Source organism: Pseudomonas proteolytica, from assembly GCF_007858275.1.
GTDB classification, from domain to species: Bacteria; Pseudomonadota; Gammaproteobacteria; order Pseudomonadales; family Pseudomonadaceae; genus Aquipseudomonas; species Aquipseudomonas proteolytica.
The window spans coordinates 115,344-227,936 of record NZ_VFEV01000001.1; the positions used below are offsets into that span (position 1 = coordinate 115,344).

The 112,593-nt window shown below is 60.6% G+C and carries 108 protein-coding genes, 1 other RNA gene, 1 pseudogene and 1 riboswitch (2 of these 111 running past the window's edge); of the genes and pseudogenes, 36 read left to right on the forward strand and 74 right to left on the reverse strand.

All coding sequences use genetic code 11. The features are described 5' to 3' along the window. Positions 1 to 1,163, forward strand: partial view of an OprD family porin gene (locus FIV38_RS00505; protein WP_092238204.1) — the 3' portion only. It extends 160 nt beyond the left edge of the window; 1,163 of the gene's 1,323 nt are visible here — the last part of the coding sequence; its start codon lies beyond the left edge, outside the window; it ends in the stop codon at positions 1,161 to 1,163. Positions 1,164 to 1,247: 84 nt separating this feature from the next. Next, positions 1,248 to 2,747 (forward strand): sensor domain-containing diguanylate cyclase, encoded by a 1,500-nt coding sequence (locus tag FIV38_RS00510; protein ID WP_092238207.1) that lies wholly within the window; start codon positions 1,248 to 1,250, stop codon positions 2,745 to 2,747. 100 nt (positions 2,748 to 2,847) lie between these two features. On the opposite strand, the gene lpxC is transcribed toward FIV38_RS00510, so the two are convergent. From lpxC to rsmI, 18 genes are all read right to left on the reverse strand, one after another. Further along, a complete protein-coding gene (gene lpxC / locus FIV38_RS00515) occupies positions 2,848 to 3,759 on the reverse strand; it encodes a UDP-3-O-acyl-N-acetylglucosamine deacetylase (RefSeq protein ID WP_029297841.1) in 912 nt (303 codons plus the stop codon). A gap of 112 nt (positions 3,760 to 3,871) precedes the next feature. Further along, complete coding sequence (gene ftsZ / locus FIV38_RS00520) at positions 3,872 to 5,065, reverse strand: cell division protein FtsZ (RefSeq protein WP_029297839.1); 1,194 nt, start codon at positions 5,063 to 5,065, stop codon at positions 3,872 to 3,874. A 65-nt stretch (positions 5,066 to 5,130) separates the two neighbouring features. Continuing rightward, on the reverse strand, positions 5,131 to 6,390 hold the full coding sequence (ftsA, locus tag FIV38_RS00525; RefSeq protein ID WP_029297837.1) for a cell division protein FtsA: 1,260 nt from the start codon (positions 6,388 to 6,390) through the stop codon (positions 5,131 to 5,133). Positions 6,391 to 6,405: 15 nt separating this feature from the next. After that, entirely contained in the window at positions 6,406 to 7,272 is an 867-nt protein-coding gene (locus tag FIV38_RS00530; protein ID WP_029297835.1) for a cell division protein FtsQ/DivIB, read from the reverse strand. Positions 7,273 to 7,276: 4 nt separating this feature from the next. Next, positions 7,277 to 8,236 (reverse strand): D-alanine--D-alanine ligase, encoded by a 960-nt coding sequence (locus tag FIV38_RS00535; protein ID WP_029297834.1) that lies wholly within the window; start codon positions 8,234 to 8,236, stop codon positions 7,277 to 7,279. Continuing rightward, a complete protein-coding gene (gene murC, locus FIV38_RS00540; RefSeq protein ID WP_029297832.1) occupies positions 8,233 to 9,684 on the reverse strand; it encodes a UDP-N-acetylmuramate--L-alanine ligase in 1,452 nt (483 codons plus the stop codon). The genes FIV38_RS00535 and murC overlap by 4 nt, the downstream gene beginning before the upstream one ends. Beyond that, complete coding sequence (murG, locus tag FIV38_RS00545; protein WP_092238209.1) at positions 9,677 to 10,747, reverse strand: undecaprenyldiphospho-muramoylpentapeptide beta-N-acetylglucosaminyltransferase; 1,071 nt, start codon at positions 10,745 to 10,747, stop codon at positions 9,677 to 9,679. Before murG ends, murC begins: the two co-directional genes overlap by 8 nt. Next, entirely contained in the window at positions 10,737 to 11,960 is a 1,224-nt protein-coding gene (gene ftsW / locus FIV38_RS00550; RefSeq protein ID WP_029297828.1) for a putative lipid II flippase FtsW, read from the reverse strand. Before ftsW ends, murG begins: the two co-directional genes overlap by 11 nt. Beyond that, positions 11,957 to 13,303, reverse strand: coding sequence for a UDP-N-acetylmuramoyl-L-alanine--D-glutamate ligase (murD, locus tag FIV38_RS00555; RefSeq protein WP_092238212.1), 1,347 nt, complete (start codon positions 13,301 to 13,303; stop codon positions 11,957 to 11,959). The genes ftsW and murD overlap by 4 nt, the downstream gene beginning before the upstream one ends. Before the next feature lie 6 nt (positions 13,304 to 13,309). Then, positions 13,310 to 14,392, reverse strand: a complete 1,083-nt coding sequence (gene mraY, locus FIV38_RS00560; RefSeq protein ID WP_029297824.1) for a phospho-N-acetylmuramoyl-pentapeptide-transferase — start codon at positions 14,390 to 14,392, stop codon at positions 13,310 to 13,312. Then, positions 14,392 to 15,762: a UDP-N-acetylmuramoyl-tripeptide--D-alanyl-D-alanine ligase gene (locus tag FIV38_RS00565; protein WP_092238213.1), complete on the reverse strand. Its 1,371-nt coding sequence runs from the start codon at positions 15,760 to 15,762 to the stop codon at positions 14,392 to 14,394. Before FIV38_RS00565 ends, mraY begins: the two co-directional genes overlap by 1 nt. After that, the gene (locus tag FIV38_RS00570; protein WP_092238215.1) at positions 15,755 to 17,218 is read right to left on the reverse strand and encodes a UDP-N-acetylmuramoyl-L-alanyl-D-glutamate--2,6-diaminopimelate ligase; all 1,464 of its coding nucleotides are present in this window, start codon (positions 17,216 to 17,218) and stop codon (positions 15,755 to 15,757) included. Before FIV38_RS00570 ends, FIV38_RS00565 begins: the two co-directional genes overlap by 8 nt. Continuing rightward, a complete protein-coding gene (locus FIV38_RS00575; RefSeq protein ID WP_166647860.1) occupies positions 17,218 to 18,960 on the reverse strand; it encodes a peptidoglycan D,D-transpeptidase FtsI family protein in 1,743 nt (580 codons plus the stop codon). Before FIV38_RS00575 ends, FIV38_RS00570 begins: the two co-directional genes overlap by 1 nt. Next, the gene (gene ftsL, locus FIV38_RS00580) at positions 18,960 to 19,253 is read right to left on the reverse strand and encodes a cell division protein FtsL (RefSeq protein ID WP_029297818.1); all 294 of its coding nucleotides are present in this window, start codon (positions 19,251 to 19,253) and stop codon (positions 18,960 to 18,962) included. The genes FIV38_RS00575 and ftsL overlap by 1 nt, the downstream gene beginning before the upstream one ends. Continuing rightward, positions 19,250 to 20,197, reverse strand: a complete 948-nt coding sequence (gene rsmH / locus FIV38_RS00585) for a 16S rRNA (cytosine(1402)-N(4))-methyltransferase RsmH (RefSeq protein WP_029297816.1) — start codon at positions 20,195 to 20,197, stop codon at positions 19,250 to 19,252. Before rsmH ends, ftsL begins: the two co-directional genes overlap by 4 nt. Continuing rightward, positions 20,194 to 20,649 (reverse strand): division/cell wall cluster transcriptional repressor MraZ, encoded by a 456-nt coding sequence (gene mraZ, locus FIV38_RS00590; RefSeq protein ID WP_003171868.1) that lies wholly within the window; start codon positions 20,647 to 20,649, stop codon positions 20,194 to 20,196. The genes rsmH and mraZ overlap by 4 nt, the downstream gene beginning before the upstream one ends. 354 nt (positions 20,650 to 21,003) lie before the next feature. Beyond that, positions 21,004 to 21,357: RNase P RNA component class A (rnpB, locus tag FIV38_RS00595), an RNA gene on the reverse strand. 95 nt (positions 21,358 to 21,452) lie between these two features. After that, positions 21,453 to 22,325 (reverse strand): 16S rRNA (cytidine(1402)-2'-O)-methyltransferase, encoded by an 873-nt coding sequence (rsmI, locus tag FIV38_RS00600; RefSeq protein WP_029297815.1) that lies wholly within the window; start codon positions 22,323 to 22,325, stop codon positions 21,453 to 21,455. Between the two features lie 219 nt (positions 22,326 to 22,544). On the opposite strand from rsmI, the gene FIV38_RS00605 reads away from it, so the two are divergent. From FIV38_RS00605 to FIV38_RS00620, 4 genes are all read left to right on the forward strand, one after another. After that, positions 22,545 to 24,356 carry a penicillin-binding protein activator gene (locus FIV38_RS00605; protein WP_092238218.1) on the forward strand — a complete coding sequence of 604 codons (1,812 nt, stop codon included), beginning with the start codon at positions 22,545 to 22,547 and terminating at the stop codon, positions 24,354 to 24,356. Next, positions 24,356 to 24,727: a YraN family protein gene (locus tag FIV38_RS00610; RefSeq protein WP_029297812.1), complete on the forward strand. Its 372-nt coding sequence runs from the start codon at positions 24,356 to 24,358 to the stop codon at positions 24,725 to 24,727. The genes FIV38_RS00605 and FIV38_RS00610 overlap by 1 nt, the downstream gene beginning before the upstream one ends. A gap of 104 nt (positions 24,728 to 24,831) precedes the next feature. Further along, a complete protein-coding gene (locus tag FIV38_RS00615) occupies positions 24,832 to 25,425 on the forward strand; it encodes a phosphoheptose isomerase (protein WP_003171862.1) in 594 nt (197 codons plus the stop codon). Beyond that, positions 25,422 to 26,003, forward strand: coding sequence for a BON domain-containing protein (locus FIV38_RS00620; protein ID WP_029297811.1), 582 nt, complete (start codon positions 25,422 to 25,424; stop codon positions 26,001 to 26,003). Before FIV38_RS00615 ends, FIV38_RS00620 begins: the two co-directional genes overlap by 4 nt. A gap of 68 nt (positions 26,004 to 26,071) precedes the next feature. Here FIV38_RS00620 and FIV38_RS00625 read toward each other — a convergent pair whose 3' ends face one another. From FIV38_RS00625 to FIV38_RS00665, 8 genes are all read right to left on the reverse strand, one after another. Next, positions 26,072 to 26,833 (reverse strand): YiaD family glycine zipper/OmpA-like lipoprotein, encoded by a 762-nt coding sequence (locus tag FIV38_RS00625; RefSeq protein ID WP_029297808.1) that lies wholly within the window; start codon positions 26,831 to 26,833, stop codon positions 26,072 to 26,074. 166 nt (positions 26,834 to 26,999) lie between these two features. Next, positions 27,000 to 27,644, reverse strand: coding sequence for an MBL fold metallo-hydrolase (locus FIV38_RS00630; RefSeq protein WP_029297806.1), 645 nt, complete (start codon positions 27,642 to 27,644; stop codon positions 27,000 to 27,002). Positions 27,645 to 27,656: 12 nt separating this feature from the next. After that, positions 27,657 to 29,846, reverse strand: coding sequence for an OsmC domain/YcaO domain-containing protein (locus FIV38_RS00635; RefSeq protein WP_029297804.1), 2,190 nt, complete (start codon positions 29,844 to 29,846; stop codon positions 27,657 to 27,659). Between the two features lie 72 nt (positions 29,847 to 29,918). Beyond that, positions 29,919 to 32,654, reverse strand: coding sequence for a winged helix-turn-helix domain-containing protein (locus FIV38_RS00640; protein WP_092238222.1), 2,736 nt, complete (start codon positions 32,652 to 32,654; stop codon positions 29,919 to 29,921). Positions 32,655 to 32,911: 257 nt separating this feature from the next. Continuing rightward, positions 32,912 to 34,276, reverse strand: coding sequence for a DUF1329 domain-containing protein (locus FIV38_RS00650; RefSeq protein WP_029297800.1), 1,365 nt, complete (start codon positions 34,274 to 34,276; stop codon positions 32,912 to 32,914). Between the two features lie 28 nt (positions 34,277 to 34,304). Then, a complete protein-coding gene (locus FIV38_RS00655; RefSeq protein ID WP_092238225.1) occupies positions 34,305 to 36,179 on the reverse strand; it encodes a DUF1302 domain-containing protein in 1,875 nt (624 codons plus the stop codon). A 335-nt stretch (positions 36,180 to 36,514) separates the two neighbouring features. Then, the gene (locus tag FIV38_RS00660; RefSeq protein ID WP_092238228.1) at positions 36,515 to 38,197 is read right to left on the reverse strand and encodes a fatty acid--CoA ligase; all 1,683 of its coding nucleotides are present in this window, start codon (positions 38,195 to 38,197) and stop codon (positions 36,515 to 36,517) included. A 147-nt stretch (positions 38,198 to 38,344) separates the two neighbouring features. Then, positions 38,345 to 38,974 (reverse strand): LysE family translocator, encoded by a 630-nt coding sequence (locus FIV38_RS00665; protein WP_029297794.1) that lies wholly within the window; start codon positions 38,972 to 38,974, stop codon positions 38,345 to 38,347. Between the two features lie 84 nt (positions 38,975 to 39,058). Between FIV38_RS00665 and FIV38_RS00670 the strand changes: the two genes are divergently transcribed. The 3 genes from FIV38_RS00670 (at position 39,059) to FIV38_RS00680 (ending at position 41,899) form a co-directional block, all read left to right on the forward strand. Further along, entirely contained in the window at positions 39,059 to 40,024 is a 966-nt protein-coding gene (locus FIV38_RS00670; protein ID WP_092238231.1) for a 2-hydroxyacid dehydrogenase, read from the forward strand. Between the two features lie 31 nt (positions 40,025 to 40,055). Beyond that, positions 40,056 to 41,054, forward strand: a complete 999-nt coding sequence (locus FIV38_RS00675) for a class I SAM-dependent methyltransferase (RefSeq protein WP_029297791.1) — start codon at positions 40,056 to 40,058, stop codon at positions 41,052 to 41,054. A 50-nt stretch (positions 41,055 to 41,104) separates the two neighbouring features. Further along, positions 41,105 to 41,226: riboswitch (yybP-ykoY riboswitch) on the forward strand. Positions 41,227 to 41,314: 88 nt separating this feature from the next. Next, on the forward strand, positions 41,315 to 41,899 hold the full coding sequence (locus FIV38_RS00680; protein ID WP_029297789.1) for a TMEM165/GDT1 family protein: 585 nt from the start codon (positions 41,315 to 41,317) through the stop codon (positions 41,897 to 41,899). Between the two features lie 115 nt (positions 41,900 to 42,014). Here the strand turns inward: FIV38_RS00680 and FIV38_RS00685 are convergent, their stop codons facing one another. Beyond that, positions 42,015 to 42,833, reverse strand: a complete 819-nt coding sequence (locus tag FIV38_RS00685; protein ID WP_092238234.1) for a M48 family metallopeptidase — start codon at positions 42,831 to 42,833, stop codon at positions 42,015 to 42,017. 217 nt (positions 42,834 to 43,050) lie between these two features. On the opposite strand from FIV38_RS00685, the pseudogene FIV38_RS00690 reads away from it, so the two are divergent. Then, positions 43,051 to 45,192: pseudogene (locus tag FIV38_RS00690) on the forward strand (methyl-accepting chemotaxis protein). Positions 45,193 to 45,560: 368 nt separating this feature from the next. On the opposite strand, the gene FIV38_RS00695 reads toward FIV38_RS00690, so the two are convergent. From FIV38_RS00695 to FIV38_RS00705, 3 genes are read right to left on the reverse strand one after another with little or no spacing between them, the layout of a single operon-like run. After that, entirely contained in the window at positions 45,561 to 46,181 is a 621-nt protein-coding gene (locus tag FIV38_RS00695) for an SOS response-associated peptidase (protein ID WP_070994094.1), read from the reverse strand. 36 nt (positions 46,182 to 46,217) lie between these two features. Further along, a complete protein-coding gene (locus tag FIV38_RS00700; RefSeq protein ID WP_029297781.1) occupies positions 46,218 to 46,478 on the reverse strand; it encodes a putative signal transducing protein in 261 nt (86 codons plus the stop codon). A gap of 11 nt (positions 46,479 to 46,489) precedes the next feature. Then, positions 46,490 to 46,672 (reverse strand): CPXCG motif-containing cysteine-rich protein, encoded by a 183-nt coding sequence (locus FIV38_RS00705; protein ID WP_092238237.1) that lies wholly within the window; start codon positions 46,670 to 46,672, stop codon positions 46,490 to 46,492. Positions 46,673 to 46,815: 143 nt separating this feature from the next. Here FIV38_RS00705 and FIV38_RS00710 point away from each other — a divergent pair, with 143 nt between their 5' ends. Then, on the forward strand, positions 46,816 to 47,979 hold the full coding sequence (locus FIV38_RS00710; RefSeq protein WP_029297779.1) for a 1-acyl-sn-glycerol-3-phosphate acyltransferase: 1,164 nt from the start codon (positions 46,816 to 46,818) through the stop codon (positions 47,977 to 47,979). 119 nt (positions 47,980 to 48,098) lie between these two features. Here FIV38_RS00710 and FIV38_RS00715 read toward each other — a convergent pair whose 3' ends face one another. Further along, positions 48,099 to 48,356 (reverse strand): hypothetical protein, encoded by a 258-nt coding sequence (locus FIV38_RS00715; RefSeq protein ID WP_092238240.1) that lies wholly within the window; start codon positions 48,354 to 48,356, stop codon positions 48,099 to 48,101. Positions 48,357 to 48,516: 160 nt separating this feature from the next. Between FIV38_RS00715 and FIV38_RS00720 the strand changes: the two genes are divergently transcribed. Further along, on the forward strand, positions 48,517 to 48,726 hold the full coding sequence (locus FIV38_RS00720) for a hypothetical protein (RefSeq protein WP_008434269.1): 210 nt from the start codon (positions 48,517 to 48,519) through the stop codon (positions 48,724 to 48,726). Positions 48,727 to 48,783: 57 nt separating this feature from the next. On the opposite strand, the gene FIV38_RS00725 is transcribed toward FIV38_RS00720, so the two are convergent. Then, positions 48,784 to 49,371 carry a YajG family lipoprotein gene (locus FIV38_RS00725; protein ID WP_029291738.1) on the reverse strand — a complete coding sequence of 196 codons (588 nt, stop codon included), beginning with the start codon at positions 49,369 to 49,371 and terminating at the stop codon, positions 48,784 to 48,786. 170 nt (positions 49,372 to 49,541) lie between these two features. On the opposite strand from FIV38_RS00725, the gene FIV38_RS00730 reads away from it, so the two are divergent. Together FIV38_RS00730 and mqo are read left to right on the forward strand one after the other, a co-directional pair. Next, a complete protein-coding gene (locus FIV38_RS00730; RefSeq protein WP_092238243.1) occupies positions 49,542 to 49,778 on the forward strand; it encodes a hypothetical protein in 237 nt (78 codons plus the stop codon). A gap of 733 nt (positions 49,779 to 50,511) precedes the next feature. Beyond that, positions 50,512 to 52,038: a malate dehydrogenase (quinone) gene (mqo, locus tag FIV38_RS00735; RefSeq protein ID WP_029291742.1), complete on the forward strand. Its 1,527-nt coding sequence runs from the start codon at positions 50,512 to 50,514 to the stop codon at positions 52,036 to 52,038. A gap of 132 nt (positions 52,039 to 52,170) precedes the next feature. Here mqo and FIV38_RS00740 read toward each other — a convergent pair whose 3' ends face one another. The 3 genes from FIV38_RS00740 to FIV38_RS00750 all read right to left on the reverse strand — a co-directional run bounded on the left by FIV38_RS00740 (position 52,171) and on the right by FIV38_RS00750 (position 53,589). Then, positions 52,171 to 52,458 (reverse strand): PA4642 family protein, encoded by a 288-nt coding sequence (locus FIV38_RS00740; protein WP_070994097.1) that lies wholly within the window; start codon positions 52,456 to 52,458, stop codon positions 52,171 to 52,173. Positions 52,459 to 52,560: 102 nt separating this feature from the next. After that, positions 52,561 to 53,028 (reverse strand): WbuC family cupin fold metalloprotein, encoded by a 468-nt coding sequence (locus FIV38_RS00745; protein WP_029291746.1) that lies wholly within the window; start codon positions 53,026 to 53,028, stop codon positions 52,561 to 52,563. Positions 53,029 to 53,031: 3 nt separating this feature from the next. Further along, positions 53,032 to 53,589, reverse strand: coding sequence for a hypoxanthine-guanine phosphoribosyltransferase (locus FIV38_RS00750; protein ID WP_092238246.1), 558 nt, complete (start codon positions 53,587 to 53,589; stop codon positions 53,032 to 53,034). Between the two features lie 162 nt (positions 53,590 to 53,751). On the opposite strand from FIV38_RS00750, the gene upp reads away from it, so the two are divergent. Together upp and FIV38_RS00760 are read left to right on the forward strand one after the other, a co-directional pair. Next, positions 53,752 to 54,390, forward strand: coding sequence for a uracil phosphoribosyltransferase (gene upp / locus FIV38_RS00755; RefSeq protein ID WP_029291751.1), 639 nt, complete (start codon positions 53,752 to 53,754; stop codon positions 54,388 to 54,390). 2 nt (positions 54,391 to 54,392) lie between these two features. Next, positions 54,393 to 55,667 (forward strand): uracil-xanthine permease family protein, encoded by a 1,275-nt coding sequence (locus tag FIV38_RS00760; RefSeq protein WP_070994099.1) that lies wholly within the window; start codon positions 54,393 to 54,395, stop codon positions 55,665 to 55,667. A gap of 371 nt (positions 55,668 to 56,038) precedes the next feature. Here FIV38_RS00760 and hisC read toward each other — a convergent pair whose 3' ends face one another. The 10 genes from hisC to FIV38_RS00810 all read right to left on the reverse strand — a co-directional run bounded on the left by hisC (position 56,039) and on the right by FIV38_RS00810 (position 64,098). After that, positions 56,039 to 57,091, reverse strand: a complete 1,053-nt coding sequence (gene hisC, locus FIV38_RS00765; protein ID WP_092238249.1) for a histidinol-phosphate transaminase — start codon at positions 57,089 to 57,091, stop codon at positions 56,039 to 56,041. A gap of 3 nt (positions 57,092 to 57,094) precedes the next feature. Continuing rightward, entirely contained in the window at positions 57,095 to 58,411 is a 1,317-nt protein-coding gene (gene hisD / locus FIV38_RS00770) for a histidinol dehydrogenase (RefSeq protein WP_029291757.1), read from the reverse strand. A gap of 127 nt (positions 58,412 to 58,538) precedes the next feature. Continuing rightward, positions 58,539 to 59,174 (reverse strand): ATP phosphoribosyltransferase, encoded by a 636-nt coding sequence (gene hisG, locus FIV38_RS00775; protein ID WP_092238252.1) that lies wholly within the window; start codon positions 59,172 to 59,174, stop codon positions 58,539 to 58,541. Between the two features lie 240 nt (positions 59,175 to 59,414). Beyond that, entirely contained in the window at positions 59,415 to 60,680 is a 1,266-nt protein-coding gene (murA, locus tag FIV38_RS00780; protein ID WP_029291769.1) for a UDP-N-acetylglucosamine 1-carboxyvinyltransferase, read from the reverse strand. Positions 60,681 to 60,703: 23 nt separating this feature from the next. Further along, entirely contained in the window at positions 60,704 to 60,943 is a 240-nt protein-coding gene (locus FIV38_RS00785; protein WP_092238254.1) for a BolA family protein, read from the reverse strand. 114 nt (positions 60,944 to 61,057) lie between these two features. Further along, positions 61,058 to 61,363, reverse strand: coding sequence for an STAS domain-containing protein (locus tag FIV38_RS00790; RefSeq protein WP_029291773.1), 306 nt, complete (start codon positions 61,361 to 61,363; stop codon positions 61,058 to 61,060). Next, positions 61,360 to 62,013 carry an MlaC/ttg2D family ABC transporter substrate-binding protein gene (locus FIV38_RS00795; RefSeq protein WP_092238257.1) on the reverse strand — a complete coding sequence of 218 codons (654 nt, stop codon included), beginning with the start codon at positions 62,011 to 62,013 and terminating at the stop codon, positions 61,360 to 61,362. Before FIV38_RS00795 ends, FIV38_RS00790 begins: the two co-directional genes overlap by 4 nt. A gap of 11 nt (positions 62,014 to 62,024) precedes the next feature. Next, the gene (gene mlaD / locus FIV38_RS00800; protein WP_029291777.1) at positions 62,025 to 62,492 is read right to left on the reverse strand and encodes an outer membrane lipid asymmetry maintenance protein MlaD; all 468 of its coding nucleotides are present in this window, start codon (positions 62,490 to 62,492) and stop codon (positions 62,025 to 62,027) included. After that, positions 62,492 to 63,289 carry a lipid asymmetry maintenance ABC transporter permease subunit MlaE gene (gene mlaE / locus FIV38_RS00805; RefSeq protein WP_029291779.1) on the reverse strand — a complete coding sequence of 266 codons (798 nt, stop codon included), beginning with the start codon at positions 63,287 to 63,289 and terminating at the stop codon, positions 62,492 to 62,494. Before mlaE ends, mlaD begins: the two co-directional genes overlap by 1 nt. Continuing rightward, on the reverse strand, positions 63,289 to 64,098 hold the full coding sequence (locus FIV38_RS00810; RefSeq protein WP_029291781.1) for an ATP-binding cassette domain-containing protein: 810 nt from the start codon (positions 64,096 to 64,098) through the stop codon (positions 63,289 to 63,291). The genes mlaE and FIV38_RS00810 overlap by 1 nt, the downstream gene beginning before the upstream one ends. Positions 64,099 to 64,385: 287 nt before the next feature. Here FIV38_RS00810 and FIV38_RS00815 point away from each other — a divergent pair, with 287 nt between their 5' ends. The 10 genes from FIV38_RS00815 (at position 64,386) to FIV38_RS00860 (ending at position 71,396) form a co-directional block, all read left to right on the forward strand. After that, complete coding sequence (locus FIV38_RS00815) at positions 64,386 to 65,360, forward strand: KpsF/GutQ family sugar-phosphate isomerase (RefSeq protein ID WP_029291783.1); 975 nt, start codon at positions 64,386 to 64,388, stop codon at positions 65,358 to 65,360. Beyond that, a complete protein-coding gene (locus FIV38_RS00820) occupies positions 65,361 to 65,885 on the forward strand; it encodes a KdsC family phosphatase (protein WP_029291786.1) in 525 nt (174 codons plus the stop codon). An 8-nt stretch (positions 65,886 to 65,893) separates the two neighbouring features. After that, positions 65,894 to 66,466, forward strand: coding sequence for an LPS export ABC transporter periplasmic protein LptC (gene lptC, locus FIV38_RS00825; protein WP_029291788.1), 573 nt, complete (start codon positions 65,894 to 65,896; stop codon positions 66,464 to 66,466). Beyond that, the gene (gene lptA, locus FIV38_RS00830) at positions 66,453 to 66,986 is read left to right on the forward strand and encodes a lipopolysaccharide transport periplasmic protein LptA (RefSeq protein ID WP_029291790.1); all 534 of its coding nucleotides are present in this window, start codon (positions 66,453 to 66,455) and stop codon (positions 66,984 to 66,986) included. The genes lptC and lptA overlap by 14 nt, the downstream gene beginning before the upstream one ends. Continuing rightward, entirely contained in the window at positions 66,986 to 67,711 is a 726-nt protein-coding gene (gene lptB / locus FIV38_RS00835; RefSeq protein WP_029291791.1) for an LPS export ABC transporter ATP-binding protein, read from the forward strand. The genes lptA and lptB overlap by 1 nt, the downstream gene beginning before the upstream one ends. Before the next feature lie 184 nt (positions 67,712 to 67,895). After that, complete coding sequence (locus FIV38_RS00840; protein ID WP_029291792.1) at positions 67,896 to 69,389, forward strand: RNA polymerase factor sigma-54; 1,494 nt, start codon at positions 67,896 to 67,898, stop codon at positions 69,387 to 69,389. A gap of 75 nt (positions 69,390 to 69,464) precedes the next feature. After that, positions 69,465 to 69,770, forward strand: coding sequence for a ribosome hibernation-promoting factor, HPF/YfiA family (gene hpf, locus FIV38_RS00845; protein WP_029291794.1), 306 nt, complete (start codon positions 69,465 to 69,467; stop codon positions 69,768 to 69,770). A gap of 12 nt (positions 69,771 to 69,782) precedes the next feature. Further along, positions 69,783 to 70,247, forward strand: coding sequence for a PTS IIA-like nitrogen regulatory protein PtsN (ptsN, locus tag FIV38_RS00850; RefSeq protein ID WP_029291796.1), 465 nt, complete (start codon positions 69,783 to 69,785; stop codon positions 70,245 to 70,247). A gap of 2 nt (positions 70,248 to 70,249) precedes the next feature. After that, positions 70,250 to 71,107 (forward strand): RNase adapter RapZ, encoded by an 858-nt coding sequence (rapZ, locus tag FIV38_RS00855; protein WP_092238260.1) that lies wholly within the window; start codon positions 70,250 to 70,252, stop codon positions 71,105 to 71,107. Between the two features lie 16 nt (positions 71,108 to 71,123). Continuing rightward, on the forward strand, positions 71,124 to 71,396 hold the full coding sequence (locus FIV38_RS00860) for an HPr family phosphocarrier protein (protein ID WP_057438107.1): 273 nt from the start codon (positions 71,124 to 71,126) through the stop codon (positions 71,394 to 71,396). Between the two features lie 145 nt (positions 71,397 to 71,541). Here the strand turns inward: FIV38_RS00860 and FIV38_RS00865 are convergent, their stop codons facing one another. The 6 genes from FIV38_RS00865 to pmbA all read right to left on the reverse strand — a co-directional run bounded on the left by FIV38_RS00865 (position 71,542) and on the right by pmbA (position 76,812). Next, positions 71,542 to 72,435, reverse strand: a complete 894-nt coding sequence (locus tag FIV38_RS00865) for a ZIP family metal transporter (RefSeq protein ID WP_029291803.1) — start codon at positions 72,433 to 72,435, stop codon at positions 71,542 to 71,544. 31 nt (positions 72,436 to 72,466) lie between these two features. Beyond that, positions 72,467 to 73,078, reverse strand: a complete 612-nt coding sequence (locus FIV38_RS00870; RefSeq protein ID WP_029291805.1) for a superoxide dismutase — start codon at positions 73,076 to 73,078, stop codon at positions 72,467 to 72,469. A gap of 1 nt (position 73,079) precedes the next feature. Continuing rightward, on the reverse strand, positions 73,080 to 73,523 hold the full coding sequence (locus FIV38_RS00875) for a hypothetical protein (protein ID WP_029291807.1): 444 nt from the start codon (positions 73,521 to 73,523) through the stop codon (positions 73,080 to 73,082). A 27-nt stretch (positions 73,524 to 73,550) separates the two neighbouring features. Beyond that, positions 73,551 to 74,927, reverse strand: a complete 1,377-nt coding sequence (locus FIV38_RS00880; protein ID WP_029291809.1) for a class II fumarate hydratase — start codon at positions 74,925 to 74,927, stop codon at positions 73,551 to 73,553. Next, positions 74,920 to 75,315 carry a hypothetical protein gene (locus tag FIV38_RS00885; RefSeq protein ID WP_029291811.1) on the reverse strand — a complete coding sequence of 132 codons (396 nt, stop codon included), beginning with the start codon at positions 75,313 to 75,315 and terminating at the stop codon, positions 74,920 to 74,922. Before FIV38_RS00885 ends, FIV38_RS00880 begins: the two co-directional genes overlap by 8 nt. A 150-nt stretch (positions 75,316 to 75,465) precedes the next feature. After that, positions 75,466 to 76,812 carry a metalloprotease PmbA gene (gene pmbA / locus FIV38_RS00890; RefSeq protein WP_092238263.1) on the reverse strand — a complete coding sequence of 449 codons (1,347 nt, stop codon included), beginning with the start codon at positions 76,810 to 76,812 and terminating at the stop codon, positions 75,466 to 75,468. Positions 76,813 to 76,920: 108 nt separating this feature from the next. Here pmbA and yjgA point away from each other — a divergent pair, with 108 nt between their 5' ends. Beyond that, positions 76,921 to 77,442 (forward strand): ribosome biogenesis factor YjgA, encoded by a 522-nt coding sequence (gene yjgA / locus FIV38_RS00895; protein WP_029291815.1) that lies wholly within the window; start codon positions 76,921 to 76,923, stop codon positions 77,440 to 77,442. Between the two features lie 45 nt (positions 77,443 to 77,487). On the opposite strand, the gene tldD is transcribed toward yjgA, so the two are convergent. The 8 genes from tldD to mreB all read right to left on the reverse strand — a co-directional run bounded on the left by tldD (position 77,488) and on the right by mreB (position 88,649). Then, complete coding sequence (gene tldD / locus FIV38_RS00900) at positions 77,488 to 78,930, reverse strand: metalloprotease TldD (protein WP_029291818.1); 1,443 nt, start codon at positions 78,928 to 78,930, stop codon at positions 77,488 to 77,490. Between the two features lie 16 nt (positions 78,931 to 78,946). Next, positions 78,947 to 79,795: a carbon-nitrogen hydrolase family protein gene (locus tag FIV38_RS00905; RefSeq protein ID WP_092238265.1), complete on the reverse strand. Its 849-nt coding sequence runs from the start codon at positions 79,793 to 79,795 to the stop codon at positions 78,947 to 78,949. 48 nt (positions 79,796 to 79,843) lie between these two features. Beyond that, a complete protein-coding gene (locus FIV38_RS00910) occupies positions 79,844 to 83,659 on the reverse strand; it encodes a YhdP family protein (protein WP_092238268.1) in 3,816 nt (1,271 codons plus the stop codon). 75 nt (positions 83,660 to 83,734) lie between these two features. Continuing rightward, a complete protein-coding gene (gene rng / locus FIV38_RS00915; RefSeq protein ID WP_029291823.1) occupies positions 83,735 to 85,192 on the reverse strand; it encodes a ribonuclease G in 1,458 nt (485 codons plus the stop codon). Between the two features lie 69 nt (positions 85,193 to 85,261). After that, positions 85,262 to 85,858, reverse strand: coding sequence for a Maf family protein (locus FIV38_RS00920; protein WP_070994109.1), 597 nt, complete (start codon positions 85,856 to 85,858; stop codon positions 85,262 to 85,264). Positions 85,859 to 85,908: 50 nt separating this feature from the next. Beyond that, complete coding sequence (gene mreD, locus FIV38_RS00925; RefSeq protein WP_092238271.1) at positions 85,909 to 86,397, reverse strand: rod shape-determining protein MreD; 489 nt, start codon at positions 86,395 to 86,397, stop codon at positions 85,909 to 85,911. Then, positions 86,397 to 87,473 carry a rod shape-determining protein MreC gene (gene mreC / locus FIV38_RS00930; protein ID WP_071609992.1) on the reverse strand — a complete coding sequence of 359 codons (1,077 nt, stop codon included), beginning with the start codon at positions 87,471 to 87,473 and terminating at the stop codon, positions 86,397 to 86,399. The genes mreD and mreC overlap by 1 nt, the downstream gene beginning before the upstream one ends. Positions 87,474 to 87,611: 138 nt before the next feature. After that, positions 87,612 to 88,649 (reverse strand): rod shape-determining protein MreB, encoded by a 1,038-nt coding sequence (gene mreB, locus FIV38_RS00935; protein WP_002555108.1) that lies wholly within the window; start codon positions 88,647 to 88,649, stop codon positions 87,612 to 87,614. A gap of 210 nt (positions 88,650 to 88,859) precedes the next feature. On the opposite strand from mreB, the gene gatC reads away from it, so the two are divergent. From gatC to FIV38_RS00965, 6 genes are all read left to right on the forward strand, one after another. Then, on the forward strand, positions 88,860 to 89,147 hold the full coding sequence (gatC, locus tag FIV38_RS00940) for an Asp-tRNA(Asn)/Glu-tRNA(Gln) amidotransferase subunit GatC (protein WP_003216077.1): 288 nt from the start codon (positions 88,860 to 88,862) through the stop codon (positions 89,145 to 89,147). 16 nt (positions 89,148 to 89,163) lie between these two features. Further along, positions 89,164 to 90,615, forward strand: coding sequence for an Asp-tRNA(Asn)/Glu-tRNA(Gln) amidotransferase subunit GatA (gene gatA, locus FIV38_RS00945; protein WP_092238274.1), 1,452 nt, complete (start codon positions 89,164 to 89,166; stop codon positions 90,613 to 90,615). Between the two features lie 10 nt (positions 90,616 to 90,625). Continuing rightward, entirely contained in the window at positions 90,626 to 92,071 is a 1,446-nt protein-coding gene (gene gatB, locus FIV38_RS00950; RefSeq protein ID WP_092238277.1) for an Asp-tRNA(Asn)/Glu-tRNA(Gln) amidotransferase subunit GatB, read from the forward strand. Between the two features lie 157 nt (positions 92,072 to 92,228). Then, positions 92,229 to 92,600 carry a septal ring lytic transglycosylase RlpA family protein gene (locus FIV38_RS00955; protein ID WP_029291879.1) on the forward strand — a complete coding sequence of 124 codons (372 nt, stop codon included), beginning with the start codon at positions 92,229 to 92,231 and terminating at the stop codon, positions 92,598 to 92,600. Positions 92,601 to 92,659: 59 nt separating this feature from the next. After that, positions 92,660 to 93,706 carry a calcium/sodium antiporter gene (locus FIV38_RS00960; RefSeq protein ID WP_032866451.1) on the forward strand — a complete coding sequence of 349 codons (1,047 nt, stop codon included), beginning with the start codon at positions 92,660 to 92,662 and terminating at the stop codon, positions 93,704 to 93,706. After that, entirely contained in the window at positions 93,703 to 94,086 is a 384-nt protein-coding gene (locus FIV38_RS00965) for a carboxymuconolactone decarboxylase family protein (protein WP_092238280.1), read from the forward strand. Before FIV38_RS00960 ends, FIV38_RS00965 begins: the two co-directional genes overlap by 4 nt. A 105-nt stretch (positions 94,087 to 94,191) precedes the next feature. Here the strand turns inward: FIV38_RS00965 and FIV38_RS00970 are convergent, their stop codons facing one another. The 5 genes from FIV38_RS00970 to kdgD form a co-directional block, all read right to left on the reverse strand. Beyond that, positions 94,192 to 95,133 (reverse strand): AEC family transporter, encoded by a 942-nt coding sequence (locus FIV38_RS00970; RefSeq protein WP_092238283.1) that lies wholly within the window; start codon positions 95,131 to 95,133, stop codon positions 94,192 to 94,194. Between the two features lie 161 nt (positions 95,134 to 95,294). Next, positions 95,295 to 96,848, reverse strand: a complete 1,554-nt coding sequence (gene garD, locus FIV38_RS00975; RefSeq protein ID WP_092238286.1) for a galactarate dehydratase — start codon at positions 96,846 to 96,848, stop codon at positions 95,295 to 95,297. Between the two features lie 12 nt (positions 96,849 to 96,860). Next, complete coding sequence (locus FIV38_RS00980) at positions 96,861 to 98,225, reverse strand: MFS transporter (protein ID WP_029291889.1); 1,365 nt, start codon at positions 98,223 to 98,225, stop codon at positions 96,861 to 96,863. A 120-nt stretch (positions 98,226 to 98,345) separates the two neighbouring features. After that, positions 98,346 to 99,791: an aldehyde dehydrogenase family protein gene (locus FIV38_RS00985; protein WP_092238289.1), complete on the reverse strand. Its 1,446-nt coding sequence runs from the start codon at positions 99,789 to 99,791 to the stop codon at positions 98,346 to 98,348. Positions 99,792 to 99,845: 54 nt separating this feature from the next. Then, positions 99,846 to 100,757, reverse strand: coding sequence for a 5-dehydro-4-deoxyglucarate dehydratase (kdgD, locus tag FIV38_RS00990; protein WP_029291893.1), 912 nt, complete (start codon positions 100,755 to 100,757; stop codon positions 99,846 to 99,848). 228 nt (positions 100,758 to 100,985) lie between these two features. Between kdgD and FIV38_RS00995 the strand changes: the two genes are divergently transcribed. After that, positions 100,986 to 102,140 carry a phospholipase gene (locus FIV38_RS00995; protein WP_092238292.1) on the forward strand — a complete coding sequence of 385 codons (1,155 nt, stop codon included), beginning with the start codon at positions 100,986 to 100,988 and terminating at the stop codon, positions 102,138 to 102,140. A 48-nt stretch (positions 102,141 to 102,188) separates the two neighbouring features. On the opposite strand, the gene FIV38_RS01000 is transcribed toward FIV38_RS00995, so the two are convergent. The 8 genes from FIV38_RS01000 to rplM form a co-directional block, all read right to left on the reverse strand. Continuing rightward, positions 102,189 to 102,938, reverse strand: coding sequence for a FadR/GntR family transcriptional regulator (locus FIV38_RS01000; protein ID WP_029291897.1), 750 nt, complete (start codon positions 102,936 to 102,938; stop codon positions 102,189 to 102,191). Between the two features lie 150 nt (positions 102,939 to 103,088). Continuing rightward, a complete protein-coding gene (locus FIV38_RS01005) occupies positions 103,089 to 103,505 on the reverse strand; it encodes a ClpXP protease specificity-enhancing factor (RefSeq protein ID WP_029291899.1) in 417 nt (138 codons plus the stop codon). A 17-nt stretch (positions 103,506 to 103,522) separates the two neighbouring features. Then, positions 103,523 to 104,140, reverse strand: a complete 618-nt coding sequence (locus FIV38_RS01010) for a glutathione S-transferase N-terminal domain-containing protein (RefSeq protein ID WP_027604841.1) — start codon at positions 104,138 to 104,140, stop codon at positions 103,523 to 103,525. Positions 104,141 to 104,290: 150 nt separating this feature from the next. Then, positions 104,291 to 105,070 (reverse strand): cytochrome c1, encoded by a 780-nt coding sequence (locus FIV38_RS01015; protein WP_029291902.1) that lies wholly within the window; start codon positions 105,068 to 105,070, stop codon positions 104,291 to 104,293. Beyond that, entirely contained in the window at positions 105,070 to 106,281 is a 1,212-nt protein-coding gene (locus tag FIV38_RS01020) for a cytochrome b (protein ID WP_003188526.1), read from the reverse strand. The genes FIV38_RS01015 and FIV38_RS01020 overlap by 1 nt, the downstream gene beginning before the upstream one ends. Further along, positions 106,281 to 106,874, reverse strand: coding sequence for a ubiquinol-cytochrome c reductase iron-sulfur subunit (gene petA / locus FIV38_RS01025; protein WP_029291905.1), 594 nt, complete (start codon positions 106,872 to 106,874; stop codon positions 106,281 to 106,283). Before petA ends, FIV38_RS01020 begins: the two co-directional genes overlap by 1 nt. 267 nt (positions 106,875 to 107,141) lie before the next feature. After that, positions 107,142 to 107,534: a 30S ribosomal protein S9 gene (gene rpsI, locus FIV38_RS01030; RefSeq protein WP_003171743.1), complete on the reverse strand. Its 393-nt coding sequence runs from the start codon at positions 107,532 to 107,534 to the stop codon at positions 107,142 to 107,144. 14 nt (positions 107,535 to 107,548) lie between these two features. Continuing rightward, complete coding sequence (rplM, locus tag FIV38_RS01035; protein WP_029291908.1) at positions 107,549 to 107,977, reverse strand: 50S ribosomal protein L13; 429 nt, start codon at positions 107,975 to 107,977, stop codon at positions 107,549 to 107,551. A gap of 247 nt (positions 107,978 to 108,224) precedes the next feature. On the opposite strand from rplM, the gene FIV38_RS01040 reads away from it, so the two are divergent. Further along, entirely contained in the window at positions 108,225 to 109,265 is a 1,041-nt protein-coding gene (locus tag FIV38_RS01040) for an NADP(H)-dependent aldo-keto reductase (RefSeq protein WP_029291910.1), read from the forward strand. Positions 109,266 to 109,378: 113 nt separating this feature from the next. On the opposite strand, the gene FIV38_RS01045 is transcribed toward FIV38_RS01040, so the two are convergent. Then, positions 109,379 to 110,515 (reverse strand): acyl-CoA dehydrogenase family protein, encoded by a 1,137-nt coding sequence (locus FIV38_RS01045; protein WP_029291912.1) that lies wholly within the window; start codon positions 110,513 to 110,515, stop codon positions 109,379 to 109,381. 220 nt (positions 110,516 to 110,735) lie between these two features. Between FIV38_RS01045 and FIV38_RS01050 the strand changes: the two genes are divergently transcribed. Continuing rightward, positions 110,736 to 111,656 (forward strand): GlxA family transcriptional regulator, encoded by a 921-nt coding sequence (locus tag FIV38_RS01050; RefSeq protein ID WP_169851207.1) that lies wholly within the window; start codon positions 110,736 to 110,738, stop codon positions 111,654 to 111,656. Between the two features lie 130 nt (positions 111,657 to 111,786). Here the strand turns inward: FIV38_RS01050 and zapE are convergent, their stop codons facing one another. Next, positions 111,787 to 112,593, reverse strand: partial view of a cell division protein ZapE gene (gene zapE, locus FIV38_RS01055; RefSeq protein ID WP_029291916.1) — the 3' portion only. It continues 288 nt past the right edge of the window; the window shows 807 of its 1,095 coding nt (coding positions 289–1,095); its start codon lies off the right edge, out of view; its stop codon occupies positions 111,787 to 111,789.

Consider the following 112,593-nt stretch of genomic DNA (forward strand, 5'->3'; position numbering starts at 1 on the left):
ACATCCACACTGACGACAGCAAAGAGTGGGGCCAAGGCTTCCTCGGGGTCTTCGAGTCTGGCTACACCCAAGGCACCGTGGGTTTTGGCCTGGACGCCCATGCCATGCTCGGCCTGAAACTGGACGGCGGTGGTGGCACCGACGGCTCCAGCATCCTGCCGTACGGCAGCGGCAACGGCAAAGCGCCGGGCTCGTTTTCTACCGGTGGAGGCACCCTGAAAGTGCGCGCCTTCGACACCGAACTCAAAGCCGGCGACCTGTTCCTCAACAACCCGGTGATTGCCGGTGGCATGACGCGCATGCTGCCCGAGACCTTTCGTGGCGTCAGCCTGACCAACCACAGCCTTGACGGCTGGATGTTCGAAGGTGGCCAGGCGAGTTTCGCCAAGCTCTATAACCAGAGCGGCCACGGGCGTATCGGCACCAGCTACGGCGCGCTGCCCAAGGGCCAGGACAGCCAGCACATGAACTGGGCCGGCGTGGCCTGGAGCGGCCTGCCAGGGCTGACCAGCAACCTGTACGCCTCTGAACTCAAGGACGTGTGGAACCAGTACTACTACGACCTGGACTACACCTACGCGCTCAATGACCTGGTCAGCCTCAACCCCGGCCTGCACTTCTACCACACCCAAGACACCGGCCATGCCCTGCTGGGGGATATCGACAACAACACCTACAGCCTGCATTTCACCGTGGGCGTGGGCAATCACAGCGTCACGGCCGCGTACCAGCGGGTCAATGGCAACACGCCGTTCGACTACATCGCCCAGGGCGACAGCGTGTACCTGGACAACTCCCAGCAATACTCGGACTTCAACGGGCCCAACGAGCGCTCGTGGAAGCTCAAGTACGCCTACGACTTCGCAGGCCTTGGCGTGCCCGGCCTGACCTCGGCGGTGTCGTACATCAGCGGCAAGACCGACCTGACCAAGGTCGACCCCAACAGCCGCGGCTACTCGGCCTGGTACAGCGCCGAGGGCAAGAATGCCAAGCACTGGGAACGGGATATCGACCTCAAGTACGTGGTACAGGGCGGCAAGGCCAAGGACTTGGCGGTACGCCTGCAATGGGCGACCAACCGTGGCAGCAATGGCTACTCGGCGGTGGACCGTGATGTGGATGAGTACCGGGTAATCGTCGACTACCCGATCAATGTGTTCTGACGGCGAATTATCTTTTTCGCCGATTGCTTAATTTCAGGCGCGCGGAATTAAACTGCCATCATCGTCACCGCCGAAGTCAGTCCGATGAGTCAACGCCGCGCCCTTAAACTGCCTGCACGCCCGGAGCTTTTGCTGATTCTGGGCAGTGGCCTCACCGTTGTGCTGATTCTGATCATCGTCGCCGTGCTGCTGATCCGCGAGCACGCCAGCACGTTACAGACCGCCCAGCGCTCCACCAGCAATATCACCCAATTGATCAATGCCGATGTGCTGCGTAACGTCGAGCTGTATGACTTGGCGCTGCAAGGGCTGATTGCTGCTGCAGGTCGGGATTTGTCCGGCCTGCCGGGCGATGTGCGGCACCAACTGCAATTCGACCAATCCACCGCAGCGCCCTACAAAGGCGAAGTCCTGCTGTTGGACGCACAGGGCACGGTGCTGGCCGACTCGTCGACGCAGACCCCCACCGTGCGCAACTTCGCCGACCGCGACTACTTCCAAATCCATCAGCAAAACCCCGAGACCGGCCTGTTTATCAGCCGCCCGTTCAAGATCCACTGTGACTGCGAGCAAATCTGGCGCATCGCTTTCAGCCGCCGCGTGACCGGGCCCAATGGCGAATTTACCGGGGTAGCGGTGGCGACCATGCGCCTGGCGTATTTCGATCAGTTGTTCAGCAGCCTGACCATCGGTAGCGGCAACACCATCAACCTGCTGAACAATCAGGGCATCCTGCTGGCCCAGCAGCCCCTGCTCGAACGGGACATGATCGACAAGGACCTGAGTTCGCGCCCCAACTTCAAGCGCATGCTGCAAGAGGGCAGCGGCAGCTTCCGGGCGATCTCTGCGATCAGTGGTACCCCCCGGCTCTACACCTTCACCAATGTCGGCCAGTTGCCATTGATCGTGGTGGTGGCCTTGGCCAGCGACGATGTATTCGCCGCCTGGCAACGCGCCGCATGGCTGACGGCAGGCGCCACCGGGGTGTTGTGTGTGGGCCTGTTATGGTTGAGCTGGATGTTGCGCCTGGAACTACGGCGGCGTTACCGCGCCGAGAAGGTGCTGTCAGAACTGGCAGCCACCGACGGCCTGACCGGCCTGGCCAACCGCCGTATCCTCGACCAGCGCCTGACCCTGGAATGGGACCGCGCCCGCCGCTCCGCCGAGCCCTTGGCGCTGCTGATGATCGACGTCGACCACTTCAAGGCCTTCAACGACCGCCATGGCCACCTGGGCGGCGACGAAGCGCTGCGCAGCGTGGCACAGGTGATCGGCAGCCAGATCCGCCGCCCGGCCGACCTGGCGGCACGTTATGGCGGCGAAGAGTTTGCGGTGATCCTGCCCAATACCGATGCCAGCGGTGCCCGGGCGATTGCTGAGCGTATCCGCCAGGGGATCCAGCACTTGCCGCCGGTTGCGGGTGATAGTGAGCCAGTTACGGTGAGTATCGGCTTGAGCACCTGGGACAAACGCAGCAGCGCGTCATTGGAGCAGTTGCTGCTCAGTGCTGACCGGGCGTTGTATGAGGCGAAAAATAGCGGGCGCAACCGCGTGGTCGATGCGGCCACACTGCTGGCGCCTTGAATGTAGGAGCCGGCTTGCCGGCCCCTATAGGCGGATGTTTGCCAATAAAAAAAGGCCACCCGAAGGCAGCCTTTAAAAACTAAAGAAAGAGAGTTGTTACTTACACCGCCGCAACGGGACGCATGTAAGAGATCGGTGCGGTGCTGGCATCTTCGAAGGTCACGACTTCCCAAGCATCTTTCTGCTCAATCAATTTGCGCAGGAGCTGGTTGTTCAGTGCATGGCCCGACTTGAAGCCTTTGAACTCGCCTATCAGGCTATTGCCCAGCAGGTAGAGGTCACCAATTGCATCGAGGATCTTGTGCTTCACGAACTCGTCTTCATAGCGAAGGCCGTCTTCGTTCAGTACACCATCCGCGTCGACCACGATGGCGTTTTCCACGCTGCCGCCGAGTGCGAGGTTGTGCTTGCGCAGGTACTCGATGTCACTCATGAAACCAAAGGTACGGGCGCGGCTGACTTCTTTTACGAACGAAGTGCTGGAAAAATCCACGCTTGCACTTTGGGTGCGGTCACGGAATACCGGGTGATCGAAATCGATCTCAAAGCTCACTTTAAAGCCTTCGAACGGGACGAAGGTGGCGCGCTTGTCGCCGTCTTCTACTGTCACTTCCCGCAGAATGCGAATGAACTTCTTGGCTGCGTCCTGTTCTTCCAGGCCGGCAGATTGAATCAGGAATACGAAAGGTCCAGCGCTACCATCCATGATCGGGACTTCAGACGCGGAGAGCTCGACGTAGGCGTTATCGATGCCCAGGCCAGCCATGGCCGAGAGCAAGTGCTCCACCGTGTCCACTTTGACGTCACCGTTGACCAATGTGGTCGACATGGTGGTTTCGCCAACGTTTTCCGCGCGAGCAGGAATCTGCACCACAGGGTCCAGGTCGGCACGAACAAACACGATGCCGGTGTCGACAGGTGCGGGCTTGAGGGTCAGGTATACCTTCTCCCCGGAGTGCAGACCTACACCTGTGGCACGGATAATATTCTTCAGGGTGCGTTGTTTAATCATGGCTTGGACCGCTTCAGCGCAAATTGCGAACTGGTATCAACAAAGGCTGGCGATAATAACAGACCAGACCTTTGCTGAACACCAATCACCTTCATAGCCCTGATACATTCCATCAATCGGCCTGACGACGCAGGAAAGCCGGGATGTCCAGGTAATCCAGATCATCTTGCGGATTCGGGCTACGGGACGCAGCAGCACCGGCCTGAGCCTGGTTGCGCATCACGGTCGGACGATCCAGGTCACGGTAGTTCACCGACGGCATTTCCGGGCGCACAGGCGCTGGAGCGGCAGTCGAAGACGCCTGGCTGGTGTGAACGGTATTGTCGATGACCTTCACAGGCTTCTCGATTTTAGCGCCCAGGCCAGTGGCAACCACGGTCACATGCAGTTCGTCGCGCATGTCCGGATCGATAACGGTACCGACCTTGACCATCGCGTGCTCGGAAGCGAAGGCTTCGATGATGCTACCCACGTCGGAGTACTCACCCAGGGACAGGTCAGGACCGGCGGTGATGTTCACCAGGATGCCGCGTGCACCTTGCAGGTTCACGTCTTCGAGCAACGGGTTGCGGATAGCCGCTTCGGTCGCTTCACGTGCACGGTTAGGACCGCTGGCGCAGCCAGTGCCCATCATCGCCATGCCCATTTCGCTCATGACAGTGCGTACGTCGGCAAAGTCGACGTTGATCATGCCCGGGCGCTTGATGATGTCGGAGATACCGCGAACGGCACCGGCCAGTACGTCATCAGCCTTGGCGAAAGCCGACAGCAGGCTTGCGTCTTTACCGAGGATGGTCAGCAGTTTCTCGTTGGGGATGGTGATCAACGAGTCAACGCTTTCAGACAGCAGACGGATACCTTCGTCGGCGATCTGCATGCGCTTGCGGCCTTCGAACGGGAACGGACGGGTCACGACAGCAACCGTCAGGATCCCCATTTCCTTGGCCACTTCGGCAATGATCGGCGCTGCACCGGTACCGGTACCGCCGCCCATGCCAGTGGTGATGAACACCATGTTGGTGCCTTGCAGCACTTCGGCAATACGCTCGCGGTCTTCCAGGGCGGCTTGACGGCCGACTTCCGGATTGGCGCCAGCGCCCAGGCCCTTGGTCACCGCAGTGCCCAATTGCAGGATGGTCCGCGCGCCAATGCTCTTGAGCGCCTGGGCATCAGTGTTGGCGCAGATGAATTCAACGCCTTCAATGTTGCTCTTGACCATATGGTTGACAGCGTTGCCGCCGCCACCGCCGACACCGATTACTTTGATAACCGGGCTTGCGGGGATGTTGTCTACGAGTTCGAACATTTTCCCTCTCCTTTCATTTCTCTAGTTTTTTCGCCTACTACTTGAAACGGTGTTGCGGTAAATCTTTAGAAATTGCCCTTCACCCAGGCTTGCAGGCGCTCCAGCAACGGCGCTTTAGGCTCGTCACTGCTGTAGCTTTCGCGGCTGCCAATGCCCGACAGGGAAATGCCGTCGGTCTGCTTTTGCAGGCCGTACAACAGCAAGCCCACACCGGTGGAATAAATCGGGTTGCGCACCACGTCGCCCAGGCCCTTGACGCCATGGGGCACGCCCAGGCGGACCGGCATGTGGAAGATCTCCTCGGCCAGTTCGACCGCGCCTTCCATCTTCGAGGTGCCACCGGTCAGCACGATGCCGGCCGGGATCAAATCTTCGTAGCCACTGCGGCGCAGTTCAGCCTGGATCAGGGTGAACAGTTCGTCGTAGCGCGGCTCGACCACTTCGGCCAGGGCCTGGCGCGACAGTTCGCGCGGTGGACGATCGCCCACGCTTGGCACCTTGATGGTTTCACCGGCACCGGCCAGCTTGGCCAGGGCGCAGGCGTAGCGGATCTTGATTTCTTCGGCGTACTGGGTCGGTGTACGCAACGCCATGGCGATGTCGTTGGTCACCTGGTCGCCGGCAATCGGGATCACCGCGGTGTGACGGATCGCACCCTCGGTGAAGATTGCGATGTCGGTGGTGCCGCCGCCGATGTCCACCAGGCACACGCCCAGTTCTTTTTCGTCGTCGGTCAGTACCGAGTAGGCCGAGGCCAGTTGCTCAAGAATGATGTCGTCGATTTCCAGGCCGCAGCGGCGCACGCATTTTTCGATGTTCTGTGCGGCATTCACCGCGCAGGTCACTACGTGGACCTTGGCTTCCAGACGTACGCCCGACATGCCCAGGGGCTCACGTACGCCTTCCTGGTTATCGATCACGTAGTCCTGCGGCAGGGTGTGCAACACGCGCTGGTCAGCCGGGATCGCCACGGCCTGGGCGGCGTCAAGGACGCGCTCAAGGTCGGCGGAGCTGACTTCACGGTCGCGGATCGCCACGATGCCGTGGGAGTTCAGGCTGCGGATGTGATTGCCCGCCACGCCGACGAACGCCGAGTGAATCCGGCAGCCGGCCATCAGTTGCGCTTCTTCGATGGCGCGCTGGATCGATTGCACGGTGGATTCGATATTGACCACCACGCCCTTCTTCAGGCCCCGGGACGGATGCGTGCCGATTCCGACGATTTCCAGCGTGCCGTCGTCCGCGACCTCGCCTACCAGCGCCACCACCTTGGAGGTGCCGATATCGAGACCGACGATCATTTTGCCGCTTTGCACGTTTGCCATGGGTCCTGCCTCTTCTTAATTCTTCGCGACAGCGGGTTGCGCTGCCGTGGGCGCAGCCGGTTCGCGCCAGCTAACGGCCAGGCCGTTGGCATAACGCAGGTCGATGCTCGCAATGTTCGTAATCTGTTCTTTCAGGGTTTTGTCGTAGATGGCGATAAAGCGGCGCATCTTCTCCACCAAGTGGTCGCGTCCCAGCAACAACTCGATGCCCGGGCCGGAACTGCCTGCCCCGGTGGTCAGGAACCAACTGCCCCGCTCGCGCAATTCCAGGCGCGCAATGGAGAAGCCCAGTGGCCGCAGCATCTGGCTCAAGGCCTGGTACTGCTGCATCACTTGCTGCTGTGCCCGTTGCGGTCCGAACAACTGCGGCAAATGCTCGTAGTTGGCCAACTCGCGCGGGTTGAATGCCTGGCCCTGGTTGTTCAACAGCGCCTCGTCGCCCCAACGGGCCACGGGCAGTTGTTCTTCCAGGCGGATCGTCACTTGATCCGGCCACACGCGCCGTACTTCGGCGTGGGCAATCCACGGCATCTGTTCCAGTTCGGCACGCATGCCTGCCAGGTCGATGGTGAAGAAGCTCGCGGCCACGAAAGGCGCGATCCGCTGCTGCACCGCTTGCTGGCTGATGTAGCTCAAGTCGCCCTGCACGCTGATCTTGGTGATCGGGCGGTCGGCATACGGCAACAGCCGCTGCGCACCTTCATAGGTACCAAAGCCCAGCGCTACCAGCAGCACCGGCCAGAACAAGGCCTTGAGAAAACCAAAGTTGGCTTTCGGCAGGCGCGCCGACATCGGCTCTTTAGCCACCATTCGACTGGCACCACGCGGCACCGGCTTGCGGCCGGGAGCGGGTTGCTGATGACGAAGCGATGCGCCTTGCATGGTCTTAACCTCGTGCCTCTGTATAGCTAGCCGCCAGAATTGCCAGCACCAACTGCTGGAAGTCCAGGCCGGCTGCCCGTGCAGCCATGGGTACCAGGCTATGGTCGGTCATGCCCGGTGCAGTGTTGACTTCCAGGAACCAGAAATTCCCTTGGTCATCCTGCATCACGTCTGCCCGCGCCCAACCAGCGATACCCAACGCCTCACAGGCTTTCGCCGTGAGGTCCATCAATTCCTGCTCTTTGGTTGCATCGAGGCCGCATGGGATCCGGTACTGGGTATCGGAAGCCACATACTTGGCGTCGTAGTCGTAAAAGGTGTGGGGCGTGCCCAATGCGATGGGCGGCAATACCTGGCCACGCAGGGTGGCGATGGTGTACTCGGGACCCTGGATCCACTGTTCCACCAACACTTGCGAATCGTAGGTACTTGCCGCTTTCCATGCGTCGATCAATTCGGCGGCCGAGTTCACTTTAGCCATGCCGATACTGGAGCCTTCATGGGCTGGTTTGACGATCAAAGGCAGGCCCAGTTCCTTGGCTGCAGAAATACAATCGTCTTCGCTGCACAGCACACTGTGACGCGGCGTCGGAATGCCCAGGCTGTGCCACACCTGCTTGGTGCGCAACTTGTCCATGGCCAGTGCCGAAGCGAGGATGCCGCTGCCGGTGTAAGGAATACCGGCGCACTCCAGCAGGCCCTGCATGCTGCCGTCTTCACCGCCACGGCCGTGCAGGATGATGAAGGCGCGGTCGATCTTCTCGGCCTGCAGGCGGGCGAGGAAGTCATCGCCCACGTCGATGCCGAAGGCGTTCACACCCGCGCTTTGCAGCGCTTGGAGCACGGCGTTGCCAGACTTGAGCGACACTTCGCGCTCAGCGCTCTTGCCGCCGAACAGCACCGCCACGCGGCCGAAGTCGGCAGGCGCGATGGTGGAAAACAGGGAGCCGTAGTTCGTGTTCATTTCGACTTCCCCTGCACAGCAGCGGCCGCAAACAGCGGGCTCGCCAGCAATTTAGGGGCAAGGCCGCCGATATCACCGGCACCCTGGCACAGCAGGATGTCGCCGGCACGCAGCAGCGGCTTGACGATCGGCGCGAGGTCGACGCCACGCTCGATATAGATCGGGTCCAGTTGCCCGCGCTGGCGGATGCTGTTGCACAGCTTGCGGCTGTCGGCGCCGGGGATCGGTTCTTCACCGGCCGGGTAGACTTCCATCAGCAGCAACACGTTGGCATCGGCCAATACATTGACGAAATCGTCGTACAGGTCGCGGGTGCGGCTGTAGCGGTGCGGCTGGTAGACCATCACCAGGCGGCGCTCCGGCCAACCACCGCGCACGGCCTTGATCACGGCGGCAACTTCGGTCGGGTGGTGACCGTAGTCGTCCACCAGCATCACGTCGCCGCCGTCTACCGGCAACTGGCCGTAGACCTGGAAGCGCCGGCCCACGCCAGCAAAGCCCGACAGGCCTTCGACGATGGCTTCATCGCTGACACCCTCATCGGTGGCGATGCAGATGGTCGCCAGGGAATTGAGCACATTGTGGTTGCCCGGCATGTTCACCGACACATCCAGTGGTTCGCGGTCCGGACGCAGCACGGTGAAGAAGGTCTGCATGCCTTGCTGACGTACATTGATCGCACGCACGTCGGCGTCTTCGCTGAAGCCGTAGGTCACGGTCGGACGCTTGACCAGCGGCAGGATTTCCCGCACCACCGGATCGTCCAGGCACACCACGGCCAGGCCGTAGAACGGCAGGTTGTGCAGGAATTCGACGAAGGTTTTCTTCAGTTTGTTGAAGTCACCGTCGTAGGTCGCCATGTGGTCGGCGTCGATGTTGGTGACCACGGCCACCAGCGGTTGCAGATGCAGGAAGCTGGCGTCGCTTTCATCGGCTTCGGCGATCAGATAGCGGCTGGTACCCAGTTGTGCATTGGTACCTGCTGCATTCAGCCGGCCACCGATCACGAAGGTCGGGTCCAGGCCGCCGGCGGCGAACACCGAAGCGATCAGGCTGGTCGTGGTGGTCTTGCCGTGGGTACCGGCAACAGCGATGCCGTGGCGGTAGCGCATCAGCTCAGCCAGCATCTCGGCGCGGGGCACCACGGGAATACGGCGCTCAAGGGCGGTGGCCACTTCCGGGTTGGAGGTGTTCACGGCACTGGAAACCACCAATACATCGGCTTGCGCGGCGTTCTCGGCACGGTGGCCGATAAAGATCTGCGCGCCGAACGACTCCAGGCGCTCAGTGACCGGCGAGGTCTTGAGGTCGGAACCGGAGACCTGGTAACCCAGGTTCAGCAACACCTCGGCGATCCCGCACATGCCCACGCCGCCGATACCGACGAAGTGGATGCGACGGATGCGGCGCATTTCCGGTTGCGGCATGGCTTTTTGATTCTCAACCATGGGCCACCTCCAGGCAGATATCGACCACGCTGCGGGTGGCGTCGGGTTTGGCCAGGCGGCTTGCGGTGCTCGCCATGCTGTTCAGTCGTTCGGGTTGCATCAAAACCTCAGTCAGGCGTGCGGCCAGATCGGCGGCGCCAGTCGTTCTTTGCGGCAGCAGGAAGGCAGCGCCCTCCCCGGCCAAATATTCGGCGTTGCGGGTCTGGTGGTCGTCAATCGCATGGGGCAAAGGCACCAGCAAGGACGGCAGACCGGCAGCAGCCAGTTCACTGACGGTCAACGCACCTGCGCGACAGACCACCAGGTCGGCCCAGCCATAGGCATGGGCCATGTCTTTGATAAAGGGCTCTACCGTCGCCTCGACACCGGCCTCGCGATAGCGGGCGGCAGTCACTTCATCGTGGTTCTTGCCCGCCTGGTGGAAGATCTCGGGACGCAGTTCCACAGGCAGTTGCGCCAGCGCTTCTGGCAGCAATTTGTTCAACGGCTCGGCGCCCAGGCTTCCGCCCAGGATCAGCAGATGCGCCTTGCGCCCGGCCAGGGTTTGGCGGGCAATGTCCATGAACAATTCGGTACGCACCGGATTGCCGGTGGTACGCCGCTTGTCCATGGCCGCAAACGTATTCGGGAACGCCTCGCAGACCCGCGCCGCCAATGGCGCCAACAGACGGTTGGCAGTACCGGCCACGGCATTCTGTTCGTGGACGATCACCGGCACACCCGCCAACCGCGCGGCCACACCGCCGGGACCGGTGACGTAGCCACCAAAACCCAGCACGCATACCGGCTTCAACTCACGGATGACCTTGCGCGCCTGCCACACCGCCTTGAGCAATACGAACGGCGCCTTGAGCAGGGACAATTTGCTCTTGCCGCGCAGGCCGCTGACGTTGATCAGGTGCAGGCGCAAACCGGCAGCCGGGACCAATTCATTTTCAATGCCACGGGGCGTACCCAGCCAATGCACGGTGTAGCCACGGGCCTGAAACTCACGGGCACAGGCCAGCGCCGGGAACACGTGGCCGCCGGTGCCGCCGGCCATGATCAGCACGTTAGCGCCCATGGGTCGGCTCCTCGGCGAAATCGCTCTCGCTGAATTCCATCTCTTCGCTGCCCAGATGGGTTCGACTCTCCCATTCGATACGCAGCAACAAGCCCAGACAGGCACAGCAGATCACCAACGAGCTGCCGCCGTAGCTGAGGAACGGCAAGGTCAGGCCCTTAGTCGGCAGCAGGCCGACGTTCACGCCGATGTTGATCAGGAACTGGCCGATCCACAGGAAGGCCAGGCCGTACGCGACATAGGCCGCAAAGAATTGCTTGGCTTTCTCCGCCCACAGGCCGATGTACATGGCCCGCACGCAGACGAACACGAACAGCCCGACAGTAGCCAGGGAACCGACCACGCCCAACTCTTCGGCGAGCACCGAGAACACGAAGTCGGTATGCGCTTCCGGCAAGTAGAACTGCTTCTGCACGCTGTTGCCCAGACCCACGCCCAGCCACTCGCCGCGACCGAAGGCGATCAGCGCCTGGGTCAACTGGTAGCCGGAACCGAACTGGTCGGACCACGGGTCGGTAAAGGTGATCAGTCGCGCCATCCGGTAGGGTTGCGCCTGCACCAGGATCGTCACAGCGGCCACCGCCAGCCCGACCATCAGGGCAAAGCGGAACAGGCCCACACCGCCGAGGAACAGCATCGCCGCAGCGGCGCCCATCATTACCACGGTGGCGCCGAAGTCCGGCTCCATCAGCAGCAGGCCAGCCATGGGCAGCAGCACGATGAACGGCTTGAAGAAGCCCATCCAGCTTTCGCGCACTTCTTTCTGTCGGCGCACCAGGTAACCGGCCAGGTAAATCACCACGAAGACCTTGGCGATTTCCGAAGGCTGCACGTTGAACGCGCCGAAGCCGATCCAGCGCATCGACCCGTTCACTTCGCGGCCGATACCGGGGACGATCACCATCACCAGCAAGCCGAAGGCACCGATCAGCATCAGCCAACCCAGGCGCTGCCAGGTGGCGATAGGGATCATCATGGTGACGATGCAGGCACCGAGACCAATCACCAGGTAAATCAGGTGGCGAATCATGTGGTAAAGGGTGTTGCCCGACTGTACCGCGGCCACTTCCGAGGAGGCCGAGGTGATCATCACCAGGCCCAGGCCCAGCAGCGCCAGGCAACCGGCGAGCATCGGGAAGTCGAGGTCGATCCCGCGCCCGGTAATGATCGGCGAAGGGTACGGCTTGATGATGTTTTTCAGGTCCAGACTCATGCCAAGCCCTCCACGGCGCGGGCGAACAACTGGCCGCGCTCTTCGTAGTTCTTGAACATGTCGAAACTGGCGCACGCCGGCGACAGCAGCACGGCATCGCCGGGCTTGGCCAGGGCACGGCATTGGGCGATGGCGTCGTCCAGGGAGGTGGCACGCACTTGCGGTACCGCGTCGCCCAGGGCGGCGGCGATCAAGTCGCTGTCACGGCCCATCAACACCACCGCGCGGCAATGGGTAGCCACCGGGCCCTTGAGGTCCTTGAAGTCGGCACCCTTGCCATCGCCACCGGCGATCAGCACCAGCTTGCCTTCGATGTCCGCGCCCAGGCCTTCAATGGCGGCCAATGCCGCACCGACGTTGGTGGCCTTGGAATCGTTGTAGTAGCTCACGCCATCCAGGTCGCGCACCCACTGGCAGCGGTGCTCAAGCCCGGCAAAGGTGCGCAGGCTCGACAGCATCGCGTCGAACGGCAGGCCAACCGCGTGCCCCAACGCCAAGGCCGCCAGGGCATTGGACTGGTTATGGGCGCCACGGATCTTCAGTTCACGCACCGGCATCAGGTTCTGGAATTCGAAGGCCAGGTATTTCTCGCCATTCTCTTCACGGATACCAAAGGCCTTGAAATCGGGTTTGCTCAAGCCAAACGTCCAGCATGGCAGGCCTTCGCCCATCAACGGACGGCTCAGGGCATCCTGGCGATTGACCACCACTTGCCGCGCACCCCGGAAGATCCGGTGCTTGGCCAGGTGGTAAGCCGGCAGGCCGCTGTAGCGGTCCATATGGTCTTCGCTGACGTTCAACACGGTGGCCACTTCGGCGCCGAGTTGATCGGTGGTCTCCAGTTGGAAGCTCGACAGCTCCATCACATACAGCTCGATATCGTCACTGAGCAGGTCCAGCGCCGGCGTACCGAGGTTGCCGCCCACGGCCACGCGCTTGCCGGCCGCAGCCGCCATTTCGCCGACCAGGGTGGTGACGGTGCTCTTGGCGTTGGAGCCGCTGATCGCCACGATCGGCGCCTTGGCGTTACGCGCAAACAGCTCGATATCGCCAGACAATTTCACCCCACGCGCCGCGGCCGCTTGCAGCGCCGGGGTCGCCAGGGCCAGGCCGGGGCTCACGTAGAGTTCGTCGGCACGGCACAGAAACTCGACATCCAACTCGCCACAACGCACTTCCACGTGCGGATAGTCACGGCGCAGCGTGACCAGCTCCGGTGGATTTTCCCGCGTATCGGCCACGGCAAACGACGTGCCCCGGTTCGCCAGGAAGCGAACCAGGGACATGCCGCTCTTGCCGAGGCCGACAACGATGCGGAAGTGGTCTGAAGCGATCAGGGACACTCGTTTCTACCTCAGTTTCAGGGTGGCAAGGCCAACCAGCACAAGAATCACGGTGATGATCCAGAAACGGACGATCACCCGCGGCTCAGGCCAGCCCTTGAGTTCAAAGTGGTGATGAATCGGCGCCATGCGAAACACACGGCGGCCGGTCAACTTGAAGGACGCAACCTGGATCACCACCGACAGGGTCTCCATCACGAACACACCGCCCATGATGAACAGGACGATTTCCTGGCGCACGATCACGGCGATGGTGCCCAGGGCCGCACCCAGCGCCAGGGCGCCGACGTCACCCATGAACACTTGGGCCGGATAGGTGTTGAACCACAGGAAGCCCAGGCCGGCACCGATCAGCGCGCCGCAGAACACAATCAATTCACCGGCGCCCGGTACATAAGGGATCAGCAGGTATTCAGCGAATTTCACGTTACCCGACAGGTAGCAGAAGATGCCCAGGGCACCGCCCACCATCACCGTCGGCATGATCGCCAGGCCATCGAGGCCATCAGTCAGGTTGACCGCGTTGCTGGAGCCGACGATCACAAAGTAGGTCAGCACCACGAAACCAATGCCCAACGGGATGCTGGCATCCTTGAGCATCGGGAAAATCAGGGTGGTTTCCACCGCGCTCGGCGCTGTCATATAAAGGAAGATCGCCGCGCCCAGGCCGAACACCGACTGCCAGAAATATTTCCAGCGGCTTGGCAGGCCCTTGGAGTTCTTCTCGATCACCTTGCGATAGTCATCGACCCAGCCGATGGCGCCGAACAAGAGGGTTACCAGCAACACCACCCACACATAGCGGTTGGCCAGGTCGGCCCAGAGCAAGGTGCTGATGCCGATGGACGACAGGATCAACGCGCCGCCCATGGTCGGTGTGCCGGACTTGGACAAGTGCGACTGCGGGCCGTCATTGCGCACGGACTGGCCGATCTGCAGGTTTTGCAGGGTACGGATCATCCATGGCCCGAGAAACAGCGACAAACACAGCGCGGTCAGCACACCCAGGATCCCGCGCAGGGTCAGGTACTGAAAGACCGCGAAGCCTTTGTGGAACTGTTGCAGATACTCAGCCAGCAGCAGCAGCATTAATGTTTCTCCGTACTTGAGCCACACAAGGCCGCGACGACGTTTTCCATCACCGCGCTGCGCGATCCCTTGATCAAAATGGTTGTGTGTTTGTCTTGTTCGGCCATACCCAGCGCCTGGATCAATTCGGCCTGGGTCGCGAAATGCCGCGCGCCTGCACCGAACGCGGCGACGGCGTGGGCCATGTTCGGGCCGACGGCGTAGAGCGCGTCGACCTTACCGCCGGCGTAGGCGCCGACTTCACGATGGGACTGTTCGGCCCAGTCGCCCAGTTCGGCGATATCGCCCAGCACCAGGACCTTGCGACCGTCAAAGCCCTTGAGCAGGTCAATGGCAGCACAGACCGAGGACTGGTTGGCGTTGTACGTATCATCAATCACGCGCATGCCGTTAGTCGCCAACTGCGCCACGGTGCGGCCCTTGACCGGCTGCACGGCGCCAAGGCCGGTGGCGATGCCGAACAGCGACACGCCCAGGGCGTAGGCGGCAGCAGCAGCGGCCAAGGCGTTGGCAACGTTATGGTTGCCCAGCAGGTTCAGTTGCACAGGCTCGTCACCTTGCGGGCTGTGCAAGGTGAAAGCCGGGCAGCCACGGGCATCGAGCGTGATGTTCGAGGCATGGAAGTCAGCCGCAGCGTTGTGCACGGCGAAGCTCAGGACCTTGCGCCCGGCGGCACGTACACGCCAGGTTTCGAAGGCTTTGTCATCGAGGTTCAGGACGGCGACGCCGCAAGCGCCCAGGCCCTCAAGGATTTCACCCTTGGCCTGGACGATCTTCTCAGGGCCACCAAACTCGCCGACATGGGCGGTACCCGCGTTGTTGATAATGGCGACGTGCGGCCGGGTCATGGCCACGGTGTAGGCAATTTCGCCAATGCGCGACGCGCCCAACTCAATGACCGCCGCCGTGTATTCCGGGGCCAGTTCGAGCAGCGTCAGCGGTGCGCCAAAATCGTTGTTGAGGTTGCCACGGGTGGCAAGCACCGGCCCGCGCGTGCGCAGGATGCCAGCGAGCAATTCCTTGACCGTGGTTTTGCCGCTGGAACCTGTGATCGCCGCAACCGGGTTGGTAAACGCTGCACGGTTAAGGGCTCCCAGTTGACCAAGGGCCAGGCGAGTGTCAGCCACCAGCAACTGCGGCAGTGTCGAGTCAGCGACTTCACGCTGTACCAAGGCGCCGACGGCACCTTTGGCAGCCACCTCATTCAAATAGTCATGCCCGTCGAAACGCGGGCCGGCCAAGGCAACAAACAGTTGCCCCGGCTTGATGTTGCGACTGTCGATGCTGACACCGTCGAAACTGCAATCGCTCGACAACACACGGGCCGACAGGGCCTGGGTCAGTTCGCTGAACTGCATGGCCTTAAGCATGGGCCACCTCCCATGCAGTCAAGGCGTGATCGGCCTCGACCAGATCGGAAAAAGCGTGGCGCTCGCCGTTGATTTCCTGGTAGTCCTCATGGCCTTTACCGGCCAGGACCACCACGTCGTCTGCGCTGGCGCTGGCGATCAATTGGGCAATGGCAGCACCGCGACCGGCAACAAAGGTCACTTGGGAGGCGTCTTTGAAGCCTGCACGAATATCATCGAAAATCTGACTCGGGGCTTCGCTGCGCGGGTTGTCGTCGGTGACCAGCACGCCATCGGCCAGGCGTTCGACGATCTCGGCCATCAGCGGGCGTTTGCCGCGATCACGGTCGCCACCGCAGCCGAACAGGCACAGCAACTTGCCCTTGGCATGCGGGCGCAGGGCTTCGAGCACTTTTTCCAGGGCATCGGGGGTGTGGGCGTAATCAACCACCACCAGCGGTTGCGTCCCGCCACCCAGGCGCTGCATGCGCCCGGCCGGGCCTTCGAGCTTGGGCAACACGCGCAGGATTTCGTCCAGGGCGTAATCCAGGCCCAGCAAGGCGCCGATGGCTGCGAGGACGTTGCTCAGGTTGAAGCGGCCCAGCAAGGTGCTGCGCAAGTGGTGCTCGCCCTGGGGCGTGACCAGCGTTGCGAGCACGCCTTCATCATTGAACTGTGCTTCGCGGCAATACAGGTAGGCGCTGGAGTCTTCCAGGCTGTAGCTGATCAGGCGCGCTTCGCTTTTTTCTGCGGCCAGCTGGCGACCGAATGCATCGTCCAGGTTCACCACCCGGCACTTGAGGTCATTCCAGCCGAACAGCTTGGCCTTGGCGGCAGCGTAGGCCTCCATGCTGCCGTGGTAATCCAGGTGGTCGCGGGACAGGTTGGTCATCACCGCCACGTCGAACGCCAGCGCGGTCACCCGGCCCTGATCCAGGCCGTGGGACGAGACTTCCATGGCGACGGCCTTGGCCCCGGCCTTTTTCAGGTCGGCCAGGGTCGCCTGCACGGCAATCGGATTCGGCGTGGTATGCAGGCCGCTTTGCAGCGCGCCGTAGAAACCGGTGCCCAGGGTCCCGACGATGCCGCAGTGCTGACCCAGCAGGTCCAGCGCCTGGGCCACCAGTTGGGTGACGCTGGTCTTGCCGTTGGTGCCAGTGACACCAATCAGGTTGAGCTGGCGGCTCGGGTCGCCATAAAAACGCCCGGCGATATCCGACAACTGTGCCGCCAGGCCCTTGACCGGGATCAGCGGCACATCGGTGATTGGCAGGACGGTGGCGCCTTCAACTTCATAGGCCACCGCTGCCGCACCGCGCTGCAAGGCGTCGGCAATATGAGCACGGCCATCGAGTTTGCCACCCGGCACGGCCAGGAACAGGTCGCCGGCACGTACATTGCGGCTGTCCAGGCTCAGTTCGCGAATCAACAGATCGCGGCCAGCGTGGGCGAAAATCTTGTTCAGGCTAAGAGACATCAGCCGCGCCCTCCATTGGCTTTTACCGCAGCGGCCGGTGGTCCGGCGTTGGCTTGTTGGGTCGGCGGCAGGTTGTCCGGCGTGATGTTCATCAAGCGCAGGGTGCCGGACATGACTTTGCTGAATACCGGTGCCGAGACCAGGCCACCGAAGTAGCCGGCCTTGCTCGGTTCATCGATGACGACAACGATGGCGTAGCGCGGATCGCTCATCGGGCCGAAGCCAGCGAACAGCGAACGGTAGGAGTTTTCGGCATAACCCTTGGTGCCCACCGACGTCTTGCGCGCGGTACCGGATTTGCCGGCCACGTGATAGGCCGGGACCTGGGCACGGAACACACCACGCGGCGCCTCGATCACCTGTTGCAGCATGGTCTGCATGGTCTTGGCGACGCTTTCCGGGATGACCTGTTCGGATTTCGGCGCTTCGTCCACGTGGATCAAGCTCAACGGCGTCATGCGGCCATTGTTGGCCAGCACGGAGAAGGCATGGGCCAATTGGATCGCGGTCACCGACAGGCCGTAGCCGTAGGAGAGGGTCGCCGTCTCGGCCTTGCGCCATTCACGGTAGTTGGGCAGGTTGCCGACGCGCTCACCCGGGAAGTCCAGGCCAGTGGGCTGGCCCAGGCCGATCTTCTGCGCCAGGTGGTAGATGGTCTCGCCGCCGATATCAAAGGCGACTTTACTCATGCCGACGTTACTGGAGTTGATCAGGATGCCGGTCAGGTCCAGCACCGGCCCTTCGCTGCGGGATACGTCGCGGATGGTGTACTTGCCCAGTTGCAGCGTGCCGGGATAAACCTCGACCTTGTCGGTCGGCTTCCAGCGCCCGGATTCCAGGGCCGCACTCATGGAGATGGCTTTCATGGTCGAACCCGGCTCGAACACGTCGATCATCGCGCGGTTGCGCATCATCGCCGGTTGCAGGTTGCGACGGTTGTTGGGGTTGTAGGTCGGCTGGTTGACCATCGCGAGGATCTCGCCGGTCTTCACGTCCATGATCACCAGGCTGCCGGCCTTGGCACCGTTCTCGATGATGGCGTTGCGCAGCTCGCGGTTGGCCAGGTATTGCAGGCGCAGGTCAATCGACAACGCCAAGGGCTTACCGGCCTTGGCGTTTTTGGTGACCTGGACATCCTTGATCAGTCTGCCGCGACGATCCTTGATGACCTGTCGTTTGCCGGGAACCCCGGCCAGCCACTCGTCGTAGGCAAGTTCCACCCCTTCGCGGCCATGATCATCAATGTCGGTGAAGCCAACCATATGGGCAGTGGTTTCACCGGCCGGGTAGAAACGTCGGAATTCCTCGATGCCATAGACACCGGGGATTTTCAGGTCGAGCACACCTTGACCCTGTTCAGGGGTGAGGCCGCGAACCAGATAGATGAATTCTTTATTGGCCTGGGCCTCAAGACGCTCCTTGAGGGCCTTGGGATCCTGGCCGAGGGCATGGGCCAGCTCGGTCCATTTGTCCTTGGCGACTTGCAGTTCCTTGGCGTTGGCCCACAGGGTGGTAACCGGGGTACTGACAGCCAGGGGCTCACCGTTACGGTCGGTGATCAGGCCGCGGTGCGCAGGAATCGGGATATGCCGCAGGCTACGGGCGTCGCCCTGGCCGATCAGGAAGTCGCGGTCTACCACTTGCAGGTCAATGATGCGCCAGGCAATCGCGCCCACCATCAATGCGAGCAAGCCCAGCACGACGCGGAAGCGCCACGGGTAGAGAGCGCCTTCAAGTTTCATCATGGCGCCACCATGCGGACTTCTGCTGCGCCAGGAATATGCATCTTCAGTTGCTCAGCGGCGAGCACTTCGATGCGGCTGTGGGCCGTCCAGGTGCTCTGCTCCAGGATCAACCGACCCCATTCCGCCTGCGCCTTGTCACGCACGCTCAATTCGCCGTACAGGCTATTGAGCAGCTGACGATTCCAGTGGGCGCTGTAGGACACCGCTATCGCGGACACCAGCACGCCGACATACAGCAGCATCATAAAGAAGCTGCCGCCCGGAAGGGGCTTGGCGAAAAGCTTGCTCACCGCAGCTTCTCCGCAACGCGCATGACGGCGCTGCGAGCACGTGGGTTGGCCTTGAGTTCGGCTTCGGAAGCGAACTGCGCTTTGCCATGGATTTTGATTTTCGGCACAAAGGCTTCGAAACGTACCGGCAGGTTGCGCGGCAGGTTATCGGTTTCGCCCTTGACCAGACGACGCATGAACAGTTTGACGATGCGGTCTTCCAGGGAGTGGAAGCTGATCACTACGAGACGACCGCCCACTTCCAGGGACTCCAGGGCAGCCTCGAGGCCAGCCTCCAGATCACCCAGTTCGTTGTTGACGTGAATGCGCAGGCCCTGGAACGCGCGGGTTGCCGGGTTCTTGCCCTTTTCCCACGCCGGGTTGGCGACTTTCAGTACTTCAGCCAGGTCGGCGGTGCGTTCGAACGGCTGGATTTCCCGGCGCTCGACCACGGCACGGGCCATGCGGCCGGCGAAACGCTCTTCGCCATATTCCTTGAATACTCGGGTGATTTCTTCGTGGGGTGCGGTGGCGATGAACTGCGCGGCACTGATGCCACGGCTCGGGTCCATGCGCATGTCCAGCGGGCCGTCGTTCATGAAGCTGAAGCCGCGCTCAGGGTCGTCCAGCTGCGGCGAGGACACGCCCAGGTCCAGCAAAACCCCGGCCACCTTGCCCGCCATGCCGCGCTCGGCAACTTCCGCGCCCAGCTCGGCAAAGCTACGCTGCACAACGACAAAGCGGCCGTCTTCGGCCGCTAGCGCTTGCCCGGTGGCAATCGCCTGGGGATCCTTGTCGAACCCGAGGAGTTTGCCCTCCGGGCCGAGCTGGCTGAGGATCAACCGGCTGTGCCCCCCGCGCCCAAACGTGCCATCCAGATAGCAGCCATCAGGGCGCACGGCGAGAGCCTCGACGGCTTCGTCAAGCAGCACGGTGATGTGGTTAAAGCCGCTATCAATAGTCACAGGATCAAATCACGCAGTTCATCAGGCATGGCGCCCGGTTGTTGAATAGCAGCCAGGTCAGCTGCAGAAACAGCATCCCAGGCATCTTCGTCCCACAATTGGAACTTGTTCAGTTGGCCTACCAGCATCGCGCGCTTATCCAGCTTGGCGTATTCGCGCAGACGCGGCGGAACCAGGAAACGACCACTGCCATCGAGTTCGAGGTCGACGGCATTACCAATCAGCAAACGTTGCAGACGGCGGTTTTCTTCACGTAACGAAGGCAGAGCGCGCAACTTGGTTTCAATCAACTCCCACTCATCGAGGGGGTAAACACACAAACATGGATCAACGGCATCAATCGTGATGATTAACTGGCCTGAACTTCGCGAAATGAGCTCGTCACGATACCGGCTCGGCATGGCGAGACGGCCTTTTGCATCGAGACTTATAGCGTTAGCTCCGCGAAACACAGATGCGTTTCTCCAAATTTTAGCGTTTTACGTTCAAAAAACCCACTTTGTGCCACTTTCCGCCACTTGCGCACACTATAGGAATGCGCCCACCACACCGTCAAGGCGCGGATTAAAGGAAAAGCCTTACAGAACGGAGATTTAGGAGCGCAAAAGGAGGAGAAACGAGAGTTCGGTGATGTTTTTGACTCAACAACCCCAAATAGCTCAAAGAGCTAGAGCTTGAACTTAAAGTAATTTATTAAGAGTAAGATTTTTTCGGTATTACGAAGACGCATCTGCCAATGATTTGGCAGGGAGGGATTCTTGCGCTACTACCTGGTTTCTGCCCGAGACTCGCGCAGAAGGAAAAAGGTGGAGAGTCGATCTATAAGCCGGGTTCTGTCTTGAACAGTCATTCGTCTACGATGGCCATCACTGGACATCTTTAGCAACCTACCCGGTTCCAGCGCGGGCCACGCCTTGGAACCCTATTTGGTCTTGCTCCAAGTGGGGTTTACCTAGCCACGAACTGTTGCCAGTCGTGCGGTGCGCTCTTACCGCACCTTTTCACCCTTACCGGCACCGAAGTGCTTAGGCGGTTATTTTCTGTGGCACTTTCCGTAGGCTCACGCCCCCCAGGCATTACCTGGCACTTCGCCCTATGGAGCCCGGACTTTCCTCCCCCCCCTAATTTTCATAGAGGGCAGCGACTGTCCAATCGACTCTCCGCCGCGAAGGTTAACGGCACGGCGGCCTTAGAACAAGTATTAAAAGACAGCATTGCCATCATGTTCCGACGTCGTGCACGTTAAACCCAGGAACTATTCGCTCTTTTGCTTATCAAGCGCGGCCTGATACAACACGTTCTTGCGCACTCCGGTTATTTCCGCCGCCAGGGCCGCGGCACGCTTGAGCGGCATCTCCTTGAGCAACAGGTCCAGCACGCGCATGGCTTCGCTACCCACCGCGTCTTCGCTTTGCGGTGCAGTCCAACCCGCAACCAGTACCACGCACTCGCCACGCTGCTGATTGCTGTCACCCTCGACAAAGGCGCGCAACGCTTCCAGAGGCAGACCCTTGAGGGTTTCAAAGGTCTTGGTCAGTTCCCGCGCCAGCAGCGCCAGGCGCTCGCCACCGAAGACCAGTTCCATGTCTTGCAGGCACTCAAGGATACGGTGCGGTGCTTCGTAGAAGATCAGGGTGCGCGGCTCTTCCTTCAATAACTCCAGGCGCGCCCGCCGCCCCACGGCCTTGGCCGGCAGGAAACCTTCGAAGATAAAGCGGTCGGACGGCAGGCCCGCCGCCGACAACGCGGCAATCAACGCGCACGCACCGGGAACCGGGACTACATTGATACCAGCGGCACGTGCCTGGCGCACCAGGTGGTAGCCAGGGTCGGAGATCAGCGGCGTACCAGCGTCGGAAATCAACGCCACGTCGTCGCCCGCAAGCAGGCGGGTAATAAAGCGGCTGCCTTCGTCACGCTCGTTATGTTCATGGCAGGCGGCCAATGGCGTGGCAATACCAAAGTGCTGCATCAAGCGCAGGGAGTGCCGGGTGTCTTCCGCAGCAATCAATTTGACGTCACGCAACACTTTCAGCGCCCGTGCACTGATGTCGTCCAGGTTGCCAATGGGCGTCGCCACCACAAAAAGCGAGCCAGCAGTGGAATTCAAAGGACCTGGAGCAGTCAAAGCGCACACCTCGAAGATTGGCAAAAGCCATATTGTAGCGCGTAGACGTCAAGAAAATGCGCCGACGAGGTTGCGTCCAGAAGGTCTGTTTGCGGCGGTTACCGACGCCCTGCAACATTTAAACGATCTAAATAGACGGTTTCACGCCACTAACATCGCGCCCCGGCCAGTGCTTGGGTACAATTCCACGCTAATTTGATCGGTATCAGGAACACTTACATGATCGCTTGCCTGCGGCTGTTCTCTGCCCTTTGCCTGGCTGCCCTGTTGGCGGCTTGCGCAAGCTCGCCCTCGTCAAGCCTTGGCGAACTCCCACGGACCCCGGATGCCACCATCGAGCAACTGCTCGAACAGGCGACTTCGGCCAAGACCCCGGAAAAAGCTGCACTGCTGCGCCTGAGCGCGGCAGACATGGCCTTTCACCAGAACAACCCCGGCCGCTCTGCGCAGATCCTCGCGCAAGTGCCATTGGACAGCCTCAAACCGGCCGCCCAGGTCTTTGCCAGCACCCTCACGGCAGAACTGGCGATGACCCGCAACCAGCCGAAGGCTGCGTTGACGGCGCTGGGCCATCCAAGCCTGCAAAACCTCAAGGAATTGCCGCCGGAGCAACAGATCCGCACTGGCACCGTGCATGCTCGCGCCTATGAAGCCGACGGCCAGACCCTGGCTGCCGCCCGTGAACGCGTAGCCATGGCGCCGCTGCTCACCGGTGATGCCGCCGCCAGCAACCACGACGCCATCTGGAGCCTGATTGCCGCCGTGCCTGGCGAGCAGTTGCAGGCCAGTGGCAACCCGACTCTCGATGGCTGGATCACCCTGGCGCAGGCCGTGAAAAACGCCGGCACCCTGGAGCAGCAGCAAGCCGCCATCGACACCTGGCGCGCGCAGAACCCTGCGCACCCGGCTGCGGTGCAACTGCCGACGCCGCTGACCAAGCTCAAGGAGCTGGCCAGCCAGCCGCTGAATAAAATCGCCCTGCTGCTACCACAGCAAGGTCCGCTGGCCAGCGTGGCCAAGGCCCTGCGCGAAGGTTTCATGGCCGCCCATTACCAGGCGCAGCAGGCCGGGCAGAAGCCGCCGGTCATCCAGGTCTATGACAGCTCACGCGTCAGCTCCATCGATGAGTTCTACAAGCAGGCCCAGGCTGACGGCGTGCAATTGGTTGTCGGCCCACTGGAAAAACCGCTGGTCAAGCAACTCAGTGCCCGCCCGCAATTGCCTATCACCACCCTGGCCCTGAACTACAGCGAAGGCGACCAAGGCTCGGCCCAACTGTTCCAGTTCGGCCTCGCGGCCGAGGACGAAGCCCGTGAAGTGTCGCGCCGCGCCCGCGCTGACGGCCTGCACCGCGCCGCTGCCATGGTGCCCAAAGGCGAATGGGGCGAGCGCGTGTTCAAGGCCTTCCGCCAGGACTGGGAAGCCAACGGCGGCACCCTGATCGGCGTCGAATATGTCGACCAGCCGGTGGCCCTGGCCCAGCAAATCGCCGACCTGTTCAAGCTGCGCCAGAGCGAAGGTCGCGCCAAGAGCCTGCAAAGCACGGTTGGCGCTGACGTCGCGGCACAGCCATCGCGTCGCCAGGATATCGAGTTCATCTTCCTCGCTGTGACACCGCAACAGGCCCAGCAGATCAAGCCGACGCTGAACTTCCAGTACGCGGGTGATGTGCCGGTGTACGCCACGTCCCACGTGTTCAGCGCCAGCGGCGACAAGAACCAGTACAACGACATGAACGGCATTATGTTCTGCGAGACGCCGTGGCTGCTCAACACCACCGACCCGCTGCGCAACCAGGTCGCTACACAATGGCCACAAGCCAATGGCAGCCTGGGCCGCCTGTACGCGATGGGTGTTGATGCCTACCGCCTGGCGCCGCGCCTGGGTCAGCTCAAGGCGCTGCCTGATACCCGTATCGAGGGTCTTTCCGGCAACCTGGGCATGAGCCCGAGCCAGCGGATCGAACGCCAGATGCCGTGGGCCAAGTTTGTCAGTGGCCAGATCGAACGCCTGCCCGATACCCCGCGCTGATGCCCCCACGCTCCAGCGCACAAAGCGGCAAGGACGCCGAACAACAAGCACTTGAACACTTGCAGCAACAGGGTCTGCGCCTACTGGCGCAGAACTGGTTGTGTAAACGCGGCGAGCTTGATCTGGTCATGCTTGACGGCGATACAGTAGTATTTGTCGAAGTCCGCTACAGAAAATACGCACAATGGGGTGGCGCACTCGCCAGTATCGACGAGCGCAAACGCCAAAAGCTGATACTCGCCGCGCAGTTTTTCCTGCTCAGTGAACGTCGCTGGGCTGACTCACCCTGCCGTTTCGATGTGGTCGCCATAGAAAGCACCGCCCACGGAACCGCTGATCTGAACTGGCTGCGCAACGCCTTCGATGGTTGAGCGCCACCACTACGGATCGGACATCTTCACCGCACACTTTTGCTCTTTGCTTTGCGGGCTGCACATTCGTGTGCCATACAGCCGCGCTACTTAAGGTCACACAGATGGACATGCAATCCCGAATTCGCCAGCTTTTCCAGGCCAGTATCGATACCAAGCAACAGGCGATGGACGTACTTGCACCGCACATCGAGCAAGCCAGCCAGGTCATGGTCAACGCCCTGCTCAACGAAGGCAAAATGCTTTCGTGCGGCAACGGTGGTTCGGCCGGCGACGCCCAGCATTTCTCTTCGGAGCTGCTCAACCGCTTTGAGCGCGAGCGCCCGAGCTTGCCGGCGATCGCACTGACCACCGACTCGTCGACGATCACCTCGATCGCCAACGACTACAGCTACAACGAAATCTTTTCCAAACAAATCCGTGCCCTCGGCCAACCGGGCGATGTGCTGCTGGCTATTTCAACCAGCGGCAACTCGGCGAACATTATTCAAGCGATCCAGGCCGCACATGATCGCGAAATGATTGTCGTAGCATTGACCGGGCGCGACGGCGGCGGCATGGCCTCGCTGCTATTGCCTGAAGACGTGGAAATCCGCGTCCCGGCCAATGTCACTGCACGTATTCAGGAAGTCCATCTGCTGACGATCCACTGCCTGTGCGATCTGATCGACAGCCAACTGTTCGGGAGTGAAGAATGACCGTTAACCGCCTCAGCCTTATGGCCATCACGCTGTGCCTCGCTATCAGCGGCTGCACCTCGGCCATTACTGCCACCCGCGACACACCGATCCAGGACGACCGGGGCACACGCACCTTTGGCAGCAAGATCGATGACTCGCTGATCGAAACCAAGGTCGGCGTCAACGTGGCCAAGGCCGCGCCCGACCTGGGCAACGGTGCATCGCGCATTGTCGTGACCAGCTTCAACGGCATCGTGCTGCTCGCCGGGCAAACCCCGCGCGCCGACCTCAAGACCCAGGCTGAACAAGCCGCCTCGACCGTACAACGGGTCAAGAAGGTCCACAACGAATTGCAGGTCGCACAACCCATCACCCTGCTGGCTATCAGCAACGATGCGGTGCTGACCACCAAGATCAAGGCGCAGATGCTGACCGACAGCGCGATTCCCGGCTCTCGGATCAAGGTCGTGACCGACAACGGCATCGTCTACCTGATGGGCCTGTTGACCCAGCAGGAGGCCACCCGCGCTACCAACCTGGTACAGGGTGTGTCCGGAGTACAGAAAATCGTGAAGCTGTTCGAATACATCGACTGATGTAATCACCAGCCACAAAAAAGGGCGCCGTGCATTGACTGCACGGCGCCCTTTTTATTGGCTGGTGGTTACTGGTACTGCTGGTATGGATTGCCCTGGAACTGGTTGTTCTGCTGCTGTTGCTGCGCCGGCTGGCCATACTGCTGGCCGGGAATCGGACCAAGGTTGACCTCCACGCGACGGTTCTGCGCGCGACCATTGACGTCGGCGTTGCTGGCAATCGGGTTATCCGGGCCGGCACCACGGGTGGTCAGGTTGGTCGGGCTGACACCTTGGGAGGTCAGGTAATTGGCCACGCTTTGCGCACGACGCTGGGACAGGTCCATATTGAGCTGGCGGCTGCCGGTGCTGTCGGTATAACCGACGATCTGGATGGTGTTCTGATTGAACTGCTTGAGCGAACCGGCCAGGTTATTCAGTGGGGTATAGAAGCTGCTGGCGATAGCATCGGAGTTGGTGGCGAACGTGATGTTACCCGGCATGATCAACTTGATCTGATCACCCTGGCGCTGCACCTCGACGCCGGTGTTGGCCATGCTTTCGCGCAGTTTCTTTTCCTGCTGGTCAGCGTAATAGCCATAACCCGCAGCACCGATACCCGCCACTGCTGCGCCGATCAGCGCGCCCTTGCCACGGTTGTTATGGTCAATGGCCGCACCGGCCAGCGCACCCGCCAGCGCGCCGAGGCCGCCGTACTTGGCGGTTTTGCTCATGCCTTGTGAACCGTTGTCCGCCTGTCCCTGGCTGCCATCGTAAGGATTAGGGGAAGCACAGCCCGACAATAGGGCTACCGCGGTAGCAACAACAAGCAGACGACGCGAAGTGAACATGAAGGAAGCTCCTACTTTTGCATTCTGTGATGCAGAGGACATTGGCAATGGACCTGTGCCGAGTTTGGAACGCGACAAACGGCAAAAATTCCATGACCGGCCTCTGTCCTGTAACAAAAGATGGAGGCCGGTGCAGCTACCTAAACCCTAGCAGAGCCTCGCGATTTCACGCCCTGACGAACGGATTCTCACGCATTTCATCCCCCAGGCGCGTATCCGGGCCATGCCCCGTCACCACGGTCGCGTCTTCGTCCAGGGTATACAGGCGCTGCTGGATCGAACGCACGATGGTTGCCTGGTCGCCACCCCACAAATCCGTACGCCCTACCCCGCGCCGGAACAAGGTGTCCCCGGCGATCAGCAGCTTGGCATCGGCAAACCAGAAACTCATGGAACCCGGCGTATGCCCAGGCGTGTGCAAAGCCACGCCACAGCCACAGGCCAACTCCTCATCATCGGCCAGCCAACGATCCGGCGACGGCACCGGAGTGTAGGGCACACCGAACATCTGGCACTGCATTTCCAGGTTATCCCACAGGAACTGATCTTCCTTGTGCAGGTGCAGCGTGGCACCGGTCTTTTCTTTCAATTGGCCGGAAGCCAGGAAGTGATCCAGGTGCGCATGGGTATGAATGATGCTCACCACCTTCAAGCCCAGCGCATCCAGGCGCGCCAGGATCAGCTCATGGTTGCCGCCCGGATCGACCACGATCGCCTTCTTGCTGATCGGGTCGCCGATGATCGTGCAGTTGCACTGCAATGGGCCGACGGGAAAGGTTTCGCGGATCAGTCGGGGAGTTGTCGCGTGCATAAGGAATCCCTTCTAGCTGTTGGCCCGTGCGGCGTGCAGTTTCTTGTAGCTGTCGATCAACCGCAGGTGTCGGTCCAGGCCTTCGAGCTTCATGCTGGTCGGCGTCAAGCCATGGAACCGCACGCTGCCCTGCACCGAACCGATGGCCGCATCCATGCGCTCGTTGCCAAACATCCGGCGGAAGTTGGCCTCGTAGTCTTCCAACTCCAGGTCTTCGTCCAGTTGCATCTCCAGCACCGCATTCACCGCCTGGTAGAACAGGCCGCGCTCGACGGTGTTGTCGTTGTATTGCAGGAACATCTCCACCGCCTCTTTCGCCTCTTCATACTGCTGCAGGGCGAGATAGATCAACAGCTTCAACTCCAGGATGGTCAACTGGCCCCATGCGGTGTTGTCGTCGAACTCGATGCCGATCAGCGTGGTGATATCGGTGTAGTCATCCAGCTCGCTTTCCACCAGGCGCTCGACCAGCGCTTGCAGGCCTTCCTCATCCAGGCTGTGCAAGTTCAGGATATCGGCGCGGAAGAACAACGCCTTGTTGGTGTTATCCCAGATCAGGTCGTCAACCGGATAGATTTCCGAATAGTCCGGCACCAGGATGCGGCAGGCCTTGGCGCCGATATGCTCGTAGACCGCCATGTAGACCTGCTTGCCCATGCCTTCGAGAATGCCGAACAACGTGGCGGCCTCTTCGGCGTTGGAGTCTTCGCCCTGGCCAGAGAAGTCCCATTCCACAAATTCGTAATCGGACTTGGCACTGAAGAAGCGCCACGACACCACGCCACTGGAGTCGATGAAGTGTTCGACAAAGTTGTTCGGCTCGGTGACCGCATGACCTTCGAAGGTCGGCTGCGGCAAGTCATTCAGGCCTTCGAAACTGCGGCCCTGGAGCAACTCGGTCAAGCTGCGCTCCAGCGCCACTTCCAGGCTTGGGTGGGCACCGAACGAGGCAAACACCCCGCCGGTACGCGGGTTCATCAGGGTCACGCACATCACCGGGAATTCGCCGCCCAGGGAGGCGTCCTTGACCAGCACCGGGAACCCCTGTTCTTCCAGGGCCTGGATACCGGCGAGGATGCCCGGGTATTTGGCCAGCACGTGGGCCGGGACATCCGGCAGGGCGAATTCGCCTTCGATGATTTCGCGTTTCACCGCGCGCTCGAAGATCTCCGACAGGCACTGCACCTGGGCTTCGGCCAGGGTGTTACCGGCACTCATGCCGTTGCTCAGGTACAGGTTTTCGATCAGGTTGGAGGGGAAATACACCACCTCGCCGTCCGACTGACGCACGAACGGCAGCGAGACGATGCCACGCTCCTCGTTGCCGGAGTTGGTGTCGATCAGGTGCGAACCACGCAATTCGCCATCGCGGTTGTAGATCTTCAGGCAGTACTCGTCGAGGATCTCAGGCGGCAGCGCATCTTTGCGGCCCGGCTTGAACCAGCGCTCGTCCGGGTAATGCACAAACGCCGCGTTGGCGATGTCTTCGCCCCAGAACTGGTCGTTGTAGAAGAAGTTGCAGTTCAGGCGTTCGATAAACTCGCCCAGGGCCGACGCCAGTGCGCCTTCCTTGGTCGCGCCCTTGCCGTTGGTAAAGCACATCGGCGAATGGGCATCGCGGATGTGCAGCGACCAGACATTGGGCACGATATTGCGCCACGAGGCGATTTCAATCTTCATGCCCAGGCCCGCCAGAATCGCCGACATGTTGGCGATGGTCTGCTCCAGCGGCAGGTCCTTGCCTGCGATATAGGTGCCCGCGTCTGAAGCAGAAGCCGGCATCAACAATGCCTGGGCGTCGGCGTCGAGGTTTTCCACCTCTTCGATGACAAACTCAGGCCCGGCCTGGACCACCTTCTTGACCGTGCAGCGGTCGATGGAGCGCAGGATGCCTTGGCGATCCTTGTCGGAAATATCCGCGGGCAACTCGACCTGAATCTTGAAGATCTGGTTGTAGCGGTTTTCCGGGTCGACAATGTTGTTCTGCGACAGGCGGATGTTGTCCGTGGGGATATTGCGCGTGCTGCAGTACAACTTCACAAAGTAAGCCGCGCACAACGCCGACGAAGCCAGGAAGTAGTCGAACGGACCGGGGGCCGAGCCATCGCCCTTGTAGCGAATCGGCTGGTCGGCCACCACGGTGAAGTCATCGAACTTGGCTTCAAGCCGGAGGTTGTCGAGAAAATTGACCTTGATTTCCATGCGGGATTACCAGAATAGCGGAGCAAACGAATTGGCCGCCATTATCCGGCTTTTGCAGCGCAAGTCTCCCCCTTACCCCAACAACCCCATCTCCTGTGCCCGCGCGACCGCCTGAGTGCGGCGCTCGACCCCCAGTTTGCTGTTGATATGACTGGCGTGGGTCTTGACGGTGTGCAGCGAGATAAACAGCTGGTTGCTGATTTCCTGGTTGGAGCACCCTTGGGCGATCAACTGCAGCACCGCCAACTCACGGGCGCTCAAGGTTTCGCTGGAGTGGCTGGTTTCGACCGGCTCACGCGGGGCAACCGCCGGCAGCAGGGCCCACAGGCTTTGCCGTAGCAAGTCACGCGGCGCTTGGAGTTGCTCGCGCATCCACTCGGGATAACGCTCCAACAGGCGCTGGAAGGGTTGCAACGCGCCGCCGCTCGCCATTTGCAGAGCCCGGGCAAAAACCGGCCGAGCTGACGCTGCCTGGCCATCATCCAGCAACAACAAGGTGTGCTGGTTCAGGGCCATCACCGCGATCATCTGCTGGCCCTTGCCTTCAGCCTGCCGGGCGAGCGCATCGAGCCGACGCAGGGCGCTTTCGGAGTGACCACGAATGGCCTCCAGGGCCGCCTGTTGCAATTCGATATGTTGCGGCAGATGTGGATGAAACTCCGGGGCCGCCGCTGCCTGGTCGCCGTTATAGGTCTGCCCCAGGCGTACCAGCCAGGCATCGGCCAGGTCAGTACGGCCCTGGGCCAGCCACAACTCGCATTTGATCAGGGTAATCATGGCCAGGTAGTAAATCGGCGGCACATCCCAGATATGCATCAGCCGCTCGGCTTCGGCCAGTTCGGCAAAGGCCTTGGGGAAGTCGCCACGGCGCCCCTCAAGGTTGGCGATGACACAGTGGCCGATCAGCACGCTGATATCCCGGCAGGCGCGGGCCTCGGCAAGCCCCGCGCGCAGGCGCAACAGGCCGGCTTCGGGCTGGCAACGCATCAACAACAGGAACCCTTCGTACAGCGCAAGTCGCGCGCGCACCGCATACAGGCGCTGGGACGCCAGGCCCTGCAAGCGTTGCAGGCCGTCACGCACTTCCTCCAGGGAACGCAGGATTTCCCCACGCGCCTGCAGCACCCGCGCCCGGTCGTAATGGGCCAGGGCCTCGAACAGCGGGTTGCCGACGCGTTGCGCCAGCTCCAGGGATTCGCGATTCAAGCCCCGCGCGCGCCACAGGTCGGCATCGACGATGGCTAGGTTCGACAAGGTCGACAGGCACATCAAGCGCTGGCCGTAACGCTTGTGCGGCAGGCTTTCCAGGGCTTCGCTGCAATACAACTGGGTCAACTCGCGATTGCCGCGCCCCCGGGCAATGATGCCGCTGAGGGCCAGCCATTGGGCAAGCATCGACTTCTGCGCCGTGGCGGACGGTGCTGGCAAGAAACGGCTGAGATGGCTGGACAATTCCTCTGCGGCGTCCAACTGACAGGCCAGCCCCAGTGCCCAGCTGTAGAGCACGATCAGGCGTGGCGTGCTGATCAACAGGCTGTCGGGCAAGTCCATCTTCCAACGCAGGAGCATGCCGACGTTCTGTTCGGCCAGCAGTTGCTCTTCGGAGAGGTTCTGCACCAGGTTCGCCGCTACATCCAGATGCCCCGCGCGCAGCGCCTGTTCGACCGCCTCATCGAGCAAGCCCTGGGCATTGAACCAGCGACAAGCGCGCAAGTGCAGGCTGGCGGCCGGCAGCATCGCGTTCGGTGAGCGCCGGGTGCGCAGCAAATCGGAAAACAGGTGGTGATAGCGATACCAGTGGCCCTGCTCGTCCAGCGGCACCAGGAACACTTGGTGGGCTTGCAGGTAACGCAGGATCTCCGCACTGTCATGGGCCTCGCGCACGGCGTCGCACAGCTCGCTGCAAAAGCGCTCCTGGGAAGCAGTGTCATAGAGGAAGGCCTGGACCTCTGGCGGCAGGCAGTCGATCACCTCTTCCAGCAGATAGTCACGGATCAGCCCTTCCCCACCATGCAGGCCTTGGGGCAGGTCGGCCTCGCTGCCGGCTTCGGAGGCCGCCAGCAACCAAAAACGCAGGCCGGCAACCCAGCCTTCGCTACGGCGGATCAGGTTGTCCAGTGCCTCACCGCGCAACGAGCTGCTATGGCGGTCGAGCAAGGCCAGGGATTCATCGTTGGTCAGGCGCAGGTCCTGTTCGTGCAACTCCAGCAAATGCCGGGACAAACGCAACCGCGCCAGATGCCAATCGGGACGCTGGCGGCTGGTGACCAGCACCAACAAGCCATCGGGCAAATGGTTGAGAAAAAACTGCAGGCAGCGATCCAGCACCGGGCCCTGGGCCAGGTGATAGTCATCCAGCACCAGCAACAAGGGCGCGCGGGTGGAAAGGCAGACGGTTAGTTCATCGAGCAGGCCATCGAGCCACTCTTCAAAGGCAAACGGTTGATGGCGCTGGCGCATTTTCAACAGGCCCAGGGCCTGGTTGCCTACCTGCGGGAAATACTGTTGCAGACCTTCCAGCAGACGCTCAAGGAAACGTCCCGGATCACTGTCCCGCGAACTGAGACCCAGCCACAGGCTTTGCCAGTGATCGGGCAGGCTTTGGCAAAACTCCACCGCCAGCGAGCTTTTGCCAAACCCGGCTGGCGCGCTGACTAGCAGCAAACGGCCATCCAGGCCCGCGCTCAAACGCTCGCACAGGCGCGGGCGCAGCACATAGCCATCAGGCAGCGGGGGTCGATAGAAGCGCCCTTCCAGCGTGGGGATTACCGCACTGGCAGGCCCTTGGATTCGGGACAGATCAGTCATCGCCGGGCTCTTGTAGTAGGCTGTGGTCGGCATTGCAGATGTCGGCAGACTAGCGTTAAAAGCAGCAGCTTTGTAGATCTTTGCAACATTTGTCTGAAAAAGACTACAACAAGAAATAACCAGCGATGTTCAGGCCCCCCAAACAAATGTAGGAGCTGGCTTGCCTGCGATGGCATCGCCTCGGTATGTCAGATAGACCGAGGTGATGCCATCGCTGGCAAGCCAGCTCCTACAGAGGCCAACGTGTTTACTGCACGTTAGCGAACACCCTCTTGGCGCAGGGCTGCCGGGGTGAAGTCTTTGGTAGTGGCCGTAAAGCCGAAGTCATAGGCCTTCTTCTCTTCGTTCTTCATGCCCAGTGCCAGGTAACGGCCGGACTGCAGGTCGTAGAGGGTTTCGAGGGCGTACCACGGCACTTGCTTGTCGTAGTAGTTCTCGCCATGGGCTTCGGCCACGCGCCACAGTTGGCCACGACCGTCGTAGTGGTCGATCACGGCTGCTTGCCAGGTGTCTTCGTCGATATAGAAGTCACGTTTGGCGTAGATATGACGCTGGCCTTCCTTCAGGGTCGCGACCACGTGCCAGACGCGGCGCAGTTCATAACGTGCCAGGTCCTGGTTGATGTGGCCGGCCTTGATGATGTCGGCGTACTTGAGCTTCGGATCGTCGAGCTTGTAGCTGTTGGAGGCGATGTAGATTTCCTTCTTGCCTTCCAGCTTCCAGTCGTAACGATCCGGCGCGCCGTTGTACATGTCGAGGTTGTCGGAGGTCCGCAGGCCATCGGCAGCGGTACCCGGCCCGTCATAGGACACTTGCGGTGCACGACGCACACGGCGCTGGCCGGCGTTGTAGACCCATGCCGCGCGAGGCTCCTTCACCTGGTCCAGGGTCTCGTGTACCAGCAATACGCCACCGGCCAGACGCGCCGGTGCAGTCACTTGCTGCTTGAAGTAGAACAGGATATTGCCCGGATTGGCCGGATCGTAGTCCTTCATCTTGTCGCGGAACACGAACTGATCCTGGAAGTACACCAGGCTGTACGAGCCGTTGGCCTGCGGCGTGGCCTGGGTCACCAGACGCGTCACGCTGCCGCCGCGATAACGGGTGATGTGGTTCCAGATCACCTCGACCCCACTTTTTGGGATCGGGAACGGAATCGCGGTCTCGAAGTTTTCCAGGCCGTTACCGCCACCTACCAGGTTGGTGCTGGTGGCGTTTTTCTTGATGGAGGCGAACACTTCGGCCGGCACTGTGGCGCCGCGATGGGTGGTGTACACCGGCATCTTGAAGGTTTCGGGGTAGCGCTTGAACATCGCGTACTGCCCCGGCGCCAGCTTGTCTTTGTACTGCTCGACGTTCTGCGCGGTGATGGTGAACTGCGGTTGCTCGCTGGCATAAGGGTTGGCCAGGAAGCCCTTGGCATCCACGGCGCCGGCGTTGGTTGGCAGGGCTTTCCAGGCGGGGATGGTGCCGGCAGCGTTGCCGGCCATTTCCGCGCCCATCGGGGTCAGCGTGGTGCCCAGCTTGGCGGCTTCATCCGCCGAGACGGCCGCCATGACGCTGCTGGCCATGATCGACAGTCCCAGCACACCCACGTGCAACAGACTTTTGGTTATTTTCATGTTCTGGTCTTCCTGAAATGCAGTGTGCTTAGAAGTTCGCGCCGAAACTCAGGGCCACGAAATCGCGGTCAACCGACGTGTTGTAGTCGCCACCAAAGAAGTTGGTGTAGGCCAGGCTCGCGGTGTAGGTGTTCTGGTATTCCGCGTCCAGCCCCAGGCTCACCGCTTTGCGACCTTCTTCGAAGTTGCCGCCAGGACCTGGCGAGTAACCGTTCACGTCATGGGACCACGCCACGTTAGGCTTGAGGTTCACACCAGCGAAGACATCCGGGTATTCCCAGATCGCACGACCGCGGTAGCCCCAGGAAGTGGCGGTGGTGAAGCCGTCGTTGTTGCAATTGGCGGTACGGTTGCTGGCATCGGTGCCAGGCCCGGCGCCGGCGATGGTGCCGGAGTTAAGCGTTGCACAGAGGGCGCCTTGCCCTGGGCCATACACCGGGTCACGTCCGTAACGCGCTTTGTTACTGCTTTCCAGGCCACCGACATGGGTCACACCCACTTCACCGACCAACGTCAAGCGACTTGCTCCCATCACTTGATCGAAGAAGTGCGTGAAGGTCGTCTGGAACTGGGTAACTTCCTTACGCCGGTAGCCGTTCAGATCCTGGTCAGCAGAGCCTTTGAGTGGCGAAGCCGCCCCCAGGCCCAACAGCGGTGTTACGCCCGCATACAGAATATCGGTGGTATTGAGTTGCACCGGCGCATTCGGCCGATAGCTCAACTCACCGCTCCATGCGGTCCCTGTTGCCAGTGTGGTGGAGAAGCTCAAGCCATACAGCCGGATGTCCTCCGGGTACTCGACAAAGTAGCTGGAGTTGCCGGCCACAATCAGAGGACGCAACTGACTGGCACCGGGCACAGTCGTCAACGCGTTAGCGGCCGCGTAGGTCGCCGCAGAGGCGCCCCGGGCGCTGAAAATCGGCGCGCGGCTGTGATAGTTCATGAAGTAAGCACCGAACTCAGTGTCCAGCGGCTCAAAGTTGTAGTGCATGGCCACGCCGAACTGACCGCTGTCGCGTGCATCGCGATCAGGGCCACGCTTGACCAGTACACCCTCTTCATTGATGTTCACGCCAAACGCGTTCATCAACGGCAAGCCACCGCCCGCCGCGACCACTGAACGCTTGCTGAGCAAGCGCAAGTTGTCGCTGCAGCCGTCGGCAATCACATCGGGCTGGGAGAAGAATGTGCCGCAGTTGTCGGTGATCGTCTGGTCCCATTCCAATTGATAGAAGGCTTCTGCCGACAGGTTATCGGTCAAGGATTGCGACACGTAGAACATGTTGACCGGAATCAGGCCTTCCTTGATTTCGGCGCCCGGACGACGGAACGCAGACACGTCGATCGGGTTGACGGAGTTGATACCGCCGCCGATGAAAGTACTTTCACCCCAGCTCACGACTTGCTTACCGAACCGCACCGAACCCGGCGCATCGGCAATTGAGTAGTTGTGGTAGATGAACGCATCGAGGATCTGCCCGCCAGAAGACTTGGCGCCCTCTTTGCGGTTGTGATCGCTGATGTCCTTGAACTCGCGGCTCTCATCCTTGAGTTCAAAGTCATACCAATACTTGCCACGCACAAACACACCGGTATCGCCGTACTTCAGCTCCAGGTCATGGATACCCTTGAAAATCTTCGAGAACGTCTCCCCACGCTTGAAGTTCAAGTGACCGTCATCGGAGGTCTGCGACAGGCCCTTGCCACCGTTGTTGACACCAATCAGGTCGCGATCGGGCTTGGCCGTGCTCCAGCTGGCCCCCACCGACAGGGATGAGTCGAAGCTGCCTTCGACTTCACCGATGTTGAAACTGACGCCGAATGCGGGCCCGGCGAGGGTCGAGGCAAGACTGACCGCCAGGGGCAATCTCGCCCGGCGCCAGAACTGATTTACTGAGGTCATCGACGCTACTCCATGTGCATTTTATTGTTATGGCAGTGAGCCTTTTCAAACACGCTTGTAACGGCCGGAATACAACGATTCCAATGCCAGACAGCCGCCGTACCACCCAGGACCGCAGCGCCGCATCCTTGAAAAACTCTGGGAGGGACTATAGCCAGCAGGGGGTATCGCTTGATCCCTCTAAAGTGTGATTTGCATCACCAACCCGTCTGCAACAGCCCTTTCGCCATGTCAGCGAAGGCTGACGCGAGAGAGGATGGCTCAAATCTGGGAAATGACAAGGCGAAGGCTTGTGATAGAGCATTGCCGTGCCCGAACGGGCACGGCGCAAAGGGTCAGAGCGTGGAGAGGAAGGTGCTGTTATTGGCCTGCCATTCGACGATGTCGATACGGATACGCTTCTTGTCCAGCTTGCCGACGCTGGTCTTGGGAATTTCCGTAACAATGGCAATCTGACTGGGGATTGCCCACTTGCTCAAGTGGCCCTGCTCGACATACGGCTTGAGGTGTTCCTTGAGTTCACGGGCGCCAATCCCGTGCCCTTCACGGACCACCAACAGCGCAAACGGGCGCTCGCCCCACTGCGGGTCGGCAATCCCCACCACCGCTACTTCGCGTACCGCCGGGTGACGGCTGACCAGGTCTTCGAGGGCCAGGGACGAAATCCACTCGCCGCCAGTCTTGATCACGTCCTTGATGCGATCACGAATATCGATCACACCAAAGGCATCCAGGGTGGCCACGTCGCCCGTGTGCATCCAGCCGCCTTCCCAGAGCTCGGCGCCCTTCTGCGGCTCGTTGAAATAGCCTTCGCTAAGCCACGGCGCACGCAGCACCAGTTCGCCCTGGGACTCGCCATCGGCCGGCAGGAAGTTGCCAGCCCCGTCGATGATCGCAGCTTCCACCAACGGCCCGGGCACACCGGCCTTGATCCGATAGGTCGTGCGCTCGTCTTCGCTGCCGGCCATCAGTTCTTCATTGAGATGGGCACAGGACACCAGCGGCCCGGTCTCGGACATGCCATAGGCTGCGGTCAACTGGATGCCACGGGCCTTGGCCGCTTCATACAACGAACGGTTGAGTGCGCTGCCACCAATCACGATTTTCCAGCCGCCAAAATCCACGCCTTGGGCGGCCTTGGCGTTAAGCACCATCTGCAGGATGGTCGGCACGCAGTGGGAGAACGTGACCTTTTCCTTGCGCCACAACTCCACCAGGTATTCCGGGTCGTAGCGGCCCGGGTAGACCTGCTTCAGGCCGAGCATGGTCGCCACATAGGGCAAGCCCCAGGCGTGCACATGGAACATCGGCGTAATCGGCATGTACACGTCGTTGGTGCCGAGCAGGCGCACGCTGTCGACGCTGCCCATGATGGTCGCCACGCCGATGGTGTGCAGCACCAGCTGACGGTGGGTGAAATACACACCCTTGGGGTTACCGGTGGTGCCGGTGGTGTAGAAGGTGGTGGCCACCGAATGCTCGTCGAAGTCCTCGAAGGTGTATTGAGGACTGGCGGCGGCCAACAGGGTTTCGTACTCACCCACCAGGTTGGGCAGGTCGGCGGTTTTCTCGTCGCCATCGGTCAACAGCAAGGTCTTGTCGACCGTGGTCAACTGCCCGGCAATGGCCTGGTACAACCCGACGAACTCACTGTTGACCAGCACAAAGCGGTCTTCGGCGTGGTTCATCGTGTAGAGGATCTGCTCCGGCGACAGGCGCACGTTAATGGTGTGGATCACCGCGCCAATCATCGGGATGGCGAACATGCACTCCAGGTAACGGTGGCTGTCCCAGTCCATCACGGCCACGGTATCACCGGCCTTGACCCCGGCTGCGGTCAGCACGTTGGCCAGGCGGGCGACACGTTCGATCAGGGTCGGGTAGGTGTAGCGCAGCTTGTCGCGGTAGACGATTTCCCGGGTTTTCTCGTAGCGGGCACCCGACATCAACAGGCGCTTGATCAACAGCGGGTATTGGTAGGCGCCTTCTGCGGGCGGGATAACACGAGTCTGCAACATACGAATCCCTTTTTATGACTGCACGGTCTTGGCTAAAGGATTTGCACTGTAGAGACCTTGCACGCCGGCCAAATCAGCCGAAGGAATGATTTGCAGAGCGGGATGAATGCTAGCTTTGCGCCAGCATTCATTCAGCCGATGACGCGCCTAGCGCTCAGTGAGGGCCACTTTTACACCGATAGCAATCAGCACTGCGCCCATGCTCCGGTCAAACCAATGGCCCATGCGCGCAAAGCCGGCGCGCACGCGTTGTTGGCTGAACAGCATTGCCACCATGCAAAACCACAGGGCGGTGGCCACGGCCAGGTACAGGCCATAACCGGCCTGGATTGCCAGCGGCGTGTGGGGGTTGATCACCACGGTGAACAGTGACAGGAAAAACAGCGTGGCCTTGGGGTTCAGGCCATTGGTCACAAAGCCCGAGGTAAAGGCGCCGCGGGCAGTGCGCTCGCCCACTTCGCGGTGCAGGTCTTCTTCACTGGCAGGCTTGGCCGGTTGCGCACGCAGGGCCTTGAAGCCGATGTACAGCAGGTAGGCTGCCGCCGCCCATTTCAGGGCGTTGAACAGCACGATGGACTGGGACACGATCAAGCCGATACCGAGCAGCGAGTAGCCGACATGCAGGAAAATCGCCGAGCCGACGCCCAGCGCCGTCCAGGTACCCGCGCGCCGGCCATGGGTCACGCTCTCGCGTACCACCACGGCAAAGTCCGGCCCGGGACTGGCCACGGCCAGCAGGTGAATCAACGCCACGGTCAAAAACTCGGTGAGGTACATGCACACTCCAAGAAGTAACTGATTATTTCATCTGGTAGGCTCGGCAGATTACGCCTTCGAACCCTGTCGCAAAAGGTACAGTTGATGACGAACAATCGCCGCGCCGTCTTCCTTGATCACCCTTCCCTGGACCAGGGGGACCTTGACCTCAGCGAGTTGCGGGAAGTTTTCAGCGACTTGCAGCTGTGCGAGCAGACCTCGGCGGACCAGGTGGTCGAGCGCCTGCAAGGTGCCCAGGTAGCGATCAGTAACAAGATCCTGCTCAACGCCCAGACCCTGGCCGCCTGCCCCGACCTGAAGCTGATCCTGATCGCCGCCACCGGCACCAACAACGTTGACCTGGCCGCCGCCCGTGCCCAGGGTATTACCGTAAGTAACTGCCAGGGCTACGGCACGCCCTCGGTGGCGCAACATACGATCATGCTGCTGCTCAACCTCGCCACACGCCTGAAGGACTATCAAAAAGACGTCGACGCCGGCCTGTGGCAGCAAGCCAAGCAGTTCTGCCTGCTGGATTACCCGATTGTCGAGCTGGAAGGCAAAACCCTGGGTTTACTCGGCCACGGCGAACTGGGCGGCGCCGTCGCGCGTCTGGCCGAAGCCTTCGGTATGCGCGTGGTGCTGGGAGCCATTCCTGGCCGCCCGGCCCGTGCAGATCGGGTACCGCTGGATGAACTGCTGCCGCAAATCGACGCCCTGACCCTGCATTGCCCGCTCAATGAACACACGCGTCACTTTATCGGTGCCCGCGAGTTGGCGCTGCTCAAGCCGGGCGCGTTTGTGGTCAACACCGCACGCGGTGGCCTGATCGATGAACAAGCCTTGGCCGATGCCTTGCGCGGCGGTCATCTGGGCGGCGCGGCCACCGATGTGCTGAGCGTCGAACCGCCGGCCACCGGCAACCCACTGCTGGCCGGCGACATCCCGCGGCTGATCATCACCCCCCACAGTGCCTGGGGCAGTCGCGAGGCGCGGCAACGGATCGTCGGCCAATTGACCGAAAACGCCCGAGGCTTTTTCAGCGGCGCACCGCAGCGCGTCGTCAGTTGATAAACTGCGCTCCTTTTTCAGGGAGCAGACCATGGATCCGCGCAGTGAAGTACTGCTTCGTCAGGCCGAACTTTTTCAAGGCAACGTGTTGCTGGCCGGCCTGCCCGCCGACGACCTGCTGGGGCGGCTGCCCAATGCCCATGGCTGGTGCTGGCATGCCGGCGATCAGGCGGCGCTGGATGCACGGTTTGCCGAGCGCAGCCATTTCGGGGTGAATGTGCCGGATCGCGCATTCGATACGGCCGTGGTGTTCCTGCCCAAGTCCAAGGACCTGGCTGATTACATCCTCAAGGCCGTGGCCGCCCGTCTGCCGGGCGCCGAGCTGTACCTGGTAGGCGAAAAACGCGGCGGCATCGAAAGCGCCGCCAAGCAACTGAACGCCTTTGGCAAACCACGCAAGCTCGACAATGCGCGGCACTGCCAACTGTGGCTGGCTACCGTGGCCGACGCCCCGCCAGCCCCCGAACTGGCGAGCCTGGCCCAAGTCTTTGAAGTGCCACTGGCCGACGGCCCGCTCAAGGTCGTCAGCCTGCCGGGCGTGTTCAGCCATGGCCGCCTGGATCGCGGCACCGCACTGTTGCTGGAACACCTGGACAAACTGCCCAGCGGTCATCTGCTGGACTTCGGCTGTGGCGCCGGCGTGCTGGGTGCGGCGGTCAAGCGGCGCTACCCGCACAACACCGTGACGCTGCTTGATGTGGACGCCTTCGCCACCGCCAGCAGTCGCCTGACCCTTGAAGCCAATGGCCTGGAAGGCGACGTGCTGACCGGCGATGGCATCGACGCCGCGCCCATGGGCCTGGATGCGATTCTGAGCAACCCGCCGTTCCATGTCGGGGTGCATACGGACTATTTCGCAACGGAAAACCTGCTGCGAAAAGCACGCCAACATCTGAAAAACGGCGGCGAACTTCGGCTAGTTGCCAATAGCTTCCTGAAGTATCAACCGCTGATCGAAGAGCATCTGGGCGTCTGCGCAGTCAAGGCTGAGGGCCAGGGTTTTCGCATCTACCGCGCCAAGCGCGGCTGACGGGCGTTTGAAAAAGAAGGCTTGCCGAATGGATTTTGCCAAGGCAGAATCCGCTCCGTCCTAGGGGAGTAGTCTCCCACGAGCAACATGCTCGTCCGGCATACGTCAACATACTTGGTCAGCAGACCATGGCGTATGCGACCCAGGAGTCCGCACAGACGGACCGGGGTTTGACAAGACCTATGACACGCACACCTTACCCGGGGCGGGAAGGCTGTACGTGTCATAGCCGTGTCGACCCGCCCCTGGAAACCTACCTGATGCTGGATTCACTTCTCGTTCCTACCGCAATCGTTGCCTTGGCCGAAATCGGCGACAAGACGCAGTTGCTCGCGCTTATTCTTGCCGCACGCTTTCGCAAACCCTGGCCGATCATCGCCGGCATCATCGCCGCGACCCTGGCCAACCACGCCGCCGCCGGTGCCGTGGGCGCCTGGTTTGGCAGTTTCTTCTCGGACGCGGTGCTGCACTGGATCCTCGCCGCGAGCTTCTGCGCCACGGCCTTGTGGACCCTGGTGCCAGACAAACTCGACGATGACGAGGCCAGCACCTCACGTAAGTTCGGGCCGTTCCTGACCACACTGATTGCGTTCTTTATCGCGGAAATCGGTGACAAGACGCAGATCGCCACAGTGATGCTGGCGGCGCAATATCCGGAGTTGTGGCTGGTGATTATCGGCACCACCTTAGGGATGCTGATTGCCAACGTGCCGGTGGTTCTGGCGGGGAATTTCGCGGCAGAGAAACTGCCACTGACCCTGATTCGGCGCCTGGCGGCCTCGGCGTTCTTCATCCTGGCGCTGGTGGCGGTGTACAAGGCCATGCAAAGCAGCGGCTGGATCTGATGTGGGAGCGGGCTTGCCCGCGATAACAGTGGCTCAGTTGATAAATATGTAACTGATACACCGCTATCGCAGGCAAGCCAGCCCCCACACTTGGCGTTTCACACAGTCCGAGCTATCAGGACTTCTTGGCCTGTTGGTAAAGCGGCATCACCTTGGGAATCGCCGCCTGCAGCGAAGCGATCCGGCTGCTGGAGGCCGGGTGGGTGCTCATGAATTCAGGCGGTGCGCCTTCCGAGGCCTTGGCCATCTTGTTCCACAGCGTGATCGCGGCGTTCGGGTTGTAACCGGCGCGGGCCGACAGTTCCAGGCCAATCAGGTCGGCTTCGTTTTCATTGCTGCGGCTGTTGGGCAAGGTCATGCCGTAGTTGGCCACGGTGTCGGCCAGCGCCATGCTGTCCTGGCCCAGGCCCAGCAATGCGCCGGCGCCTTGCTTGGCCATCTCGATGCCATAGGCCTTGGACATGGCTTCACGGCCATGCTCACGCAGGGCGTGGGCAATTTCATGGCCCATGACCGCGGCCAATTCATCGTCGGTCAACTTGAGCGTGTCGATCAGCCCACTGTAGACAAAGATCTTGCCGCCAGGCCCGCAGTTGGCGTTCATCTCATCGCTCTTGATCAGGTTCACTTCCCACTTCCACTGCGCCGCATCCGGGCGGAAGGTGGGGGCCTGGGCGATCAGCCGCTTGGCAATGGCCTGCACGCGCTTGGCGTTGGCGCTGGTCTTGTCCACCAGGCCCTTGCCACTGGCTTCGCCCAGGGTCTGTTGGTACGACTGCGCGTACATCTGGTCGACTTCCTGGCTCGACAGCATGCTGAACATGTACTGCTTGCGCTCCACACCCACGGCACCGCCGCTGGTGGTGTTGACCGACTGGCAACCGGCGAGCAGCAGGGCTGCGCTCAATGCCGTTAACGCCAAATATTTTTTCATGCACATTCTCCCTGAAAACATGGCGCGTATCGTAGGCCCTCCTCTGTATCGGCGCTAGATACACCAGACGCTTAACCGCTAATTTCAGACTCCCCCCACGCCCATGACCATTCTATAAGCGACATTCCTGATTCTTTTGCAGGGCAGCGCCTCATGTCTGCCGGGCCTGTGGCCGATATAAAAAAGGCAGATCATGCCCCCAGCGCCCGGAGCCATCATGAAATTCAAGTCGATTCAGTTTTCTGTCGCGGCATTGGCCGGAGCCATTGTCCTGAGCGTCGTGGCGGCCCTGGTGCTGTACGCGCTGTTCGCCGGCGCACGGACCCAGGAAATGGTGCAGCAACGTACCCAGGCGCAATTTGAGCAAGTCATCGAACAACGTCTTACGGCATTGGCGCAAACCCAGGCCACCCTTATCCAGCGCGAACTGGAAGCGCCACTGGTGACCGCCAAAGGCCTGGCCACCACCAATGCGCTGATGGGCATGAAAGACGCAAACGGCGCCGCCCCGCTGCAGGTCAGTCGTGAACAACTGATCAACCTGCTGCACGAAACCGTGGTGCGCAACCCGAAAATCCTCGGTTCCTATATCGCCTGGGAACCCAATGCCATCGACCACAATGACGCCCATTACCTGAACTCCACCGTCGTTGGTGTAGAACCCAGCAACGGGCGCTTCATGCCCTGGTGGTTCCGCAACCAGGACGGCAGCCTGGGCCTGGAAAAACTCGCCGACCTGACTGACCAGAAAATCCTCTCCACCGGCATTCGCGCCAGCGAGTACTACCTCTGCTCCTAGGAAACCCAGAAGCCCTGCGCCATCGACCCGGCCCCCTATCGGGTGGGCAACACCACGGTGATGCTGGCCTCGTTTATCGAACCGATCATGGTCGACGGCGCGTTCCAGGGCATCGTCGGCGCCGATCTGTCGGTGAATTTCATCCAGGAAATGCTCACCGCAGCCGACCAGAAGCTTTACAACGGCGCCGGTGAAATGGCACTGATTTCCAACAACGGCCGCCTGGTGGCCTACACCCAGGACCCTAGCAAGCTGGGGGAAAAGGCCAGCGACCTGCTCGACAAAAATGAACTGGATAACCTCGGCCAACTGAAAACCGGTGAGGTGCGCTACGACATCGACCAGGCCAACGGGCATATCGAGTTGTTCCTGCCCTTTAACATCGGCCAGACCGATGCGCGCTGGACCCTGATGCTGCAACTGCCCCTGGGCGCGGTCATGGCCGACCTGCACACCCTGCAAGGCGACCTCGAGGCCCAACGCAAAACCGATATTTTCGGCATGACCATGGTCGGCCTGTTGATTGCCGGCATCGGCCTGCTGGTGATCTGGCTGGTGGGCCACGGCATTGCCCGGCCGCTCAAGCAAATGGTGGCGATGCTCAATGACATCGCCCAGGGCGAAGGCGACCTGACCCGCCGCCTGACCAGTGACCGCGCCGATGAACTGGGCGCGATTGCGGCGGGCTTCAACACCTTCCTGATCAAGTTGCAGGGCATGATTACCCAGGTGGTCAGTTCGGTGCAGAAGGTCAGCGACTCCTCGGAGCACACCGCCGATATCGCCATCCGCACCAACCAGGGCGTGCACAAACAGATGGTCGAGATCGACCAGGTCGCCACTGCCGTGCACGAAATGACCGCCACCGCCCAAGACGTGGCGCGCAATGCCACCCAGGCCGCCCAGGCTGCCACCCACGCAGACCAGGCCGCGAGCCAGGGCATGCAGATTGTGCGCGACACCTCCACGTCCATCGGCGCCCTGGCCCTGGAGATCGGCAAGGCAGTGGGCGTGGTCCAGGCCCTGGCCAAGGACAGCGAAAACATCAATGCCATCCTGATTGCTATCCGCGGCATTGCCGAGCAGACCAACCTGCTGGCCCTCAACGCCGCAATCGAAGCCGCCCGGGCTGGCGAGCAGGGCCGGGGGTTTGCGGTAGTAGCCGACGAAGTGCGCAACCTGGCGCAGAAAACCCAGAAAGCCACCGAAGAAATCCAGACCATGATCCAGCAATTGCAGCAAGGCACGCGGGACGTGGTGCGGGTCATGGAAGACAGCCAGCAGCGCACCGATGAAAGCGTGCACCATGCCGCCAAGGCCGCCCAGGCTCTGGAGACCATCACCCAGGCCGTATCGGTGATCAATGATATGAACACGCAGATTGCCAGTGCAGCGGAAGAACAGAGCGCGGTGGCCGAGGACATCAACCGGAATGTGATCAATATCGGCCAGGTGGCCAACGAAGTGGCAGGCGGTGCCGATGAGTCCAGTGCCGCGAGCGCGGGGCTGACCCAGTTGGCGGAGCAGCAGCGGCGGTTGATCAATCAGTTCAAGGTCTGAAGGCTTTAGTGGACTTTAGGGCCTCATCGCTGGCAAGCCAGCTCCCACATGTGATGTGTGAATACATTCAAATGTGAGAGCTGGCTTGCCAGCGATGGCCATAAGTATCTACACAACTTTGCCGCAACGCCTAAATCCAGGCAGATAGCGCAGTTGTGGCGAGCGGGCTTGCCCCGCGCTGGGCTGCGAAGCAGCCCCAGTAAGCCGTATGCGGTGTATCAGATACTCCGTAGCGGCTGGTTTTAGGGCTGCTTCGTAGCCCAGCGCGGGGCAAGCCCGCTCGCCACAGGAGAGTTCGTCAGTTTCTGAAAGTTGTGTAGATACCTATGCAGCGATGGTGGCAGTACATCCCCCCACAACCTTCAAGCTCACCCCGGAGTAAGGCATTCCGGCCCATTGAGCTTGGGATCATTGACCATATTAGCCAGCACCCGCTCGCGCAACGCGGTGGGCTCACCGGCCAGCAATCCCTGCAACACATGCAACGGCGTCTCGGGATCCAGCCAGGCCTCCTGCCCCGCCGCATCCAGAATCAACGGCCGGCGCTGGCTCTGCGCCGCCTGGGTAACCACCGCCGCGCTCAGCCATACCTGCTCCTGCACTGGGTAGGCCTCCCAGATCGCCGCAAAAAACAGGGTCGAACCCTCCCCCGGCGTCAACCAGTACGGGCGCTTGCGCTGGGTGCCGCGCCATTCATAAAAGCCATTGGCCGGCAGCAGGCAACGGCGCAGGCGAAAGGCCTCGCGAAACATCGGCTGTTCGGCCAGGGTTTCGGCGCGGGCGTGGGCCGGGGTGCGGGACAGATCGGTCAACCACGGCGGCGTCAGCCCCCAACGGGCCCGCGCCAGGGTGCGCTGGCCGTCAGTGGCGCGCTGGATCAGCACCGAATCATTGGGGGAAATATTCCACTGGGCCTGTTGATCCGCCGGGAAACCCGGCAAGGCAGCAAAGGCGGGATTCCAGCGAAACAGGGCATAACGTCCACACATGGGGCAACACGACTCTTGGGTAAACCGATCGACAGCCTAACAGACCAGCACGTCGGGGTAGCTGTCGGGTTCGTCGCCGGGCAATGGTTGCGCACCGATATACGCAGTAATCAGCTCGCGGGCGTAGGTGGCCTGGTCGTTCTCCACCTCCAAGCCCAACAGGCCGAAAATCGGCAGCTCACCCGTGCCACCGAGCAGATGGCGCCCCACCAGATGGGCATCGATGCCTTCGCTGGCGAGCATTTGCTGCAACAACTCACCTTCCATCAGGTTTTCCGGCTCGTAGATTCGTTGCATGGCCGCTCCCTTTACTCGTTCTCGCTGCGCACTTCGAGCATCCATTCGTCGCCATGTACCTGCAGGTCGAAAATGATCGGCCGACAGCACACCTGGCAGTCTTCTACATAGTTCTGGTCACCGCCGGACAAATCCACGTTTGTCTCGCTCTGTTCACCACAATAAGGACAATCGTACAGCGCACTTTCGAGCATCGCGGTCTCCCAGGTGACTTGTGCGTATAATCGCCGGTCTATTTGCAGGGCTTTTTCGTTTGATGCCATTTGTTCAGACCTCGCCCTGTCACTTATCGATCCAAACCTTTACTTACCCTAGCCGTTTCTAACAAGAGAGCATGATGGGCGAATTCGATACCATCCGACCTTACAACGACAGCGAAGTCCCGGCAGTGCTGGCCCGGCTGTTCAGTGACAAGGCCTTTCTGGACATCCTGACCCACTTTCGCTTCCCGCGCTTTGCCGGCGCCTTTGGCTGGCTGCTCAAGCCGCTGATCGCCCAGAAGCTGCGCCGTGAGTTCGCCGGTGTCACCACCGTCGCCACCTTGCAGGACAAAGTCGAGTTTTACGTCGACCACACCATTGACCGGGCGACCGACGGCGTCACCTATACCGGGGTCGAGCAGCTCAAGTCCGGCACGGCCTACGTGTTCCTGGCCAACCACCGCGATATCGTGATGGACCCGGCCTTCGTCAACTATGCGGTGTACCACGCCGGCCTGCCAACACCGCGTATTGCCATCGGTGACAACCTGCTGCAGAAGCCGTTTGTCAGCGACCTGATGCGCCTGAACAAGAGTTTTATCGTGCACCGCTCCATCACCGGGCGGCGCGAGAAAATGGCGGCGTATCAGTTGCTGTCGGCCTACATCAATCATTCGATCCGTAACGACTGCCAGTCGATCTGGATCGCCCAGGCCGAAGGTCGCGCCAAGGATGGGGATGATCGCACCGAGTCGGCGATCCTCAAGATGTTCCATATGAGCCGCAAGGACGAGCCATTCGCCGACGTCATCCTGTCGCTGAACCTGACGCCAGTGTCCATCAGCTACGAATACGACCCGTGCGACGCCGCCAAGGCCCGCGAGCTGTATATCCGCGCCACCACCGGGACCTACACCAAGGCGCCAGGCGAGGATGACGTGAGCATTGCCCTGGGCATCACCGGCTACAAGGGCCGGGTCCATATCAACTTTGCGCCGCCCATCACCGAGCGTTTTGAAGACACCAAGCTGCTGGCCATCGAGATGGACCGGCAGATTCTCGGCGGGTATCGGTTGTTTCCAGTGCACTACCTGGCGTATGCACAGTGGAGCGACGCCGACCCGCAGTTGCAGGTGCCGACGGCGGCCGAGGTATTCCCGGCGGACGAATTGGCCAAGGCGAAAGCGGAGTGGGAACGGCGTTTGAATGCCTGCCCGGCAGAGCACCGACCGTATCTGGTGCTGCAATATGCGACGCCAGTGCGTAATCAGTACCGGGTCAAAGCAGGGATCCCCCTTTAAACTACCGTCTAAATGTGGGAGCGGGCTTGCTCGCGAAAGCGGTGGATCAGTTAGTACAGATTTGACTGATCCACCGCTTTCGCGAGCAAGCCCGCTCCCACAGTTGTTTTGTGGTGTTTTTACAGTCGAGTACTGAGCCAGGACAGCAGCAACGCCAGGCTAAGACAGGCAAAGCTAATGCGATAGCCAAGGCGATGACTGCGCTCGGCACGCACATCCAGAAACAACATCGGCTGGTCGATGGCCCGCTCTTCGCTCTGTGCGGCCAGATTGGCCATTGCGCGTTGTTCGCGCAGCCGAGTGATGAACAGCAGCCCCGCGCCAGGGCACGCAATCAGCAGTGCAGCGGTATTGATCAGTAGCGCAGACAACGGCATTTCAAACCCCAGTGTGACAATTGTCCATCCAGATGCGCTCTCCCGCGCATTGCAGCTCCCTGCCCCCATTGACGAGCAATGTATCGGGTAATTTACAACGTCACCTGAACGTCACCTTAACAAGCCACTCTGTTGCCCTTCGAACACCCGGGAGCTTGTCATGTTGCACGCGCAGAACCAGGATCGGCTGTACCTGATCGCCCCAAGCGATGAGCAAGAGGCGCTGGTCGGCGGCCTGGCGTTCAATGTCCAGGACCGGCACTGGCTGGTGTATTGCGCCCTCGGCGGGCATCAACATGCCGACCTGCCGGAGCTGGATCTGCTGACTGGCGTGAGTGTGCTGGACTTTTATGTCGAAACGGCGGCATGACGCCCACAGGCACAAAAAAGCCGGGCCCGTGACGGGGCCCGGCTTTTTTACCAGCGATTATTGCGAGCTGAGGATCTGGCCGATGCTTGGATCCTTGAACAAGCGCGTCAGGGCATCGCTCAACACGTCGCTGACCAGCTTGGTGTTGGTTTCCTGGTTCGGCGCCATGCCGAAGCGTTGGTCCAGGGATGCACCGTAACGGCCACTGTAGCGGCGGTTGCCGGCCGACACATCAGAGCGGAAGGTCGCACCGATGGTGGCTTCGGTCACGTACAGGCCTTCCTTGGGCGACTGGTACTTCAGCTCGGCCAGGGTCACGGTCAACTGCGGTGCGCCTGGCGAGTTGCTGGTCGGGGTGAAGCCCAGCAGGCGCACAGCCGCTTCGGCCTGGGCTTGCAGCTTGGGCAGTACGTCGGCGCCGGTCACCGTGATAGCGCTGGTTTCCGGGTACAGGCCGCCGCGGGTGCCCAGGGTCGGCGATGGACGACCATCAACGACACGCACCGATACCGGCTGGCCATGGCCCACAGGCGCCAACTGGGTGGTGAGCTTGGGTTGCGGGCTGAGTTGCTGCGGGCTGTGGGCGCAGCCAACCAGGGTCAAGCTGGTCACAGTGATCAAACCGAACAACAGGCGTTGCAACATGCTTTTCTCTCCAGAATTCAGGTACCGACAGGCCGGCAGTATAGCGGCGCACCACCGCCTGGAACTAGCGCCAGTTACAACCTCGGACCCAGGCCCGCCTGCCGCGGTTCAATGTCACCGATATGTCATGCTGGGCTGGCATGCTTGCCCCCATTATCAGGAGGCCGACCATGCTCAATCTTCTCTGGCGCTTTTTCGCTCGCACACCCGTCCGTCGCAACTTTGCCCTGCTCGACCTGCAAGGTCGCTGCCAGGCATTCAAGCAATGCAGCCAGCCGCCCGTAGGCGAGGGTTGGGTCGAAGTCGACGAGATCCGCCTGAGCTGGATGCACCATCCGCTGCCCGCCCGCGCACGCGTCAGCCCGCGCCGTGCACGGTCATCGCACCGCCTGCCGTTGACCGCCTGACCGAAGCGCTAATAAAAGTCATAAAACACGTCCATTTCCCCGCAGTTCTTCGCTACAATCTCCCCCCGATTATAAGGACGTCTCCTGATCGGGCCTCGCAGCATCGCTAATGCCCAGGTATTAGCTCCCCCGCACCGCCCACAGAGAGCCGCCCACACAGATCGAGTGAAGCTGGTGAGCTGGCTGTTTTGTCTGCAAACCTGCGCCTTTACCGAATCTGCCAGAGCTGCCATTGCGCTCGGCCACTTGAGTTGTTTGCCCGTTATGCCGCGTGTCGGCAGTGATTTCGGGCCAGGTGCCAGGCTGGGGCAGCCCTTTTTTGAGGTTCACGTCTTCAAAAGAGCGTGAAAAAAACGGGTTTTCACAACTTCACAAGAGTGTGGCGAGCAAATGAATAGTTTTGCGTTTGTACAAGCACCATCAACGTCTGGCACTGCCCAACCACACAGGACCGAGTACTCCTCAAAAACCGGAGCTTGAAGCCTGTCCGCTACGGATTTGGTTGCACGATCGGACGTACTTGACCATAAGTCGAATTGCCACAGGGCCCCTGAAATGCGTTCATATGCAGATAAGGCCTGGTCGGCAGCGTCCGCTGAAGTTGCAAAAAAATTGCGAAGAATCGGACATGGCGATCCTGGCCATGGGTAACCTGGGGCATTACGTGAACCGCCCCGTCACTCCTGGCAGCCATGCCGTCAATTTGGTGCTGCAGATTTTGGAGACGCGTTAAATGGCGCATAACGAAGCAGTCGACGTAGTACTGGTAGGTGCGGGCATCATGAGTGCCACCCTCGCCGTACTGCTCAAGGAGCTCGACCCCGGCCTCAAGCTGGAAGTCGTTGAGCTGATGGACTCGGGTGCCGCGGAGAGTTCCAACCCGTGGAACAACGCCGGTACCGGTCACGCAGGGCTGTGTGAGCTGAACTACACCCCGCAGGCTGGCGATGGCTCCATCGACATCAAGAAAGCCGTGCACATCAACACCCAGTTCGAGGTGTCGAAGCAGTTCTGGGCGTACCTGACCAAAAAAGGCACCTTTGGCTCGTCCAAGTCCTTTATCAGCCCGGTGCCGCACTTGAGCTTCGTGCAGGGCGAAAAAGGCGTGTCGTTCCTCAAGAAGCGCTTTGAGACACTCAGCCAACACCACGCGTTCTCGGACATGCACTACACCGAAGACCGGGCAGAAATGGCCGAGTGGATGCCGCTGATGATGCCCGGCCGCCCCGCTGACGAAAAAGTCGCCGCGACCCGCGTGATGAACGGTACCGACGTCAACTTCGGCGCCCTGACCAACCAATTGCTGGCGCACCTGAGCAGCTCGGCAGATGCCCAGGTCAAGTACAGCAAGCGCGTCACCGGCCTCAAGCGCAATGGCGCCGGCTGGACCGTGAGCATCAAGGACGTCAACAGCGGCAACACCCGCCATGTCGACGCCAAGTTCGTGTTCCTCGGCGCCGGTGGCGCGGCCCTGCCGCTGCTGCAAGCCTCGGGCATCGAAGAAAGCAAAGGTTTTGGTGGCTTCCCGGTCAGCGGCCAGTGGCTGCGTTGCGACAACCCGGAAGTGGTCAAGCAGCACCAGGCCAAGGTCTACAGCCAGGCCGCCGTGGGTTCGCCACCGATGTCGGTGCCGCACCTGGACACCCGCGTGGTGGAGGGCAAGAAATCCCTGCTGTTCGGTCCATACGCCGGCTTTACTACCAAGTTCCTCAAGTTCGGCTCGTTCCTTGACCTGCCCATGTCGATCCGCCTCGGCAATATCGGCCCGATGCTGGCCGTAGCCCGCGACAACATGGACCTGACCAAGTACCTGGTCAGCGAAGTGATGCAATCGATGGAGCAGCGCCTGGAATCCCTGCGCCGCTTCTACCCCGAGGCCAAAGCCGAGGACTGGCGCCTGGAAGTGGCCGGCCAGCGGGTGCAGATCATCAAGAAAGACCCGAAGAAAGGCGGCGTGCTGCAATTTGGTACCGAACTGGTCGCGGCCAAGGACGGTTCGCTGGCTGCGCTGCTGGGCGCCTCCCCAGGTGCTTCGGTGACGGTTTCAATCATGCTGGAACTGATCGAACGCTGCTTCCCGGCACAGGCGGCCGGCGAGTGGGCGGCCAAGCTGCAGGAAATCTTCCCGGCCCGGGAAAAAATCCTGGAGACCGATGCCGAGCTGTACCGCAAGATCAGCGTGCAGAACAACATCAGCCTGGAACTGGTTGAGCAAAGCAGCGAAACCTGTGGGAGCGAGCTTGCTCGCGAAAATCGTTAACGATAACGCAGCGTACTTGATTCAACGCGGCGCTCTCAGGCCCTTCGCGAGCAAGCTTGCTCCTACAAAGAAGCGATAAAAAACGCCCCGCTCTCGTGATGAGAGCGGGGCGTTTTTTTATGCCTTGGACAATCAGCCGCGAGCTTGGTCGATCAACTCGATGTACTCGTCCGCATTGCGCTGGTCCTTGATCAGGTCGACGAAGGTCTGGCCGTGCTCGTCCTTGCCATCGAGGTCCAGGCCGGCCTCCTTGAAAAAGGTCAGGAAACGTCCGAAATCGTCGATGCGCAAGCCGCGATAGGCTTTGATCAGTTTGTGCAGGGAAGGTGAAGTGGCGTCGACCGGTTCAAAATCCAGGAACAGCTTGATCTGATCGTCGCCGATCTCGTCACCAATCACTTGTTTCTTATCTTTACGCATTGCCGACTCCAGCCTGCAGACATTTACACGGGGGTACGAAGTCTACCTGCGGGACACACGCTTGTGTAGGAGCCGGTTTACCGGCTGCTACACAGCAAGTGTTCAATCGAACTGGGCCAGCATCCAGCGATGATACTCAGCCATACCGGCTTCGCCTTCCCGGGGTGCCCAGGTGGCCAGTTCGCCTTCGCCCACCGGGCGATAGGGGCCAGCCTTGCACTCGAACATCACCGAGTCGGGCTCAAGCACCACCAGGCCGTGGAAAACGCCGGGCGACAGATCAACACCCTGGCAATCGCCACCCGCCTGCAGGACGCGCCGCTCCAGGACTTCGCCTGACTCGCTGAAGATCAGAATGCCCAGGCGCCCCTTGAGCACCAGCAAGGTCTCGGCCTTGTCAGCGGTGAGGTGACGATGAGGTTGCACGTAGGTGTGTGGCTGCAAGCCGACAGCCATGCGATGACACGGCTCTTCCATCTGATGGAAGTTGACGTTCTGCCGGCCCCGGGGGTTGGCGGCGGCTTTCTCGGCCAATTCGGCAAACAGCGATTGATCAAGAAAACGCGCCATGGCTTACATCCTCTTCACAGCAAAGATGCCATTGGCATTGCGCCAGTAGCCCTTGTAGTCCATGCCATAACCGAAAATGTAGCGGTCGATGCACGGCAGGCCAACGTAATCGGCCTTCAGGTCCGGGCGGGCCTTGCGGTCGTGGTCCTTGTCGATCAGCACGGCGGTGTGCACTTTGCGCGCGCCGGCGTGTTTGCAGAAGTCGATGATCGCGCCCAGGGTGTGACCCTCGTCGAGGATGTCGTCGATGATCAATACGTCGCGGTCGATGAACGACACTTCCGGCTTGGCCTTCCAGAACAGGTCGCCGCCGCTGGTTTCATTGCGATAGCGCGTGGCGTGCAGGTAGGACGCTTCCAGGGGGAATTGCAGATGAGTCAGCAATTTGCCGGCGAAAATCAGACCACCGTTCATCACACAGAACACCACCGGGTTGGTGTCGGCCATTTCACGGGTGATGTGCGCGCCGACCTTGGCGATAGCCTCTTCGACTTGTGCTTCGGTGTACAGGCAGTCAGCCTCGCGCATGATTTGACGGATATGGTCGAGATCAGCGGACATGGCGCTCTCCAGGGGTACTGTGGCAAGAAAAGCGGGCGAAGGTACGCCTCTGGGACGCAACGTTCAAGCCTTTATGGACTAACGTACTTGTTGTCTATAGGACAACACCCTCGGATAGATTAATCTAGGCCGGTTTTTTTGCCCGCCGCCGGAGCCTTCCCCATGCCCATCCGTGAGATCCGCCACCCGCTGATCCGACACAAGCTCGGCCTTATGCGCCGCGCCGACATTAGCACGAAGAACTTCCGTGAGCTTGCTCAGGAAGTCGGAGCGTTGCTCACCTACGAAGCCACGAAAGATTTACCCCTGGAAAACTACGAGATCCCCGGTTGGTGCGGTCCCGTCCAGGTCGAGAAAATCGCCGGCAAGAAAATTACCGTGGTGCCGATCCTGCGCGCCGGTATCGGCATGCTCGAAGGCGTGCTGAGCCTGATCCCAGGCGCCAAGGTCAGCGCTGTGGGCGTCGCCCGCAACGAAGAAACCCTGCAGGCCCACACCTACCTGGAAAAACTCGTCCCGGAAATCGACGAACGCCTGGCGATGATCATCGACCCGATGCTGGCCACCGGCAGTTCCATGGTCGCCACCATCGACCTGCTGAAGAAAGCCGGCTGCAAGGACATCCGCGCCATGGTGCTGGTGGCTGCGCCCGAAGGTATCGCCGCCGTAGAAAAAGCGCACCCGGATGTGGTGATTTACACCGCGTCCATCGATGAACGCCTGAACGAACACGGCTACATCATTCCGGGCCTGGGCGATGCGGGCGATAAAATCTTCGGCACCAAGCAGAAGGACGCGTGAACATGCAGGATGAATTCAACGACCCGCTTTGGCGCCAGATCCTGTCTGGCGCACAGATGCTCTTCGTAGCATTTGGCGCGTTGGTGTTGATGCCACTGATCACAGGTCTTGATCCAAACGTTGCACTGTTTACCGCAGGCCTGGGCACGTTGCTGTTCCAGATCGTGACAGGGCGCCAAGTGCCGGTGTTCCTGGCATCGAGCTTTGCCTTTATCACCCCGATCATTCTCGCCAAGGGCCAGTTCGGCCTCGCGGCGACCATGGGCGGCGTGATGGCAGCAGGTTTCGTCTACACCTTTCTCGGCCTGGCGGTGAAGATCAAGGGCACCGGTTTTATCGACCGGCTGCTGCCGCCCGTGGTCATCGGGCCGGTGATCATCTCCATTGGCCTGGCCATGGCGCCGATTGCCGCCAATATGGCGATGGGCAAGAGTGGTGACGGTGCCGAGCTGATCCATTACCAGACGGCCATGATGATCTCGATGCCGGCGCTGCTGACCACGCTGATCGTGGCCGTGTTCGGCAAGGGCATTTTCCGCCTGGTGCCGATCATTGCCGGGGTATTGGTGGGTTTTGGCATGTCGTTCTACTTTGGCGTGGTCGACACCGCGAAGATCGCCGCCGCGCCATGGCTCGCCCTGCCCCACTTCACCGCGCCGGAATTCAACTGGCAGGCGATCCTGTTTATCGTGCCGGTGGCCCTGGCACCCGCTATCGAACACATCGGCGGCGTGATTGCCGTGGGTAGCGTGACCGGTCGCGATTACCTGAAAAAGCCCGGCCTGCATCGCACGCTATTGGGCGACGGCATCGCCACCACCACTGCCGGCCTGTTCGGCGGCCCGCCCAACACCACCTACGCCGAAGTGACCGGCGCGGTGATGCTGACCAAGAACTACAACCCGAAGATCATGACCTGGGCGGCGGTATTTGCCATCACCCTGGCCTTTGTCGGCAAGTTCGGCGCGCTGCTGCAGAGCATTCCGGTGCCGGTGATGGGCGGGATTCTGTGCCTGTTGTTCGGCTCGATTGCCGCGGTGGGGATGAATACCCTGATCCGTCACAAGATCGACCTGGGGGAAGCACGCAATCTGGTGATTGTGTCGGTGACCCTGGTATTCGGGATTGGCGGTGTGCTGATCGGCACCGGCACCGGTCCGGACGATTTCGGCCTCAAGGGCATCGCCCTGTGTGCGGTGGTAGCGATTGGCTTGAACCTGCTGCTGCCGGGCAATGACGGCTGGAAGCACAAGAAGCCGGACGAGCCGTTGCTCTAAAGGCTACGGATTGTCGGTGTTGCTGATGACCTCATCGCGGGCAAGCCCGGTTCCCACATTGCAATGCATTTGTGTGTGTGGGAGCCGGGCTGGCCCGCGATGAGCATAGGTATCTACACAACTTTGCCGCAACGCCCAAATCCAGACAGATAGAGCAGTTGTGGCGAGCGGGCTTGCCCCGCGCTGGGCTGCGAAGCAGCCCTAAACCCGGGCGTCGCGGTTTATCTGAAGAAACGTGGAGGGCTTTTTGGGCTGCTTCGCAGCCCAGCGCGGGGCAAGCCCGCTCGCCACAGGAGAGTTCGTCAGTTTCTGAAAGTTGTGTAGATACCTATGCCGCGATGAGGCCAGGGCAGCCAATACAGGTTTAAACCTTAAAGATCGCCCAAGCCATCGACCAGCGCCTGGTTCTGCTCTGGCGTGCCGATGCTGATCCGCAGGAACTGGGCAATCCGCTCCTGCTTGAAGTGCCGCACGATCACCCCTTGCTCGCGCAGCTTGGCCGCCAGGCCGGCGGCGTCGTGCCGTGGGTGGCGGGCAAAGATGAAGTTGGCCGCCGAAGGCAGCACTTCAAAGCCTTTACCCTGCAACTGCGCAACCACCTTCTCGCGACTGTCGATGACCAACTGGCAGGTCTTCTCGAAGTATTCACGATCTTCAAAGGCCGCCGCCGCGCCAACAATCGCCAGGCGATCCAGCGGATAGGAGTTGAAGCTGTTCTTGACCCGCTCCAGCGCCTCTATCAGGTCCGGATGGCCCACCGCTAGGCCTACGCGCAAACCGGCCAGTGAGCGCGATTTGGAGAGGGTCTGGGTGACCAGCAGGTTGGGGTAACGGTCTACTAGGCTGATGGCGGTTTCGCCACCGAAGTCGATATAGGCCTCATCGACCACCACCACCGAATCGGGGCAGGCCTTGAGCAACTGCTCCACCGCATCCAGCGCCAGCACGCAGCCGGTCGGCGCGTTCGGGTTGGGGAAGATGATGCCGCCATTGGGCTTGGCGTAGTCCGCCACGCGGATCTGGAACTGCTCGTCCAGCGGCACCGGGTCGGACTTGATGCCGTACAGCCCGCAGTAGACTGGATAAAAGCTGTAGCTGATATCCGGAAACAGCAGCGGCAAGTCGTGCTGGAACAGGCCGTGGAAGATGTGCGCCAGGACTTCATCGGAACCATTGCCGAGGAAGACCTTGCTCGCATCGACCCCGTAATACTTGGCCACGGCCTGCTTGAGCAGGTCGCTGTTGGGGTCGGGGTACAAACGCAGGTTGTCGTTCAGCTCGGCCTGCATGGCTGCCAGCGCCTTGGGCGATGGCCCATAAGGGTTTTCGTTGGTGTTGAGCTTGACCAGCTTGGTCAGCTTCGGCTGCTCGCCGGGCACGTAAGGCACCAGGTTCTTGACGAAGGGGCTCCAGAATTTGCTCATGCCTTACTCTCCCTTGACGATGCGGTATTCGGCGCTACGGGCGTGTGCGCTCAACGATTCGCCACGGGCCAGCACCGAGGCAGTCTTGCCCAGCTCGGAAGCGCCCTGGGGCGAGCAGAAGATGATCGACGAGCGCTTCTGGAAGTCATACACCCCCAGCGGCGACGAGAAACGCGCGGTACCGGACGTTGGCAATACGTGGTTGGGACCCGCGCAGTAGTCGCCCAGGGCCTCACTGGTGTGGCGGCCCATGAAGATCGCCCCGGCGTGGCGAATCGACGGCAGCCAGGCTTGTGGGTCGGCCACGGACAGCTCCAAGTGCTCGGGAGCGATGCGATTGGCCACTTCGATGGCCTGCTCCATGTCCTGCACCAGGATCAGCGCGCCACGGCCATTGATCGACTTCTCGATAATCTCGGCACGTTCCATGGTCGGCAACAGTTTATTGATGCTGGCCGCCACCTTGTCGAGGAACTCGGCGTCGGGGCTGACCAGGATCGCCTGGGCGTCTTCGTCGTGTTCGGCCTGGGAGAACAGGTCCATGGCGATCCAGTCCGGGTCGGTCTGGCCGTCGCACACCACGAGGATTTCCGACGGGCCGGCAATCATGTCGATACCGACCTGGCCAAACACGTGGCGTTTGGCGGTGGCCACGTAGATATTGCCGGGGCCGACCACCTTGTCCACCTTCGGCACACTTTCGGTGCCGTAGGCCAACGCGGCGACTGCCTGGGCACCGCCGATGGTGAACACACGATCAACCCCGGCAATGCAGGCCGCGGCCAGCACCAGCTCGTTGATTTCACCGCGCGGGGTCGGGACCACCATGACCACTTCTGTCACGCCGGCAACCTTGGCGGGGATGGCATTCATCAAGACCGATGACGGATAAGAAGCCTTGCCACCCGGCACGTACAGGCCGGCGCGGTCCAGGGGCGTGACTTTCTGCCCCAGCACCGTGCCATCAGCCTCGGTGTAGCTCCAGGAATCCTGTTTCTGTTTTTCGTGGTAGCTGCGCACCCGCGCTGCCGCGACTTCCAGGGCTTCACGCTGGGGCGCAGTGATGCGCGTCAGGGCCAGCTCCAGGCGTTCGCGGGGCAGGATCAGGTCGGCCATGGACTTGACGTCCAGGCCGTCGAACTGCCGGGTAAAGTCCACCAGCGCCGCATCGCCGCGCTCGCGCACAGCCTTGATGATGTCGAGAACCCGCTGGTTGACCGAGTCGTCGGACACACTTTCCCAGCTCAGCAGATGATCCAGATGATGGGCGAAATCCGGGTCGGCAGCGTTGAGTCGGGCAATTGCAGTGGACGTGGTCATAGCGAGGGCCTCAATAGAATTGGCAAAAACTCAGGCGCCCTAAACTAGCAGTCGTTTCCGCTTGGGCACCCGAGAATTCTGGCTATGAGGCGGATAGACGGGCGCGACCTAAGGCCGCGCAGGTGAGTCAACCGCGGTGTCGAGACTCCACTGCCTTGCGCAGGGTGTCGATCAACGCCTGGATACGGGCGTGCTGCATTTTCATCGAAGCTTTGTTGACGATCAGGCGGGAGCTGATGTCGGCGATAAAGTCCTGGGGTTCCAGGCCATTGGCGCGCAGGGTGTTGCCGGTGTCGACCACGTCGATGATCTTGTCGGCCAGGCCAATCAGCGGCGCCAGCTCCATCGAGCCGTAGAGCTTGATGATATCGACCTGAAGGCCTTGCTCGGCGTAATAACGCTTGGCGACGTTGACGAACTTGGTGGCTACCCGCAGGCGGCCCTTGGGCTCGACGTCACCGACACGGCCGGCGGTCATCAGCTTGCACAGGGCAATACGCAGGTCCAGCGGCTCGTACAGGCCCTGACCACCGTATTCCATCAGCACGTCCTTACCGGCGACACCGAGGTCGGCGGCGCCATGTTCAACATAGGTCGGCACGTCGGTAGCACGCACGATCAACAGACGAACGTCGTCCTGGGTCGTGGGGATGATCAGCTTGCGGCTCTTGTCCGGATTCTCGGTCGGCACGATGCCCGCTTCAGCCAGAAGCGGCAATGTATCGTCAAGGATGCGGCCCTTGGACAGTGCGATGGTCAACATGGGAAACGTCAGTCCTTCATCAGGCTATTGCTGTCCGGTCGCAAACGGCGCCAGACACAGATCGAGGCCATGACAGCCTCGATTTGAAACAAATCTGCTAACAGCATACATCGTCCTGTGGCGAGGGAGCTTGCTCCCGCTGGACTGCGCAGCAGTCCCGGCCTTAAAGAGCAGGGCCGCTTCGCGCCCCAGCGGGAGCAAGCTCCCTCGCCACAATGACGGTGTTGACAGCCCCGAGGACTAGCCCGGTACGCGGCGGATTTTCGCGCCGAGCATCTGCAGTTTTTCTTCGATGCACTCGTAGCCACGGTCTATGTGGTAGATGCGATCGATCAGGGTGTCGCCGTCAGCGCACAGCGCCGAGATCACCAGGCTGGCCGAGGCCCGCAGGTCGGTGGCCATTACTGGCGCGCCCTTGAGCTGCTCGATACCGGTAACGATGGCAGTGTTGCCTTCGACCTGGATCTTGGCGCCCATGCGGTGCAATTCATACACGTGCATGAAGCGGTTTTCGAAAATGGTCTCGATCACCGCACCGGTGCCTTCGGCAATCGCGTTCAAGGAGATGAACTGCGCCTGCATGTCGGTCGGGAAGGCCGGGTACGGAGCGGTACGCACGTTGACGGCTTTAGGCCGCTTGCCGTGCATGTTCAGCTCGATCCAGTCTTCGCCGGTGGTGATTTCGGCACCCGCTTCGCGCAGTTTTTCCAGGACCGCTTCAAGGATGGTCGGATCGGTGTCCTTGACCTTGACGCGACCACCGGTGACGGCAGCAGCAACCAGGTAGGTACCGGTCTCGATACGGTCCGGCATCACTTTGTAGGTCGCCGAGTGCAGGCGCTTCACACCGTCGATGGTGATGGTGTCGGTGCCGGCGCCGGTGATGTTGGCACCCATGGCGATCAGGAAGTTGGCCAGGTCGACCACTTCCGGCTCACGCGCGGCGTTCTGCAGGACACTACGGCCATTGGCCAGGGCCGCAGCCATCATGATGTTCTCGGTACCGGTCACGCTGACGGTATCAAAGAAGAAGTTGGCGCCACGCAGGCCGCCTTCCGGCGCCTTGGCCTTGATGTAGCCGCCTTCGACGTCGATGGTCGCGCCCATGGCCTCCAGGCCACGGATGTGCAGGTCGACCGGACGCGAGCCGATGGCGCAACCGCCAGGCAGTGCCACTTCGGCTTCGCCGAAACGGGCAACCATCGGGCCCAGTACCAGGATCGAGGCACGCATGGTTTTCACCAATTCGTACGGTGCGATCAGGGTCTTGATGGTGCGCGGGTCGATTTCGACCGACAGCTTCTCGTCGATCACCGGCTCAATGCCCATGCGACCGAACAGCTCGATCATGGTGGTGATGTCGTGCAGGTGTGGCAGGTTGGCTACGGTAACCGGGCCATCGCACAGCAAGGTAGCGGCCAGGATCGGCAAGGCCGAGTTTTTAGCCCCGGAGATACGGATTTCGCCATCAAGACGGGCACCGCCGGTAATAATCAATTTATCCATAAGAATCTCGACGCCTTGGGGGCTCAGGTGCGCTCGGCCCAGGCCGCGCGGCTGAAAAATTTCATAGTGACCGCATGGATGCTGCCATCGGCGATCCACGGGCTCAAATGGGCATAGATCTGCTGCTGACGCTTGACCGGGCTCAATGCCGCCAGTTCATCGCTAATCACGTTCAGCTGGAAATTGCAGCCTTCGCCTTCAACTGCAACCTCAGTATTCGGCAGCTTTCCTTCAAGGAAGCTTTTAACTTCTAGGGCCTGCATGCTCAACCTCTATCGGCGCCCAGTGCGCGCGGGTCGCACATCATACAAAAAAGCCCCGCGCCTGCGAACCCCGCATAGCAGGACTCTGACGGGGGGCTTCTTCAATAATGTGTATTAAGGATGCGCCAACAGCTCGGTCAAACCGCTAACCTGGGCGATTTCACGCATATCCTCGGGTAATGCGCGAATACTGACAGGTTTATTGACCGCTGCGGCGTCACGTAGGAAACACAGGAGCAATGACAAGCCAACACTGCTGGACTTCACCACCGCCGAGCAATCGATAACCAATGCCTGCGCGGTGCTGGCATTGATCAACGCCTGGCCCTGCTTGCGCAGGGCCGGCCCGGTGCTGTAGTCGAGCACGCCGCTGAGGAGCAGCTCGCCGGCCTGGCCTTGACGAACAGCCGACTCGGTCATGGGGCCTGCTTCTCTGCGGCTTCTTCGGTCACTTCCTTGGCCTTGGCCACTTCGCCAGCCCAACCATCGATGGTCTTGTCCAGGTCGTTGCCATTGCGCTGCATGGCATCGGCGAACTGGTCACGGAACAACTTGCCAATGTTGATGCCGTTGATGATCACGTTGCGCACTTTCCACTCACCGTTGATTTTCTCAAGGGTGTAGGAAACCGGATAGACCGAGCCATTGTTGCCCTTGACCTGCATATCCACGCTGGTGCGGTTGCCGGACTCATCCTTGGCCGGGGAAACGACGATGCCCTGGTTGTTGTATTCCAGCAGCGCGTTGCCATAGAACTGCATCAGGCTGCGCTTGAAGTTTTCCTGGAAGCGCTGCATCTGCGCAGGCGTGGCCTTGCGCGAGTACTTGACGGTCATGATGCTGCGGGAGATGCCATCAGCGTCGACCACCGGCCCAACAATGCCGTTAAGGGCATCGTAGAACGCGCTTGGGCTCTGTTTGTACTGCTCCTTGTTTGCCGCAAGGTCAGCCAGCAGCTCCTTGGTAGTTCTATCAATAATGTCGTGCGCCGTAGGCGCCGCCACGGCGTTAGCCATCAATGGCAAGGCTGCCAACAGCACCAACAGGCCACGTCGCAAGGTAGAGATCATGAACAAACTCCTCATTTGGCGTCTTTACTAACCGTATTAAGCAGGAATTTACCGATCAGGTCCTCCAATACCAGCGACGACTGTGTGTCATGAATGGTCGAACCATCCTTGAGCAAGGCTTCTTCCCCGCCCACGCTGATACCGATGTACTTTTCGCCCAGCAGACCCGCCGTGAGGATAGACGCCGTGGAGTCAGTCGGCAGGTTATCTACCTTCTTGTCCAGTTGCAGGGTCACTCGGCCGGTGAAGCTGTCGCGGTCCAGATCGATTGCCGTGACCTTGCCGATGGTCACACCGGCCATGGTCACTTTAGCTCTGACCGTCAAACCGGCGATATTGTCGAAGTAGGCGTAAAGTTTATAGGTATCGGCGGCCGGGCTGGCCGACAAGCCGCTGACTCGCAGGGCGAGCAACAGTAAAGCCAGGATGCCAGCCAGCAAGAAAAGGCCGACACCGATTTCCACAGTGCGGTTTTGCATCAGAAATCTCCAAACATCAAGGCGGTCAAAATGAAGTCAAGGCCCAGTACCGCCAGCGAGGCGTACACAACGGTCTTGGTGGTGGCTCGACTGATCCCTTCTGAAGTGGGCTCACAGTCATAGCCTTGGAATACGGCGATCCAAGTCACGACAAAGGCGAAGACGATGCTCTTGATAATGCCATTGAGCACGTCACCGCTGAAGGTCACGCTGTTTTGCATATTGGCCCAGTAGGAGCCGTCGTAGACTCCCAGCCAGTCCACCGCCACCCAGGAACCGCCCCAGATCCCGACCACGCTGAAAATCATCGCCAGCAGTGGCAAGGAGATGAAGCCGGCCCACAGGCGCGGGGCAACAATGTACTTGAGCGGGTCCACGCCGATCATTTCCAGGCTGGACAGCTGCTCGGTGGCCTTCATATTACCGATCTCGGCGGTCAAGGCAGAACCGGCGCGCCCGGCAAACAGCAATGCCGTGACTACCGGCCCCAGTTCACGCAGTAGCGTCAGCGCAACCATCTGCCCCACCGCCTGCTCTGAACCGTAGCTGGACAGGATATTGAACCCCTGCAACGCCAGCACCATGCCGATGAACACCCCGGAGACAACGATGATCACCAGGGACATCACGCCAACCGAATGCAACTGCTTGAGCAGCAAGCCAAAACCGCCGCCGATGCCGCCGCGGCCAAGCAAGGCGTGAAACAGGAAAATCGTCGAACGCCCGAGCACTTCGACGATGTCGATGCCCGAGCGACCGAAAAGGCGAACCTTCTCGATTAAAGATGTCTTGCGCATCAGCGCTTCCCCAGAAGATCTGAGCGGTAGTCCGCTGCCGGAAAATGAAAAGGCACCGGGCCATCAGGATCGCCGGTCATGAATTGGCGGATGCGCGGGTTATCAGCATTCATCAGCTCTTCAGGCGTGCCCTGCCCCAATACCTGGCCATCGCCGACGACATAGAGATAGTCGGCGATGCTCGCGGTTTCGGCCAGGTCATGGGAAACCACGATGCTGGTGATGCCCAGCGCATCGTTGAGCAGGCGGATCAGGCGCACCAGTACGCCCATGGCGATAGGGTCCTGGCCGACAAACGGCTCGTCATACATCAGGATCTGCGGGTCGAGAGCAATCGCCCGTGCCAGGGCTACACGTCGTTTCATACCGCCGGAAAGCTCGTCAGGCATCAAGTCGATGGCACCGCGAAGCCCTACGGCCTGCAGTTTCAACAGCACGATGTCACGAATCATTTCTTCGGACAGCTGGGTATGCACCCGCAGCGGGAACGCGACGTTTTCGAAAACATCAAGATCGGTGAACAGAGCACCGCTCTGGAACAGCACTCCCATGTGCTTGCGCGCATCGAACAGGTCGCTGCGCGACAGGGTCGGCAGGTTCTGGCCATTGACCCAGACTTCGCCGGCAGTGGGACGCAGCTGCATGCCCATCAGGCGCAGCAGGGTCGTCTTGCCGCAACCGGACGGCCCCATGATGCCCGTCACCTTGCCGCGGGGAATGCGAATATCGACATTATTGAAGATGCTGCGCGTACCGCGCTTGAAGGAAAGGCCCTTCAGCTCGACCGCGTAGGCGTTATCGGCACTCATCTAAACTCCTTGGGATGCAGCTTCTCACTCAGACACCACGTTTGGGACAACTGCTTGCGACAGTTAGACACATGTGAGCTGCGCGGACCGAACTGGCGGCGAACTATATCACTGCTGACATAAAGCGCCCAAGGCCGCAGCAGCGCTTGTTCAGAAACATGACAGGTAAACGCGTATTTGAGAGTGTTCTCACATCCGAGGCGAACAAACCCTGACGAACTTGCGTGAGGGAATTGTTCATTACCGCTATAATCGCCGACTTTTCGTCAGGCTATACGATTTCAGACATGAGCCAATCCAGCGACCTTATTCAATCCGCACAACGCACCATCCGCCTCGAGCTTGAAGCCGTAGAAGGCTTGCTGGCCCATATCGACGCAGATTTCGTACGCGCCTGCGAGATGATCCTGGCCAGCAAAGGCCGGGTTGTCGTGGTCGGCATGGGCAAGTCTGGCCATGTCGGCAACAAGATTGCCGCCACCCTGGCCAGCACCGGCACCACGGCGTTTTTCGTGCACCCGGCCGAAGCCAGCCATGGCGACATGGGCATGATCACCCGCGATGACGTGATTGTGGCCCTGTCCAACTCCGGCACCACCAACGAAATCGTGACCCTGCTGCCGCTGATCAAACGCCTGGGCATCAAGCTGATCAGCATGACCGGCAACCCGGACTCGACGCTGGCCAAGGCCGCCGAAGTGAACCTGAATGTGCATGTGGCCCACGAGGCCTGCCCGCTCAACCTGGCGCCGACCTCTTCCACTACCGCCGCCCTGGTCATGGGCGACGCGCTGGCCGTGGCCCTGCTGGAAGCCCGCGGCTTTACCGCCGAAGACTTCGCCTTTTCCCACCCAGGTGGCGCCCTTGGCCGTCGCCTGTTGCTGAAAGTGGAAAATGTGATGCATGCCGGCGACGAACTGCCCCAGGTACAGCGCGGGACCCTGCTCAAGGACGCGCTGATGGAAATGACCCGCAAGGGCCTGGGCATGACCGTGATTCTGGAGGCCGACGGCCGCCTGGCCGGGGTCTTCACCGACGGCGACCTGCGCCGCACCCTGGATCGCGCCATTGATATCCATACCGCGACCATCGATCAAGTCATGACCCCTCATGGCAAGACCGCCCGCGCCGAAATGCTCGCCGCCGAAGCCCTGAAGATCATGGAAGACCATAAAATCGGCGCCCTGGTGGTGGTCGACGATGCCGATCATCCGATTGGCGCCCTGAATATGCACGATTTGCTGCGCGCAGGAGTGATGTAAATGAACACCGACCTGTTGCAACGGGGCAAGGCCATCAAGCTGGCGATTTTCGACGTCGATGGCGTACTGACTGACGGCCGCCTGTACTTCCTCGAAGATGGCAGCGAATTCAAGACGTTCAATACGCTGGACGGCCAGGGCATCAAGATGCTGATGGCCTCTGGCGTGCAGACTGCGATTATCAGTGGTCGCAAGACCCCGGTCGTGGAACGCCGCGCACAAAACCTGGGGATTCCTTACCTCTACCAGGGCCGCGAGGATAAACTGGTGGTTCTGGATGAGCTTCTTGGCAAACTCAACCTAAGCTATGAGCAAGTCGCCTATCTGGGCGATGACTTGCCTGACCTGCCGGTGATCCGGCGCGTGGGCCTGGGCATGGCCGTGGCCAATGCCGCATCGTTTGTTCGCGAACACGCCCACGGCATTACCCAGGCCCGTGGCGGCGAAGGTGCCGCCCGCGAGTTCTGCGAGCTGATCCTGCGCGCCCAGGGCAGCCTTGAAGCGGCCCACGCCGCCTACCTATAGAGCCTTCTATGCTGAGCAAAAAGATTCGCAACTTCCTGATATTCGGAGCCATTGCCGCACTGTTCCTCGCGGTGGGCTACTGGAATATCAGCCCGGAGCGCTTCCTCGATCAGCCTGTCGTGCAGGCCGACCAGGGCGCCATCGACTATTACGCCACCAACGCCTACAGCGTGCAGTTCCTGCCTGACGGCAAGGTGCAGTACGAAATGACGTCGGACAAGGTCGAACACTTGAAGGCTTCAGAGGTCACATTGCTGACCAATCCGGACCTGAATCTGTATCGCGGCACCGAATTCCCGTGGCACGTCACCAGCAAGCGTGGCGAGGTCAACCCGGACGGTACCGAAGTGGAACTGATCGACTCGGTGCGCGTTGCGCGTACTGACGCCCAGAACCGCGACACCATCATTACCAGCAGTCGCATGACCGTATTCCCACAGAAGCAATATGCGCAGACCGAGCAAGACGTTAGAATCGACGGCGCTGGCGGTGTATCGACTGGCAAGGGAATGAAAGCGTATTTGAAAGAAAGCAGGATACACCTGCTATCGAACGTAAGAGGACAGTATGAGGCTCGTTAAAACCCTCCCTATTTTGCTCGGTCTGGGCGCAGCACTGGGAAGCGTGAGCGCCTGGGCTCTGCCGAACGATAGCCAGCAACCGATCCATATTCAGGCTGACGATGCGCAACTGGATGACAAGCAAGGTATCGCGACCTACAAGGGCGACGTAATCATCACTCAAGGTTCGATGAAGATTACCGGCAATACCGTCACCCTGACCCGCACCCCGGCCGGCGACATCGACGTCGTGACCTCGGTGGGCAACCTTGCCTATTTCGAACAGAAGCAAAACGCCGCCGATCCAGGCCCGATCAAAGGCTACGGCGTAACCATCCAGTACCACGCGCCGCAGAACCGCATCGTACTGACTGACCGCGCCAAAGTGATCAGCAGCGACGGCAACTCGACCGAAGGCGAGAAAATCGTCTACGACACCGTCAAGCAGGTCGCCACTGCTGGCCGCGCCAATGGCACCAAGGTCACCGCGCCACGTCCGCGCATTGACATGGTTATCCAGCCGAAGAAGAAGGCCCAGTAATGGCAACCCTGAAAGCCCAGCATCTGGCCAAGGCCTATAAAAGCCGTCAGGTCGTGCGCGACGTCAGCCTGTCGATCGACAGCGGCCAGATCGTCGGCCTGCTTGGCCCCAACGGTGCCGGCAAGACCACCTGTTTCTACATGATTGTCGGCCTGGTCCAGGCAGACCAGGGCCGTGTATTGATCGATGACCTGGACGTGAGCCACCAGCCAATGCACGGTCGTGCACGGGCCGGTATCGGCTATCTCCCCCAGGAGGCGTCGATCTTCCGCAAACTGTCAGTGTCCGACAACATCATGGCGATCCTTGAGACCCGCAAGGAACTGGATCGCGATGGGCGCCGCCAAGAGCTGGAAAGCCTGTTGCAGGAGTTCCACATCAACCACATTCGTGACAACCTCGGCATGAGCCTGTCCGGCGGCGAACGTCGTCGCGTGGAAATCGCCCGCGCCCTGGCCACTGCACCGAAGTTCATCCTGCTGGACGAACCCTTCGCCGGTGTCGACCCGATTTCGGTAGGCGACATCAAGCAGATCATCCATCACCTCAAGGCCAAGGGGATCGGCGTGCTGATCACCGACCACAACGTGCGTGAGACCCTGGATATCTGTGAAACCGCCTACATCGTAAACGACGGCCAACTGATTGCCGAAGGCGACTCCGCCACCATCCTGGCCAACGAACTGGTCAAGGAAGTGTATCTGGGGCACGAGTTCCGCCTGTAACCACTGTGATGTCAGGACATTCGCCATCGGGCGCGGGAGTCAATAAAAACCTCATTATTTTTATTGTTACCGCGCTCTAGGCAAAACCCCCGATATCAGGCATATAATTTGCTTATGTTTGGCGCTCACGCGCCCTGTCGTGGATGGCGCATTGCGCCGGCGAATAAGGTGTTAAGCCCCCGCCATGAAACCATCGCTAGTCCTGAGAATGGGCCAGCAGCTGACGATGACACCGCAGCTGCAACAGGCCATCCGCCTGCTCCAATTGTCGACCCTGGACCTGCAACAGGAAATCCAGGAGGCCCTGGAGTCCAACCCGATGCTCGAACGCCAGGAAGAAGGCGACGACTTCGATAATGCCGACCCACTGGCCGACAACATAGAGCAAAAACCCAATCCCGACGTCCAGGAACCGTCCTACCAGGAAGCCGCCCCCACGGTGGATAACCTGGAAGAAGGCGAATGGAACGAACGCATTCCCAACGAACTGCCCGTGGACACGGCCTGGGAAGATGTCTACCAGACCAGCGCCAGCAGCCTGCCCAGCAACGACGATGACGAGTGGGACTTCACCACCCGCACCTCCGTTGGCGAGAGCCTGCAGAGCCATCTGCTGTGGCAGCTGAACCTTGCCCCGATGTCCGACACCGATCGCCTGATCGCCGTGACCCTGATCGATTGCATCAATAATCAGGGCTACCTGGACGAGACCCTTGAGGAAATCCTCGAGGCCTTCGACCCGGAACTGGACATCGAGCTGGACGAAATCGAAGCGGTGCTGCACCGCATCCAGCAGTTCGAGCCTGCCGGCATTGGCGCGCGCAATCTCAGCGAGTGCCTGTTGCTGCAACTGCGCCAGCTACCCGCCAAGACCCCGTGGCTGACCGAGGCCCAACGCCTGGTCACCGACTACATCGACCTGCTGGGCAGCCGCGACTACAGCCAGTTGATGCGCCGCATGAAGCTCAAGGAAGATGACCTGCGCCAGATCATCGAGCTGGTACAGAGCCTCAACCCGCGCCCCGGCTCGCAGATCGAGTCCAGCGAAGCCGAATATGTCGTGCCTGACGTGATCGTGCGCAAGGACAACGAGCGCTGGCTGGTGGAACTGAACCAGGAATCGGTGCCACGCCTGCGGGTCAACCCGCAATACGCCGGGTTCGTGCGCCGGGCCGATACCAGTGCCGACAACACCTTCATGCGCAACCAGTTGCAGGAAGCGCGCTGGTTCATCAAGAGCCTGCAAAGCCGCAACGAGACCCTGATGAAGGTAGCCACCCAGATCGTCGAGCATCAGCGCGGCTTCCTGGAGTACGGCGACGAGGCGATGAAGCCGTTGGTACTGCATGATATTGCCGAAGCCGTTGGCATGCATGAGTCGACCATTTCCCGGGTAACCACCCAGAAATTCATGCATACCCCACGGGGTATATATGAGCTGAAATACTTTTTCTCCAGCCACGTCAGCACCTCCGAAGGCGGCGAATGCTCGTCCACGGCGATCCGCGCGATCATCAAAAAACTGGTTGCCGCGGAAAATCAGAAAAAGCCGTTGAGTGACAGCAAGATCGCTGGTTTACTGGAGGCACAAGGCATTCAGGTCGCCCGTCGAACCGTCGCCAAGTACCGCGAGTCCCTTGGGATCGCGCCTTCCAGCGAGCGTAAGCGGTTGATGTGACGGGCGGGCCACAGCGTTCCAGTGGCGGGTATTCCTACCCGCCGCTTTATGCACTGGCAACGAAGGAGAAGCTGTATGCAAGTCAACATCAGTGGACACCAACTGGAAGTGACCGAACCGCTGCGCGCCTACATCAGCGAGAAACTCAAACGAATTGAGGGGCATTTCGACAAGATCACCAATGTGCAAGTCATCATGTCTGTCGAAAAGCTGAAGCAGAAAATCGAAGCCACCTTGCGTATACCCGGCGGGGAAGTAGTCGCCAATGCAGAGCATGCAGATATGTATGCCGCTATTGACGACCTGACCGACAAGCTGGATCGCCAAATCAAAAAGCATAAGGAAAAGCAGCAGAGCCTTCTTCAAGGCACAGGCCGCTAACACTCCCCACCCATGATTCGACTTGAAACCATCCTGACCCCCGGCCGTTCCCTTGTGAACGCGCCGGGCGGCAGTAAAAAGAAAGCCCTCGAACAGATTGCCAACCTGATCAGCCGCGAAGTGCCTGAACTGGTGATGCAAGACGTGTACGAGGCTCTGATTGCCCGTGAAAAACTCGGCTCGACCGGTTTTGGCAACGGCATCGCTATTCCTCATTGCCGCCTCAAAGGCTGTGAAACTCCGGTAAGCGCCCTGTTACACCTGGACGCCCCCACTGATTTCGACGCCATCGATGGCGCCCCGGTTGACCTGCTGTTTGTCCTGCTGGTCCCGGAGGCCGCTACCGATGCGCACCTGGAACTGCTCAGGCAGATCGCCAGCATGCTCGACCGTGAAGAAGTACGTAAGAAACTGCGTAGCGCCAGCACCAATGAAGCGCTGTATCAGGTTGTCCTGGATGAGCAAAGCGGGCAGTAATCATGCGTTTGATCATCGTCAGCGGGCGTTCCGGCTCAGGTAAAAGTACTGCCCTCAACGTGCTTGAGGACAACGGTTTCTATTGCATCGACAACTTGCCGGCGGGCCTGTTGCCCGAGTTGGCGGAGCGCGCGCTGATCCACACCGAGCTGGCGCAACCGCTGGTGGCGGTGTCGATTGACGCCCGCAACCTGCCCAGCCACCTCACGCGATTCCCGGAATTGCTTGAAGAGGTACGCGCCAAGCATATCCATTGCGACGTGCTGTACCTGGATGCCGACGAAGAAACGCTGCTCAAGCGCTTCTCGGAAACCCGTCGCCGCCACCCGCTGAGTAGCTCGAACCGCTCGCTGGCTGAAGCCATCGAGGACGAGACCAAGCTGTTGGGGCCGATCATTGATTTGGCCGACCTCAAGATCAACACCACCAGCCTGAACCTTTACCAACTGCGTGACGCCATCAAGCTGCGCCTGCTGAACCAGCCGGAGCCCGGCACGGCATTCCTGGTTGAATCCTTTGGTTTCAAGCGGGGCATGCCGATAGACGCCGACCTGGTATTTGACGTGCGCTGCCTGCCCAACCCGTACTGGAAGCCGGAGCTGCGCGATCAGTCAGGCCTGGACCAGCCGGTTGCCGAATACCTGGCGGCTCAACCGGATGTCGAAGAGATGTTCCAGGATATCTCCAGCTATCTGCTCAAGTGGCTACCGCGCTTTGCCGCCAGTAACCGGGCTTATGTCACCATCGCTATCGGCTGTACCGGCGGGCACCACCGCTCCGTCTACCTGACCGAGCGCCTGGGCCAGGTCTTGCAGAAAACCCTCAAGAATGTCCAGGTTCGCCACCGCGACCTTAGCTGAAAGGAACACCTTCGCGATGCCCGCTCTGGAAATTGAAATCATCAACAAACTGGGCTTGCACGCCCGCGCGTCGGCCAAATTTGTCGGGGTTGCGGGCCAGTTTCCTTGCCAGGTCCGGGCCGGGCGTACGCCAGAATCCATGGTCGACGGCAAAAGCATCATGGCGATGATGATGCTGGCTGCCGGCAAAGGCACCACGATTCATCTGAAGACCGAAGGTGAGCAGGAACAGGAAGCGCTGGATGCGCTGGTGAAGTTGATCAACAACTACTTCGATGAAGGCGAATAGCCCTTTGCCCAACATAAATCCCATGTGTACGGGCTGGTGTGGGAGCTGGCTTGCCTGCGATAGCTGTGGATCAGCCAACATTTTTATCGACTAGTACACCGCTATCGCCGGCAAGCCAGCGCCTACATTGGTTTTGCGCTAAAAGTCAGCCCAGCGCTGTATCCATCGCCATCATCAGGCAAAACCCGATGCATAGCCCCAGGCTCGCCAGCTTGTCATGGCCATTGCGCCGCGACTCGGGAATGACCTCATGAGTCACCACCAATAACATCGCCCCAGCCGCCAGGGCCAGGCCCAGGGGCAACAGCATTTCGGCCAGGCTGACCAGCCAGGCACAGAGCACGGCAAACACCGGTTCCACCAGCCCGGATGCAGCGCCGATCAGGAACGCCTTGACCCGCGACATCCCCGCCCCTGCCAGCACCAATGCAATCACCAGCCCCTCGGGCACATCCTGCAACGCGATACCCATGGCCAGGCTATCGGCATCGGGCATACCGCCACCAGCCGAGACACCTACCGCCATGCCTTCGGGAATGTTGTGGGCAATGATGGCAAACACAAATAGCCAGATGCGCGGTGGGATTACCGGTTTGTCAGGCGTGCCGACCAGCATTTCCGGGCTGGCACCGGAGACCTTGCGGTCCACCAGGAACAAACCGAATGCGCCCAGCATGATGCCAAAACTGATCAACCCGCTGGAGGCCCAGGGCGTCAGCCCCAGGTTTTCGGCAGCGGCGATTCCCGGCACGACCAGCGAAAACGCCGTCGCCGCCAGCATCACCCCGGCGCCAAACCCCAGTAATGTGTCGCTGACCGCCAGCGGCATCCGCCGGATCACCAGCACCGGCACCGCACCCAATGCCGTGCCTAGGGCACAGATTGCACCACCTTGCAGGGCGCGCAGGATGCGCGGTTCCAGGTCCAGCCAGGCCAGCCCGTGGGCCACCAGCAATGCAGTTCCCGCCAATAGCAGCAGCGAGCCAAACGCATAGCGGAACATTCGCACGCTGCTGATCGCCAGTGTTTCAGTGCCCATAGTCGGCCTTAGGTCTTGTTATGAGAGGGCATTAAGCCAGTGCAGCCTGGTAGCGCTCAGCGACTTCCGGCCAGTTGATAACACTGTAGAAGGCGTTGATGTACTCAGGGCGACGGTTTTGATAGAGCAGATAGTAGGCGTGCTCCCAGACGTCCAGGCCGAGGATCGGCGTATTGCCGTTCATCAATGGGCTGTCCTGGTTGCCACTGCTTTCGACGACAAGGGTCTTTTGCGGGGTGACGCTCAGCCAGGCCCAACCACTGCCAAAGCGAGTCAGCGCGGCCTTGGTGAATGCATCCTTGAATGCGTCAAAACCACCCAACTGCGCGTCAATCGCCTGACCCAAGGCGCCCTCGGGCTTACCACCGCCCTTGGGCGACATGACCGCCCAGAACAACGAATGGTTGGCATGCCCACCGCCTTGGTTGATCACTGCCGCACGCAGTTTTTCCGGTAGTTGCTGGACGCTGGAGACCAGTTTTTCTACCGGCCAGCCTGCAAACTCGGTGCCTTCGACGGCAGCATTGAGGTTATTGATATAGGTCTGGTGGTGCTTGGTGTAGTGGATTTCCATGGTTTGCGCATCGATATGCGGCTCAAGGGCATCGTAGGCGTAGGGCAAGGCAGGCAAGGTGTAGGACATATCAATGTGCTCCATAAAAAGGGCTGTTGCGGGTCGGCGTATCCGTCTGCGCCGTATTGCTGCCCAGCAAGCGATGGGTACGGGGGTACTCGCCGTGATCGCTGATGAAATTCAACAGTTCGACGTAGGTCTTGCTGCTCTGGCGCAAGGCCGCCTCGCGCAAGGCTTGAGGCAGCCGGGTGTCCTGCATCGTCTGCAGCAAGCGCTGGTGAATGGCGCAGAGGTATTCGGCGCTTTCCTCAGGCTGGTTCAAGCGCAGGTGCAGGTCCGCCAGGTTGTGGTGGGAAATAACGCAAGCTGCCACGGCCTCGTCGGCATCACCCCAGCGCTCAAACAACACTTGGGCCAGGGCCAGGGCCTGCAGGTAATGCTCGCGGGCATCCACCAGTTCGCCCTGCATAAAGCAGCGATTGGCCCGTTCGATCGTGCGTTTCCAGTGCTCCATGGTGAGCCTCCAAAGCAGGGTCGGTAATTACACGCCACCCGCCGTGAGCTTTTCCGGGTCCAGCAGGACTTCCAGTTGGCTGCGCGGCAAGTCGGTGTGCTCGAGCGCCACATCAATCACCGGCCGGCCTTGTTGGTAGGCTTTCTTGGCGATTTCAGCGGCCTTTTGGTAACCAATGATCGGGTTGAGTGCAGTGACCAGGATCGGGTTGCGCGACAGCGCTTCCTTGAGCTTGGGTTCGTTGACCTTGAAGCTGGCGATGGCCTTGTCCGCCAGCAGGCGGCTGGAGTTGGCCAGCAACTCCAGGCTGCCGAGCAGGTTCTGGGCGATGATCGGCAGCATCACGTTGAGTTCGAAGTTGCCGGACTGGCCTGCGATGGTGATTACGCTGTCATTGCCAATAACCTGTGCTGCAACCATCGCGGTGGCCTCCGGGATCACCGGGTTGACCTTGCCGGGCATGATCGACGACCCCGGCTGCAGGCCTTCGAGCTCGATTTCACCAAGGCCTGCCAGTGGGCCGGAGTTCATCCAGCGCAGGTCGTTGGCGATTTTCATCAGTGTTACGGCAATGGCTTTGAGTTGGCCGGAAACGGCAACGGCAGTGTCCTGGGAGCCAATCAAGGCGAACAGGTTCTTGCCCGGTGTGAACTGCACCTGGGTCAGACGGCTCAGTTGCTGGCTGAAACGTGCAGCGAATTCTGGGTGTGCATTGATCCCGGTCCCAACCGCGGTGCCGCCCTGAGCCAGGGCCTGCAGACTTGGCAACAGGCCTTGCAGGTGACCGATATTGGCCTTGAGTTGCTGCGCCCAACCCTCCAGGACCTGGCTCATGCGCACCGGCATGGCATCCATGAGGTGCGTACGCCCGGTCTTGATGAACGGATGGACTTCAACCGCCTTGCGCTCGATCACTTCAACCAAGTGCAGCAACGCCGGCAAAGTCTGCTCATGCAGCACCAGCGCGGCGCTGACATGGATGGTGGTCGGGATGATGTCGTTGCTGCTCTGCCCGCAGTTGACGTGGTCGTTCGGGTTGACCGCCTCGCCCAGCAGGCGGCTGGCCAGGGTCGCGATCACTTCGTTGGCGTTCATGTTGGAACTGGTGCCGGAACCGGTCTGGAAAATATCCACCGGGAAATGCTGCATGAAGTCGCCTTCCAGCAAGCCCTGGGCGGCCTCGACGATGGCTTTGCCCTGGCCTTCGCTGATCTGCTTGAGGTCGACATTGGCCTTGGCAGCCGCAGCCTTGGCCAGGATCAGGGCGCGAATGAACTGGGTCGGCATGCGTTGGTGGCTGATCGGGAAGTTGTTCACCGCACGCTGAGTCTGGGCGCCATACAAAGCTTCTGCGGGTACTTGCAACTCGCCCATGCTGTCGCGTTCGATACGGGTATTACTCATCGGAAGATCCTTGCACCAAGTCGGAGTGAGAAATAGACGGCAACAATTCACAGGTCGCCAATTGCCAGGCAAAGGTCTGCCAGCGCTTGAGGCGGCAGGCACAGTGAGAGAGGTTTTCCAGGTCGCGTAGCGGGCGCCAGGCCTGGTCCAGGCACGTGGACCGCCAATGCCAGGGCAAAGCGATATCGGTGGCGGTATCGATCAACAGGCGAAACGAGGTCTCAGCGATGGTCCACGGGTGCGTGGCCGTGCAGCAGGCCAGATAACGCCCTTCGTTTAGGTAATGTTCGATCAGGCGTGGCTCGTCAGGGTTGAGCCCACAGCGAATCTGGCGACTCATCCAGCGCCAGCTTTCCAGGTAGGGATCCTCGTGCAGGACAGAACTCATGATCCAAGCTCACTCGATAATGATATTTATTATTAAATGATATTGAGAATCAAAACAAGCTATTGAACCTATAGCTTTGTCGGCCTTGTGAGATTCCAGACAAAAAAAAGCGCCACCCTTGGGGTGGCGCTGCTGTGTAAGGAATAGTGTTTAGCTGCCGGCAACGGTCATCCGTTCGATCAGCACCGAACCGGTGCGGATATTGCTGCGCAGTTCCAGATCGTTACCCACGGCGACGATCTGCTTGAACATATCGCGCATATTGCCGGCGATGGTCACTTCCTGGACGGCGAACTGGATTTCACCATTCTCCACCCAGAAACCCGCCGCGCCTCGGGAATAATCACCCGTCACCATGTTCAAGCCGTGCCCCATCAACTCGGTCACCAGCAAGCCACGACCCATGCGTCGCAGCAGCGCCGCCTGGTCTTCATCGCCATGGGTCACGAACAGGTTGTGAACGCCACCGGAGTTCGCGGTACTGGGCAAACCAAGCTTGCGCCCGGCGTAGGTGCCGAGCACGTAGGACACCAGCTCACCATTTTCGACAAACGGCTTGGCGTAGGTCGCCAGGCCATCACCATCAAAGGCCGAGCTACCCATGGCGCGCATCAGGTGCGGACGTTCATCCAGGGTCAGCCACTCAGGAAACAACTTCTGCCCCATCGCACCCTCAAGGAACGACGACTTGCGGTACAGGTTCCCCCCGGAAATCGCCCCCAGGAAGCTACCGAACAGACCGCCGGCCAACTCCGCCGAAAACAGCACCGGCACTTCGCAAGTCGGCACCGGGCGCGCGCCCAGGCGGCTCGCGGCCCGTTGCGCAGCGCGCTGGCCAATGCTCACCGGATCCGCCAGCAACTCACCCTGGCGGCTTACGTCATACCAGTAGTCACGCTGCATCTGGCCATCGGCCTCGGCGATCATCACGCAGCTCAAGCTATGGCGTGTCGACGCATAGCCGCCGATAAAGCCATGACTGTTGCCATACACACGGCAACCCTGATGAGTGCTCAAGGTGGTGCCATCGGCATTCTTGATCCGGCTATCGGTATCGAATGCCGCAGCTTCGCAGGCCAGGGCCTTTTCGATGGCCTGCTCGGGAGTGATATCCCAGGCGTGATACAGATCGAAATCTTTCAGGTCGCGCGCCATCAAGGCCGCATCCGCCAAACCGGATGCCTCGTCTTCGGAGGTGTGCTTGGCAATTGCCAGGGCGGCAGCAACCGTTTCGCGAATGGCTTCCGGACCGCTGGCCGAGGTACTGGCCGACCCCTTGCGCTGCCCTACATACAAGGTGATGCCAAAACCCTGGTCACGGTTGAACTCAACGGTTTCCACTTCCCGCTGGCGCACCGAAGTCGACAAGCCCTGCTCCAGCGACACCGCCACTTCACAGGCACTGGCGCCCTGGCGCCTGGCCTCGGCAATGATCTGCTCAACTTGTTCCTGCAGTGCCGGTAACGCTTGTGGACCGACGCTTTGGGCTGCACTCATGGTTTTCTCCACTCAAATTCTGCTTTCGGTTAAGGCCATCGAGCGACCGGGCCGGACAAGCGGCCCCCGACTGGTTATCATGGCGGCGTTTCTTTGCGGACTGCCACCATGGTTGATTCTTACGACGACTCCCTCGATGGGGAGAAAAGCAAAACCCAGGTCAAACGCGAGCTGCATGCTCTGGTTGATCTCGGCGAGCGCCTTACAACACTCAAGCCGGACTTGATTGCCAAACTGCCATTGACCGACGAAATGCGCCGGGCCCTGGCAGATGCACCCAAGCACACCGCGAACATCGCGCGTAAACGGCACATCATGTTTATCGGCAAGCTGATGCGCGACCAGGACACTGACGCCATTCTGACTTTGCTCGACCAACTTGATGCTTCCACCCGCCAGTACAACGAACGCTTCCATAACCTGGAACGTTGGCGCGACCGCCTGATCGGCGGTGACGACGCTGTATTGGAGAAGTTCGTCCTGGACTATCCGGATGCCGACCGCCAGCAACTGCGCTCCCTGATCCGTCAGGCCCAGCACGAACTGGCACAGAACAAGGCGCCGGCCACCAGCCGTAAAATCTTCAAGTACATCCGTGAGCTGGACGAGACTCAACGCGGCCTGCGCTGATCCTCTTCCCCGGGTGGCGGTCTTCGCCACCCGAAGCTCCACGCCTTACGATCCCGTGCCACCCACGGTGATCGCATCAATTTTCAGGGTTGGCTGGCCGACACCGACCGGCACCGACTGCCCATCCTTGCCACACATCCCTACACCACTGTCCAGCGCCAGGTCGTTACCGACCATCGACACCTTGCTCATGGCCTCCGGGCCGTTGCCAATCAAGGTTGCGCCCTTGACCGGTGCGGTGATCTTGCCGTCCTCGATCAAATAGGCTTCGCTGGTAGAGAACACGAACTTGCCGCTGGTGATATCCACCTGGCCGCCACCCAGATTGGCGCAATAGATCCCGCGTTTGACCGAGGCAATGATCTCTGCCGGGTCGCTTTCGCCCGCCAGCATGTAGGTATTGGTCATGCGCGGCATCGGCAAATGCGCGTAGGACTCACGCCGACCGTTGCCGGTGCGCGCCACGCCCATCAGGCGCGCGTTGAGCTTGTCTTGCATATAACCCTTGAGCACGCCGTTTTCGATCAGCGTGGTGCACTCGGTGGGCGTGCCTTCATCGTCGACGCTCAGGGAGCCACGACGACCGGCCAATGTGCCGTCATCGACGATGGTGCAGAGCTTCGAGGCGACCATTTCGCCCATGCGCCCGCTATAGGCGGAACTGCCCTTGCGGTTGAAATCGCCTTCCAGGCCGTGCCCTACCGCTTCATGCAGCAATACACCGGACCAGCCCGAACCCAGCACCACCGGCAGCGTACCGGCCGGCGCCGGGATGGCTTCCAGGTTGACCAGCGCCTGGCGCAACGCCTCGCGGGCATAGCCCATGGCTCGGTCTTCGGTGAGGAAATAGCGATAATCCGTACGCCCGCCGCCGCCATGGCCGCCACGCTCGCGACGGCCGTTCTGCTCGACGATCACACTGACATTGAAGCGCACCAACGGCCGCACATCCGCCGCCAGGCTGCCATCGGTGGACGCCACCAGGATGCGCTCCCAGACACCGGCCATGCTCACACTCACCTGCTGGATACGTGGGTCGAGGGCACGGGTTGCGGCATCCACACGCTTGAGCAGCTCGACCTTTTCGGCCCGGCTGATCACTTCCAGCGGGTTGTCCGGGCCGTACAACTGGGTCACGTCCTGGGTGCTGAACGCCTGCACGGTACCGTTCTGGCCGGCACGGGAAATCGAGCGCGCCGCACGGGCTGCCAGGCCCAGGGCTTCCAGGGTGATGGCATTGCTATAGGCAAAGCCGGTCTTCTCACCGGACTGCGCACGCACCCCAACCCCTTGGTCCAGGTTGAAACTGCCGTCCTTGACGATCCCATCTTCCAGGGACCATGACTCGGAGATCTGCCCCTGGAAATACAGGTCGGCGGCATCGATGCCAGGCCCGGCCAGGTCGCCCAGTACGGTTTGCAGACTTTCGATGGTCACGCCACCGGGCGCCAGGAGGTGTTCACTGACTGAGGACAACAACTCGCTCATAGGTTCGGCCTTAAATTCATCGTTCTGAAGCAGGTCGCTGTGCGCCCTGCGAGAAAAAGCGCCGGTGGCCTGCCACCGGCATGCGCGCCCGTATCGACGCTTGTTCGCTACTATCACGTTCGGCCAACAACACCGCTTCGCCTTGATCCTGTTGCGCCAGCACCCGCCCCCATGGATCAACAATCGCCCCATGACCATAGGTTTCCCGCGGTCCCGGATGCACGCCACCTTGTGCGGCCGCGAGCAGGTAACACTGGGTTTCGATGGCCCGCGCACGGATCAACACATCCCAGTGCGCCGCGCCCGTTACCGCCGTAAAAGCCGAGGGTGCGGTAATCAATTCGGCACCCGCAGCACGTAATTCGCTGTATAGCTCCGGGAAGCGCAGGTCATAACAGACCGTCAGCCCCAGGCGCCCGACCGGCGTATCGGCCACCACCACTTGGTTGCCGTAAGCATAGTCGTCGGATTCACGATAACGACCGCGCGCGTCAGCCACATCCACGTCAAACAGGTGCAGCTTGTCGTAGCGAGCAACGATCTGACCCTGCGCGTCGATCAACAACGAGCAGGCATTGGACTTGGCATCGGGGTGATCCAATGGAGGCAACGGCAATGTGCCGGCCACTATCCATAAGTTGAGGTCACGGGCGGCCAGTTTCAACCAGGGCAGGATCGGCCCATCGCCCAAGGCTTCGGCGCGGCCGATGGCGGCCACATCGCGCCGGCCCATGGCGGCGAAGTTTTCCGGCAGGACCGCCAGTTGCGCGCCCCCTGCCGCCGCCTGCTCCAACAAGCGCCTGGCCTGGGCCAGGTTGGCCAGGACATCGCTCTGGCTGACCATCTGGATTACCGCAAAGGACATGGGCCGACACTCCATAAAAAGCATGGGGCCATGCTACTCCACAGGCGCTTATTGTGGTTTTTCAAATGGCTTGTCGAAGGTGATTTTTGGATCTTTCCATGGCCCTTCCACCTTGTACTGGACGCTGGCAAAACGCGAAACCCGATCACCGATCAACTTGTCGATCAAAAACAACGCGCCACCAATGGCCGGCGCGCCGACGATCAATGCGGCGATAGGCAGGTTGTTGGTCACCGGCAAGGTCACCAGTAACTTGGCATCGACGCGATCAGCCACCAGGTCCAGGGTACCGTTGAGTTCCAGGTTGCTCGACGGCCCCGTGAGGATTATCGGCTCGCGGGTCACAAACACACCGTTGCTGGCAGCCAGCAGGCCCTTGACCCGGTCATAGCTCAGGCCCTTGCCAAGCAAGTCCGAGAAGTCCAGGCGCAAACGCCGGCCAATGGAGTTGAAGTTCAGCAGGCCAAACACCCGCAACGCCTGGGCACCGCCCTCGACCTCGACAAACTGGCCTTTGCGGAACGACGCATCCAGGCTGCCGGAAAAACGCTTGGGCCCAACCCACGCAGGCGAACCCGGCCAGCGCCCGTCTACATCCAGATGAAAATCCTGGCTGGTCACGGTGGGCGCAAAGCCCCAGCCCTTGAGCACATCGGCGATATTCTTGCCGTCCAGGCGCCCCTTGTACCAGCTGTTGCTGGCGCCAGGAGCCCCTTCCCAACCACCAGCGCCCTTGAGCTGCATGCCTTTGAGACCCAGGTCGAGGTTGTTGAAGGCCATGCCCTTGGCTGTCGGACGCACCTTCAAGGACCAGGCGCCGATCAGGTCGGGGCCCTGGAACAACTGGGCAATGGCGATATCCAGCGCGGGAATATCCTTGGGATCGATGCCGGCCAGGGGGTCAGGCGCGTTTTCATCGGCCTGTACCGTAGGGTCGACCGCCGGCAGCTTCACATACTGCAGGTTGATGGCAATGGGCGCGCCCTTGGCATCTGGCAGGCCAACAGTGCCCTTGGCCTGCTGGCTGTCGAGCTGCAGGCCCCAGGCGGCGGGCTTGCGATCCAGTTTCAGGGTGACCTGATCGAGTTGGGTCCCAAACCCGGTCAGCTTGCCAATCTTGAAATCGGCACTGCTCAGCAGTTGCTTGGCATTGCCGCCCGGATCATTGCCGGCGTAGCGCTCCACCAACTTCTTCCAGGGATCGATATCCAGTTCCGACAGCACCCCGCGAATCCGCAGGCCCTTGCCACCGGGCAGCAAGGCATCGCCGTCACCGAGGAACAGCTCGCCCCGGCCCTGGGCGAAGTTGTCCGCCGGGGCTGCAAAGGTAAAGTTCGCCAACTCTCCATAATCAAACCAGTAACGCCGCTCCGCGCCTTGCAAAGTCATGCGGAACACACTGTCACGCCCCTGGCTGGCGGGCATGCCAAATGGCGCAGGCAAGTCCACCGCCACGCCCTTGAGGTTGGAGCTGACCCGCAACTGGCTGTCGGCGCCATCCAGGTCAAGCTGCAGTTGATACGGGATATCCCCGGATACCGGCAGCGGCTGGCTGACTTTCAGCCAGTCGGTAAGGCGCTTGACCGTTACCTGGCCCTTGGCGGTGACCCGAGTGCTGAGATTGCCCGGCTTGCCCCCAGGCGCAATCTGCGCCGTGATCGGCCGGTCGAAGGCTTGGGCGCTGATGTTCTGGCCACTCAGGCCCTTGGCGCTGTCGAAGCGGAACTCGCCCTTGAGCTGGTTCAGGTCCAGGGTCGGCTCGGCCAGTTGCAGGCGCGCCTTGTCGGTCTTGAAGTCCACTACAATTTTCGGTTCGGTGCCCTTCGCCAGGGGAATATCCAGGTCCAGGGAACCCTGTAGGTCGCCCTCGCCTTTCCAGCCGGCAAACGTCGACGCCGTGCCGATGGGTGCGTCCTGGAGGATCTTCAGGCCGTCCCCCAGACCGCCGGCAAAACCGCCCGTCAGCAGCAAATGGCTGTCATGGCCGGGCAGCGCATGGGGAATGTTGACGTAGATATCCTTGACCTTGGTATCGAGCAGTTGCCCCTTGCTGGCCAGGATGCGCACGCCGGTCTCTTCGACGAACACTTCACCGGCCACCTTGCTGACATGGGGCCAGCCCGGCTGGAACGCCAGCTCGGCGTCATGCACCTTGAAGAACAGGCTGATATTGCGCGCCGCCGTCACCGCATCGTGGTTCAGCGAGCCTTGGTACTGGAAGAAACCTTCATCGACCGCGCCCTTGAGAATCGCAGTACGCAGCCACTCATCCAGGGCCGGGCTCAACACAGCCAGCAAGTATTTGGAAGTAAAACGCCCATCGCCATCGACCATGCCGACCCGCAGGTCCATGTAGTCTTCCTGGCTATGATCGAAATGCAGGCGAATCAGGAAATCCGCCGCGACCTTGCCCTCTTCCCCAAGCACCTTGATATACGGCGCGATCAGGGTGAAGCCTTGCTTATCCAGCTTCCACGTCAGGCGTGCATTGGCCTGGATGTACTGCCAGGGCTTGGCGAAAATCGGGTCCAGGTGCAGGACGAAATCCTTGCTGTCCATGCGCAACTCGCCCTGGCCCAGGTCGCCACTGATGCTGCCGGATACATTGCGGGCCGCCGGCGCGCCGAAATAGGCGTCAAAACCCACGCGCTCGAGGTTGGCAGCGAAGCTGACGCGCTGGTCGCCGGCCTCCTGCGGGCGATAATCGACCCGCACATTGCGCAGTACGCCCGTGGCCTTCAACGCTTCTACGGTCTTGGCAAAACCTTCCGGCAATGGCGCCAGGGCGTTGAGCAAAGGGGTAATCGGCGTCAGGTCCAAGCGGTCGGCCTGCAGGTTCCAGGTCTCTTGTGCCTTGTCGGTAGCCAGGGTTTGCTGCAATTGCAGGTGCGACTCCCAACGGGTGTCGCCCAGGTTCATGGCCAACGAGTCGAAGACCACCTTTAGGCCACTGTCACTGCGCTGCAGGTAGGCCGTCAGCCCCAGATTCTGGATGCTCGTGGATTTGCGCTGGGCGTAACGAACCTTCACCTGCGGCGCATTGAGCCGCGCGGCCGCGCTTTGCAACGTGCCATTGGCCCAGGTCAGCCAGAATTCACCACCGGCTTTCAACTCGCTGAGCTTCCAGTCCCGGGTCAACTTCGCCGGAACCCATTGCGCCCAATTGCTCTGGGGCAGGCTCAGGTAAGCCTGGACCTCGCCGTCGCGCCACTGGCTGGCACGGATCCGCGTGCGCAGGCTCAGGGCCAGCGGTTGCCCATCGGGCAAGGTCAGGCGGGCATCCAGGCGCTGGCGAGTGGCACCGGTTTGCAGGCTCAAGCCCACGTAGGTCAAGGTCAGCGGCGCTTGGTCGAACGGCTGCAAGGTAACCTGGCTGTCCAGCAGCGAGACCTTCGCCACCGCTCGCATGCGCTTGAGCAGTTGCTCCGGGTCCAGGGGTTGGTCGTCCTGTACCGGCAGGCCTTGCAATGCCCAATGGCCGTCCTGGTCCTCCTTGACGCTGAGCTGCAAGCCGCTGACTTCCAGATGGGCGATGCGCACATCCCACGCCAGCAGGCTGGCCCAGAGATCGGGCACCACTTGCACCTGGTCCAGGCGCAGGGCGCTAGGGCCTTCGCCGACCATCACATCATGGGCGAGCAATACCGGGGCAAAGCCGCTCCAGCGCCCTTCCAGGCTGCCGATGCTCAGTGGCATGTCGACCGCCGCCTGTGCCTTGGCCTCTACTTCGCCGCGGTACTCCGCGACCAATGGCGTCAATTCACGGCCCAGGCTGACGTAGACCGCCGCCAGTACCAACAGCAATGCACACAGGCCAAGGCCCCAACGGGTCAGTGCGGCAAAAAAGCGTTGCAGACGCTCCATGTCAGGCGACCCTCAAGGTAATAGTCGGACGGCAGATCAAGGTTTGCCGGTCTCGTTGAAAAGGACTGATGCGGATCAGAGCAGCACCACGTCGTATTGTTCCTGGGAATACATGGTTTCGACCTGGAAACGGATGGTGCGGCCAATAAACCCCTCCAACTCCGCAACGTTGCCCGACTCTTCGTCCAGCAATCGGTCCACCACCTTCTGGTTGGCCAAAACTCTGTAACCCTCGGCCTGGTAAGCGCGCGCCTCCCGTAGGATTTCCCGGAAAATCTCGTAGCAAACCGTTTCCGGGGTCTTCAACTTGCCGCGCCCCTGGCAACTGCTGCACGGCTCGCACAGCACTTGCTCAAGGCTTTCGCGAGTACGCTTGCGGGTCATCTGCACCAGGCCCAACTCGGTGATACCGATGATGTTGGTCTTGGCGTGATCGCGCTCCAGCTGCTTCTCAAGGGTGCGCAACACCTGGCGCTGGTGCTCTTCATCTTCCATGTCGATGAAGTCGATGATGATGATCCCGCCCAGGTTACGCAGGCGCAGTTGGCGGGCAATGGCAGTGGCGGCTTCGAGGTTGGTCTTGAAGATGGTTTCTTCAAGGTTGCGATGGCCAACGAAGGCGCCGGTGTTCACGTCAATGGTGCTCATGGCTTCCGCCGGGTCCACCACCAGATAGCCGCCGGACTTGAGCGGCACCTTGCGTTCCAGGGCCTTCTGGATTTCGTCCTCGACGCCATACAGGTCAAAAATCGGCCGCTCGCCGGGATAGTGTTCAAGGCGGTCGGCGATTTCCGGCATCAGTTCGGCGACAAATTGCGTGGTTCGCTGGAAAGTTTCCCGCGAATCGATGCGAATTTTCTCGATCTTCGGGCTGACCAGATCACGCAGGGTACGCAGGGCCAGGCCCAGGTCTTCATAGATGACGCTCGGCGCGCCGATGGTCTTGATCTGGGCAGCGATCTGATCCCACAGGCGCCGCAGGTAGCGGATGTCCATGAGGATCTCGTCGGCACCGGCGCCCTCGGCGGCGGTGCGCAGGATAAAGCCGCCCGCTTCCTTGATGCCTTCGGCCGCCACGCAATCGCTGACGACCTTTTTCAGACGCTCACGCTCACCTTCGTCTTCGATTTTCAGGGAAATGCCGACATGGGCGGTGCGTGGCATGTACACCAGGTAGCGCGATGGAATCGATAGCTGCGTGGTCAGGCGCGCGCCCTTGGAGCCGATCGGGTCTTTGGTGACTTGCACCACCAGGCTCTGCCCTTCATGCACGAGGGCGCTGATGCTCTCGACCGCCGGACCTTCGCGCAACGAAATTTCCGAGGCATGGATAAACGCAGCACGGTCCAGGCCGATATCCACAAAAGCTGCCTGCATGCCCGGCAATACCCGCACGACCTTGCCTTTATAGATATTGCCAACGATCCCGCGCTTCTGGGTGCGCTCGACGTGCACTTCCTGCAAAACACCGTTTTCTACCACCGCCACGCGCGATTCCATCGGCGTGATATTGATCAGAATCTCTTCACTCATGGCTGGGTCTCGTTCAGGCGTTTTCACAATAGTGGCCGATCGCTTAAATGTGGCGCTGGAGTAACGCGTTCAGCGCACGGAAAGGTGTTGCCAACAGGGTATGCCGAAATGGCCCAGCAGTTCTGCTGTTTCGCAGACCGGCAGGCCAACGACTGCGGAGTAACTGCCATTGAGGCCGGCGACGAATACTGCCGCCAACCCTTGGATAGCATAGCCGCCCGCCTTGTCCTGGGGTTCCCCGCTGTGCCAGTAAGTCGTTGCCTCGTGTGTGGAAACCTTGCGAAAGCGCACGCGGCTACTGACCAGGCGCGTTTCGCAGCGCTGGCCATCGAGCACGGCAATGGCGGTGAGCACTTCGTGTTCACGATCAGAAAGGGCCAGCAACATGGCAAGGGCATCGGCCTGGTCAAGGGGCTTGCCCAGGATCCGGCCATCGAGGATGACGGCGGTATCGGCGCCCAGCACGCAGGCATTCGCGGTATCGGTCAATGTCGCCAGGCCTGCGGCGGCTTTGCCACGGGCCAGGCGTTCGACGTAGGACGCGGGCGATTCGTCGCCCAGGGGTGTTTCATCGATGGCGGCGTTGACCACGGTGAACGGCACGCCGATCTGGGTCAGCAGCTCGCGCCGCCGAGGAGAGCCGGAGGCCAGATAAAGCGCATGCATTGCAGACTCTCCCTGTGGGTTCGATAACCAGGCAGAGCCTCGCGACCCACTCAATTGATTTTATAGCGGCGACGCAACCCACGCAGGCCGAAACTGATCCATGGCCACAACAGCGCACTGACCAGGGCCGGCAAGACCAGCGCCAAGGTGGGTTGGCGGTTGCCGGTCAAGGCACTGAGCCACAGCTGCACCAGTTGGGCCAGGCCGAAGATCACCAGGATGACCAGGCACTGTTGCCACATCGGGAACATGCGCAAGCGTTGCTGCAACGACAGCACCAGGAAGGTAATCAGCGTAAGAATCAACGCATTCTGCCCAAGCAACGTGCCATACATCACGTCTTCAGCCAGCCCCAGGCACATCGCGGTGACCATGCCGACCTTATGCGGCAGGGCCAGGGCCCAGAATGCCAGGAGCAATGCCAGCCATAGCGGGCGCAGGATTTCCATGAATTGCGGCATCGGCGAAACGCTGAGCAGCATACCGGTGGCGAAGGTCAACCAGACCATCCAGCCATTGCGTGAATGAGTACCGGCCATTATTGCGCCCCCTGTCGAGTGGTTGCCGGCGTGGGCGCCGCAGCAGGCGCAGTCGCCGCTGGTTTGACTGGCCGAGCAGGTTGGGCCACCGGCTTGGCCGGTGTCGCGGCAGCAGGCGTAGCGGGTACAACCGGTGTCGCCACAGGTGCCGCTGGCTTGGGTACGGTTGCCGGGATGATCGGCGTCGCAGTGCCGTCTTGCTTGTCCTGTGCTTCCTGGGCCTGGGCGGCGTCGTTGGCGCGCTCTTCCGGGGTGCGCGTGTCGCTGAACACCAGCAACAGGTAGCGGCTGCGGTTCAGCGCAGCCGTAGGCACCGCACGCACAATCGCAAAGGGCTGCCCGGAATCGTGGATCACTTCCTTGACCGTCGCCACCGGGTAGCCTGCCGGGAACCGCTGGCCAAGGCCGGAGCTGACCAGCAGGTCGCCTTCCTTGATGTCGGCAGTGTCTGCCACATGCCGCAGTTCCAGGCGCTCCGGATTGCCCGTGCCACTGGCAATCGCCCGCAGGCCGTTGCGGTTGACCTGCACCGGAATGCTATGGGTGGTGTCGGTCAGCAGCAGCACGCGGGAGGTATAGGGCATCAACTCCACCACCTGGCCCATCAGGCCACGGGCATCGAGCACCGGCTGGCCAAGGACCACGCCATCGCGCTCACCTTTATTGATGATGATGCGATGGGTGAAGGGGTTGGGGTCCATGCCGATCAACTCGGCCACTTCGACCTTTTCGTTGACCAGCGCGGAAGAATTGAGCAACTCGCGCAGCCGCACGTTCTGCTCGGTCAGGGCCGCCAGCTTTTGCATGCGCCCCTGCAACAGCAGGTTTTCGGTCTTGAGTTTTTCGTTCTCGGCAACCAGCTCGGTACGGCTGCCAAACTGGCTGGCCACACCTTGCCATAGCCGTTGCGGCAGGTCAGTGATCCAGTAGGACTGCATCAATACCAGCGACATTTGGCTACGCACCGGCTTGAGCAGTGTGAAGCGGGCGTCGACCACCATCAGCGCGACCGATAGCACGACCAGCACCAACAAGCGCACGCCCAATGAGGGGCCTTTAGTGAAGAGCGGTTTAATAGGCCGCTCCTCCCGGGCAGATATTCTCTTTATTCATACGGCATCAAACCGGCCTGGATGCAGATTGAAGAAGATAAACGCCAACAGGCAGCACTGCAAAGTGCTGCCTGTTGGCGAAACATGGCGTAACCAACGTTCTTATTCGCTGGAGAGCAGGTCCATGGTGTGTTTATCCATCATTTCCAGTGCACGACCACCGCCACGGGCCACGCAGGTCAGCGGGTCTTCGGCGACGATCACCGGCAGGCCGGTTTCCTGGGCCAGCAACTTGTCGAGGTCGCGCAGCAAGGCGCCACCACCGGTCAGCACCAGGCCACGCTCGGCGATATCGGAAGCCAGTTCCGGCGGCGATTGCTCCAGGGCGCTTTTTACCGCCTGAACGATAGTGGCCAGGGACTCTTGCAGAGCTTCCAGCACTTCATTGGAGTTCAGGGTAAAGGCACGTGGCACGCCTTCGGCCAGGTTGCGACCGCGCACATCGACTTCGCGTACTTCGCCGCCCGGGTAAGCGGTACCGATTTCCTGCTTGATGCGCTCGGCGGTGGATTCGCCGATCAGGCTGCCGTAGTTACGACGCACATAAGTGATGATCGCTTCGTCGAAGCGGTCGCCGCCAACCCGTACGGATTCGGCATACACCACGCCATTGAGGGAGATCAGGGCGATTTCAGTGGTACCACCACCGATATCCACCACCATCGAACCGCGCGCTTCTTCAACCGGCAGGCCGGCACCGATGGCCGCAGCCATTGGTTCTTCGATCAGGAACACTTCGCGGGCACCGGCACCAAGGGCCGATTCACGGATGGCACGACGCTCCACCTGGGTGGATTTGCATGGAACGCAGATCAGCACACGAGGGCTGGGCTGCAGGAAACTGTTTTCGTGAACCTTGTTGATGAAGTACTGCAGCATCTTCTCGCAGACGCTGAAGTCGGCGATCACGCCGTCTTTCATCGGACGAATGGCGGCAATGTTGCCAGGTGTACGGCCGAGCATGCGCTTGGCCTCGGTGCCCACGGCAACGACACTTTTCTGATTACCATGGGTCCGAATGGCCACAACCGATGGCTCATTCAGGACGATACCGCGCTCGCGCACGTAAATAAGGGTGTTGGCAGTGCCCAGGTCGATGGAAAGATCGCTGGAAAACATGCCACGCAGTTTCTTGAACATGGGAAAGGGACCCTAGGCAACGCGTGGGTAAAAAAGTGCGGCAAACTCTAACAACGACAGGGATTTTGGGCAAGGCGCCAATGTGCTAAATTGGCCGACTTTCTGTGCACCTAACCCCACAATCGCGGCCTTATGACCGTAGAAATGCGGTAGTGTTCCGACAATCTAACACACGGATAGCTTCCGTTCTGTTTTCCACTGGAGAATCCCATGGCGCTTGAACGCTCCGACGTGGAAAAAATCGCTCATCTGGCCTGCCTGGGCCTCAATGAAGCCGATCTTCCACAGACCACCGCAGCCCTGAACAGCATTCTCGGGCTGGTCGACCAGATGCAAGCGGTGAATACCGACGGCATCGAACCCCTGGCCCACCCACTGGAAGCCAGCCAGCGCCTGCGCGCAGACGTCGTGACCGAACGCAATAATCGCGAGGCCTACCAGTCCATCGCACCAGCGGTCGAAAACGGCCTGTACCTGGTTCCGAAAGTCATCGACTAAAGGGAAAGAGCCTGCAATGCATCAATTGACTCTGGCCGAGATCGCCCGCGGTCTCGCCGATAAAAAGTTTTCGTCCGAAGAGCTGACCAAGACCCTCCTGGCGCGCATCGCCGCACTGGATCCGAAGGTCAACAGCTTCATCAGCCTCACCGAGGAACTGGCCCTGGGCCAGGCCAAGGCCGCCGATGCCCGTCGCGCCAACGGTGAAAGCGGCGCGCTGCTGGGTGCGCCAATCGGTCACAAGGACCTGTTCTGCACCCAGGGCATCCGCACCAGCTGCGGCTCGAAGATGCTCGACAACTTCAAGGCGCCCTACGACGCCACCGTCGTCGCCAAGCTGGCCGAAGCCGGGGCCGTGACCCTGGGCAAGACCAACATGGACGAATTCGCCATGGGCTCGGCCAACGAATCGAGCTACTACGGCGCGGTGAAAAACCCGTGGAACGCGGAGCACGTGCCCGGCGGTTCGTCCGGTGGTTCGGCCGCAGCCGTTGCCGCGCGCTTCCTGCCAGCCGCCACGGCCACTGATACCGGCGGCTCGATCCGCCAGCCCGCCGCCTTCACCAACCTCACCGGCCTGAAACCGACCTACGGTCGCGTTTCCCGCTGGGGCATGATTGCCTACGCGTCCAGCCTCGACCAGGGCGGCCCTCTGGCCCGCACTGCCGAAGACTGCGCAATATTGTTACAAGGCATGGTCGGTTTCGATGCAAAGGACTCCACCAGCATCGATGAGCCGGTGCCGGACTACAGCGCCAGCCTCAACACCTCGCTCAAAGGCCTGCGCATCGGCGTGCCGAAAGAGTACTTCAGCGCCGGTCTCGACCCGCGTATCGCCGAACTGGTGCACAACAGCATCAAGGCGCTGGAAAAACTCGGCGCGGTGATCAAGGAAATCAGCCTGCCGAACAACCAGCACGCGATTCCGGCTTACTACGTGATTGCTCCGGCCGAAGCCTCCTCCAACCTGTCGCGTTTCGACGGCGTGCGCTTTGGCTACCGCTGTGAAGACCCGAAAGACCTCACCGACCTGTACAAGCGTTCCCGTGGCGAAGGTTTCGGCGTGGAAGTACAGCGCCGGATCATGGTCGGGGCCTACGCCTTGTCGGCTGGCTACTACGACGCGTACTACCTCAAGGCGCAGAAAATCCGACGCCTGGTAAAGAACGACTTCATGGCGGCCTTTAATGAAGTCGACGTGATCATCGGCCCAACCACGCCGAACCCGGCCTGGAAACTCGGCGCCAAGAATGGCGACCCGGTGGCCGCGTATCTGGAAGACCTGTACACCATCACCGCCAACCTCGCAGGCTTGCCGGGCTTGTCCATGCCAGCCGGTTTCGTCGATGGCCTGCCGGTGGGCGTGCAGTTGCTTGCCCCGTATTTCCAGGAAGGCCGCTTGCTCAATGTGGCGCACCAGTACCAGTTGAATACTGACTGGCACACTCGCACCCCAACCGGCTTCTGAGGAGAACACTATGCAATGGGAAGTTGTGATCGGGCTGGAGATTCATACCCAGCTTGCCACCCAATCGAAGATTTTCTCCGGTAGCGCCACCACGTTCGGCTCAGAGCCCAACACCCAGGCCAGCCTCGTAGACCTGGGCATGCCTGGCGTATTGCCAGTGCTGAACCAGGAAGCGGTGCGCATGGCGGTGATGTTCGGCCTGGCGATTGACGCCGAAATCGGCCAGCACAACGTGTTCGCGCGCAAGAACTACTTCTATCCGGACCTGCCCAAGGGCTACCAGATCAGCCAGATGGAATTGCCGATCGTCGGCAAGGGCTACCTGGATATCCCCCTGGAAGACGGCACCATCAAGCGTGTTGGCGTGACCCGTGCGCACCTGGAAGAAGATGCCGGCAAGAGCCTGCATGAAGAATTCAATGGCGCCACCGGCATCGACCTGAACCGCGCCGGCACGCCGCTGCTGGAGATCGTGTCCGAGCCGGACATGCGCAGTGCCAAGGAAGCGGTGGCCTACGTTAAGACCATCCACGCACTGGTGCGCTACCTGGGCATTTGCGACGGCAACATGGCCGAAGGCTCCCTGCGTTGCGACTGCAACGTGTCGGTGCGTCCTAAAGGCCAGGTTGAGTACGGCACCCGCTGTGAGATCAAGAACGTCAACTCGTTCCGTTTCATCGAAAAGGCGATCAACACCGAAGTCCGTCGCCAGATCGAGCTGATCGAAGACGGCGGCAAGGTGATCCAGCAGACGCGCCTGTACGACCCGAACAAAGACGAAACCCGCGCCATGCGCAGCAAGGAGGAAGCCAACGACTACCGTTACTTCCCCGATCCGGACCTGTTGCCGGTGGTCATCGAGGATTCGTTCCTCAATGACGTGCGCGCCACCCTGCCGGAATTGCCACCGCAAAAACGCGAACGCTTCCAGGCGCAGTTCGGCCTGTCGGTGTACGACGCCAGCGTCCTGGCATCGAGCCGCGAGCAGGCCGACTACTTCGAAAAAGTCGTGAGCATCGCTAGCGACGCCAAGTTGGCGGCCAACTGGGTCATGGTCGAACTGGGTAGCCTGTTGAACAAACAGGGCCTGGAAATCGACGAAGCCCCGGTCTCGGCCGAACAACTGGGCGGCATGTTGCTGCGCATCAAGGACAACACCATCTCCGGCAAAATCGCCAAGACCGTGTTTGAGGCCATGGCCAGCGGTGAAGGCAACGCCGACGAGATCATCGAGAAGCGCGGCCTCAAGCAAGTCACCGACAGCGGCGCCATCTCGGCCGTTCTTGATGAAATGCTCGCAGCCAATGCGGAGCAGGTCGAACAGTACCGTGCGGCCGACGAAGCCAAGCGCGGCAAGATGTTCGGCTTCTTTGTGGGCCAGGCGATGAAGGCCTCCAAAGGCAAGGCCAACCCGCAACAGGTCAACGAATTGCTCAAGAGCAAGCTCGAAGGCTGATAACGGTTGCCGCCCTGTGGGAACCGGCTTATGTGGGAGCTGGCTTGCCTGCGATAGCATCACCTCGGCACATCTGAAAAACCGAGGCGCCCGCATCGCAGGCAAGCCAGCTCCTACAGGGGTCGGTTCCCATATCAATTTTGGGGACACCTTGAAAATGAAGCGTCTACTCGGCCTCTGCGCCCTGTTCTCCCTGCTCACCGGCTGCGCCAGCGGCATGATCGACCCCAACGGCTACGACGAAACCGGCACCGCGTCCTACTACGGCGCCAAGCACCATGGCAAGAAGACCGCCAGCGGTGAACCCTTCAACCAACACGCCCTGACCGCCGCCCACCGGCGCCTGCCATTCGGCACGCGGGTCAAGGTCACCAATCTTGCCAGCAACAAAACCGTGGTGGTGCGCATCAATGATCGCGGCCCGCATACCCGTGGGCGGCTGATCGATCTTTCACGCCAGGCCGCCGAGCAGTTGGGTATGCTGCGCAGCGGAACCGCGCGCGTGCGCGTGCAAGCCCTGAGCAACTGACTGACGGAGCCCGGACCATTTTCGGATTAAGCGCCCTTTCGCCCATAAGCCTGATTGAACTGACCAGCGGCCTGCTGCTACTGATTGCCGGTGCCGAAATGCTGGTACGCGCCGCCGTGCGCCTGGCCGCCAGCCTCAAAGTCCGGCCACTGATCATTGGCTTGAGCATCGTCGCCTTTGGCAGCAGCGCGCCGCAAATCGCCGTCAGCCTGCAGGCCACCCTGGCCGGCAATACCGATATTGCCGTGGGCAGTGTGATTGGCAGCAGCATCTTCAATATCCTCGTCACCCTGGGTCTTTCGGCGCTGATTATTCCCCTGCGCGTCTCGCGGCAACTGGTGCGCCTGGATATCCCGGTGATGATCGGCGCCAGCATGCTGCTGTTTATTCTCGCCAGTGATGAAGCACTGACACCGCTCGACGGCCTGACCTTGCTTGCCGCCCTGCTCGCCTACCTGGGCCTGTTGCTGTACCAGACCCGCCATTCGCGCCGCCCGCGGACCCGCGACACGGTGGTACAGGCGCCGTGGCTGAGCAGTTTGCTGTGGATGATCGGCGGGCTCGTGTTGCTGGTGTTCGCCGGGCATCTGGTGCTGGGCGCAGCGGTGGAAGTGGCCAGCGACCTGGGCCTGTCCGAGCGGGTGATCGGCCTGACCATCGTCGCCGTCAGCACCTCGCTGCCGTGCCTGGCGACCTCGCTGATCGCCGCCCTGCGCGGCGAGCGGGAGATTGCGGTGGGGAACGTGATCGGCAGCAACCTGTTCAACCTGTTGGGGGTTCTGGGTTTTACCGCGCTGGTGGCGCCGCTGCCCTTGTCGGTGTCGCCCAACGCCCTGGATTTTGACCTGCCGGTGATGCTCGGCGTCGTGGTGTTGTGCCTGCCCGTGTTTTACACCGGCTACCGCATCACCCGCGCCGAAGGCTTGCTGCTGCTGGGGCTGTACCTGGCGTACGGGCTGCACGTGGTGTCATTTACCACCGGCATGCCACTGGCCAACAAACTGGAACAACTGATGCTGTATTACGTCCTGCCAGCGCTGGTGGCCTTCCTGTTGTTCACCTCGCTGCGAGCCTGGCACCGCCAACACAAGAGGGAGTCGCAATGACCGATCAAGCGAAATCCGGCGTTGAAATGCGCCGCCAGGTAATGGGCGATGCATTTGTCGACCGCGCCCTGGGCAATGCCACCGAATTCACCCAGCCGTTGCAGGACTTCGTCAACGAACATGCCTGGGGCGGGGTGTGGAACCGTGAAGGCTTGCCGCTGAAGACGCGCAGCCTGATTACCCTCGCTGCGCTGACCGCCTTGAAGTGCCCGCAGGAGCTCAAGGGCCATGTACGCGGTGCGCTGAACAATGGCTGCACTGTTGAAGAAATTCGCGAAGCGCTGCTGCATTGCGCGGTGTATGCCGGCGTGCCGGCGGCGATCGATGCGTTTCGGGCGGCACAAGAAGTGATCGACAGTTATCAGCAAACCCCTGTGTAGGAGCGAGCTTGCTCGCGAAAAACTTCAGGGCGACGCGCTCTACCTGGATGTACGCGTTATCGTTAACGTTTTTCGTCGGAACGCCGCCCGGAAACAAGCTCGCTCCTACACCCAGCCACCCGCCTGCAGCACAAAGATCCCGATATTGGTGGTCACCGCCGCCATCAATGTGGTGATCACGATAATCGCCGCCGCCAGCTCATGGTTACCCTGGGCCGCACGGGCCATGACAAAACTGGCAGCGGCCGTCGGTGCGCCAAAATACAGGAACAGAATCCCCAACTCCGGCCCCCGGAAGCCATACAGCCAGGCGCCGACGGTCGCCACGAGCGGCAGGCCGATCATCTTCACCAGGCTGGCGCTTAATGCCATGTTGCCGCTCTGGCGCAATGCGGCCAGTGACAGAGTGCCGCCAATGCAGATCAGTGCCAGGGGCAGCGTCATATCGGCCAGGTACCGCCCGGAGGTTTCCAGCCAATTGGGCAAGCCAATCTGGAAATAGGCAAACGGTGTCGCAGCAATCACACTGAGGATCAGCGGGTTGGCCAGTACGCTCTTGCAGATACTCCACGGGTCAGACTTGATCACTGGGCTGTAGACCGCCAGCACAATGGTCGACAGGGTGTTGTAGAACAGGATCACCAACCCCGCGAGGATCGCCCCGAGGGAAATGCCGTAGTCCCCATACATGCTGGCCGCCAGTGCCAGGCCGATCACCCCGTTGTTACCGCGAAATGCCCCTTGGGTATAGATACCCCGGTCCTCACGCGGGCAGCGAAAGATCGCCCAGCCCCAGGCCAGAGCAAAGCCGACCAGCGTGGCGACAGAGAAATAGATCAGCAGTTCTGGCTTGAGCGCCGAATGCAGGTCGGCGTGCAGAATCCCCAGAAACAGCAACGCCGGCATGGTGACGTTGAACACCAGGGACGATGCGGTGTGGATAAAGTTGTCGTTGATCCAATTGATGCGCTTGAGCAGGACGCCCAGAAACAACATGGCAAATACCGGCGCGGTGATTGTCAGGGTTTGCAGGAATATAGCCAGCATGCTGGGGAGAACCTTGGGTGAGCTTCGGTAGGTGGCTAATGATAAGCCAAACAGCCCAGCGCCGCCTGGCAGACCGCTATCGCGGGCAAGCCCGCTCCCACATGTTGATAGACGCTGTCGATGTGGGAGCGGACTTCCTCGCGAATACAGGCAACTCGGTCTCAGGTAATAGGCGCCGGGTTGAACAAGGTGATGTCATTGTGCAGCTTGTGCTGCTCGGCCCAGGTCTGCTTTTTGCCGCTGGCCACGTCCAGGTAGAAGTGGAACAACTCCCACCCCAACTCCTCGATGGTCGCACGCCCAGTCGCGATCCTTCCGGCATCGATATCGATCAGGTCTGGCCAGCGCTGCGCCAACTCCGTACGGGTCGAGACCTTCACCACGGGGGCCATCGCCAACCCATAGGGCGTGCCCCGCCCCGTGGTGAACACATGCAGGTTCATCCCCGCCGCCAGTTGCAAGGTGCCACAGACAAAATCGCTGGCCGGCGTCGCGCAAAAGATCAGGCCTTTGCCCTTGAACCGTTCGCCAGGCCCAAGCACACCATTGATCGCGCTGCTACCGGACTTGACGATGGAGCCCAGGGACTTCTCGACAATGTTCGACAGGCCGCCCTTCTTGTTGCCCGGCGTGGTGTTGGCGCTGCGATCGGCCTCGCCCTTGGCCAGGTAGCGGTCGTACCAGTCCATTTCCCGCACCAGTTCGCGGGCGACTTCCTGGTTTTCGGCGCGGGAAGTCAGCAGGTAAATGGCGTCGCGCACTTCAGTCACTTCGGAAAACATCACCGTCGCCCCGGCCCGCAGCAACAGGTCCGAGGCATAGCCCAGCGCCGGGTTGGCGGTGATCCCGGAAAACGCGTCGCTCCCCCCACATTGCATGCCGAGGATCAGTTGCGCAGCCGGTACCGTTTCCCGCCGGCGCAGGTCGAGTTTTTTCAGGCGGGTTTCGGCCAGTTCCATGATCTGTTCGATCATTTCGGTAAAACCGTGGCTGGCGTCCTGTAGGCGATACAGCCACGGTTCGCTGAGGTCCACCGAGCTGTCGTTGTCGTGCATCACCTGCCCGGCCTGCAACTTCTCGCAGCCCAGGCTGATCACCAACGCTTCGCCACCCAGGTTCGGGTTGCGCGCCAGATTGCGCACGGTGCGGATCGGGATATAGGCGTCGGTGGCGGTGATGGCCACGCCGCAACCATAGCTGTGGGTCAGTGCCACCACGTCATCGACATGCGGGTACTTGGGCAGCAACTCGTCCTTGATGCGCTTGACCGCATGGTCCAGCACGCCGGTCACGCACTGCACAGTAGTGGTGATGCCAAGGATATTGCGCGTGCCCACGGTGCCATCCGCATTGCGATAGCCCTCGAAGGTGAAACCTTCCAAGGGCGCCTGGGCTTCGGGCACTTCGGTGGACAGCGGCAAGCTGTCCAGCGGCGGCGCGGTGGGCATACGCAGCTGGTCTTCCTGGACCCAACTGCCGCGCGGTATCGGCTGCAAGGCGTAACCGATAGTTTGGCCGTAGCGAATGATCTGACCGCCTTGGGGGATATCTTCCAGGGTCACCTTGTGGCTCTGGGGAATGAACTCCACGGTCACCAGGCCGTCCGGGAACTCGGTCCCGGCCGGCACGCCTTGGTCGTTGACCACAATCACTACATTGTCGCGCTCGTGCAAACGGATGGAGCGCGGCGAGTCGGCATGTTCAATCAACTGCATCACACGGCCCCTTCAGGATTGCGCTTGGGAAAGGTTAGTCAACTCGGGGCCTTTGCTCGGCGGCTCATTGAGCACCACACGCTTGATCGGGCCGACAATCACCAGGTAACTGAATACTGCTACCAGCGCATTGGCGCCGACGAACACCAGGGCCCACTTGAACGAGCCGGTGGTGCTGATGATGTAGCCAATCACGATTGGCGTGGTGATGGAAGCCAGGTTGCCAAACGTGTTGAACAGGCCGCCGCTAAGGCCGGCGATTTGTTTTGGCGAGGTGTCAGACACCACCGCCCAACCCAGTGCGCCAACGCCTTTGCCGAAGAAGGCCAGGGCCATGAAGCCAACGACCATCCATTCCACATCCACGTAGTTGCAGGCAATGATGCTGCTGGAAACCAGCAAGCCGGCAATGATCGGGGCCTTGCGCGCGAAAGTCAGGGAATGGCCCTTGCGCAGCAGGTAGTCGGAAATCACCCCGCCCAGCACGCCGCCGATAAAGCCGCAGATCGCCGGGAGCGACGCGATGAAGCCGGCCTTGAGGATGGTCATGCCACGATCCTGTACCAGGTACACCGGGAACCAGGTCAGGAAGAAGTAGGTAATGCCGTTGATGCAGTACTGGCCCAGGTACACGCCGAGCATCATGCGATTGGTCAGCAACTGACGGATGTAATCCCACTTCGGCCCGTCGGTTTTCTTACCCTTGGCCTTGTCCTGATCCATATCGACCATCGCCCCATTGGCAGCGATGTGATTGAACTCGGCCTCGTTGATCAGCGGGTGCTGACGCGGGCTGTAGATCACTTTCAGCCAGATCAGGGAGAACACGATGCCGATCACGCCCATCACGATAAATACGTGCTGCCAGCCGAAGCTGTAGACGATCCACCCCATCAAGGGTGCAAACAATACCGTGGCGAAGTACTGCGCCGAGTTGAAGATCGCCGACGCCGTACCGCGTTCGGCGGTGGGGAACCAGGCCGCGACAATGCGCGCATTGCCGGGGAAAGAAGGTGCCTCTGCCAGGCCCACCAGGAACCGCAACATAAACAGCGCAACCACCGCAGTGGAGACCCCGAATTCACCGACATAGCCTTGCAGCACGGTGAACAGCGACCAGGTGAAGATGCTCAGGGCATAGACTTTTTTCGAACCGAACCGGTCCAGCAGCCAACCGCCAGGGATTTGCCCGGCCACGTAGGCCCAACCGAAAGCAGAGAAGATGTAACCGAGGGTGACGGCGTCGATGCCGAGGTCTTTTTGCAGGCTGGAACCTGCGATGGCGATGGTGGCGCGGTCGGCGTAGTTGATCGTCGTCACCAGGAACAGCATGAGCAAGATCAAATAACGGACGTGCGTCGGCTTGGTCGCTTGCATGTAGATGTACTCCCACTAATTATTTTTTTTGCGGGTAATTGTTGTGTGTTGCGTAACGCTGGCTCTTGTAGGAGCGAGCTTGCTCGCTCCTACAGAAATCCCCTCTTTCCGGGGCTGGGTTTATGAGCCGATGTAGCTGGTTTTCACCACGGTGTAGAACTCTTGCGCATAGCGACCTTGCTCACGCGAACCGTAGGATGAACCCTTCCGGCCACCAAAGGGAACGTGATAATCCACACCTGCGGTCGGCAGGTTGACCATCACCATCCCGGCCTGGGAGTGGCGCTTGAAGTGGTTGGCATACTTGAGCGAGGTGGTCGCGATGCCCGCCGACAGGCCGAAGTCGGTGTCATTGGCCATGGCCAGCGCCGCCTCGTAGTCCGCCACGCGCACCACGTTGGCCACTGGGCCGAAGATTTCTTCACGGCTGATACGCATGGCGGCCTCGCTGTCGGCAAACAGTGTCGGCGCCAGGAAATAGCCCTCGGTGTCGCAGGTCACCAGGCCACCACCGCTGACCAACCGCGCGCCTTCGCCTTGGCCGATATCGATGTACTTCAAGTCCTGGTCCAACTGGGCCTGGGACACGACCGGGCCGATATCCGTACCGGCATGCAGGGCATGGCCGACCTTGATCGATTGCATGCGCTCGGCCATGGCCGCGACAAACCGATCATGAATCCCGGCCGTCACGATAAAGCGACTCGATGCCGTGCAGCGCTGGCCAGTGGAGTAGAAGGCACTCTGCACCGACAGTTCGACGGCCTGCTTGAGGTCAGCATCGTCGAGAATGATCTGCGGATTCTTGCCGCCCATTTCCAACTGCACCTTGGCCTGGCGCGACACGCAGCTGACCGCGATCTGCCGCCCCACGCCCACGGAACCGGTGAAGCTGATGCCATCGACCTTCGAACTGTTGACCAGCGCATCGCCGACCACGCGACCACTGCCCATCACCAGGTTGAACACGCCACTGGGGAAGCCGGCGCGGGAGATGATTTCTGCCAGAGCCCAGGCGCAGCCGGGCACCAGGTCGGCCGGTTTGAGCACCACGCAGTTGCCATAGGCCAGGGCCGGGGCGATTTTCCAGGCGGGGATGGCAATCGGGAAGTTCCACGGGGTGATCAGACCCACCACGCCCAAGGCTTCGCGGGTGACTTCGACATTCACCCCTGGGCGCACCGACGGCAGGTAATCACCGGACAGGCGCAGGCACTCACCGGCAAAGAACTTGAAGATATTGCCGGCGCGGGTCACCTCGCCGATGGCTTCCGGCAGGGTCTTGCCCTCTTCGCGGGCCAGCAGCGTACCGAGTTCTTCGCGGCGGGCGAGGATCTCGCTGCCGACTTTGTCCAAGGCGTCATGCCGGGCCTGGATGCCGGAAGTCGACCACGCCGGGAACGCCGCGCGCGCGGCGTCGATGGCGGCGTCGACCTGGGCCAGATCGGCCTTGGCAAATTCGCCGATCACATCCGACAGGTCCGAGGGGTTGATATTGCTTGAGTAGTCAGCACCGGCCACCCACTGGCCACCGATGTAGTTGTCAAAACGCTTGGCTTGGGACACGAATCTTCTCCTGACGCAAAAAGCCGCTGATCACTCAGCGGCTTTATTCATGGGTTATTGCGCACCTTGCTTGTCGATCAGCGCGGCCAGGGCTTCATATTCTTCTGGCAGCAGATCGGTCAGCGGGGTGCGCACTGGGCCTGCGTCATAGCCGGCGATTTTTGCACCCGCCTTGACGATGCTCACGGCATAGCCGGCCTTGCGGTTACGGATGTCGAGGTAAGGCAAGAAGAAGTCGTCGATGATCTTGTCGACAGTGGCGTGATCTTCCCGGGCAATCGCGTGGTAGAAGTCCATCGCGGTTTTGGGAATGAAGTTGAACACCGCCGAGGAATACACCGGGACGCCAAGCGCCTTGTAGGCCGCGGCGTAAACCTCTGCGGTCGGCAGGCCGCCCAGGTAGCTGAAACGATCGCCCAGGCGACGGCGGATCGACACCATCAGTTCGATATCGCCCAGGCCATCCTTGTAGCCGATCAGGTTCGGGCAACGTTCGGCCAGGCGTTCGAGCAGTGGCGCGGTCAGGCGGCAGACGTTGCGGTTGTACACCACCACACCAATTTTTACCGACTTGCACACAGCCTCGACATGGGCGGCGACGCCGTCCTGGCTGGCTTCGGTCAAGTAGTGGGGCAGCAGCAGCAGACCCTTGGCCCCCAGGCGCTCGGCTTCCTGGGCGTATTCGATGGCTTGGCGCGTGGAGCCGCCGACACCGGCGAGGATCGGCACGCTGGTGGCGCAGGTATCAACGGCGGTTTTCACCACTTGGGAATATTCACTCGCCGCCAGGGAGAAAAACTCACCCGTGCCGCCCGCCGCGAACAAGGCAGTGGCACCGTAGGGGGCCAACCACTCCAGGCGCTTGATATAACCCGCCTGGTTGAAATCGCCCTGGGCATTGAAATCGGTAACCGGGAAAGACAGCAGACCGTGGGAAAGGATGGACTTCAGTTCTTGTGGATTCATTATTCGAACACCCTGGATAACGACTGATACTGGGGAATGGTTTTTGTTGTCGTACGTCATCGTACAACTATAAAAATATTCGTCAACACTATTTCGTCGACTTGCATGGGTCTCGAGGGCGTTTACTTGCAACCCCCTTGACGTAGGAAATTGCTCCGCTATTCTTGCAATAGCTGTATATACATACAGCTATCAAGGAAGAATCCTACGACATAGCAAGGAGCTAACATGTCAGAACTTGAATCGGTCATCACCCGCAAGCCCCTCCCCTCCCTACGCTTCGAAGGCGGCGAGCACACCGCTATTGGCGATGAGACGCTACTGCGGTTCGTACAGGGCGAGCCCTCTATTCCGGGGTCGCAAGTCAAACTGCATCTGCCTAATGGCCTGGCTTTGACCTATGGCCAGATCATCGCCCTGGGCGGTGATTTCTATGGGATCCCCGGCCAGCCCATCAGCGACGGTGCATCGCCAGCCGAGCGCGTGCAGCGCTTTACCGCCGCGTTCAACTCCCTGGCCACGCTGCCGGCGTCGCGGGACGAAGCGGGCAAAATTCTCGCGGTCATGCAAAAGGAGATCAACGCGGTCAAGCAGGCCATCAAGGAGGGTAAGCAGGCCCATGAAGCCTATGACGCACTCGGAGATACGTTGTCTGAAGAGTGGAATCGCATCACCGGCGGCGGCAGCGTCGTTTCAGCCATGGTGCCCTTGGGGCGCTACCTTAAGCTGGCCGCCGACAACGCCGACCATTTCGGCGAATGGGCGCTGTCAGCCTATCTGGCAGGGCATACCGGCGCCCTGCAACAAGCGGTCGTCGCCCACCAAAGTGGCAGCGACCAGCAATTGGAACTGGCTTATGCCATGAACAGTTTTGCTGATCACTTTTTGACCGACCTGTTTTCCGCTGGGCACCTGCGCGTACCGCGCAAGCAACTGGCTCGCGTAGTCACACCGGGTGAGCTGGGGTCGTTGATCAGCCGCTTCATGCATGACGAAGACAGCAAGTTCGGGCTCAAGGTACGCAACGCACTGGGCGATGAGTGGCACGCCTATGGGGACAAACGCTATTTCGACAGCAATGATGCGGCCAACCGCGCTCAGGTCAAACGCGCGGTGCAGGCCTCGGCCGATGAGATTTTCGAGGCCTATGTCAGTGGCATCCTGCCCTCCCCGGCCACGTACAAGGCACCGCTGTACGTGCCGGACCTGAATGCGGTGAACAACCCGAGCACTAACTTCTCACCGCTGTTCAAGGCCGAGGGCGACAAGGTGCTGCGACGCAAGGACGTCAACAACCTCAACGACAAACAGTGGACGAATGATTGGTGGGGCTGGAGCACCTACCTGCTGCTGCAAAACTACACACCCAATACGCCAGCCTGAAACCAGGCGCAGATGCCGGGACGCCGGCGTCTGCGCCATCGACGAGCATCAGCCGCGCTGCGCCTGCGCCTCTTCATGTGCCTGGCGCAACCGCTCGCGGCTGTTTGTCAGGTGCAGGCGCATCGCCGCTCGCGCCGCATCCGAATCCTGGCGGGCGATCGCTTCGTAAATTTCTTCGTGCTCACGGCTCAGGCGGCTCATGTAGTGCTGCTGGTCATCATGGGCCAGGCGCGCTGAGTTCAGGCGCGTACGCGGGATAATGCTGGTGCCCAGGTGCGTCATGATATCGGTGAAGTAGCGATTGCCGGTGGACAACGCAATCTGCAGATGGAACTGGAAGTCCGACGCCACTGCATCGCTGGCGTGCGCCGCACTTTCATTCAAGGCATCGAGGGCGGCGCGCATCGCGGCCAACTGTTCGTCGCTGCGACGCTGGGCCGCGAGGCCGGCGGATTCCACTTCCAGGCTGATGCGCAGTTCCAGAATCGCCAACACATCGCGCAACGTCACCACCGTCGCCGGATCGATCCGGAACCCGCTGGGGCTCGGCGTATCCAGCACAAAGGTGCCGATGCCATGCCGGGTCTCCACCTGCCCGGCCGCCTGCAGGCGCGAGATCGCCTCGCGCACCACCGTACGGCTGACCCCATGGGCTTCCATGATCGCTGACTCGGTGGGCAACTTATCCCCACGATTGAGCTGGCCGTCGCGGATCTGCTCGGACAACACCGTGACCAGTTCCTGGGCAAGGCTGCGACGCTTGCGGGGAAGACGCGGGGCGGTGCTGAGGTTTTCCATGGGTAACCAATTATCTCGATGATCTGAAGGCGCATCATAGCCCAAGCAGGTTGTACGATCACCGCTCACCGCGACTTTGTAGCGCGCAAAAAAATACCCCGGCCAAAGCCGGGGCATTTTTTCAGCACGTGCCCGCAGGCACATGCTCCATCACTTCACCACTTTCAAGCTCGGCCGGCCCGTAGGGCGCGGCGGCTCGGAGTCAGGCGGCGGCAGGTCGTCATCTTCAACTTCGATCGCTTCGTCGTCGTCAAGCGACGACTCCAGATCAAACACCATGCCCTGGCCATTTTCCCGGGCATAAATGCCCAGAATCGCGCCGATGGGCACATAGAGCGTATGGGGTACACCACCAAAACGCCCTTCAAAGCTGACCGCTTCATTGTCCATGTGCAGTTGGCGTACGGCACTGGGCGAAACGTTCAGGACAATCTGTCCGTCACTGGCAAAACCTTGTGGCACCTGCACCGCAGGAAACTCGGAATTGACCAGCATGTGCGGGGTGCAATCGTTATCCACAATCCACTCATAGAGCGCGCGGACCAGATAAGGTCGACTGGAGTTCATCAACGGCTCCTTAAGCCTTAGCGCATATCACGTTCGACGCCAGACAGACTTGCCTGGAAAGCCTCACGCGCAAACTGGCGCTCCATGTAATCAAGCAGCGGCTTGGCAGGCCGCGGCAATTCAATGCCCAAAATCGGCAAACGCCAGAGTATGGGTAATAGGCAGCAATCCACCAGGCTTTGTTCCTCACTGAGGAAAAAAGGTTTGTCGGCGAATAACGGTGAAACGCCGGTCAGGCTCTCGCGCAATTCCTTGCGCGCCTGCACACGGGCCGCTTCTTTGCTGCGTGTATCCAGAATCAGATCCACCAGCCCACACCAGTCACGCTGGATCCGATGGATCAGCAAGCGGCTGTTGGCACGCGCCACCGGATACACCGGCAGCAAAGGTGGATGGGGGTAACGCTCATCCAGATATTCCATCACCACGGTTGACTCCCACAACGCCAGGTCACGATCGACCAGGGTGGGCAAGCTGCCGTAAGGGTTCACTTCGATCAGTTTCGGCGGATGACGACCCACCTCCACACTGATGATCTCGGCGCTGACACCCTTCTCTGCGAGCACGATGCGTACTCGGTGGGAATAGTGGTCGGCGGGGTCGGAGTAACAGGCCAACCGGTTGGTCACGCCCATGGCGGTCCTCCTCGCTTGTTGAAATTATCGAAAGCTCAAAAACGAGCGCGCCCAGAAAGCATCTCCCGTAACACCTGGATCAACCAGAGCGTTACCCGTTCAGAGACGTCGCTGGGCGCGCAAGATTAACAGCAATTGCCTAAGGTTGGATCAATGCACATCCTTCCAGTATTCACGCTTGAGCAAATAAGCGAATACGAAGAAGAAAGCCAGGTACAGCAACACATAGGTACCGATGCGTTGATGCTCCAGTTTGACCGGGTTGGCGGAGTACGCCAGGAAGGTCACCAGGTTCTTGACCTTCTCGTCGAACTGCTCCTCGTTCAGCGCACCGCTCTTGGGCACGATGGTCAGTTGATCACAGGCCTCATGGGTCAACGGCGTGCCGGTCAGCGGGTCATATTGCTTCTTGCCGTTTTCCACGACTTGAACCTGCTTGCATCCTACCACCTGACGCCCTTGCAGGCCGACCAGCACGTTAGGCATACCGACGTTCGGGAACACCTTGTTGTTCACGCCCCATGGACGTGTAGGGTCTTCGTAGAACGACTTCAGGTAGCCATACAGCCAGTCGGTGCCGCGTACGCGCGCTACCAGGGTCAGGTCGGGCGGTGCAGCCCCGAACCAGGCCTTGGCGTCGGCCGGTTGCATGCCGATGTTCATGTGGTCACCAATCTTGGCGCCGGTGAACACCAGGTTCTTGAGCATCAGCTCATGGGGGATACCCAGGTCGTCGGCAACCCGCTCGTAACGCTGGAACTTGGCGCTGTGGCAGCCCATGCAGTAGTTGGCGAACGTACGGGCGCCGTCTTGCATGGCAGCCTTGTCAGAAACGTCGATGTCGACTTTTTCCAGTTCCGCGCCGTGCTCGGCCGCGAAGGACAGTACCGGCAGGGCAGCAAGAATCAATGCAGCAAATAATTTTTTCATCAGCCAGTCACCCTTTCCGGAACCGGTTTTGTCTTCTCGAGCCGGGTGTAGAACGGCATCAGAATGAAGTAGGCGAAGTACAGGAAGGTGCAGACCTGCGACAACAACGTCCGCTCAGGGGTTGGCGCCAATACGCCCAGCACGCCCAGGATCACGAACGAGATGCAGAACACCCACAGCCAGATCTTGCTCAGCCAGCCTTTGTAGCGCATGGACTTGACCGGGCTACGGTCAAGCCACGGCAACACGAACAGCACGGCAATGGCTGCACCCATGGCGATAACGCCCATGAGCTTGTCGGGGATCGCCCGCAAAATGGCGTAGAACGGCGTGAAGTACCAGACCGGGGCAATGTGTTCCGGGGTCTTGAAGGCGTTCGCCTGTTCGAAGTTCGGCTTCTCAAGGAAATAGCCGCCCATTTCCGGGAAGAAGAACACGATCGAGCAGAACACAAACAGGAACACCACCACGCCGACGATATCCTTGACGGTGTAGTAAGGGTGGAATGGAATGCCGTCCAGCGGAATGCCGTTCTCGTCCTTGTGCTTCTTGATGTCCACGCCGTCCGGGTTGTTCGAACCCACTTCGTGCAGCGCCAGGATGTGCAGCACTACCAGGCCGAGAATCACGATCGGCAAGGCCACCACATGCAAGGCAAAGAAGCGGTTCAGGGTGATGCCCGAGATCAGGTAGTCACCACGGATCCACTGGGTCAGGTCATTGCCGATGACCGGGATCGCGCCAAACAGCGAGATGATCACCTGGGCACCCCAGTAGGACATCTGGCCCCAAGGCAGCAGGTAGCCCATGAAGGCCTCTGCCATCAGCGCCAGGTAGATCAGCATGCCAAACACCCACACCAGCTCACGTGGCTTCTGGTACGACCCGTAGAGCAAGCCACGGAACATGTGCAGATAGACCACGATGAAGAACGCCGAAGCGCCAGTGGAGTGCAGCAGGCGCAGGATCGAGCCGTACTCGACATCACGCATGATGTATTCGACGGAGGCGAATGCTTCTTCCGCCGACGGGGTGTAGCTCATGGTCAGCCAGACACCGGTAACGATCTGATTGACCAGTACCAGCAATGCCAGGGAACCAAAGAAATAGAAGAAGTTGAAGTTCTTCGGCGCGTAATACTTGCTGAGATGGTCTTCCCACATTTTGGTGGCGGGGAAGCGCGCATCCACCCAATCCATGAACTTGCTCATTACGCGCTCTCCTTATCGACACCAATGACAATAACGTCGTCAGATTCGTAGTTGTGCGGCGGAACCGGCAGGTTCAACGGGGCAGGCTGGGATTTGTAGACGCGACCGGCCAGGTCGTAGTGGGAACCGTGGCAAGGGCAGAAATAGCCGCCGACCCAGTCCTTGCCCAGGTCCACTGGCGCGACTTCCGGGCGGAAGGTCGGCGAGCAGCCCAGGTGGGTGCAAAGACCGACCAGCAGCAGGATCTCTGGCTTGATCGAACGCACTTCGTTTTGGGCGTAGGCGGGTTGTTCGGAATTCTTGGACTCGGGGTCAGACAACTGGCCCTCGATCTTCTTCAGATTCCCCAGGATTTCCTCGGTACGACGAACGATGAATACTGGCTGGCCGCGCCACTCAGCAATCATCTGCTGGCCTGGCTCGATCTTGCTGACATTCACCTTCACCGGTGCACCTGCGGCTTTCGCCTTGGCACTGGGAAACCATGACCCCACGAACGGGACCGCAGCCCCCACCGCTCCTGCAGCACCCACCACGGATGTGGCTGCTACCAAGAAGCGACGCCGGCCTGCATTCACGCCGTCATTGCTCATTCAGTCCTCTCCCATCAGCTTTTTGGCCTGTTAAATCAGGCGTCTACTAAGTATTAAATCTGAACTTATAAAAATTTTGCCGAATGGTAATGAAAAGCCCCACCTCTGACAAGGTAATTACCCGCAGCCTAGCCTCCAAGCCTTGTAGTATAGGGGGTCTACGGATGTGGCAAGTTGTCACACAGAAAAAACCCGCACAAAACGCGGGCAATAAAAAACGCCCAGCTCCGTGAGGAGGCTGGGCGTTTTTGTGGAACGTAAAGCGAATTAACGCTTCGAGTACTGCGGACGCTTACGCGCTTTACGCAGACCGACTTTCTTACGTTCAACTTCACGGGCATCACGAGTCACGAAGCCAGCTTTGCGCAGAGCGCCGCGCAGGGTTTCGTCGTACTGCATCAGAGCGCGAGTGATACCGTGGCGGATTGCGCCAGCTTGACCACTTACACCGCCACCGATAACGGTGACGTAGATGTCGAACTTTTCAACGGTCTCGGTCAGTTCCAGCGGCTGACGAACTACCATGCGGGCAGTTTCGCGGCCGAAGAAGTTGTCCAGAGTGCGGTTGTTGATCGAGATGTTACCAGTGCCCGGACGCAGGAAAACGCGTGCGGTTGCGGTTTTGCGACGGCCAGTGCCGTAATTTTGAGTCGCCGACATAATGAACTATTCCGTTAAAACTTCAGTTCTTGGGGCTGCTGAGCAGCATGAGGGTGAGCAGCGCCCGCATAGACTTTCAGCTTGCGATACATGTCGCGACCCAGTGGGCCCTTCGGCAGCATACCTTTAACCGCGATCTCGATCGGGGCTTCAGGCTTCTTGGCAATCAGGCCTTCGAAGTTCGAAGACTTGATACCGCCTGGGAAACCGGAGTGACGGTAGTACATTTTGTCGCTTGCTTTGTTGCCGGTTACACGAACCTGCTCAGCGTTGATGATTACGATGTAGTCACCGGTATCAACGTGAGGGGTGTACTCAGGCTTGTGCTTGCCACGCAGACGGCTGGCGACTTCAGTGGCCAGACGACCCAGGGTCTGACCAGCGGCGTCGACGACAAACCAGTCGCGCTGAACTGTTTCCGGTTTTGCAGTAAAAGTTGTCATTCTTTAATAGCCTCAGGGGCCGCCCTGTAAATTAGACGGCGGATCTTACTGAATAGTGCGTACTTTGACAAGTCAAAGGCAGCCGGATACAGACGCTATCGGGGGCTCGGGTCAGCGCGTCCGTTCAACGGCAAGATTCTTCGGCAGGCGGCGCATCACTTCCACTGCAGAAAGAGGTGGGCAATTATGCAGATTGCGAAAAAAAATTCAACCTGCTTTTATGATTGTTTTCCCGAAGGAGCACCCGATGAAGTATCGACAGCTGGGCCGGACCGATCTGAACGTGAGCGAGATCTGCCTCGGGACCATGACCTGGGGTGAGCAGAACACCGAGGCAGAGGCCTTCGCGCAGATTGAGCGGGCCAAAGGCGCGGGGATCAACTTCCTCGATACCGCAGAGATGTACCCGGTGCCGCCCAAGGCCGACACCTATGCCACCACCGAGCGCTACATCGGCAATTACTTCAAGAGCCGTGGCGACCGCGCCGACTGGATCCTCGCCAGCAAGATCGCCGGCCCCGGCAATACCATCGACTACATCCGCGATGGCCACCTCAAGCACAACCGCAAACATATCGTCGACGCCCTGGATGCCAGCCTCAAGCGCCTGCAGACCGACTGGATCGACCTGTACCAGTTGCACTGGCCGGAACGCAGCACCAACTTCTTCGGCCAACTGAGCTACAAGCACCAGGAAGAGCCCGACCTGACGCCCCTGGAAGAAACCCTCGAAGCCCTCGACGAGCAGGTCAAGGCCGGCAAGATCCGCCACATCGGCCTGTCCAATGAAACGCCCTGGGGCACCATGAAGTTCCTGGCCCTGGCCGAGGCCCGTGGCTGGACCCGCGCAGTGTCGATCCAGAACCCCTACAACCTGCTCAACCGCAGCTTTGAAGTGGGCCTGGCGGAGATCGCCATCCGCGAGCAATGTGGCTTGCTGGCTTACTCGCCCCTGGCGTTCGGCATGCTCAGCGGCAAGTACGAAGGCGGCGCACGGCCAGCCAAGGGCCGCTTGAGCCTGTACAGCCGCTTCAGCCGCTACTTCAACCCACAATCGGAAGCCGCGTGCAGCCGCTACGTGGCCCTGGCCCGCGAGCACGGCCTGGACCCGGCGCAGATGGCCCTGGCGTTTGTGACGCAGCAGCCGTTTGTGACCAGCAATATCATTGGCGCCACGACGCTTGCGCAGTTGGATAGCAACATCGCCAGTGCCGACCTGAAGCTGTCGAAAGAGGTGCTGGAGGGGATTGAGGCGATTCAGAAGGATCATCCCAACCCTGCGCCTTGATTGACCTTTAGGCCGCCTTCGCGAGCAAGCCCGCTCCCACATTCGAATGTGTTCACACATCAAAATGTGGGAGCTGGCTTACCTGCGATAGCGCCCTCAAAAGCACTAAAGATTCAAAGCGCCCGCGCAATGATCTCCTTCATGATCTCGTTGGTCCCCGCATAAATGCGCTGCACGCGCGCATCCGCCCAGGCCCGGGCGATCGGGTATTCCCACATGAAGCCGTAGCCGCCGTGCAACTGCACGCACTCGTCGAGCACCTTGCATTGCAGGTCAGTGGTCCAATACTTGGCCATCGCCGCCGTGGGCACGTCCAGCTTGCCTTGCAGGTGCTGTTCCAGGCACTTGTCGACAAACACCCGGCCGATCTGCACCTCGGTGGCAATCTCCGCCAGCTTGAAGCGGGTGTTCTGAAAGTCCGCAATCGCCTTGCCAAAAGCCTTGCGCTCGCGGGTGTAGTCCAACGTCCATTGCAATGCAGCTTCGGCCGAGGCCAGGGCGCCGATGGCCACGGTCAGGCGCTCCTGGGGCAGTTCCTGCATCAGGTAGGCAAAGCCCATCCCCGCCTGGCCCAGCAGGTTCTCCTTGGGCACGCGCACATCCTGGAAGAACAGCTCGGAGGTGTCCTGGGCCTTCATCCCGACCTTTTCCAGGCGCTTGCCCTTGTCGAACCCCGGCGTATTGGCCTCGACCAGAAACAGGCTGGTGCCTTTGGCGCCCGCCTTGGGGTCGGTCTTGGCCACCACAATCACCAGGTCCGCCAGGAAGCCGTTGGTGATAAAGGTCTTGGAGCCGTTGATCACATATTCGTCGCCATCCAACACGGCGGTGGTCTTGACCCCTTGCAGGTCGGACCCGGCGCCCGGCTCGGTCATGGCAATCGCGGTGACCATTTCCCCGGACACCAACTTGGGCAAGTACTTGTGCTTCAGTGCCTCGCTGCCGTAATGCAGGATATACGGCGCAACAATGTCCGAATGCAGGGAGAAGCCAATCCCGGTCAGCCCCAGGCGGCCGATCTCTTCGATCACCACGGTGCTATAGAGAAAGTCGGCGCCCAGGCCGCCGTATTCTTCCGGCAGATGGGAACAGAGCATGCCCGCCTCCCCCGCCTTGCTCCACAGATTGCGATCAATATGCCCCTGCTTTTCCCATTGCGCATGGAACGGCACCGCGTCCTTTTCAAGGAAGGTGCGCACGCTCTGACGGAAGAGTTCGTGCTCGGAGCTGAACAAGGTTCTGGGAATCATGGGTCACCTGCGTCGATTGTCAGACAAAAACAAGATCACAGAGCCTAAGCTGCACGGACGTCACAGGACACTGGACACATGCGACAAAAAATAAGACGATCCAGCCGTTAGTTGACCACTTTCCCCTATAAGAATAATCGAAATTATGTCTAGCCTCGTCTCCACGCCCCTGCGGCGCGTCAGCATTTTGGCCATTGATCGGGTGTTTGCTTCAACCCTCATGCAAGCCAAGGATTTTTTCCACCTCGCCAGCCTGCGTTACGGCAAACAGCAAGGCCTGGGCCTCACGCCAGCCTTTGAAACCCGCCTTGTCAGCCCCGACGGGCAACCGGTATGTAGCTTCAGCGATGTGATCATGCCGGTGGACGGCGGCCTGGAAAACGCCGACATCATTGTGCTCCCAGCCTTCTGGGATGACTTCGACGCCCTGAGCAAACGCTACCCGCAGATCCTGCCATGGCTGCGTGAGCAGCATGCCCGGGGTGCGGTGCTGTGCGGTGAGGCCACCGGGGTGTTCTGGCTCGCCGAAGCCGGCCTGCTTGATGGCAAGGAGGCGACCACCTACTGGCGCTTCTTCAATGCGTTCAGCGAGCGCTTCCCCAAGGTCCAGCTCAATCAGGACAAGCACCTGACCGACGCCGACAACCTGTACTGCGCCGGCGGCACAACATCGGCCTGCGATCTTTATATCTATCTGATCGAGCGTTTCTGCGGCGCCAACATCGCCCAGGCCGTGGCCCGCGACATTCTCTACGAAGTGCAGCGCAGCTACGCACCGGGGCGCATCGGGTTTGGCGGGCAGAAGCTGCACCAGGACGTGATCATCCTGCAGATCCAGCATTGGCTCGAAGAGCACTTCGCCGACAAGTTCCGCTTTGAAGACGTCGCCCGCGAACACGGCATGAGCATCCGCAACTTTATGCGCAGGTTCCAGACCGCGACCGGCGACAAGCCGCTGCACTACCTGCAACGCCTGCGGATCGAGACCGCCAAGGGGTTGTTGTCGGGCAGCCGCAAGAGCATCAAGACCATCAGCTACGAGGTGGGTTACGACGATGCGAGCTTCTTTGCGCGGCTGTTCAGGCAGCACACGGAGTTGTCGCCGAACCAGTATCGCCAGCAGTTCCAGCAGGCCGCCTAACTAAAGCCGGGCACAATCAAATGTGGGAGCGGGCTTGCTCGCGAATGCGGAGTGTCAGTTAACGAATAAGTCGACTGATACACCGCATTTCGCGAGCAAGCCCGCTCCCACATTTTGGTTCGGTGTTTGCCTAAGGCTTGTGCGCCCGCGCCAGGAACTCGTGGGACTGCATTTCCAGCAAACGACTCAAGGTGCGCTGGAATTCGAAGTTCAAGCGACCGCCGGTGTAGAGGTCCTTGAGTTCGACTTCAGCTGAAATGATCAGCTTGACGTTACGGTCGTAGAACTCATCGACCATGTTGATAAAGCGCCGGGCGATGTCGTCGGTGGTGACGCTCATTTGCTCCACGCCACTCAAGATCACGGCATGGAAGATCTTGCCCAGTTCGATGTAGTCGTTCTGGCTGCGCGGGCCGTCGCACAGTTCGCGGAAGTCGAACCAGGCCACGTCGTCACAGGTGCGCAGGGCGATGATCTGGCGATTTTCGATGATCAACTTATCGTTTTCCACCGCCTGGGTGCATTCCGGCGTCAGCGCGCGAAAGCTCTTGCGCAGGCTTTCATGGGCCGCTTCGTCGAGGGGGAAGTGGAACAGTTCCGCCTGCTCAAGGTGACGCAGACGGTAGTCGACGCCGCTGTCGACGTTGACGATATCGGTGTGCTGCTTGATCAGGGCGATGGCCGGCAGGAAGCGCGCGCGTTGCAGGCCGTCCTTGTACAGGCCGTCGGGCACGATGTTCGAGGTGGCGACCAGGGTCACGCCGTTCTTGAACAACTCTTCCATCAGGGTGCCAAGGATCATCGCGTCGGTGATATCGGACACGAAGAACTCATCGAAGCAGATCACCCGCGCCTCTTGGGAGAAGCGTTTGGCGATGATGGTCAGCGGGTTTTTCTCGCCGTGCAGGGTCTTCATCTCTTCGTGCACACGCTTCAT

What these genes read in the sequence shown, in the direction of transcription:
- FIV38_RS00510 (WP_092238207.1), top strand. Translation starts at nt 1,248, where the DNA reads ATGAGTCAACGCCGCGCCCTTAAACTGCCTGCACGCCCGGAGCTTTTG.
- lpxC (WP_029297841.1), bottom strand. Translation starts at nt 3,759, where the DNA reads ATGATTAAACAACGCACCCTGAAGAATATTATCCGTGCCACAGGTGTA.
- ftsZ (WP_029297839.1), bottom strand. Translation starts at nt 5,065, where the DNA reads ATGTTCGAACTCGTAGACAACATCCCCGCAAGCCCGGTTATCAAAGTA.
- ftsA (WP_029297837.1), bottom strand. Translation starts at nt 6,390, where the DNA reads ATGGCAAACGTGCAAAGCGGCAAAATGATCGTCGGTCTCGATATCGGC.
- FIV38_RS00530 (WP_029297835.1), bottom strand. Translation starts at nt 7,272, where the DNA reads ATGCAAGGCGCATCGCTTCGTCATCAGCAACCCGCTCCCGGCCGCAAG.
- FIV38_RS00535 (WP_029297834.1), bottom strand. Translation starts at nt 8,236, where the DNA reads ATGAACACGAACTACGGCTCCCTGTTTTCCACCATCGCGCCTGCCGAC.
- murC (WP_029297832.1), bottom strand. Translation starts at nt 9,684, where the DNA reads ATGGTTGAGAATCAAAAAGCCATGCCGCAACCGGAAATGCGCCGCATC.
- murG (WP_092238209.1), bottom strand. Translation starts at nt 10,747, where the DNA reads ATGGGCGCTAACGTGCTGATCATGGCCGGCGGCACCGGCGGCCACGTG.
- ftsW (WP_029297828.1), bottom strand. Translation starts at nt 11,960, where the DNA reads ATGAGTCTGGACCTGAAAAACATCATCAAGCCGTACCCTTCGCCGATC.
- mraY (WP_029297824.1), bottom strand. Translation starts at nt 14,392, where the DNA reads ATGCTGCTGCTGCTGGCTGAGTATCTGCAACAGTTCCACAAAGGCTTC.
- FIV38_RS00565 (WP_092238213.1), bottom strand. Translation starts at nt 15,762, where the DNA reads ATGCTTAAGGCCATGCAGTTCAGCGAACTGACCCAGGCCCTGTCGGCC.
- FIV38_RS00570 (WP_092238215.1), bottom strand. Translation starts at nt 17,218, where the DNA reads ATGTCTCTTAGCCTGAACAAGATTTTCGCCCACGCTGGCCGCGATCTG.
- FIV38_RS00575 (WP_166647860.1), bottom strand. Translation starts at nt 18,960, where the DNA reads ATGAAACTTGAAGGCGCTCTCTACCCGTGGCGCTTCCGCGTCGTGCTG.
- FIV38_RS00605 (WP_092238218.1), top strand. Translation starts at nt 22,545, where the DNA reads ATGATCGCTTGCCTGCGGCTGTTCTCTGCCCTTTGCCTGGCTGCCCTG.
- FIV38_RS00610 (WP_029297812.1), top strand. Translation starts at nt 24,356, where the DNA reads ATGCCCCCACGCTCCAGCGCACAAAGCGGCAAGGACGCCGAACAACAA.
- FIV38_RS00615 (WP_003171862.1), top strand. Translation starts at nt 24,832, where the DNA reads ATGGACATGCAATCCCGAATTCGCCAGCTTTTCCAGGCCAGTATCGAT.
- FIV38_RS00620 (WP_029297811.1), top strand. Translation starts at nt 25,422, where the DNA reads ATGACCGTTAACCGCCTCAGCCTTATGGCCATCACGCTGTGCCTCGCT.
- FIV38_RS00625 (WP_029297808.1), bottom strand. Translation starts at nt 26,833, where the DNA reads ATGTTCACTTCGCGTCGTCTGCTTGTTGTTGCTACCGCGGTAGCCCTA.
- FIV38_RS00630 (WP_029297806.1), bottom strand. Translation starts at nt 27,644, where the DNA reads ATGCACGCGACAACTCCCCGACTGATCCGCGAAACCTTTCCCGTCGGC.
- FIV38_RS00635 (WP_029297804.1), bottom strand. Translation starts at nt 29,846, where the DNA reads ATGGAAATCAAGGTCAATTTTCTCGACAACCTCCGGCTTGAAGCCAAG.
- FIV38_RS00640 (WP_092238222.1), bottom strand. Translation starts at nt 32,654, where the DNA reads ATGACTGATCTGTCCCGAATCCAAGGGCCTGCCAGTGCGGTAATCCCC.
- FIV38_RS00650 (WP_029297800.1), bottom strand. Translation starts at nt 34,276, where the DNA reads ATGAAAATAACCAAAAGTCTGTTGCACGTGGGTGTGCTGGGACTGTCG.
- FIV38_RS00655 (WP_092238225.1), bottom strand. Translation starts at nt 36,179, where the DNA reads ATGACCTCAGTAAATCAGTTCTGGCGCCGGGCGAGATTGCCCCTGGCG.
- FIV38_RS00660 (WP_092238228.1), bottom strand. Translation starts at nt 38,197, where the DNA reads ATGTTGCAGACTCGTGTTATCCCGCCCGCAGAAGGCGCCTACCAATAC.
- FIV38_RS00665 (WP_029297794.1), bottom strand. Translation starts at nt 38,974, where the DNA reads ATGTACCTCACCGAGTTTTTGACCGTGGCGTTGATTCACCTGCTGGCC.
- FIV38_RS00670 (WP_092238231.1), top strand. Translation starts at nt 39,059, where the DNA reads ATGACGAACAATCGCCGCGCCGTCTTCCTTGATCACCCTTCCCTGGAC.
- FIV38_RS00675 (WP_029297791.1), top strand. Translation starts at nt 40,056, where the DNA reads ATGGATCCGCGCAGTGAAGTACTGCTTCGTCAGGCCGAACTTTTTCAA.
- FIV38_RS00680 (WP_029297789.1), top strand. Translation starts at nt 41,315, where the DNA reads ATGCTGGATTCACTTCTCGTTCCTACCGCAATCGTTGCCTTGGCCGAA.
- FIV38_RS00685 (WP_092238234.1), bottom strand. Translation starts at nt 42,833, where the DNA reads ATGAAAAAATATTTGGCGTTAACGGCATTGAGCGCAGCCCTGCTGCTC.
- FIV38_RS00695 (WP_070994094.1), bottom strand. Translation starts at nt 46,181, where the DNA reads ATGTGTGGACGTTATGCCCTGTTTCGCTGGAATCCCGCCTTTGCTGCC.
- FIV38_RS00700 (WP_029297781.1), bottom strand. Translation starts at nt 46,478, where the DNA reads ATGCAACGAATCTACGAGCCGGAAAACCTGATGGAAGGTGAGTTGTTG.
- FIV38_RS00705 (WP_092238237.1), bottom strand. Translation starts at nt 46,672, where the DNA reads ATGCTCGAAAGTGCGCTGTACGATTGTCCTTATTGTGGTGAACAGAGC.
- FIV38_RS00710 (WP_029297779.1), top strand. Translation starts at nt 46,816, where the DNA reads ATGGGCGAATTCGATACCATCCGACCTTACAACGACAGCGAAGTCCCG.
- FIV38_RS00715 (WP_092238240.1), bottom strand. Translation starts at nt 48,356, where the DNA reads ATGCCGTTGTCTGCGCTACTGATCAATACCGCTGCACTGCTGATTGCG.
- FIV38_RS00720 (WP_008434269.1), top strand. Translation starts at nt 48,517, where the DNA reads ATGTTGCACGCGCAGAACCAGGATCGGCTGTACCTGATCGCCCCAAGC.
- FIV38_RS00725 (WP_029291738.1), bottom strand. Translation starts at nt 49,371, where the DNA reads ATGTTGCAACGCCTGTTGTTCGGTTTGATCACTGTGACCAGCTTGACC.
- FIV38_RS00730 (WP_092238243.1), top strand. Translation starts at nt 49,542, where the DNA reads ATGCTCAATCTTCTCTGGCGCTTTTTCGCTCGCACACCCGTCCGTCGC.
- mqo (WP_029291742.1), top strand. Translation starts at nt 50,512, where the DNA reads ATGGCGCATAACGAAGCAGTCGACGTAGTACTGGTAGGTGCGGGCATC.
- FIV38_RS00740 (WP_070994097.1), bottom strand. Translation starts at nt 52,458, where the DNA reads ATGCGTAAAGATAAGAAACAAGTGATTGGTGACGAGATCGGCGACGAT.
- FIV38_RS00745 (WP_029291746.1), bottom strand. Translation starts at nt 53,028, where the DNA reads ATGGCGCGTTTTCTTGATCAATCGCTGTTTGCCGAATTGGCCGAGAAA.
- FIV38_RS00750 (WP_092238246.1), bottom strand. Translation starts at nt 53,589, where the DNA reads ATGTCCGCTGATCTCGACCATATCCGTCAAATCATGCGCGAGGCTGAC.
- upp (WP_029291751.1), top strand. Translation starts at nt 53,752, where the DNA reads ATGCCCATCCGTGAGATCCGCCACCCGCTGATCCGACACAAGCTCGGC.
- FIV38_RS00760 (WP_070994099.1), top strand. Translation starts at nt 54,393, where the DNA reads ATGCAGGATGAATTCAACGACCCGCTTTGGCGCCAGATCCTGTCTGGC.
- hisC (WP_092238249.1), bottom strand. Translation starts at nt 57,091, where the DNA reads ATGAGCAAATTCTGGAGCCCCTTCGTCAAGAACCTGGTGCCTTACGTG.
- hisD (WP_029291757.1), bottom strand. Translation starts at nt 58,411, where the DNA reads ATGACCACGTCCACTGCAATTGCCCGACTCAACGCTGCCGACCCGGAT.
- hisG (WP_092238252.1), bottom strand. Translation starts at nt 59,174, where the DNA reads ATGTTGACCATCGCACTGTCCAAGGGCCGCATCCTTGACGATACATTG.
- murA (WP_029291769.1), bottom strand. Translation starts at nt 60,680, where the DNA reads ATGGATAAATTGATTATTACCGGCGGTGCCCGTCTTGATGGCGAAATC.
- FIV38_RS00785 (WP_092238254.1), bottom strand. Translation starts at nt 60,943, where the DNA reads ATGCAGGCCCTAGAAGTTAAAAGCTTCCTTGAAGGAAAGCTGCCGAAT.
- FIV38_RS00790 (WP_029291773.1), bottom strand. Translation starts at nt 61,363, where the DNA reads ATGACCGAGTCGGCTGTTCGTCAAGGCCAGGCCGGCGAGCTGCTCCTC.
- FIV38_RS00795 (WP_092238257.1), bottom strand. Translation starts at nt 62,013, where the DNA reads ATGATCTCTACCTTGCGACGTGGCCTGTTGGTGCTGTTGGCAGCCTTG.
- mlaD (WP_029291777.1), bottom strand. Translation starts at nt 62,492, where the DNA reads ATGCAAAACCGCACTGTGGAAATCGGTGTCGGCCTTTTCTTGCTGGCT.
- mlaE (WP_029291779.1), bottom strand. Translation starts at nt 63,289, where the DNA reads ATGCGCAAGACATCTTTAATCGAGAAGGTTCGCCTTTTCGGTCGCTCG.
- FIV38_RS00810 (WP_029291781.1), bottom strand. Translation starts at nt 64,098, where the DNA reads ATGAGTGCCGATAACGCCTACGCGGTCGAGCTGAAGGGCCTTTCCTTC.
- FIV38_RS00815 (WP_029291783.1), top strand. Translation starts at nt 64,386, where the DNA reads ATGAGCCAATCCAGCGACCTTATTCAATCCGCACAACGCACCATCCGC.
- FIV38_RS00820 (WP_029291786.1), top strand. Translation starts at nt 65,361, where the DNA reads ATGAACACCGACCTGTTGCAACGGGGCAAGGCCATCAAGCTGGCGATT.
- lptC (WP_029291788.1), top strand. Translation starts at nt 65,894, where the DNA reads ATGCTGAGCAAAAAGATTCGCAACTTCCTGATATTCGGAGCCATTGCC.
- lptA (WP_029291790.1), top strand. Translation starts at nt 66,453, where the DNA reads ATGAGGCTCGTTAAAACCCTCCCTATTTTGCTCGGTCTGGGCGCAGCA.
- lptB (WP_029291791.1), top strand. Translation starts at nt 66,986, where the DNA reads ATGGCAACCCTGAAAGCCCAGCATCTGGCCAAGGCCTATAAAAGCCGT.
- FIV38_RS00840 (WP_029291792.1), top strand. Translation starts at nt 67,896, where the DNA reads ATGAAACCATCGCTAGTCCTGAGAATGGGCCAGCAGCTGACGATGACA.
- hpf (WP_029291794.1), top strand. Translation starts at nt 69,465, where the DNA reads ATGCAAGTCAACATCAGTGGACACCAACTGGAAGTGACCGAACCGCTG.
- ptsN (WP_029291796.1), top strand. Translation starts at nt 69,783, where the DNA reads ATGATTCGACTTGAAACCATCCTGACCCCCGGCCGTTCCCTTGTGAAC.
- rapZ (WP_092238260.1), top strand. Translation starts at nt 70,250, where the DNA reads ATGCGTTTGATCATCGTCAGCGGGCGTTCCGGCTCAGGTAAAAGTACT.
- FIV38_RS00860 (WP_057438107.1), top strand. Translation starts at nt 71,124, where the DNA reads ATGCCCGCTCTGGAAATTGAAATCATCAACAAACTGGGCTTGCACGCC.
- FIV38_RS00865 (WP_029291803.1), bottom strand. Translation starts at nt 72,435, where the DNA reads ATGGGCACTGAAACACTGGCGATCAGCAGCGTGCGAATGTTCCGCTAT.
- FIV38_RS00870 (WP_029291805.1), bottom strand. Translation starts at nt 73,078, where the DNA reads ATGTCCTACACCTTGCCTGCCTTGCCCTACGCCTACGATGCCCTTGAG.
- FIV38_RS00875 (WP_029291807.1), bottom strand. Translation starts at nt 73,523, where the DNA reads ATGGAGCACTGGAAACGCACGATCGAACGGGCCAATCGCTGCTTTATG.
- FIV38_RS00880 (WP_029291809.1), bottom strand. Translation starts at nt 74,927, where the DNA reads ATGAGTAATACCCGTATCGAACGCGACAGCATGGGCGAGTTGCAAGTA.
- FIV38_RS00885 (WP_029291811.1), bottom strand. Translation starts at nt 75,315, where the DNA reads ATGAGTTCTGTCCTGCACGAGGATCCCTACCTGGAAAGCTGGCGCTGG.
- pmbA (WP_092238263.1), bottom strand. Translation starts at nt 76,812, where the DNA reads ATGAGTGCAGCCCAAAGCGTCGGTCCACAAGCGTTACCGGCACTGCAG.
- yjgA (WP_029291815.1), top strand. Translation starts at nt 76,921, where the DNA reads ATGGTTGATTCTTACGACGACTCCCTCGATGGGGAGAAAAGCAAAACC.
- tldD (WP_029291818.1), bottom strand. Translation starts at nt 78,930, where the DNA reads ATGAGCGAGTTGTTGTCCTCAGTCAGTGAACACCTCCTGGCGCCCGGT.
- FIV38_RS00905 (WP_092238265.1), bottom strand. Translation starts at nt 79,795, where the DNA reads ATGTCCTTTGCGGTAATCCAGATGGTCAGCCAGAGCGATGTCCTGGCC.
- FIV38_RS00910 (WP_092238268.1), bottom strand. Translation starts at nt 83,659, where the DNA reads ATGGAGCGTCTGCAACGCTTTTTTGCCGCACTGACCCGTTGGGGCCTT.
- rng (WP_029291823.1), bottom strand. Translation starts at nt 85,192, where the DNA reads ATGAGTGAAGAGATTCTGATCAATATCACGCCGATGGAATCGCGCGTG.
- FIV38_RS00920 (WP_070994109.1), bottom strand. Translation starts at nt 85,858, where the DNA reads ATGCATGCGCTTTATCTGGCCTCCGGCTCTCCTCGGCGGCGCGAGCTG.
- mreD (WP_092238271.1), bottom strand. Translation starts at nt 86,397, where the DNA reads ATGGCCGGTACTCATTCACGCAATGGCTGGATGGTCTGGTTGACCTTC.
- mreB (WP_002555108.1), bottom strand. Translation starts at nt 88,649, where the DNA reads ATGTTCAAGAAACTGCGTGGCATGTTTTCCAGCGATCTTTCCATCGAC.
- gatC (WP_003216077.1), top strand. Translation starts at nt 88,860, where the DNA reads ATGGCGCTTGAACGCTCCGACGTGGAAAAAATCGCTCATCTGGCCTGC.
- gatA (WP_092238274.1), top strand. Translation starts at nt 89,164, where the DNA reads ATGCATCAATTGACTCTGGCCGAGATCGCCCGCGGTCTCGCCGATAAA.
- gatB (WP_092238277.1), top strand. Translation starts at nt 90,626, where the DNA reads ATGCAATGGGAAGTTGTGATCGGGCTGGAGATTCATACCCAGCTTGCC.
- FIV38_RS00955 (WP_029291879.1), top strand. Translation starts at nt 92,229, where the DNA reads ATGAAGCGTCTACTCGGCCTCTGCGCCCTGTTCTCCCTGCTCACCGGC.
- FIV38_RS00965 (WP_092238280.1), top strand. Translation starts at nt 93,703, where the DNA reads ATGACCGATCAAGCGAAATCCGGCGTTGAAATGCGCCGCCAGGTAATG.
- FIV38_RS00970 (WP_092238283.1), bottom strand. Translation starts at nt 95,133, where the DNA reads ATGCTGGCTATATTCCTGCAAACCCTGACAATCACCGCGCCGGTATTT.
- garD (WP_092238286.1), bottom strand. Translation starts at nt 96,848, where the DNA reads ATGCAGTTGATTGAACATGCCGACTCGCCGCGCTCCATCCGTTTGCAC.
- FIV38_RS00980 (WP_029291889.1), bottom strand. Translation starts at nt 98,225, where the DNA reads ATGCAAGCGACCAAGCCGACGCACGTCCGTTATTTGATCTTGCTCATG.
- kdgD (WP_029291893.1), bottom strand. Translation starts at nt 100,757, where the DNA reads ATGAATCCACAAGAACTGAAGTCCATCCTTTCCCACGGTCTGCTGTCT.
- FIV38_RS00995 (WP_092238292.1), top strand. Translation starts at nt 100,986, where the DNA reads ATGTCAGAACTTGAATCGGTCATCACCCGCAAGCCCCTCCCCTCCCTA.
- FIV38_RS01000 (WP_029291897.1), bottom strand. Translation starts at nt 102,938, where the DNA reads ATGGAAAACCTCAGCACCGCCCCGCGTCTTCCCCGCAAGCGTCGCAGC.
- FIV38_RS01005 (WP_029291899.1), bottom strand. Translation starts at nt 103,505, where the DNA reads ATGAACTCCAGTCGACCTTATCTGGTCCGCGCGCTCTATGAGTGGATT.
- FIV38_RS01010 (WP_027604841.1), bottom strand. Translation starts at nt 104,140, where the DNA reads ATGGGCGTGACCAACCGGTTGGCCTGTTACTCCGACCCCGCCGACCAC.
- FIV38_RS01015 (WP_029291902.1), bottom strand. Translation starts at nt 105,070, where the DNA reads ATGAAAAAATTATTTGCTGCATTGATTCTTGCTGCCCTGCCGGTACTG.
- FIV38_RS01020 (WP_003188526.1), bottom strand. Translation starts at nt 106,281, where the DNA reads ATGAGCAAGTTCATGGATTGGGTGGATGCGCGCTTCCCCGCCACCAAA.
- petA (WP_029291905.1), bottom strand. Translation starts at nt 106,874, where the DNA reads ATGAGCAATGACGGCGTGAATGCAGGCCGGCGTCGCTTCTTGGTAGCA.
- rpsI (WP_003171743.1), bottom strand. Translation starts at nt 107,534, where the DNA reads ATGTCGGCGACTCAAAATTACGGCACTGGCCGTCGCAAAACCGCAACC.
- rplM (WP_029291908.1), bottom strand. Translation starts at nt 107,977, where the DNA reads ATGACAACTTTTACTGCAAAACCGGAAACAGTTCAGCGCGACTGGTTT.
- FIV38_RS01040 (WP_029291910.1), top strand. Translation starts at nt 108,225, where the DNA reads ATGAAGTATCGACAGCTGGGCCGGACCGATCTGAACGTGAGCGAGATC.
- FIV38_RS01045 (WP_029291912.1), bottom strand. Translation starts at nt 110,515, where the DNA reads ATGATTCCCAGAACCTTGTTCAGCTCCGAGCACGAACTCTTCCGTCAG.
- FIV38_RS01050 (WP_169851207.1), top strand. Translation starts at nt 110,736, where the DNA reads ATGCAAGCCAAGGATTTTTTCCACCTCGCCAGCCTGCGTTACGGCAAA.